Raw genomic sequence first — 115343 nt, 5'->3', positions numbered from 1 at the left:
CACGAGAAATGCCCAGCGCTTGGGGGATAGCGCCAAGGGCGTCATACAGCCTTGCTTGTGCCTTTTCCGGATCGATCGAGCGTGGCGGTGCATATTCTTGCACGTGCACCCAGTCACCGTATAAATCGATCGCCAGCGCATACTCAGGCATGTCGGCATCGTAAAGGCGGTAGCACTGAATGCCTTCCTTGCGCGCCCATTTACCTAACAGCCGCAGGTTCTTCTGCAGACGATTGGCGAACATCTGTCCGCCTTCACTGAGGCGCGCCAACTCGGTGGCGGGTTGCGCTTCGCTCTTATGCTCGGCAGTGGCCGCTCGTTGACCGGTCACGAACTGATCCAGCTCGACCTTGATCAACAGCAGCTTGCAAGGTAGTGCTCCGTTCCAGAACGCGTATTGCTTGTGGCTGCGGATACCCATCCGCTTGCCCAGATCGGGCGCAGACGTCAGTACCGCAGCCTCCCAGCCGAGGCAGGCCTGGCGCAGCCGTTCGCCGAAGTTCTGATAGAGATAGACCAGACTCGCCTCATCACCCAGACGCTCGCCGTACGGTGGGTTACAGATGACCAACCCTTTCTGATTCTGGTCCGGACGGGGTTCGAATGCCGCCACATCCCCTTGATAGACCCGGATCCAGTTGGCTAATCCGGCACGCTCGATATTGTTCTTGGCTGGCTGGATAAGGCGTGGGTCGGCTTCGTAGCCGCGGATCCAGAGAGGTGGCTTGGCCATCCCTGCCTCGGCACGCGCTTGCGCCTCGGCATGCAGTCGATTCCATAGTGCAGGAACGTGTCCGAGCCAGGCACTGAAGCCCCAGCGCTCGCGGCGCAAATTGGGCGCAATGTCAGCGGCCATCATAGCCCCCTCAATGAGGAAGGTGCCGACGCCACACATAGGGTCGGTGAGCGCGCCGCCCGCAGCTGCAATGCGTGGCCAGCCGGCGCGAATGAGCACGGCAGCGGCGAGGTTTTCCTTGAGAGGCGCAGCACCCTGCTGCAGACGATAGCCCCGCTGATGCAGGCTGTGCCCCGATAAGTCCAGGGACAGAACTGCCTGGCCTCGGTCGAGCCGCAAATGGACACGCAGGTCCGGATTCAGCTTGTCGACGCTGGGTCGCTCACCCGCCGGTGTACGGAGTCGATCTACGATGGCGTCCTTGACCTTGAGTGCCCCGAAGTGCGTATTGTCGATTCCTGACCCATGGCCACTGAACTCGACTGCCAGGCTACCCGTCGCCTCCAGATGCTCGCTCCAGTCGACCTGATGAACGCCTTCATACAGGGTTTCGGCATCTGTCGTGGCGAAACGACCGATGACCAGCAGCACGCGATTGGCCAGGCGCGACCACAAGCAGAGACGGTAAGCGACCTCCATATCAGCAAAACCGCGGATCGCCGAGGTCTGCTCTCGCGCTTCCTCCAGCCCAAGGCCAGTGGCCTCTTCGATCAACAGGCCTTCAAGCCCCTTGGGGCAGGTGAGGATAAGTTCGTGGCGGTCAGTCATGGCATGTCCAATGTATCGGATCGCGGAAGTGACGCCTGCAGATCCTGGTTCGAAATTTGTGCCGCTCGGACTGTTTCGTCGAGAAGCTGAACAGGCGGCGCGAGGTATCGCTCATGAACGTCACGCCTCGCGCGCCTTATGGGTAGCGCTACAGTTCGATTACTTGCTTATTACAAAACGGTCATTCCCGCGCCTGAAGCATTTGGGTTAGAACTCGACTCAGCCGGCATCGCAATGATGATCGGTAGAGACCCGCCACGCCGGCAGCGGGCTTCGCTGGCAGTCTATCTGCCGACCTCAAACCAGAGGTCAACAGGAACACCAGTCAACCACTGAGGGCAATACCCAATGAGAAGACTCAAGCGTGATCCGATGGAACGAGCATTTCTACGCGGTTATCAGCACGGTTTACACGGCAAATCTAGAGATTTATGTCCTTTTTCCCATCCTGAAGTGCGTCAAGCCTGGATAAACGGCTGGCGGGAGGGTCGCGGCGATAACTGGGACGGCTTGACTGGCGCGGCCGGTATTCATCGATTAAACGAACTTCACGCAGTCGGCTGACACAATCACACCGACTTCAACTAGCACGCCCCACCCGGGCGGCGGGCTTGAAGCCCGGGGCTCCTAAGGGGAGCCCCACCGGGCAACTCTCTAACCACTCACGTCCTGTCGAGATTTCAGCGCAGCCACCGCATCGACCGCCTCGCGAATCAGCGCAGGCCCTTTGTAGATAAAGCCTGTATAGAGCTGCACCAGGCTTGCTCCTGCCTCGATTTTTTCAGCTGCGTGCCGCCCTTCGGTGATGCCGCCGACCGCAATGATCGGCAGGCGACCAACCAGGGTGTCTGCCAGTATCCGGACAGCCTGCGTGCTTTTCTCACGCACCGGTGCGCCAGACAGCCCACCGGCTTCGTCAGCATGCGCAAGCCCAGCGACACCCTCACGCCCCAACGTCGTATTGGTTGCAATGACCGCATCCATTCCGGACTGGAAAATCGCTTCGGCAACCAGCCTAGTCTCCTCTTCGGACATGTCCGGCGCGATCTTTATCGCCAGCGGTACACGCTTTCCGTGAAGCACGGCGAGTTCTTCACGGCGCTGCCCCAGTGCGTCAAGCAATTGCTTGAGGAAGTCACCGAACTGCAGGCTGCGCAAACCCGGCGTATTGGGCGAACTGACGTTCACCGTGACGTAGCTCGCCCGGTGATAAACCTTATCCAGGCACGCCAGGTAGTCATCCTGCGCTCGTTCGACCGGGGTATCGAAGTTCTTGCCGATGTTGATCCCCAGGATGCCCTTGAATTGAGCCGCATCGACCCGCTCCAGCAACGCATCAACGCCCTGGTTGTTGAAACCCATTCGATTAATGATCGCTTCGGCTTCGGGCAGTCGAAAAACACGCGGTTTCGGATTGCCTGGCTGCGGTCTCGGAGTCACGGTGCCTACCTCAACGAACCCGAACCCCAGTTGAGACATCCCGCGTATCGCCTCACCGTTCTTATCCAACCCTGCCGCTAGCCCTACCGGGTTGGGGAAATCCAGACCCATCACCCGAACTGGCAAACTAGCCGGAGCTTTGCTCAACATGGCATTGATGCCTAAACGTCCGCCCGCGCCGATAAGATCGAGGGACAGTTCATGGGACGTCTCAGGGGTGAACTTGAACAGCAGCTGGCGGGCCAGGTTATACATATGCAGCCTAGATCCTGGGGAGTGTGGCGCGGGATTATAGCAGGCGGAACCAGCTACAGCGTCCAAACGCAAAACCCCGAGCGGGGTCGGTCCCTAACAACTTCTAGTCGAGTCGTCGCAATTTGAGCAGCTTGCCCTCCGGAGCGAATACCATCTCAAATGAACCAAATACACCCGCATTAGTCAAAAAGGGTCGCAGATGATGTGCCGGCAAGCTAACGCTCGTTCCTTCCCGGCTCTTGATCAGGATACGATTGGCACGCCCCTGATAGACCGCCAACAGTTTTTCAGCAGGCAGTGCAATATCCAGCACGAGGCTTGGCATGGAGGCTCCTCATTGATCAGCACAGCGATTTTGCCACATAGGCGTGCGGCCAGTGCCCCTGCACTGACATCCGATCCGATAAACAAACAAAAGCTCGGCAAATACAGTGCGCGGCGTGATTGGCTCTGCCACACTTCGGCCGTTGCCCTTTGTGCTCATACACGATGATGAGCCTGACCGAGCCGGTGCCGCCCGTGACTTCCCGAATCGTCAGATTTGCTCAACGCCTTGGATTGACCGGCACCTCGCCGCGCCAGATTCTTGAGCACGCCAGCCAGCTCAGGTTGCCTTTCGCCCCGCTCCCGGAACCGCCGCCGAGTATCTTCTGGCACGACGGCCCCTGTCTCCAGCGATTCGTCGATCTACCCAGAAATGCGCTTTCCGGCCCGGTCCAGGAAGACAAGGCCAGAGCACATGCGGCTTTGACACGATTGGTACGCGAAGAACAGAGCTTCCATCCGGCACTCGATCTGCGTCAGGTCGATGGGCTCGGCGGACAAAGCTGCGATGGCGCAGCCTACTCCACCTTTGAAGCCCTAGCGGCTACCCCTGCCTGTCGCCAGTTGCGGGTGATCAGCTACAAGGACTTTGTGCGAACCCTCACTGCGGCACTGCCTGGCTTCAAGACACAGGCCCCAATAGAGCTTCGTCAAGCCAGTTGGCTCGGCGAACGCATCTACTGGAGCGGCGAGCATCATGCCGAGGCCTTTGCCTGTGCGATCGCTTACGCCCGGCTTCGAGGGCTCGAAGTGAATTTGCCCTGCGAACTCACTGATTACCGGCTCGATGCAGGCGGCCTGCAAGCTCTTGATGATGACTACCACGCAATCACAATGCCAGCACAAGCCTGGAGTAATCGGGAATTCATGGGGCTGTTGCTCGAAGCGAAAACCCCATATGCCCGCCTGACGCTTTTACGCAACGCCAACAATTCCGAACTCCTCCTGCTGGACAAGCGTCAACCCTCTGCCGACGCTCTGGGAGAAGGACTCAAGCTCGCCGGAGCCCCGGATCTGGTTCGCTACCTGCGTGACCTCCCTCAGATAACTCGCTTCCGCCTGGGCAACCGAACGGTGTAGATCACTGAACAGCCTGCCTGCCTGCCGGCGCAGGCTCAGGCTAATCTTCCCAAGCGCAACAAACAAAAACGCCGGTGCAAATGCACCGGCGTTTGGGTTTTCAGCGTCAGCTGCCAGAGGCCTGGCAGCTCGCACCTAGCGTCTTGCACTCTCCAATGCCAGATCCTGCAGTTCACGACCGGCTACTGCGTACATGGCGTAATCCACGCTGCTGGCGCTGCGCAACTCGACCAGCATCTTGCGCCAGCGTTCGACCTGATACTGCCGCTGCTCAAGCCACAGCTGAACGCGAGTATCGATGTCCTCGGGCGCCCCGCTCATCTGCAGCACCGATACGGTGATCGCACGCTGCTGTCCGTCCAGATCGTCACGGAAGCTTTCGCGCGCCAGCGCCTGCCAGTTGTTTTCCACCGGCAGGCTGGTGACCTGCTGCAGATACCACGGCAGCTCCAGCGCACCACCCACTGCGAAGTAGGCTGCCGCAACGTCAGCCGGGGGCTGTCCGGTTTCATCCGCCGCTTCAAGAATGGGCAGTAACGTATACAGGTGATTGGTGCCAGCCACCATTCGCGCCAATAGCTCAGGCACGCCCGCCTCGGTATACCGCTCGTAGCGCGCTTGCCACAGGTCTCGGGTGGCGCCTTGCAGCAAGGAATCGAGCTTCAGCCCGAGCGCCGCGACTCGAGGTCCGAAATGGGCTACATCGCGGGCAGCATCGAGCTCGCTGCGGCGGTTACGCAAGAACCAGCGCGTAGCCCGGCGCCCCAGCCGCATGAGTTCTTCCATGAGCGTCAATTGCAGCTCGGCCGGGACTTTGTAATCCAGCGCCTCAATCTGGCGGAACCAGTGCGGCAGATGGAAGATGTCCCGCACGATCACATACGCGCCTGCTACGTTCGCCGCACTCAATCCGGTCGCTTCATGCAGACGCTGAACGAAGGTGATGCCCATGTTGTTGATCAGATCGTTGGCGATCTGGGTACTGACAATCTCGCGCTTCAGACGATGCTGCAGCATCGCGCCGCGGTATTGCTCAGCCAACATCTGTGGGAACGCGCTTTCCATCTCCCGAGCCAGATAAGCATCGTCTGGTACCCGCGACTGCAGTAGCGCTTCCTTCAGGTGAATCTTGCTGTAGGAAATGAGCACAGACAGCTCTGCTCGGGTCAGTCCCTTGCCAAGGGATGCTCGGTCTGCCAGAACTTCGTCGCTCGGCAGGAACTCCAGCGCCCTATCCAGCAAGCCATCGGTTTCAAGCGCACTGATCAGCCGCTTGTATTCGGCGCCCCCTTCGCGAGCGCGATGCTCTGCCTGGGACAGCGCCTGGGTCTGTTTGTAGTTGTCGTGCAATACGAGCTCGGAAACCGCATCGGTCATTTCAAACAACAGCTGGTCACGCTGTTTGCTCGTCATGTCGCCAGCACTGACGATCTCGTTGAGCAGAATCTTGATGTTGACCTCATGGTCGGAGCAGTTCACGCCTCCGGCATTATCGATGAAGTCGGTATTCGCGGCACCGCCATGCAGGCAGTACTCCACGCGCCCCAGCTGAGTGATCCCCAGGTTGCCACCTTCACCGATGACCTTGGCGCGCAGCTCGTTTCCGTTGACCCGCAAGACGTCATTTGCCTTATCGCCGACATCCGCATGGGTCTCCGCTGTGCTCTTCACGTAGGTCCCGATACCGCCGTTCCACAGCAGATCGACCGGCGCCTTGAGCAACGCATGAATCAGTTCTGCAGGCGTGAGCTGTTCTGCCTCGATATCGAAGCGGGCCTTCATCTGCGGGGTGATGGCGATGCGCTTGGCCGACCGTGGAAACACGCCACCGCCTGCGGAGATAAGCGAAGGGTCGTAATCTGTCCAGGACGAGCGCGGCAGATCGAACAGACGCTTGCGCTCAAGGAAGCTACGCGCCGCATCCGGGTTCGGATCAATGAAGATGTGCAGATGATTGAATGCCGCGACCAGTTGAAGTGTCTCGGACATCAGCAAGCCATTGCCGAAGACGTCACCGGCCATATCACCAATGCCGATCACCGTGACAGGGTCACGCTGCACATCGATGCCACGTTCGCGGAAATGCCGCTGCACGGAAACCCAGGCACCTTTGGCCGTGATCCCCATCTTTTTATGGTCGTAACCGGCGGAACCGCCGGACGCAAAGGCATCACCCAACCAGAAGTCGTACTCGGCAGCGATACCGTTGGCGATGTCGGAGAAGGTCGCGGTGCCCTTGTCAGCCGCTACGACAAGATAGGGGTCATCCTCGTCATAGCGCAGCACGTTTGCAGGCGGCACCACGTTGCCATCCTTGAGGTTGTCTGTGATGTCCAGCAAGCCGCTGATGAAAATCCGGTAGCAGGCAATCCCCTCGGCCAACACGTCATCCCGGGAGCCGCTGGTGGGCAGGCGACGCGGCACGAAACCGCCCTTGGCGCCACCCGGCACGATAATGGCGTTTTTCACCTGCTGCGCTTTCACAAGGCCCAACACTTCGGTGCGGTAGTCCTCTTCGCGATCGGACCAGCGCAAGCCGCCGCGAGCCACCTTGCCACCGCGCAGATGGACGCCTTCGACCCGTGGCGAATACACGAAGATCTCGAACTTCGGCGCCGGGCGCGGCATCTCCGGAATCGCCCGCGGGTCAAGCTTGAAGCTGAAGTAGCCCTTGGGCTTTCCGCTCGCATCGGTCTGGTAGAAATTGGTCCGCAGCGTTGCTTTTATCAACGCCAGATAGCGACGCAGGATGCGGTCTTCATTAAGCACCGCGACATCGTCCAATGCCGCGACGATTGCCTGCTCCAGCCGCGCCTGTTTGTCAGCCAGATCATCTTCGCCAAGTTTGCGCGCCAGATAGAAGCGCATCTTGAACAGACGCACCAGCTCACGAGCGATCGTCGTATGGTTGAGCAAGGCGCTGGCGATGTAGCCAAGGTCGAAGCCCATGCGGATCTGTTTGAGGTAGCGGCCGTACGCTCGCAACAGCGCAACTTCGCGCCAGGTCAGGCCTGCGGTCAATACAAGCCGGTTGAAGGCATCGTTTTCCGCCTGGCCGTTGTGAATGGCGATGAACGCATCCTGCAGCGGCTCATTGATCTCCATCAGATTGATTTCGAGCCCTTCGGCGTAGGTGAACGCGAAATCATGAATCCAGTATTCGCGGCCGTCTTTGCGACGCAGATGGAACGGAAACTCGCCGAGCACACGCAGCCCGAGGTTTTCGAGAATCGGCAGCATGTCCGACAACGGCAGCGGCGTGTTCATGTGATAGAGCTTGCAATGCAGGCGATTTTCCACCGCCGTGATCGGCTGGTAGAAGCTCATGACCAGCGGGCGCTCTTCGCTCAGGCTGAGCACGTGCTGCATATCGACCGCTGCCGAATGCGGGGCGAAGCGCTCGCGATAACCGGCCGGGAAACCCTTCGGGAAGTCAGCCAGAATGCCGGTGCCCTGCCCTTCACCGAAGCGCTCGATGACCACACTGGTGTAATCGTCCTGCCAGGTCCGGCAAGCCTGAACGACTTCGTTCTCCAGCTGCACCGGATCGAACTGGACCTGCTTGTGCGGATCCAGGCGCAGCAGGAACTGCACGCGAATCAGCACGGACTCTGAGAAGTACGTAGAGAATTCGCAACCGCTGGCCTCCAGGCGATCGACCAGAACCTGCTGGATGCGTAAGCGTGTTTCGGTGGAGTAGCTGTCGCGAGGGACATAGGCCAGGCAATAGCAGAACCGGCCGTAGGGGTCGATACGCAGGAACAGGCGAAGCTTGTTGCGCTCCTGGATCTGCACAATGGCGATAGCGGTGCTGAACAGCTGGTCCAGGGTCATCTGGAACAGCTCATCGCGCGGCAGCACTTCCAGCACCTGGATCAGCTCCTTGGCCAGGTGAGCCGAATCATCGAACTGCGAGCGATCGACCACTTCCGCTACCTTGCTGCGGATGTAGGGAATCCGCCGAACACTCTGGGTATAGACCGACGAGGTGAACAGCCCGAGGAAGCGGCATTCGCGAGTGACCCGTCCCTCCTCGTCGAATTCCCGGATGGATACGAAGTCAGGATACGCCGGCCGATGCACCCGGCTCGGTGTTGCCGCCTTGGCGAAGGACAGCAGCAACGGCTCGCGCAGGTAACTCAGCGCTGTCGGCATGATCAGCTGATCATCCTCTTCAAGGCCAGTCCGCAGCGTGCGCGACAGGCCAAGGAGTGACGACTCGTCATAGAGGATGCGACCGCCATCGCCCTGATCGACGACCGTGAACTCTTCGTAACCGAGAAAGGTGAAATGATCGTCAGCCAGCCAGCGCATAAAGTCCATGCTCTCGGACAGTTGCGCCTCATCTGCAAGCTGCAGCGTGCCCAGGCGAGCATGATGCTCTTCGGCCTTGGCCTTCATGGCCGGGAAATCGGTGACGGCCAAGCGCACTTCCGCAAGCACGCCATGAAGGGACTGCTCCAGCTCACGCAAGGCAGCAGCACTGGCACAGCGATCGATCTCGACGAATATCAGAGACTCAGCGCCACTGCCCTCGCCGGAGCTACCCTTGGGGAGCAGTTCGATCAAGCTGCCATCGGTGTCACGGCGTACCTGCAACACGCTGTTCTGCAGGGTATGAATCGCGTAGCCGCGGCGGGTCAGTTCCATCCGCACAGAGTCAACGAGAAACGGCATATCCGGATGCAGTACCTCGACCACGCTGTGGGTCGACTGCCAGCCATGCTTTTCGTAATCAGGGTTGAAGACATGTACTTCCGGACTGCCCGGATCGAAACGCTCCAACAATCGCCAACTGGCCAGCGTGGAGCCTACCAGGTCGGTCATGCGTCGCTGGGTGAGTTCGGGAAGCGCGACGATACCGAAGAACTGCTCGGCGAAAAGTCCCACTTGTGGCAGAAGTTTTTCGTCGACATGCTGCGCCAACGCGACTTGCAGTTGTTGCTGGAAGTCGGCTTTGCTGGCAGCTGTAAAGAACGCCATTTTTTCGCTCCGTTCTGGCTTGGAATTCGACTAGGGCAGTCGCGGCACCTGACTGGTCACGCAACGTGTAAGTTCCACGTTAGTTCAGCAAAACAACGAGTGCTTAACGCGGCCTTACCTCTATCTGGCGTTACCAGTGGCTTAGTGGTCACATTTATCACGAGTACATCACCAACAATAGCGAGGTCAGCGCATCGAGCCCCGCAGAACCTCCGTCAACGTCACCGGCCTGCCCGTTTTACACAGCCAGACAAGGCTGCTTCCGGTCACGATGCATAAAAAACGGCGGGGTCCAAACTGCGAAGTTGCCGAGCCGCGCATAGCCTGTGCATTGGCAAATGAATTAAAGTCGTGGTCGTCGAGCACTCGCCCCGACACGCCCCTTCAAAAGAGCTCTGCGATGGATCACCGTGAAGCCATAGTCGCGCTGCGACAGTTTCTTTCTACCCAGATTCTCGGCCAGGAACGGCTGATAGAGCGGCTGCTGATTGCCTTGCTTGCCGATGGCCACCTGCTTGTCGAAGGCGCACCAGGTCTTGCCAAGACACGTGCAATCAAGGAGCTGGCAGGAGGGATCGAAGCGGAGTTCCACCGAATCCAGTTTACCCCCGACCTGTTGCCTGCCGACATCACGGGCACGGAGATTTACCGCCCGGAAACCGGCAGCTTCGTTTTTCAGCAGGGTCCGATCTTTCACAACCTGGTCCTGGCCGATGAAATCAACCGGGCTCCGGCGAAGGTGCAGTCAGCGCTGCTCGAAGCCATGGCCGAGCGGCAGGTCAGTGTTGGACGCAGCACTTATGATCTTTCACCGTTGTTCCTGGTGATGGCGACGCAGAACCCCATTGAGCAGGAAGGCACCTACCCACTGCCCGAAGCGCAGCTTGACCGCTTCCTGTTGCACGTCAGATTGGGTTTTCCAGACGCTTCGGTGGAGCGCCGAATCCTACAGCAAGCGCGCGGCGAGGCGATCAATGGCGAGACGCCAGCCGAACACCGGGTTTCTCAACAAGCGATCTTTGCGGCTCGCAAGGAAATTCTCGGCCTGTACATGGCCGACGCGGTCGAGGAATATCTGGTGCAGCTGGTCATGGCGACCCGAACCCCGGCCAAGTTCGATGCCGAGCTTGCTGGCTGGATTGCATACGGCTCCAGCCCTCGGGGCTCGATTTCGCTGGATCGCTGTGCCCGTGCCCATGCCTGGCTGGCGGGCCGGGATTTCGTCAGTCCGGAAGACATCCAGGCGGTATTCTTCGATGTCCTGCGCCATCGCCTGATCCTCTCGTTCGAGGCGGAAGCAGCCGGTATCGATCAAGACCGGGTGTTACAACGCATTCTCGACGTGGTTGCGGTGGCCTGATGCACCCCACGCGGTCCATCGATGACACGTCCGCCCAGAAGCCAGGCGACGGCATACGGGTGAGCCTTGCCGAGCTGATCGACATGCGTCATCGAGTCCGCGAAGTCCCGCTGTTCTCCAGTCCGCAACGGCGAAGCCAACTGGTCGGCCTGCATCACTCGAAGCTGCGGGGGCGTGGGGTGGACTTCGACCAAGTGCGCATCTACCAGGCGGGCGACGATGTTCGCACCATAGACTGGCGAGTGACAGCGCGCACCCAGGAACCCCACACGAAGCTGTTCCACGAGGAGCGAGAACGCCCCATCTACCTGCTCGCCGAGCAGAGTTCGCGCTTGTTCTTCGGCAGCGGGCGCGCATTCAAATCAGTGGTCGTCGCGCAGGCCGCAGCCCTGGTGGGCTGGGCTGCGCTGAGCCACAACGACCGTGTCGGTGGTCTTGTGTTCGGGCACGGTGAACAACACGAAATCAAACCCCGGCGCAGCAAGCAGAGCCTGTTGCAATTGCTTGACCGTCTGGCCCGCGCCAATGCCAGCCTTGAGGCCGACCAACCGCACGAACCGCACGCGTTAGGCCAGGCCCTCAGGCGCGCGCGCGAGGTACTTCGTCCAGGTAGCCTGGCGGTGATCCTCTGCGACGAGCGCGCACTGGACGATGCCGCCGAACAACAGCTGACCTTGCTAGCGCGTCATGTCGACCTGCTGCTGATTCCGGTGTGCGACCCGCTCGACCACGATCTACCCCCAGCGGGTCTGCTGCGTTTCGCGCAGCTGGGCGCACGGCTGGAGATGGACACTCATGACACAACGTTAAGGCAGCGCTATCGGCAGCAAGGCGAGGCCCGCAGCGCACGCTGGAAGCGCCTGGCAGAACGGCTTCGCCTCCCGTTCATGCCGCTGAACACCCAGCTGGAGCTGGTGGACCAGTTTCGCGAGCACCTCAGCGTGCAGCATCCTGGAGCACGGCGATGAATGCGCTCCCGCTGGAACCACTCATTGCGCCCGCACCGGTGAGCTGGTGGCCGCTGGCGCCTGGCTGGTGGTTTCTGGCTGCGCTGTTGCTAAGTCTCGTACTGCTGGTGCGATTGCGCCCTTGGCGGCGATGGAAAGGCAAAGCCATCGCACCTGCCGAGACAAGCCTGGACCCGCAACGGCAAACCGCACTGCAGGAACTCGCTCAGCTCTCCAAGCCCTATGGCGGCCAGCCCGCGAGTCATTGGCTGCAGCAGATAAACGCACTGCTCAAACGTCTGTGCCGGATTCGCTATCCAGATGACCATCCCCACACTCTAAGCGGACGCGCCTGGCTGGCGTTTCTGGATAATCGGTGCCCGGCCGCGGGCCTGACGCGCTGGATGGTGCTGGTCGAGGGCGCTTACCGAGCCGAGTGCCGGCTGGACGACAAGGCCATACAGGGCCTGGAGTCTTCCGTGCAGATCTGGATTCGCAAGCATGTTTGAGCTGGCTTGGCCGTGGGTCTGGCTACTACTTCCCCTGCCCTGGCTGTTGCGCTGGTTACTACCGGTATCGGAAAGCAGCGACGCTGCGTTGAAAGTCAGTTTTCTAGCCGAACTGGAGCATCTCGCCGGGCGCCGCGCCGCGATCGCCCTTCCCGCTTGGCGGCAACAGCTGCCTTATCTGTTCATCTGGTTGTTGTTGCTGTCCGCCGCTTCCAGACCGCAATGGCTCGGCGAACCACTGCCCATGCCAACCAACGGCCGCGATCTTCTGCTTGCGGTCGATGTGTCGGGATCCATGGAGTTTCCGGATATGCAGTGGAAGGGCGAAGAAATCAGTCGTCTGGAGCTGGTCAAGCATCTGGTGGGCGAGTTCATCGCCGAACGGCGCGGCGACCGCGTCGGCTTGATCCTGTTTGGCAGTAAAGCCTACCTACAAGCGCCGCTGACGTTTGACAGAGAAACCGTGCGAATCTGGCTCGATGAAGCGGTAATTGGTATTGCCGGCAGCAACACTGCTGTGGGTGACGCCATCGGCCTGGCGGTCAAGCGCCTGCGTGACCGGCCAGCCAAGAGTCGCGTGCTGGTCCTGATAACCGATGGTGCAAACAATGGAGGCGAAATCGAGCCGTTACAGGCCGCTCGCCTCGCTGCGGCCGCAGGCATCAAGGTGCATACCATTGGTATCGGTGCCGAAGCGGACGACAGCATGATTGCCCGCTTCGGCTTCAACCCCGGTGGCGATCTGGACGAGACGACCCTCCGCATGATTGCCTACGAAACAGGCGGCGAATATTTCCGCGTGCGCTCCAACGAAGAACTCAAAGCGGTGGGCACCACACTTGATAAGCTCGAGCCCGCAGCGCAACGACCCGCGCAGGCTCGGATGGCTACGGCGCTTTATCCCTGGCCGCTGGCTATCGCATTGCTGATCAGCTGGCTGATGGTGGCACGTAGCATCTGGCATCGATCTCCGCGTAGCTTCTTCCCTCGGAGCAGACCGTCGTGATCGACTGGATACCCCATCTGCTACGTCCGTTCTGGCTGCTGATGATGCCTTTGCCGATATGGTTGCTGTGGCATTTGTGGCGCCGACAGCGCCAAACCGGGCGTTGGCAACGCCTGTTGCCTGAAGCCTTTCATGCGGCACTGCTGACCAGAGGCAGGCTGCGCAATAGCAAGCTTCCGTGGATTCTGCTCGGCTGTGCCTGGCTACTGGCGAGTCTGGCGCTGCTTGGACCCAGCTGGCATAAGCTCGAGCAGCCCAGCATGTCTCGCGCGGATCCTCTGGTGATTCTGCTGGAAACGACGCCCGCCATGCTGGCGACAGACGTGCATCCGAGCCGGCTCGAGCAGGCCAAACGCAAGATTGTTGATCTGCTGCAGACCCGCGAAGACGCACAGACGGCTGTGGTGGTCTTCGCTGGCAGCGCCCACACGCTGGTGCCTCTGTCCAATGACATGGCCACCACACAGAACCTGCTGGGCGCGTTGAAGCCTGAGCTGATGCCCGAGCCTGGACATCGCGCCGACCTGGCAGTGGCGCATGGCATCGACCTTCTTCAACACGGCGCCAACGGCCACGGACGGCTACTGCTGATCGGCAGCAGCCTGGACGAAGCTGAGCGTCTGGCGATAGAGCGGCTGCTGAACGGCAGCGATAACAAGTTTCTTGTGCTGGGCATCGGGACCGAGCAGGGTGCCCCGATCCCCCGCGAGGACGGCAGCTTTCTCAAGGACGACAAGGGCGCCATCGTCATTCCTCGTTTGGACGATAATATCATGCGCCAGTTTGCGAGCCGCATCGGCGGGCGCTACCAACAGGCTCGCGTCGACGACATGGACTTGCGAACGCTTGGTTTGCTCGAACGCAGCGGCGACCTGGAGGCCCAGGAGAACACTACCCGTCTCGACACCTGGCTGGATCAGGGCTACTGGTTGCTTCTGCCGCTGCTCCTGCTTGCCGCCTGTGCCGGACGTCGGGGATGGCTTTTCTGCCTGCCGCTTTTCCTACTCGTACCCCCGCCAGCCAGCGCTTTCAGCATGGAGGACCTTTGGCGCCGGCCCGATCAACAGGGTATGCGTCTGCTGCAATCATCCCGCCCGGACGAAGCCGCCCAGCACTTCGAGGATCACCAGTGGCAAGGCTATGCTCGCTATCAGGCAGGCGACTTCGCGGGTGCGGCTGAACAATTCAGCAAAGGGGACTCTGCCGCTGATCATTACAACCGGGGCAATGCCCTGGCCCGCAATGACGAGCTTCAGGCGGCAATCGAAGCCTATGAGCAAGCCTTGGAGCTGGACCCCGACCTGGAGGTCGCTAGGCGTAACAAGGCGGCCGTCGAAGAAGCCCTGCGCCAGCTGCAAACCAGGGATGATCCACCACCAGCCGAGCCAACCCAGCAAGAACGAACTCCAGAAGACGAACCGGCCAAACAGGCACAGAGCAGCAAAGGCTCCGCCGCGGCGACAGAAAAGCCCAGCGAGACCCAGACCCAGTCTCCACCGAACGAAGGAGACGTAGCATCGAGCGAAACGCTGAATGAGTCGCCAGCCGAATCCCAGCCCGCTTCTGACGAACAGGCGTTGGCCCGTGCGCAGGAAGCCCCCTTCGATCCCGAACAGGACCAGGCGATGGAACAGTGGCTGCGCAAGATTCCCGACGACCCCGGCGAGCTGCTACGCAGGAAATTTCTCTATGAACAACACAAACGCCAGGAACTGACCCGATGAAGCGGTGGATGACATGGGTGTTGCTGTTCCTGCTTAGCGTGCAAGCACACGCTTCGACACTGACCGCTCGGGTCGATCGCACCCAGTTGAGCTTGGACGAAACGGTCGAGCTGACCTTGGAAACAGCCGACTCCACTGCGTTCGGCAAGCCAGACCTGCAGCCTCTCGCCAACCTGTTCAAGGTGTTCGGCACGCGCCAGATCAATCAGTTGTCGGGAGCGAACGGCGAAGCGCGCGCAATCACGCAATGGCAGGTCACGCTCCAACCGCTTCAGACGGGTTACGTCGTGATCCCTCCGCTGCAACTTGGCGATGCCCATAGTGACCCGATCACCTTGCATGTCACCGAACCGAGCATCAGCGACAGCGAGCTGCTCGCCCCAATCTTCATCGATGCCAGCCTCGACCAGGATGAGGTCTATGTTCAAGCGCAGGTCGTGCTGACCCTGCGTATCTATCATTCGGTCTCACTTTATGACGACAGCACCCTTTCGCCACTTCAAATGAGTGATGCGCTGGTGGAGCGGCTGGGTGAGCCGCGTACCTATGAGAAAGACATCAACGGCGTGCGCCATGGCGTTATCGAGATCCGCTATGCCGTGTTCCCACAGAAAAGCGGCCAGCTGACGATTCCGGCGCAGCTGTTCAGCGCCACCACCGTGGCACCCGCCACCGGTGATCGTTACGGGTCGCGGTTCGGGCGTTCGACCCAAGTCAAATCGCCCACGATTCCCCTGATTGTCAGACCCAAGCCGGCCGAGTATCCGGCCGACGCGCCCTGGCTGCCTGCCCGCAGCTTGACGATGGTCGAAGCGTGGAGTCCGGAACCCGCAGATGCTCTACTGGGTGAAGCCCTGACCCGCAGTGTGCTGCTGAAGGCTGACGGTTTGACCGGCACCCAGCTCCCCCCTGTCGAGTCGACGAAGGTGCCCGGCCTGCGCAGCTATCCCGATCAGCCAACCCTGACAAACGAAGTCACTGCCAATGGTGTCAGTGGCACTCGTGAGCAGCGCGAAGCCCTGGTAGCGACCCATACGGGGGATTTTGCGCTTCAACCGGTCGAACTGGTCTGGTGGAACACTGTAGAGGATCGCCTCGAACGAAGCGTACTGCCCGCACGCACCTTGGCGGTCGCCGAAAACCCGGACATCCAACTTCCAGCAATCGAAATGCAGGACGAGCCTGAGCAACGGGACGCAGCACGGTTGTGGCCCTGGCAGCTGAGCAGCGCGCTGCTGGCACTGACGACCGTTCTCGGGTTTGGCCTGTGGCTGCATGCCCGCAACCAACCAGCGGTAATTCGTACCGTGCAGGCCGGACCGACGCCTCGCAGTCTGCTTGAGGATCTCAAGCGAGCCTGCCTGGCCAACGACACCCAAACCACTCGCCATGCGCTTGATGCCTGGGCGCGCCAGCAGCCTGAAACACTGGCCGACATGGCGGCGCGTTTCCAGCCGTTGTCCGATGCACTTGATGGGTTGAACGGTGCGCTATACAGCGAGACCGGGCAGCGTTGGCAAGGCGAAGCCCTCTGGCAGGCTATCCAGAGTCTGCCGGCAAGCCAGTCGGGCGATACTGAGCAGGAATCCGGGGCGCTTCCGCCCCTATATCCACGCTGAACAACATGCCGCTGTCCTAGGCTTTCGCAGGATGCCTCGCCTGGGATGGCCCGGCCCCAGGCTCGCCATATCGTGTCCTTTGCTTGGCATGTGGCTTGCTAAACCTGGGTTAGGTTTCCCGGCATGCAGCGGTCCCTCACGATGGGGCGGTATGCAGCCCGCATGGCAAAGGCGCTCTTCAGCATGACCGATCTATCCTCCTCGCCCTGCCCCGATCCACGGGCCTGGGTTGCCGGAAGTGACGCGCCGGAAAAGCACGTCGTCAACCTCGGCTTCATGGCATTGACCGATGCTGCATCGCTGATTGTCGCGGCGACCCAGGGCTTCGCCCAGCCCTACGGCCTCACGCTCAAGCTCCAGCGCCAGAGTTCCTGGTCAAGCGTGAGGGACAAGTTGGTCGAAGGCGAGCTCGACGCCGCTCACGGTCTATATGGGTTGATCTATGCAATCCATCTCGGCATTGGCGGTAGCGCCCCGAAGGACATGGCGGTGCTCATGGGCCTGGCGCAAAACGGGCAGAGCATCAGCCTTTCAAGCGAGCTGAAGTCGGCTGGCGTGACCGATCCCGATGCGCTGAGCAATTGTGTGCGCCAAAGCGGTGCAAAGCTCACCCTCGCTCAGACCTTTCCCACCGGCACGCATGCGCTCTGGCTTTATTACTGGCTGGCGGCCAAAGGCATCCATCCGTTGCAGGATGTTCGCACGCTGGTAGTGCCGCCTTCTCAGATGGTTGCCCATTTGCGGGCGCGTCGCATCGATGGGTTTTGCGCGGGTGAGCCCTGGGGCGCGCAGGCCATCGAGGAAGAAATGGGCTTCACCATCGCGACCAGCCAATCCATCTGGGCTAATCACCCTGAGAAAGTGCTCGGCTGTACCCGTGAATTCGTCGACCAGTACCCCAACACAGCCCGAGCGTTGGTCATGACCATCCTCGAAGCCAGCCGCTTCATTGACGAGAGTGAGGAAAACCGCCGTAGCACGGCACAGCTGATCTCGGGGCGAGAGTATGTCGACGCGCCCGTTGCCGCCATCGAGCCGCGCTTCCTTGGTCGTTATGAAGATGGCCTTGGTCATGCCTGGCTGGACAAACACCCGCTGCGCTTCTTCGGCGACGGCGAAGTGAACATGCCCTATCACTCCGACGGCCTCTGGTTCATGACGCAGCTGCGCCGCTGGGGTCTGCTACGCGACGATCCGGATTACTTCGCCGTAGCGCAGCGCGTGCAGCAAACCAGCCTGTACCGCGACGCAGCGGCTACGTTAGGCATTCCAGTCCCCGCCTCGTCCATGCGCAGTGCGACGCTCATGGACGGCAGCCATTGGGACGGCAGCGATCCTGCCGGCTATGCACGAGGCTTTGCCTTACATGCCCTGGCGGACCCTTCGCCGCCTCGTAAGCCTTGAAAAGGGAGACAGCCATGCTCCGCGTGCTTCTTATCGACGATACGCCGCGCAAGGTCGGTCGCCTGCGCACTGCCCTGATCGAAGCCGGATTCGAGGTGATCGAAGAGTCCGGCCTGACGATCGATCTGCCCGAACGGGTCGAAGCCGTTCGCCCGGATGTGGTCCTGATCGATACCGATTCGCCCGGCCGCGACGTGATGGAGCAGGTGGTGATGGTCAGCCGCGACCAACCGCGACCTATCGTGATGTTCACTGACGACAGCAACCCCGATGCCATGCGGCACGCGATCCGTGCCGGTGTCAGCGCTTACATTGTGGAGGGCATACAGGCCCAGCGTTTGAAACCGATCCTCGACGTCGCCATGGCTCGTTTCGAGAGCGATCAGGCGATCCGCGCGCAGCTGCAGGCGCGCGATCAGCAACTGGCGGAACGCAAGCGCATCGAGTTGGCCAAGGGCATGCTGATGAAAATGCGCAGCTGCAACGAGGAAGAGGCTTACACCCTCATGCGCCGCCAGGCTATGAGCCGCCAGCAAAAACTTATTCAGGTCGCTGAGCAGATCATTGCCATGAACGATCTGCTGGGGCAATAGGCGGCCCCGACTCATGCAGTGATCACTGGCATGCCGCCGGCGAATGACTTCAGCGATTGCGCAGCCTGCTTGTCTGGGCCAAACGCCAATAGAGACGAAGTCGCCGCCCTACTGATCGTTCTAAGAACACGAGTGCATCTCGTACCCGTATACATGACAGGGCACCCGGACGCACGACATTGAGCAAGTGGGTCAGGATGGCACTGGGCGGTCTTACAGACTATCAACCCCTTGAATCATGCTTCGTCCCGCCATGTGGGCGCGTAGAATCACCGTCCGCATGGCGCCGACCTTCGGCACAACGCCCCGCACCAAGCCTTCAGCAATACGAGAACACCATGGCCCGCCTGACCCTCAAGTTCCCAGAAGACCAGTTCTGCTTTTCCACGCAGTTGACCGTTCGCATCACCGACATCAATGCTGGCAATCACCTGGCAAACGATTCGATGATCTCCATGATTTCCGAAGCCCGCGCACGCTTCCTGTTCGCCTACGGCATTGCCGAGACCAGCAAGGACGGCAGCGGCATTATCGTCACCGACCTGGCGACCACGTACAAAGCCGAGGCCCATGCGCGGGACGCCTTGCTGTTCGAAGTCGGCGTGATGGATTTCAACCCGTACGGTGGCGACATCATCTTTCGAATTACCCGTCCTGCCGATGCCACCTTGATCGCCATGGCCAAGTCCGGCTTTGTTTTCTACAACTATCAAGAGACCCGGGTGGTACGCATGCCAGCCGAGTTCGAGGCGAAATTTCCAAAGGTCAACCGCATCGCCTGATGCGCCCTACTTCGAAGCACCGCGCACCACGGATGCGCGCTTGCTGACTCCCTTCAGAACCCAGATCACGTTCGAGCCCGCCCATCCAGGCGCCCTTGGCTGTTGGCACAGCTTCTGCTTAGCGCAAGTCAGGTAGCCAAAGGCGGTTACTCACAGACATGACAAAGGCGTCGCGTTGCCCCCGTTGAGACTGACGGTGGTTCGCGGCGCCTTTTTCGTTTGGCCCCAACGCGCTGGGGCGGAGGCATTACCCGACGGCCAGCTGGCACGCCGGTACAACTTGTCTAATGAGGTGTTTGATGAATACGAGTTTCTGGAAAGCCGGCCACACGCCGACACTGTTCTCCGCCTTTCTCTACTTCGACCTGAGTTTCATGGTCTGGTATGTACTCGGCCCGATGGGCGTGCAGATTGCAGCTGACCTTGGCCTGACCACGCAGCAGCGTGCCTTCATGGTAGCGACGCCCATTCTTTCCGGGGCCGTTCTGCGACTGGTCCTAGGCATGCTCGCCGATCGCACTTCGCCGAAGACTGCCGGACTGTTCGGTCAGATAGTGGTGATCGCAGCCTTGTTCGTAGCCTGGCTGAATGGAGTTCACAGCTATGAGCAAGCCCTGCTGCTCGGGCTGTTCCTCGGCATGGCAGGCGCCTCCTTCGCCGTCGCCCTGCCGCTGGCCTCGCAGTGGTATCCGCCGCAGCATCAGGGCAAGGCCATGGGCATCGCCGGTGCGGGCAACTCAGGCACTGTGTTCGCGGCGCTGTTCGCTCCGGTGTTGGCCAGTATGTTCGGCTGGAGCAACGTGTTTGGCCTGGCTTTGATTCCCCTGGTGCTCACGCTGATCATCTTTGCCACGTTCGCCAAGAACGCGCCGAACCGCCCCGCGCCGAAATCCTTCGCCGATTACATGAAGGCATTGGGCGACCGCGACAGCTGGTGGTTCATGTTTTTCTACAGCGTCACCTTTGGCGGCTTTCTCGGCCTGGCCAGTACCCTGCCCGGCTACTTTCACGACCAGTACGCCTTCGATCCGGTCAAGGCCGGCTACTACACCGCCGCTTGCGTATTTGCTGGCAGCCTGCTGCGCCCGCTCGGCGGCGCGCTGGCCGACCGGATTGGTGGAATCCGCTCGCTGCTGATCATGTACACGATTGCCGCCGCCTGCCTGTTCGTCGTCGGGTTCAACCTGCCGAGTTCGACGGCTGCGCTGGCGCTGTTCGTGGTCGCTATGCTCAGCCTCGGCGCCGGCAACGGTGCGGTATTTCAATTGGTGCCGCAGCGCTTCAACAAGGAGATCGGTGTGATGACCGGGCTGGTCGGAATGGCGGGCGGCATCGGTGGCTTTCTGCTGACCGCCGGGCTGGGCGCGGTCAAACAAGCGACCGGTGATTACCAAATGGGGCTCTGGCTGTTCGCGAGCCTGGGGGCGCTGGCGTGGTTTGGCCTTTATGGTGTGAAGCGTCGCTGGAGAACCACCTGGGGCTCTGCGGCGATGACCGCCGCGCGGGTCTAGGTTTCACTGGGCGACTGAAAGGCAGGCTTACCGGGCCTGCCTCGTCATTTCACGCCACTCCACTTCGCGCCCTTCCGAGAGATCCTTGATGCCCTTGCAGTTGTCATTCGGCGAAGCCACCGCCACCGGTCCTCGTGAAGAAAACCAGGACGCGCTGCGCATCGTCACACCGACACCCGGCCTCGCCGCGAGCAAAGGAGCATTATTCGCCATCGCAGATGGCGTCAGCCAATGTGCGGACGGCGGACTCGCAGCACGCGCGACACTGCAGGCGCTGGCGACCGATTACTACGCCACGCCAGAAACCTGGAGCGTCACGCAATCGTTGGACCGGTTGCTAGTCGCCCACAATCGCTGGCTGCAAGCCAATGGCGGCGGTCAACCCCTGCTGACCACCCTGACGGCGCTGGTACTGCGCGGTCGGCGCTTCACCCTCGCTCATGTCGGCGACTGCCGCGCCTACCGCTGGCATGACGGCGAATTCCAGCGGCTGAGCGAGGACCACGTGTGGGAGCAGCCGAACATGCAGCACGTGCTCAAGCGTGCCATGGGATTGGACCAACACCTGGTGGTGGATTATCTCGACGGAGAGCTAAGACTCGGTGAAAGCTTTGTCCTGCTCAGCGACGGCGTCTGGGCCAGCATTACCGAGGGCGATATCCAAAACATTTTGCGAGCCGAGCCGGATCTCGCGCGCGCCGCCAATGCGCTGGTCCATCTTGCACACCAGACTGGCGGCCAGGATAACGCCAGCGCGCTGCTGCTGCGGGTCGACGAATTGCCGGAAGCGGCGCTGGCCGACTCACTTGCTCAACTGCCAGACTGGCCGCTGCCTCCAAGGCTGCGACCGGACCAGCTTTTTGAAGGGTGGGCGATCAAGGCATTGTTGGCCGAGTCGCGACAATCGCTGGTGTACCGAGTAGCTGATAAGCAGGGTCAACCCTGGATATTGAAGACGCTCCCACCCAGCCGCGATAACGAACCGCACGCGGGACCCGCACTGCTCCAGGAGGAATGGTTTCTGCGTCGGGTTGCCGGTCGGCACTTCCCTGAGACGCATGCTTTGCCGCAGCGCCAGCACCTGTACTACGTGCAGCGTGAACACAGCGGCCAGACGCTCGCCCAGTACCTTGATCGCCAGGGACCAATGCCGCTGCCGGATTGGCTACAGCTGGCTCCGCGTCTGATACGCGCGCTGGGCATGCTGCACCGGCGCAACATCCTGCACCGCGATATAAAGCCGGAGAACCTGCACATGGGCGAAGACGGCGAACTGCGCGTGCTCGATTTCGGCCTGGCCTACTGTCCGGGTCTGTCCCAAGACGTACCGCATAGCCTGCCGGGCACGCCGAGCTATATCGCTCCGGAAGCATTCGCCGGCGCAGCGCCAAGTCGGGAACAGGATCTGTACGCCGCAGGCGTCACACTTTACTACGTGCTCACCGGCCACTACCCCTATGGTGAAGTCGAGGCATTTCAGCGGCCGCGTTTCGGCATACCCGTTCCAGCCAGTCGCTATCGCCCCGACCTCCCCCAGTGGCTGGATGAAATGCTCAAACGCGCCGTTGCGGCCGATCCCAAGCAGCGCTACGAAACGGCTGAAGAATGGCTCCTGACGCTCGAACAAGGTGAGCGCGTGCCAAACAACGTGGCCAAGCTGCCACTGCTGGAACGCGAGCCATTGAAGGTCTGGCGCGCCCTCGCACTGGTGTCGATGCTGCTGAATCTGGCCTTGCTGGTGTGGCTCGCCAAAGGAAGTTAGCCGATCGCCTCGTGATCAGATGGACGCGCGCCGGACGATCAAACCTTGCCGCGCCACACGCGTCAGTTGCCGCACGCACTCTTCCAGACGTTCCGCGCTTGGCGCCTGGATCACGGCCAGGTCGAAACTGTTGGTTGAGAAATGCGCCAACGATTCATCGGCACCGGTGAACTGAACGAGAAAAGCGCGCGGCTTGCCCCAGCGCGCCGGCCAGCCATCCAAGTAGCGCAACAACGAGGGTTGGTGGCTACCGCCCAGAAGAATTTTCGGGTTGCTTTGGACCAGCCCGCTGGTGATCGGGGCCAAGCGTAGAGGAGCATGTTGCAGTGCAGTCATTGGGAGAAGTCCCGCCTCAAGAATTCCGCTGGGCAGCGGTGGGAGGCGACACCGAACCAGCGCTTTAGCGGTATTTCGAAGCCTTGGCTCCAGGCGCCCCGCAAGTAGCTGACTAAATCGGCGCATGGACGAAACAATAGAAAAGCGACCCGGCCGCTGTCAACGGTCATTTTTTACCATGTCCTGGCGCCTGCCTGCACCAGTGCTGCGCAGAGCGATTCATCAGGGTGCGATAAACCTCGAAAGCCTCCTTACCTAACTGCCTCCAACCGCTGTGAACACGCTAAAAGCGCTGTTGGCATAACCTCTGCATTAGCTTCGATACTTAGGCTGGACCTTCAACGTGGAGGGTCTGGCTCCGAATACGGAAAGACAAGGACAAAGGCGTCCTCACTGGGAGATCAGTGGGACGCCTTTTTTCGTTTGGATTTTCCATATGCACAGTCACGTAGCGGTCGGCTGAACGGCCCGGTGGGGAGAACGGCATGAAGAAGCTCAAGCTTGTGGTGGTCGGAAACGGCATGGCCGGGGTGCGTACGTTAGAGGAGCTGATCAAGCTCGCCCCCGAGCTCTACGAGATCACGGTTTTTGGTGCTGAGCCGCATCCCAACTACAACCGCATCCTGCTTTCCCCAGTGCTGGCCGGCGAGCAGACCTTCGAGGAAATCGTACTCAACGATCTCACGTGGTACAGCGACAACAACATCCGTCTGATGCTGAACCGCAAGGTGGTCCAGATCGACAGGGTCAAGCGTCGCGTTATCGCCGAAGACGGTAGCGAAGCAGAGTACGACAGGCTGCTGATCGCTACGGGGTCGAATCCCTTCATGCTCCCGATTCCCGGCAACAACCTGGATGGCGTGATCGGCTACCGCGACATCGCCGACACCCAGGCGATGATGGATGCCGCCAAAACCCACAAGCACGCGGTGGTGATCGGTGGTGGACTGCTCGGACTGGAAGCCGCGAACGGCCTGAAACTGCGCGGCATGGATGTGACAGTGGTGCACATAGGGGAATGGCCGATGGAGCGCCAACTCGACAAGACGGCAGGCACCCTCTTGCAGACGGCATTGGAAAGCCGCGGGTTGAGCTTCAAGATGAAAAAGCAGACCGCAGAGCTGATTGGCAACGAAGCCGGCCGGGTCAAAGCCGTGCGCTTCGCCGATGACGAAGTCATCGATGCCGACCTGGTGGTCATGGCGGCCGGCATCCGCCCCAACAGCGAGCTGGCGGAAAAGGCCGGTATTCCTTGTAATCGCGGCATCCTGGTCAACGACACCCTGCAGACCTATGACCCGCGGGTTTACGCCGTCGGCGAGTGTGCCAACCATCGTGGCATCGCCTATGGGCTGGTTGCTCCATTGTTCGAGCAGGCCAAAGTCTGCGCCAACCACCTCGCGATGCTCGGTTTTTCCCGTTACCTCGGCTCGGTGACCTCGACCAAGCTCAAGGTCACTGGCATCGACCTGTTCTCCGCTGGCGATTTCCTCGGCGGTGAAGGCACCGAAACCATCACCCTCTCCGACCCCATTGGCGGGGTGTACAAGAAGCTGGTGATCAAGGACGATATCCTTGTCGGTGCTTGCCTGTACGGCGACACGGCCGACGGTGGCTGGTATTTCCGCCAGGTGCGCGAAGGCCACAACGTCAGCGAAATTCGCGATCAACTCATGTTTGGTGAAGGCGCCATCGGCGATACTGGCCACCAGGGCCAGAATAAGGCCATGGCCATGCCCGACACCATGGAAGTCTGCGGCTGCAACGGCGTGTGCAAAGGCACCATCGTCAAGGCGATCCAGGAACACGGGCTGTTCTCCGTCGACGATGTGAAGAAGCACACCAAGGCCGCAAGTTCGTGCGGCTCCTGCGCCGGGCTGGTCGAACAAATCCTGATGAGCACTGTCGGCGGCGCCGCGGATGTGAAGCCGAAAAGCGAAAAAGCCATCTGCGGCTGCAGCGATCTCAACCACGGCCAGGTGCGCAAGGCCATCGTCGATCAGCACCTGATCAGCATTCCAGAGGCGATGAGCTACATGAACTGGCGCACCCCCAACGGCTGCGCCACCTGCCGCCCGGCACTGAATTACTACCTGATCTCTTCCTGGCCGGGCGAAGCCAAGGATGACCCGCAGTCGCGCTTCATCAACGAACGCGCCCACGCCAATATCCAGAAGGACGGCACCTATTCAGTCGTCCCAAGAATGTTCGGCGGCGTGACCAACGCGGCCGAGTTGCGCCGCATCGCCGATGTTGCAGACAAGTACAAGGTGCCGCTGGTGAAGGTCACCGGCGGACAGCGCATCGACCTGCTCGGAATCAAGAAGGACGACCTGCCGAAGGTTTGGCAGGACCTCGACATGCCCGACGGTCACGCCTATGGCAAATCCATCCGCACGGTGAAGACCTGCGTGGGCCAGGAATTCTGCCGCTTCGGCACCCAGAACTCGACCGGGCTGGGCATCGATCTGGAGAAGGCCCTGTTCGGCATGTACTCGCCGCACAAGGTCAAGCTGGCCGTTTCCGCCTGCCCGCGCAACTGCGCCGAATCCGGCATCAAGGACGTCGGCATCATCGGTGTGGATTCCGGCTGGGAGTTGTACATCGGGGGTAATGGGGGCATCAAGACCGAGGCCGGGGAATTCTTCGCCAAGGTCAAGACGGCCGAGGAAGTCGCCGAGTACAGCTTCGCCTTTCTCCAGCTCTACCGCGAGGAAGGCTTCTACCTCGAGCGTACCGTGCATTACATGCAGCGTGTCGGCCTCGATTACATCAAGAAAGCGGTGCTTGAAGACGAAGGCCGGCGCAAGGCACTTGCCCAACGGTTGATGTTCTCGCTGAGCTTCGAAGGAGACGGCTGGAAAAAGGCCATCGCCGAACAATCGCTGAAGAAAGAATACGAAACGATCCAGCTGGCCCAGATCGAGCCTGCATGACCATTCATGTCGGAGGCGATCGACTCGTCCCCGCGCAAAAGACACTGGCTCAACCGAATTGCGAGGACACTGCCATGACATGGTTCGACATCTGTTCACTGGACGAGATCAACCCGCTTGGCGCGCGAATCGTCGCCGGCCCCAAGGGCAACATCGCAGTGTTCCGCACCGCGGATGATCAAGTGTTCGCGCTGGATGACCGGTGCCCGCACAAGGGTGGCCCGCTGTCCCAAGGCATCGTTTTCGGCAAGCAGGTTGCCTGCCCGCTGCACAACTGGCAGATCAATCTCGATAGTGGTGAAGCCGTCGCGCCCGATGTCGGCTGTGCACACCGTCATCAGGCTCGAGTCGAGAACGGCCGAGTATTGCTCTCACTCAACAGTGCAAACGGGTGCGCCTGAGTGACCGCGTTATCGACAACCACACTAAGAAACGGAGCGATTGCATGAGCCGGCCGACCCAGACAACCGCCTCAACCTGCTGTTACTGCGGCGTGGGCTGTGGTGTGCTGATCGAGCACGACGGCGAGCGCATCCTCGATGTCGCGGGCGACCCGAGCCATCCCGCCAACTTCGGCAAGTTGTGCAGCAAAGGCTCGACGCTGCACCTGACCGGCGACCTCGACGCGCGCGCGCTTTATCCCGAGCTACGATTGGGCAAAGGGCTTGCCCGTGCACGGAGCAGTTGGGACAGCGCACTCGATCATGCCGCCAACATATTTGCCGAGACCATTGCCGAGCACGGGCCGGACAGTGTCGCCTTCTATATCTCCGGCCAACTGCTGACCGAGGACTACTACGCATTCAACAAGCTCGCCCGAGCGCTGATCGGCACCAACAATATCGATTCGAACTCCCGCCTGTGCATGTCCTCTGCCGTGGTCGGCTACAAGCGCAGCCTCGGTGCCGACGCGCCGCCCTGCAGCTATGAAGACATCGAGCTGAGCGATTGCGTGCTGATCGTCGGCAGCAATATGGCGTACGCCCACCCGGTGCTGTTTCGCCGGCTGGAGGAAGCCAAGGCCAAGCGCCCGGACATGCAAATCATCGTCGTCGACCCGCGCCGCACCGATACTGGCGAGCTGGCCGACCTGCACTTGCCAATTCTGCCCGGTACGGACGTCGCGCTGTTCCACGGCATCTTGCACCTGCTGCTGTGGGAAGGCTGGATCGACCGAAACTTCATCGAGGCTCACACGGAGGGCTTCGACGAGCTGAAAAGCATGGTGCGCGATTACAGCCCGGCTGTCGTGGCCGACCTGTGCGGCATCAGCGTTCACGACCTGCAAAGCTGCGCACGGATGATCGGTAACGCCCCAAGCTTCCTGTCGCTGTGGTGCATGGGTGTCAACCAGTCCACCTCCGGCAGCGCCAAAAACAGCGCTTTGATCAACCTGCATCTGGCCACCGGCCAGATCGGCAAGCCGGGCGCCGGACCCTTCTCGCTGACCGGTCAACCCAATGCCATGGGTGGACGTGAAACCGGCAGCCTGTCGAATCTGCTGCCAGGCCACCGCGACGCCGCCAGCGCCGCACACCGCAGCGAAGTCGCCAGGTACTGGGGTGTATCGGACCTTCCCGAAACGCCAGGGCTCTCCGCCATTGAGCTGTTCGAGGCCGTGCGCAACGGCAAGATCAAGGCGCTGTGGATCGCCTGTACCAACCCCGCGCAGTCAATGCCGGACCAGCAAAAGATTCATGAAGCATTGGCGGCCTGTCCATTCGTCGTGCTCCAGGAAGCCTTCTCTACCACTGAAACCTGTCGCTACGCCGACCTCCTGTTACCCGCCGCCAGCTGGGGCGAGAAGGAAGGCACCGTGACCAACTCCGAACGCCGGATCAGCCATGTGCGGTCGGCTGTGGCAGCACCGGGTGAAGCGCGCCCCGACTGGTCGATCACCTGTGACTTTGCACACCGGCTGGAAAAGCGGATGCGCCCCGGTCAGCCGGGCCTGTTCAACTTCGATAATCCTGCCGCACTGTTCGAGGAATACAAGCTGCTCACCCGGGGCCGCGACCTCGATCTATCCGGTCTCAGCCACGCGCTGATCGACCAACTCGGCCCACAGCAATGGCCCTTTCCCGAGGGCAGCCAGAGCGGAACGCAGCGACTCTACGAAGACGGCGTGTTTCCAACAGAGCACGGACGGGCGCGCTTCCTCGCTGAGCAATACCAGGCACCAAAGGAGAAGCGCGAGGCGCGCTTCCCGCTCACGCTGAACACCGGTCGCCTGCGCGACCACTGGCATGGCATGAGCCGCACCGGCACTGCCGCGCGCCTGTTCGGCCACGTCGAAGAAGCGCTGCTCAGCATGAGCGGCGACGACATGCACCGTCGTCACCTGCTCGATGGTCAGTTGGTGAAGGTACGCAGCCATCGTGGCGAACTGCTGCTTCCAGTTCAGAAGGACGACAGCCTGCGGCCGGGTCAGGCCTTCATGCCGATGCACTGGGGCGATCGGTTTCTCAAGGGGCTGGGCATAAACAGGCTCACGCTGCCAGCGTTCGATCCGATCTCCAAGCAACCCGAGCTCAAGCACGCCGGCATCGAGGTGGAGAAAGTCGAGTTGCCGTGGCAATTCTTTGCGCTCGTTGAAGGTTCGGTGCAGAAGCGTTTCGAAGCCCTGCGGCCATTCTTCGAGGGGTTCGCCTACGCCAGCTTCAGCCTGACAGGCCGAGACCGGCCAGCACTGGTCATCCGTGCGGCGTGCCACGAGGCACCGAGCCAAGCGCAACTGGCGCAGCTTGAGCAGTTGCTGGGGCTGGACGACGGTCCGGTGCTGATTTACGAAGACCCACGCCGAGCCATTGGCAAACGGGTACGCATCGAAGATGACCGCATCGTTGCTCTCAGCCTGTCAGGGGAAACCGCAGCGCGCAGCTGGCTCAAGCAGCTGTGGCATGACGGCAAGGCCGACCAGGCGTTGCGCCGCTGGTTGCTTGCACCCTTGAGTACACCACCAGGCGGCGAAGTGCGCTCAGGCAAGACCTTGTGCAACTGCATGAATGTCAGCGAGGACGCCGTTTGCGCTGGCATCGAACGGGGCCTGGATCTGAACGGTTTGAAGCAAGAGTTGGGCTGCGGCACCCGCTGTGGTTCCTGTGTACCGGAAATCAAGCGGCTGCTGGTTAAGCAACCCGCGGTAGCTTGAGGTAACACTTCAAAAGCGAAGCGATGCACAACGCATCGCATGTCCATCACAGCAGCACGAGAGGTAAGACATGAGCGCAAAAGTCTGGCTGGTGGGTGCGGGTCCCGGTGATCCAGAGCTGCTGACACTCAAGGCCGTACGTGCCCTGGGCGAGGCGCAGGTGGTGCTGATCGATGATCTGGTCAACCCTGCCGTGCTCGAACACTGCCCCAACGCACGGGTAATCCCGGTAGGCAAGCGCGGCGGCTGTCGCTCCACGCCACAGGCGTTCATCCATCGGCTGATGCTACGCTATGCGCGCCAGGGTAAGTGTGTAGTACGTCTGAAAGGCGGCGACCCGTTCATCTTTGGCCGCGGTGGCGAAGAAGCCGAGTGGCTGGCCGAGCGTGGAATCGAGGTCCAACTGGTCAATGGGATCACCGCTGGCCTAGCCGGTGCGACCGGCTGTGGCATTTCCCTGACTCAACGAGGCGTGGCACGTGGCGTCACGCTGGTTACGGCCCATACGCTCGACGGCAGCAGTCCCGAGTGGCACGCGCTGGCCAAAACCGGTACCACACTGGTCGTCTATATGGGCGTGAGCAGTCTGGAGCAGGTGCAGACAGGCCTGATCGAAGGCGGTCTGCCAGCCAGCACCCCGGTGGCCATGATTGAAAACGCCTCGCTACCGCAGCAACGTGAATGCCGCTCCAACGTCGGCGCCATGTGTGCAGACGCCCTCGGCTTCAAGCTCAAGAGCCCGGCGATTCTGGTGATTGGTGAAGTCGCGGCGCAAGCGGTCACCTACGCGCTGAGCCAAACGGCCTAACCTGCCATGAGATGCCAGTCATGCCGTAAGCCGAACTTGCAAGTCGCTGACTGGCGCGAAGCGCAAGGCCAGCTTTATCCAGACCAATAAAAACCGCGGCACAGTGGCCGCGGTTTGAGTACCTACCCGAACATTACGCCTTCTGCCGCAGCTTCTCCGGTTTGATCAGGAAGCGTGCCAGTGCTGGCAGCAGCCAGATCGCACCGACCATGTTCCAAAGGAACATGAACGTCAGCATCAAGCCCATGTCCGCCTGGAACTTGATCGCAGAGAACACCCAGGTGAATACACCGATTGCCAGACAGATACCGGTGAAGATTACCGCCTTACCGGTGGACTTCAGGGTCTGGTAGTACGCTTCCTGGAGCGTCATACCCTGCCGCAGATACGACTCCAGACGGCTGTAGATATAGATGCCGTAGTCAACACCGATGCCCACACCCAGCGCGATTACCGGCAGCGTCGCCACCTTTACGCCGATTCCCATGAAGGCCATCAGCGCATTGCCCAGTATCGAGGTCAGCACCAGCGGCAGGATCACGCACAGGGTGGCCGCGACGGAGCGGAAGGTCAGCAGGCACATGAAGCTCACAGCTGCGTATACCGCGATCAACATGGTGGTTTCGGAAGCCGCGATCACCTCGTTGGTCGCCGCTTCGATCCCCGCGTTACCGGCAGCAAGAACGAACTCGAGGCCTTCGCGATTGTTTTCCTCAGCAAACTCGCGTGCCGCGGAGACTACGTGCTCCAGCGTTTCCGCCTTGTGGTCGTTGAGGAACACCAGTACCGGGGCCAGCGAGCAATTGCTGTTGTACATGCCTTCGGCGCGAGCGATGGAGCTGTTCAGCACGAACTGGTTACGCGACAGGGTTTCCCATTTCAGGCTGCCCTCGTTCATGCCCTTGATGCTCTGCCGTGCGACAGTGACCATCGATACCGCCGACTGCACGCCCTCGGTGTTCTCCATCTTCCACATCAGCTCGTCCATAGCCGCGAGCGTGTCGTAATGGGCACAACCTTCTGGCGCCGTCTTGACCATGACCACCAGCACGTCGGAGCTGGTCGAGTAGTTTCTGATGACAAAGTCGTTGTCGAGGTTGTAGCGCGAATCCGGGTGCAATTCGGGCGCGCCCTGATCAAGGTCGCCGATCTGGAGGTTCTGGCCGTACCACAGCCCGCCGCCGACCGCGAGCAAGGCGATGACCAAGGAAATGGGCGCGACCTTGGGACTGGCAAAGCCGGAAAGCGTACGCCAGAAGGGATGATCGCGCGACGCTTCGTCACGAGCCTGTTTCACCGCCCGCTGACTGATACCCAGATAGGAAATGGCTACCGGCAGCAAAATCAAGTTGGTCAGGATGATGACCGCCACACCCAGCGAAGCACCGATAGCCAGTTCGCGGATCACACCGATGTCGATCAGCAGCAGGGTCACAAAACCGACGGCATCGGACGCCAGCGCCACCATGCCCGGGATGAAAAGCTGCCGGAATGCCATCCGCGCCGCTGCCAGCGGGTCATTAGTCTCACCCGACGCCATGGCGATGCCGTTGATCTTCTGCACCCCGTGGGAGATACCGATGGCGAAGACCAGGAACGGCACCAGCATCGAGTACGGATCGAGCCCAAAGCCCAGCGTGTGCAGCAGGCCGAGCTGCCAGACAACGGCGATCAGCGTGGTCACCACGACAGCGATGGTGCTCTTGAAGCAGCGGGTAAACCACAGCAGCAGGGCCAGGGTGATGCCGATGGCTACAAAGAAGAACAACGCGACGCCAACCAGGCCGTCAATCAGGTCACCCACTTTCTTGGCGAAACCAATAATGTGGATTTCCACATTCGGGTTTTGCGCCTCGTACTTGTCGCGAATCTTTTCTTCCAGCTCGTGGGAGAACTTCTGATAGTCGAGCACGATCTGCTTGCTGCGATCATCCGGGTCCGAATAGGACTCCATCAGCGGCACGTCGATGATGCTGGATTTGAAGTCGTTGGCAACCAGACGACCGATCTGCCCGGACTTGAGGATATTGCTACGCAAGTCGTCGAGGCTTTCCGGCGAGCCGTCATAGGTTTGCGGGATGACCTCTCCGCCGGCGAAGCCCTGCTCGGTCACCTCGGTCCAGCGTACGCTGGGGCTCCAGAGCGACTTCATGTTTGAGCGGTCAACGCCCTGTATATAAAACACCTCGTCATGAATCTGACGCAGCGTTTCCATGTATTCCTTGGAAAAGATGTCGCCATCCTTAGCCGCCACAGAGATGCGTACCGTGTTGCCCAGGTTGGCCAGGTCATCCCTGTGCTGGAGCATGTTCTGAATGTACGGGTGTCCCAGCGGGATCATCTTTTCGAAGCTGGTCGACGGCCGAACCTGGGCCGCCTGATAAAACAGAAGGACACTGATCAACAGGCAGAGAAGGATCACCGCCGGTCGATTATTGAAAATCAGGCGCTCCAGAAAGGACGCCGGCTTCTGCTGATGCTTGGTCATGTTGGCTCCGGCTTATTGTTGTTTTACGGGCAGGTTTGCGCCGGTGGGCGCCACGACCCTCACGCCGCTTTGCCCGACGAGGACGAGGTTGCCGTCCGCGTTAGCAACCACACCTGACAATGAGCGCCGATCCGGCCGGCTGAACAGCGAGAAGGTCTGTCCCTTGTCGTCGCTGCTGAGCACCGTGCCGCCATGCCCCACGACCACAACACGGCCGTCCGAAAGCAGATTGCCATCGGCCAAACCGGTTTCCAGGGGGTCATTCTCGTCGCGCAGTTCAATGGCCTGCCAGGTATCCCCGAAGTCCGTGGAGCGGAACAGGTTACCGCGCAGACCAAAGGCCACGACGACGCCGGGCTCTCCCCCGCCTACAACGCCAAAAAAGGACCCTTGGTAAGGCGAGTCGACACGTTCCCAGGTCTCACCCATGTCGGCGGAGCGGAACATGCCCCCCATCTCACCCACGATGAACACGCCGGAACCGGCGATCTCAGCGATGGCGTTGAGGTGCGTGCCGTCCTCGTTGTCGAGACGACCAGCCACGTCTTCCCAGTTCTGCCCGCCATCGGTGGTTTCCAGTAGAACACCGTAGGCGCCGGTGGCTAAGCCGTGCTGTGCATTCTCGAACCAGACGTCGAGGAGCGGCACCTCACCTTCGCGGTCTTCGTACTGCCGGGTCCAGGTTTGACCACCGTCGCTGGTGGCCAGAATCAAGGCATCGTGACCAACCGCCCAGCCGTGCTTGTCATCAGCAAAGGTCACCGCTGTAAGCAGCTGGCGAGTTGGCACCTTCGCCTGCGTCCAGCTGGTCCCTGCGTCATCGGAGTAGAGAATGTGGCCTCGGTCTCCAACAGCGACCAGACGATTGCCGGCATGAGCGATATCAAGCAGCAACGTGGAGGCCGCTTTCTGCGATTCGATCGCATAGCGGACGCCTGGCTCGGTGGAGCTTTGGGCCTGAGCCGGAGTGACCGTAAAAAGAAGGACGGATAGAACACTGCAGAGCGAGAGCGTTCTTGCCAGCGGCGATCGACTGCTAGAGATTGGCGTGCGGGAAGTTTCTACCACGCGGCCAAACGGTGTGCGCCACATGACGGGCTCACTCATACATACCCCCTTTATTTTTATTAGGTAGGGCCTGCGTATGGAGACAGGCGAATCCATGCTATAGGGCTTTCGAAAGCGACGGCAATTGCCTGGACGTTATGTTTTGTTAAACCGGGCTGATTGATATTGCATGATAGGTACGCCTTATGGCACGGGGCCTCTGGGCGCCCGACGCCCTGCATCTGGGACGGACTGTCACACCTCGAAAACGAACATCCCGCGCATTGCGCGGGATGTTATCGGTGACCCAGCGAGCGATCTTCCGACCGTCAAGCGAGGCTTTTGCTCACCACCTCGTAGACATCACTGGACAGCTCACCGGACGCCATAATCCGCTCAAGCTCGGCCTTCATCAGACCCTGGCGGCTGAGGTCGTATTTGCGCCAGCGAGTGAGGGGCGCCAACAGCCGCGACGCAATCTGCGGGTTGAGCGTATTCAACACAATGACTTGGTCGGCCAGGAAGCGGTAGCCAGCACCATCGGCACGGTGGAAGTTGACCAGGTTCTGGTTGGCAAATGCTCCGATCAGCGCACGGACCTTGTTCGGATTCTTCAACGTGAACGCCGGATGCTGCATGAGATGCTGGACGCGTTCCAGACCACCCGGCTGCGTATTCCCGGCCTGGACACTGAACCACTGATCCATCACCAGCGGGTTGTCCTTGAAGTGCTCTGCAAACGAAGCCAGCGCCTTGTCGCGCTCAGCCTCAAAGCCTGAATTGACCAGCACCGCGAGCGCCGTCAGGCGCTCTGTCATGTTGTCCGCCTCCTCGAACTGGTCAACGCACGAAGCGACCACTTCAGGCTTGCCGCTGAGCATGAGGTAGGACAGCGCGATGTTCTGCAGTGCACGACGGGCAAAGTGCGCCGCTTCGGCGACATAAGGTGTCTGTCGAGATACTTCGCGGTTCGCCTGGTAGCGCTGCCAGAGCAGATCGGAGAGTGCCGTGGCGATACTTCGACGTGCGAAGTCACGCGCGGCGTGAATAGCGTCCACGTCCGCTACTTCGCTGATCTCGGTCAGGTAGGCCTCGCTCGGCAGCGACAGCATTTCCGCGACCATTGCCTGGTCAAGGCTCTCGTCTTCCAACTGGCTGCGCAGCGCCTCCACCAAGCGCTGATCGAGCTGCAGCGCTTCGCCGCGCTGGTGCTGGCCGATCATGTCCTGCAGGACCTGCACCGACAGCTGTTGGCCCGCTTCCCAACGGTTGAAACCATCGGAATCATGCTGCATCAGGAACATCAGCTGATCGCGGCTGTAGGGGAAGTCCAGTTTCACCGGCGCGGAGAAACCGCGCAGCAGCGACGGCAGCGGCTGCTCCGGCACATCGACAAAGGTGAAGGTCTGCTCGGGCTCGTCGACTGCCAGCACACGGGTAGTACCGACCGCTGCATCCTCGCCCTGCAGGCGCAGCGCGATTTCGGTGCCCTGCCCATCCAGCAGGCCCAGCGAGACGGGGATGACAAATGCGTGCTTCTCGCCCTGCCCAGGCGTGGGCGGGCAACTCTGGCGGAATGTCAGGCTATAGGTTTTGGCAGTGGCGTCGTACCGCTCGCTGACGGCGAGTCGTGGGGTGCCGGCCTGGCTGTACCAGCGCTTGAACTGAGTCAGATCGGCACCGTTGGCATCTTCCATCGCTTTGACGAAATCATCGACGGTTACAGCTTGGCCGTCGTGCCTTTCGAAGTACAGGTCACTGCCCTTACGGAAGCCCTCCTCGCCCAACAGCGTCTGGATCATGCGCACCACTTCGGCGCCCTTCTCGTAGACGGTCAACGTGTAGAAGTTGGAAATTTCGATGAAGGATTCCGGACGCACCGAATGGGCCATCGGACCGGCGTCTTCCGCGAATTGGTGAGTGCGCAGATAGGACACATCCTCGACGCGCTTGACGGTCGGCGAGTTCATGTCGGCAGAGAACTGCGAATCGCGGAAAACCGTGAAGCCCTCTTTCAGGGACAGTTGAAACCAGTCTCGACAGGTCACGCGGTTGCCCGACCAATTGTGAAAATACTCGTGGGCGACGATGGCCTCGACCCGCTGGTGCGCAGCGTCCGTAGCGGTTTCGGCACGCGCGAGCACGGCGCTGGAGTTGAAGATGTTGAGGCCCTTGTTTTCCATGGCGCCCATGTTGAAGTCATTCACAGCGACGATCATGAAGATGTCCAGATCGTATTCCCGACCATAGGCCTCCTCGTCCCATTTCATCGACTTCTTGAGACTGTCCATGGCGTGTTGGCACTTGTCGATATTCTCTGGCTCGACATAGATGCGCAGCGCCACGTCGCGACCGCTCATGGTGGTGAAGCTGTCCTCGACACACCAGAGGTCGCCGGCCACCAGGGCGAAGAGATAGGCGGGCTTTTTGAACGGGTCTTCCCAGGTCGCCCAGTGACGGCCATCCTCTTCTTCGCCAGTGGCGATGGGGTTGCCGTTGGACAGTAGGATTGGATAGGACTGCTTCTCGGCGCTGACCGTCGTGGTGAACTTGCTCATCACGTCCGGGCGGTCGAGGTAATAGGTGATCTTGCGGAACCCCTCGGCCTCGCACTGGGTGCAGAACATGCTGCCGGACTTGTAGAGACCTTCCAGCGCCGTGTTGCTTTCGGGATGAATCACCACCGTGCTGTCGAGGGTGAAGCTCGCCGCATCGGGCTGCAGCGTCAGGCTTTCCTCAGCAACTTCGTAGTCGCCCAGGCCAAGTTGACGGTCGTTGATCGACAGGGAGATCAGTTCAAGATCTTGTCCATCCAGCCGCAGTGACGGCAAACCGGCACCGGCCTCCGGGTTGCGCCGCATGACCAGCTGCGCATGGACCAGGGTGCGATCTTCGTACAACTCGAAGGTCAGGTGAGTTTCATCGATCAGGTAATCCGGAACCTGATAGTCCTTGAGATGAATGACTTTCGGCTGTTCGGTTCGCATTGGCTGAGCCTCCTGGAGGCAGCCCCAAGCGCGAGCTTGAGGCTGCGAATTGTCGGTGACGATCCTGACGTCGCCCTCGGTCGCGGGCACGTCAGTAACCGCCTGGCTTATGCCGCAGCGCTGGCTGCGACATGATAAGCCGTGAACTTGCGGATATTTATCACGCCCGTATCGAGAATCAGATATTGACCTTTGATACCACGCAGGGTGCCTTCCACAACGGGGGTCTTTTCCAAGTCCAGGCTGACGACCTTGGTGGGATATGCCTCCACGGGATAGCGAATCTCCAACACCTCGGCATCCGCCACTGGCTGGATCGCCTGCAAGCCATAGCGCTGTTGAAGCTCGCGTAGCCCGTCGGCACATGCATCAAAAACCTGCTCGCGCATTGCGATCAGATCAATGGGCTCGGCGTCGCCCTTGAGCAGCGCGCGCCAGTTGGTGCGATCCGCGACCTGGCTGCGCAGCAGGTCTTCGACCATGCCGGACTGCTGGCGAGTGGCGACGCGCATGATCGGCAGCGCCTGGCTGGCGCCTTGGTCGAGCCAGCGCGTCGGCAACTGCGAGGCACGCGTGATGCCAACTTTAATGCCCGACGAGTTTGCCAAATACACCACGTGATCGGTCATGCAAAAGTCCATGCCCCATTGCGGATCGCGGCAGGTGCCGAAGTCGTGGTGGCATTTCTCTGGGCTCATGATGCAGACGTCGCACTGCGGCAGCTTCTTGAAACAGGGGTAGCAATAGCCCTGGCTGAAGCTCTTGTTGGTCTTGCGCCCGCAGTGGGTACAGTGGATGGCGCCAAGGTATTCCAACCTCAAGCTTTTGCCGATCAGAGGATTCACTGGCACCAGCTCGTCATTCAGACGGAATGAGTACTGCGCCGGCGCGCCCAGCTGAATCGACATTTTGCTGAGGGCGCCGCGTCCGAGCTCAAGCATCAGTGGCGCGTTCCCGAAGCGGGGGCAAACAGGCTGGTATCGATGGGTGCCTTGTTCTTGCTCTTGGAGGCGCATTCCTGACCACCCATGTAGCCGGTGCGCTCCTCTTCGGGGAGGTTTTTGATTTCCCAGGCAATCATCGCGCTGAGGCAGGTTTCCTTCTGCTCGGGTGTCAGCTTACGGCCGTCGCTCCACTTGCCCAGCTCGACGGCAGTTTTCAGGTTTTCGTAGATTTCGGGGGTGATGTTTTCGATGGCTTCGATAAAGGACGACATGGCCGGCTCCCAAAGGATCAAGCGGGCATTCTACCGAGCGGCGCCGCTTAAGGGAAAACGAACAGTCTTAAAGCTGCCGGTGGCCGCGACTCAGGCGACGCGACATCAGCCCGCCGATGACCCCGGTCACGCAGCCGGCTACCAGGCCACCGACATGCGCCGCGTTGGCAATTGCCAGGGCACCAAAGCTCACCACTTCGATCACGCCAGTCAAACAGACCACCAGCCATACCAGCATCAGCACCACCACGCCTGGCGGCAAGCGATAAGCCGCATCCGGCGACACCTTCTGGAACAACCAACAATGGCCCAGCAACCCGTAGAGCACGCCGGAAAGCCCGCCGAAAATTCCCGGCCCGCCAAAGCTGTATTGTGCGACGTTGGAAACGACGCCAAACAGCAGCGTCAGGCCGACCAGCATGAATGCGCCCTGGCGGGATTCGATTCGCCGACCGAGCTCCCAGTACCACATGGAGTTCATCGCCAGATGAAGAAAGCCGAAGTGTACGAAGATCGGCGTTACCAGTCGCCACCACTGTCCTTCGGCAAGGGTCTGCTCCAGCGTGGCGAAATAGCCGTATTCACCCTCGATGCGGAAGTCGGTAAAGCTCAACCAGCGAACAGTCTCGAGGTTCTCGCCGAGCATGGAGATTGCCGCTGCGATCAGCGTCAGCAGCAAGACTGTCGCTGTCAGCGGGCTGCGGCGCAGGCTGGCGACGAATCCTCCGTTGCGACGTCGGGGTTGTTCAGCCACCACAGCGTCATCCCCGTGAGGGTAGCGCTGATAAAGCTCGCGAACTTGCTCAGCGGTTTCTGCCGGCACTCTGAGCACCTGTTGACCGGCTTCTTCCGACACGCGACAAGGCACCTGCAAGCGTCTCAACAGCGCAATGAAACCACTCAAGTCTTCGGACAAAGGCAGTCGTAAAGCCTCTACTGCACTCATTTATCGCTCCACGTCCACCCAGACGAACTTCGCCGGGTCCAGGCTGGTTTCCTCATCGAGCCGATAGGCGACGAGCTTGCCATATTTGACCGCACTGTAATCGAGGCACGCGAGGTTCGGCCGTATTGGCGCTGGCGTACCACGACGCCAGTAATGCCCGACGAACAGTAACGGGTCATTCGGGCCGTAGAGAAACAGTTTATTTTTCTGACTCTCGCTGAGGGGCACCCGCGCCGCCTTCTCTGGCAGGCCGTCAGGCTGAAACACGACATCACCGTACGTTTGCGGATTCTCTTCCCAGAACTTGGTCCGGAAAAAGCTGCGGGTGAATCCTTCGGCGCTGGTAAGGGTAAGCCCTTCGGGTAGCGGCATATCCGTACCGCGCAGGAGCCTGTCGAGCGCCTTGGCTGCAAAGCCCTGACTGAACGCCGCATCGCGCAGGAACTCTTGATCGACACGCCCATGACTCAACCGCTCTCGCAGTTGGGCGATCACCGTATTGTCCCAGCAGGCGTGAACAACGCGGAAACGTTCGCCGTCAAGATAAAGCGGCAATGTCATGAACCACTCCCGGAACGCTGTCCACTCCTCCGGGTATTGATCGAACTGCTGGAACGTCTGCTGCAACAGCATGGCGTAGCGCGGCGTATGGTCGCGAACGAATGTTTTGCCGCTCTCGGATGGCGCCGGGGTGTACCAACCCAGCGCATTGAATTCATGATTGCCCATGATGCAGTGGGCCTGGCCTGCTTCGACCATGGCATGCACCAGATGCAGCGCCTCACGGATATGCGGGCCGCGGTCGATGATGTCGCCAAGAAAGATCACCTGCCGTCGCGGATGCCGCCATACATCACCGTGCCGGCTATAGCCCAGCTGCTCGAGCAGACGCATCAGCGTATGCGCACAGCCGTGCACATCGCCGATAAGGTCGTAGCTGCGCTCCGGGTCGACGAGCACTATTCCCCTCCACCGAGGCGACTACCCCAGCCAAGTTTGGTGCGGCAGACCTCGTAGTAGTTGTGATCAAGCGGATGGATCAAATGCAGCTTCTGCGGCTTCTTGCGGACCGTGACCGTGTCGCCGGGCGCGCAGGTGAAGTGGTTCTGCCCGTCACACGAAACCTGCGGATAGATCTGCATATTCGGTGAGACCACGATTTTCAGCTCGCTGTTGCCATCCACCACAATCGGTCGGCTGGACAGCGTATGCGGATACATGGGCACGACAACGATGGCATCCAGCCGTGGGTGCATGATCGGCCCCCCAGCGGACAAGGAGTATGCCGTTGAGCCGGTAGGGGTGGCGATGATGAGGCCGTCGGCTTTTTGGCTGCAAACGAACTGGCCGTCTATATACAGCTCAAATTCGATCATCCGCGTCGATTTTCCAGGATGCAGGACAACATCGTTAAGCGCGTCGCCCTCCCCTATGGACTCCTCGAAGCGACGCACTTGGGCCTCGAGCAGAAAGCGGTTTTCCAGCGTGTATTGCCCGCTGAGCACTTCGGAAACCTTCTCTTCCAGCTCATCGGGCCGAATGTCGGTAAGAAACCCGAGGCTGCCACGGTTAATGCCCAATACCGGGACGCGATGCTTGGCCAACGCCCGGGCTGCGCCCAGCAAACTGCCGTCACCCCCCACCACGATCACCAGATCGCAGGAGTCGCCCAAACGCTGCCGCGAAGACGTCTGCATCCCATGACCTGGGAGCACCTCGGCGATGTTTTCTTCGAGAATCACGTGAAGATGACGCTCCACGAGGAATTTCTTCAACCGGCGAATGGTATCCAGCACCTGGGAACTACCCAGGCGACCGATGATGCCAATGTTGCGGAACTGGTCCATTGAAACTCCCTGTTGGCGTGACGGATGACAGGCGGGTGCTGGGTCGGAAAACGCTGGGCCCGGCCGAAGCGTAACAGGCACTAGATTGGTGTCGCGCGGGCGCGGTCGAGTTCAGTGCGGCTGCCGAATTATGGGCGAAAGCTGGAAGTGGCAGCAAACCATCGTCGGCTATGCTGGTTGCATGACACTTCCCAACCTGACTGCCCTGCTCGGAGAACTCTCGCACCCTCAGGTACGAGACCTGACCTGGACGCTGCTTTCTCCGCCGCTTCTGAACAACCCGCCGGCCCCGCAGCGACACCCGCTGTCGGCCAGCCGCTGGACCGAACGACCCGATGAGTTGGCCGACTGGCTTTGCCTGCTCGACAAGCAGCCCTCGATTCTTGAGACGTGGCTCGCGCAGCGCAGCATCAGGCGCCTCGGCCTCTATTACGAGCGACTCTGGCAATTCGCGTTGTGCCAGGCACCTGATGTCGACCTGTTGGTAGCAAACCTGGCCATCCACCAGGACGGGCAGACGCTCGGCGAACTGGACCTGCTGGTTCGCGATCAGGAGGGCGTTCATCACCTGGAGCTGGCAGTGAAGTTCTACCTCGGGCTTGGCGACCAGACGGCGACGCATGAGCGTTGGTTCGGCCCCGGCAGTCACGATCGGCTCGATATCAAGCTAGAACGGCTGCGCGAGCATCAACTCAAGCTACCCAGCACGCCTGCCGCCAAGAGCTTATTGAGTGAGCTGACCTGCCGCGAAATCCAGAGCGCACTCTGGCTCGGCGGTTACCTGTTCCAGCCGGTACAGGGTTGTGTCCCACCGGCTGGCGCCAACCCACATCATCTTGGCGGGCGCTGGGTGCGCCATCAGGACTGGCAGGGCTTTGTCGCCGGCGACGCTAAGGCCTGCTGGCAGCCTCTGCCTCGCCACGCCTGGCTCGCACCAGCCGACATGAAGGCAGACGCGGTCTGGTCACGACCGGATTTTGACCAGTGGGTTGATGACATCGAAGGCCAGCGCCAGGCAAAGCTCCTGGTCCGTCTTGAGGCAGAACCGAACGGGAACTGGCTTGAGCAAGAACGTCTGTTTCTAGTGCCTAACTGCTGGCCAGCCATGTGACCAGCGCCTGGCTTCGTGAAAATGTCACGTGTATCCGGCACACTCAACGACGGAAGTCCTGAAGTCTTTAATACCGTTAGAGTTTCCTGTTAATGGGTGCGAACGAAACCGGATCACCTCCGCTGGAACAGTCCAAACCCTGGGCTATCTTCCTGGTGTTTTTACGCCTGGGCCTGACCTCATTCGGCGGGCCAGTCGCCCATCTTGGTTATTTCCGAGAAGAGTTCGTCCATCGCAGGCGCTGGCTCGACGAGCAGGGTTATGCAGATCTGGTCGCGCTCTGCCAGTTTCTTCCTGGCCCAGCCAGCAGCCAGGTCGGCATTGCCATCGGCTTGCTGCGTGGTGGTTATCGTGGCTCGCTGGCTGCCTGGAGCGGCTTCACTCTCCCCTCGGCTATTGCACTGGCCCTGTTCGCGCTGGGTATCAGCCGCTGGGGCGATGCCGTCCCAGACGGGCTCCTTCATGGCCTGAAGATCGTCGCGGTCGCCGTTGTGGCACAGGCGGTATGGGGAATGGCGCGCAACCTTTGCACGGATGGGCTACGGATCACCTTGGCAGTGCTGGCAGCCTGCGTGGTTCTGCTGGCCTCTGGGCCTTGGGCGCAACTTCTCGTGATTGTCCTGGCCGGCGTCGCTGGCCTGCTGATGTTCCAGTCTAACAAGGCTGCGGATCTGGTGCCCTTTCGACCGAGGGCGAAACGCCTGACAGGTGTTCTCGCCCTGCTCATCTTCTTCATCCTCTTGTTCGCATTACCGGCACTGGCGGCTGCCTCCTCAAGCCTGACGCTAGCCATGATTGATAGCTTCTACCGCGCCGGCGCGCTGGTATTCGGCGGCGGGCATGTCGTACTACCACTTCTGCAGGCAGAGGTCGTCCCGAGCGGATGGGTCAGCAACGATACCTTTCTTGCCGGCTATGGCGCAGCGCAGGCCGTTCCTGGCCCATTGTTCACGTTCTCTTCCTTTCTCGGTGCGTCAATCGAGGGTGGCAATGGCGGGCTGATCAACGCCGCGGTGTGCCTGCTGGCTGTATTCGTTCCGTCATTTCTATTGGTGTTCGGCGCCCTGCCGTTCTGGGATCGTCTGCGTGCCAACGGGCATATGCAGGCGGCACTGGGGGGCGTCAATGCCGCCGTCGTCGGGTTATTGCTAGCGGCGCTGTACAATCCGGTATGGACCAGCGCCATTTTCAGCGCAGTCGATTTCGCCCTGGCACTGATTGCACTCGTCGCACTCATGGTCTGGAAGTTGCCGCCATGGCTCGTTGTACTGGCTGGAGGCGCAGCCGGCTGGCTGCTCGCAGTCGTTACCTAGCGAGTCGGTTCAAGCACTGCGCTCGGTACGGCCTCCAGAGCGCGCGAGATAACCGCGACCCTGTTCGCACAGAAATGATGAGTAGGCTTCGACTGAAAGCCCATCTAGACCATCACGAAGCGCATAGGCATTGAAACCCAGTTGGGTCAGCAGAAAGACAGCACTGGCGCTGCGCTTGCCGCTGTCGCAGTAACACAGATACAACCGCCCCTGCTTCAGCAACCGCGTTTTCAGCCGCAACAAGTGCAACGGCATATTCAACGCTTGTTCAGCGTGCCCTTGCTCGTATTCTTCCAAGAGACGCACATCAAGCCACTGAGCTCCATTGGCAACCAGCACGCTTGCCTCTTCAAGACCCAGCTCGTCCACCACCGGCGCCTTCAGTAGCGCAAGGAAATCCTCACGCGCCAGCTTCAATACGCAGCCGTCTTCGATCAGCGTCACGGTGGCATTGCGCGGACTGTCGGTAATCAGCGCCTCCTCGCCGAAACAGGCCCCAACGTCCAGCTCTGCCACCACCTGCCCGTCGCGACCATGGCCAGTCACGACTTCAGCCCGCCCACTTTTGAGAAAATAACAGCACTCGCCCGCCTCACCTTCACGCAAGAGCACATAGCCCGCCGGCAGATCGATGGGAGAAAGCCTGCCAAGCATGTCTCGCACATTCACAGGCGGCACCTTGGCGAACAGCGGATTTTCGAGAAGAGCTTCAAGCCAATCAGTGAGCTCTCCAGCCGTAGCCAGTTCAAGCAACAGATCGGCTTTTGCGTGATGACAAGACACCAGCTGGTCCAGCTGTGCACTATCGATACAGAGCACAGTTGCCGCTTCCACGGCGCGTGCGCTATAGAGACGAGTGCTTGCAGCCAATGGGTGACAGCTCTCAGGCGATCCTGCAACCACGAACGATTCGCCCTCTGGGCCGCAGACAGCCAATGTGCCGCTGAGCAGAAAATAGCTCAGGCCCGAGGGCTGGGCCTTGTCAAACAGGGACTCGCCGGCGGCCAGCGCTCGGTGCTCGAGTCGTTGACGAAGCAGCTGCAACTGACGCGGAGACAGGGTATTGAGCGGGACCAGGCGGTGGAATAGGTCAGGAAGCAGCGGCTTGTTCATCCATGAGTTCCAGAGGACGGGATTATCAGCACAGCAGATCGGCCAGCTGCGCCTCGGCAGCTCTACGACCTTGTAATCCACCGGTGTGGACGAAGATAAGCCGGGTGCCTGGCGCAAAATACCCGGCCTGCGCTTGAAGGCGCAATGCCATTATCGCTTTTGCTGTGTATACGGGCTCCAGTGGTAGCCCCGACTTAGCCTCCGTTTCCACGAGAAAGCGGGCAAGTGATGGGTCAAAACGACCAAAGCCACCACGACTGGCATCGAAAAGCTTATAGCCCGCATCCGCGGCCCCGGCATCGAGAAGGAGTCGGCCTATACCCTCCGCCACGCGGTGCGAAAGAGGGCCCGCAAGCGCGCCATGGACTACCTTTCCACGTTGCTGCGCCTCACCGATAACCAAGCCAGCCAGCGTGGTACCAGTGCCGGCCGCAAGCCACCAACCGTCGTAGTCGCACCATCCAACATCGGCGAGCCTAGACTGAACGTGCGCCACAAGCGGGACACAACCTAGAGCGCCGTCAAGCCCGCCTCCGCCCTCGGGCACGCCGTAATAGCCTGGATAACGATCGAGCCACGCATCGAAAAAATCAGCTCTGTGCCTCTCACGATAGCCGCCATAGCCAAGCCAGTGCAGCTGCATACCGAAGCGCTGAAGATCTTCAACCGTCGCAGTCTGCTGCGGATGGCCGCGAAGCAAACCGACACTGGCCAGGCCATAACGCTGGGCAGCTGCCGCGAGGGCATGGAGATGGTTCGAATGTGGACCGCCGAGGCTAACAAGTCCCGGCGCGCCGCGCGAAAGAGCAGCGGCCAAGTGATTGGTGAGTTTGAACCACTTGTTGCCGGACAACTCAGAATCCACAAGATCGAGACGCAGCACGGCGACGCTTAGGCCAGCGTCACTCAACCAGGGCAAAACGAGCGGTTGAAGGGGCGCATGAATCAGGCTCGGCGCGATGAAAGAGATGGGCGTGATCCTTTCAACTACCGGTACGCATGCGACCTTGAGACCGGTGTCTGGCGCAGCAGTTGGATTCGCCGGTTACGAAACGAGCGGGTGAATCGATCTTGTCCAATGGCATGTTGCAGCGCTCACCACTGGTCAAGGCCGCCACGCAGGTCGGCTGTTGAAAATGATCGACCCATTGCCGGTACTGCTCTGCTGAAACCGAGCACTTAGCGGCCGCGTAGGCCAGCGGGTCATGTTGATAGCGGGTCAGATCCTGAAGCGGAATGGTTAGATGGCCGGCGCCAGGATGATAGGCCATGAACACCACACCGAGCCGCGAGAGCCGTTCAAGCGTGCGATCTCCACTCTGCTCGGCCAGCACGGTGCATTGTTTCTGTAAGGCTTCGATTTCTTCCTGAAGCTGCGCGTCTAGCTCATTGCGGTAAGCCAACTCGACATCACGGATGGCAATCTGCTCTTTATATTCAGCGACTGCTGCGGCTACCTGCACCTGTAGATCGGAGCTGAAGCGAACCCTCGCAGCTTCAGCTTCTTCACGACTGTTTTGCTCAAGGGCTCGCAACTGCTTGCTCATCTCTTCGCGATTACTTTGAAAAACCTCGGCCTGAGCTGCCAGTTGATTACGGAGATCAGCGGCGTGCTGCTCCTGCTTGAGCAGCGCACTGCGCAACTCGGCAATCTCGTTTTGCAACTTTGTCTGTTGCTGCGCTGCCGCCTCGCGCAGCTTGGCAACATCTGCTTCGCGTAATTGCTCAAGGTTGGCAATTCGCAAGCGCTGCTGTTTGATCAACTGAGCCGCTTTCTGCCGCTGCTCCTGTTGCAATTGCTCGGAACGATGCGTGGCGGCTTGCTTGGCCATATCAGGCGAGTACCAGGTGTCTTCCGCCACCATTTGGAGGCGTTCGGTCGGCACTGCCTGCGGAGCTTCCTCTTCAACCAGCAGACCCAACTGGTTACGCTTGATGCGATCTCGCAACATGACGAAATGGTTGTTGCCCTGCGCTACCTGCGGGTCCCACAGGTGCATCTGATACCAGGAAACCGGGCACTGGCTGCGGCAAGCCAGACGAATGGGCCCTGCGCCGAGATCCGGGCCGCGCCCTGTACGCTCGGCAAGGCTGCGCAGCGGGATATTCCAGCCATTGTCGGCCGATCCGTCTTCATTGAAGTCAAGGTAGAAGAACACAGCGGCACGGATTTGCAGCCGTGAGTTGACCAGCAGGTAAACGACTCGCATCTGCTTGTCGGCGAACTCGGGCATGGTCACCACGCCATCGAGCATGGCCTCGAATTCGGGATAGAGCATTTCCTTGCAGACGCCGCCGTCATTGAAGAACAGCACGGCTTCGACCGTCTGCGGTTTGATCTGCATGCTCGGCTTCCTCAACAGCTTGAACGGCCAGCGAATTTACAGGTTGCCGATTGAATCCAGCCAACCCGCGACTGGCGCAAGTGTAAGGGAAAAAGCAAAACCGGCAATGTGACTCGGTTGGCAGCGACTCTGGTGGCGGTAAGGGGTGCCAAAAACGCTTCAGACAAATTGTGAACAGGTCGGACTAAAGCCCGTCAGTTCTATTTAACACCGCGAGCTGAGGTGCCAGGCGCCGACCCATCTCCTCGCCTAACGCCTGTAGCCCACTCATCGGGCGGACCATTACTTCAAATTCGACAATCAGTCCCGCCTCATCGAAGCGAATCATGTCAATGCCTTTTAGTTGACGATCGCCGACGCGAGCGCTGAACTCCAGCACGACGTCCAAACCGCCGGTGCTGGCCAGCTCGCGGTGATAAGTGAAGTCTTCTAGTACCTTCATAACGGTGTTGAGGATGAGATTGACCGCGTTAGCGCTCTTGTAGGGCGTGAACGCCATTGGCGAGCGAAACACCGCCTGCGGGTGCAACAGCTCAGGTAACTGGCTGAGATCGCGGGCTTTAATCATCTGATGCCATCGCTGCAAGGTTGCGGCAGCGGCCTGTTGTAGCGAAAGCGATGTGCTCATGTCATTGCTCCTGAACAAAAAGCCCCGCTTTGAAGCGGGGCTTAGGAGTTACACTTCAGCGGCTAGCCGTGAACCCTGATTGATGGCGCGCTTGGCATCAAGCTCTGCGGCAACGTCAGCCCCGCCGATCAGATGAACCTGGCGCCCCGCTGCCTCGAGCTCAGCCTGCAACTCACGTAGTGGGTCCTGGCCAGCGCAGACAATGACCGTATCAACCGGTAGCACCTGCGGCTCACCATCTGCCACACGAATGTGCAGGCCTCTATCGTCGACCGCCAGGTATTCAACAGCGCTGATCATCTGCACATGCTTGTTCTTGAGCCCCGTGCGGTGAATCCAGCCGGTGGTCTTGCCCAGGCCGTTGCCGACCTTGGACTTCTTGCGCTGCAAGAGATAGACCTGCCGTGCCGGCGCGTGCGGCTCCGGCTGGACGCCTGCCACCCCACCCCGTGCTTCCAGCGCAAGGTCAATACCCCACTCGCGCCAGAACGCCTCTCTGTCGAGGCTGGTCGAGAGGCCGTTGTGTGTAATGAATTCGGATACGTCGAATCCGATCCCACCGGCACCGATGACTGCCACGTGCTGCCCAACCGGCTTGCGTTGAAGGATCGCATCGATGTAGCTGATCACCATCGGATGATCGATGCCTGGGATATCAGGCGTGCGGGGCGCGATGCCGGTCGCCAGGATGATTTCGTCGAAGCTACCAGCTAGCAGATCGGCGGCCTTTACGCGCGTGTTGAGGCGGACGTCGACACCTGTGCTTTGCAGCTTGCTCTTGAAATAACGCAGGGTTTCGAAGAACTCTTCCTTGCCCGGCACAAGCTTGGCGATATTGAACTGACCTCCGATCTCATTCGAGGAATCGAACAGCGTCACCTGATGGCCGCGTTCCGCCGCGACAGTTGCAGCCGCAAGGCCAGCAGGACCGGCCCCTACGACAGCAATCTTCTTGATCGTGGTGGTAGGGATGTAATTGAGTTCGGTCTCGTAGCAGGCACGCGGGTTGACCAAGCAGGTTGTCAACTTCCCGCTGAAGGTGTGGTCCAGGCAGGCCTGGTTGCAGCCGATACAGGTGTTAATGGTGTCACTGCGATCCGCAGCCGCTTTGTTGACGAAATCCGGATCGGCAAGGAATGGACGTGCCATGGAAATCATGTCCGCATCCCCTTCCGCCAAGACTTGCTCGGCGACTTCCGGCGTATTGATCCGATTTGTCGTTACGAGGGGAATACCGACCTGCCCGCGCAACTTCGCCGTCACTTTGGTAAACGCCGCCCGTGGCACCTTGGTGGCGATAGTGGGAATGCGGGCCTCGTGCCAACCGATGCCCGTATTGATCAAGGTGGCCCCGGCCTGCTCGATGGATTTGGCGAGCATCACCACCTCGTCCCATGTACTGCCGCCTTCCATGAGATCCAGCATCGACAGCCGATAGATGATGATGAATCTGGGGCCAACCGCTTCGCGTACACGCCGTACGATTTCAACCGGCAGACGCATACGGTTTTCGTAACTGCCGCCCCAACGGTCAGTCCGGTGATTGGTATGAGCTACCAGGAACTGGTTGATGAAGTAGCCCTCCGAGCCCATGATTTCCACACCGTCATAGCCAGCTTTCTGAGCCAGACCTGCGCAGTTGACGAAATCACGAATCTGCTTCTCGATGCCCTCTTCATCCAGCTCGCGTGGCGTAAAGGGATTTATCGGCGCCTGGATGGCGCTCGGGCCTACCAACTGGGGGCTGTAGGCATAACGCCCGGCATGAAGGATCTGCATGCAGATCTTGCCACCCGCCTCGTGCACTGCCTGGGTAACGACCTTATGCTCTTCGGCTTCTTCGGGAGTCGACAACTTGGCTGCTCCGGCTCGCACCGAACCTTCCTCGTTCGGACCTACCCCGCCGGTAACGATCAAGCCTACGCCTCCACGCGCCCGCTCGGCGAAGAAGGCTGCCATGCGCTCGAAACCATTGGGCATTTCTTCCAGTCCGGTGTGCATCGAGCCCATCAGTGTGCGGTTGCGCAGCGTGGTGAAACCCAGGTCCAGCGGAGCCAGCAGATGCGGAAAGGCAGTCATGTTCGTTCCTCGATCAGGCGGCACAGCCTGTGCCAGATATACATCGGTTGGGTCGCCACGCCTCTATGGGCGCGGTCGCAGTGCCGTGACGATAAACAGCGCTTGCCGCGCACTCAATGACCAAAAATCACAACTACCTGACTCAAATGCGCAAAACGCTTGGCAAGCGTCAGCGCGATGCCTAGTCTCTGTGGAACGCTGCTAACGTTGTAATCCATGCCCACCTACAGCAAATTGCTCGGCATCACCACGCTCGCCCTCGCGGCACTCGTCATCTACCTCGACTGGACTCATGACCGGCCCAGTGGTCCCTTGCTGTCCGATCTTCGGGTTCTGCCAATCGAGAGCCGGGGCCAGCCGGGAGAAAACGGCAACCTGCTCGGGATCGAGACCCGACTGATGCCGGCCGACTATCAGAGCCGCGAGCGATTACGGTTGAAGTTCGCTACCTACCTCGACCAAGCACAGGAAGCCGGGCTGCTGAACCGCCAGACCATAGTAGTTTTGCCCGAGCATGTCGGCACTGGCTTGTTCGCTCTGGGCGAGAAGCCTGAAGTGCAGCAGGCCCGTACCCTACGTGACGCCATGCAGTGGATGGCCCTGAGCAACCCCTGGGACTACTTGCGTGCGCTGCTGGATAACGAAGGAGAGGATCGGCGAACCGAGGCTGTGCTGAAGATCAAGGCACGAGAGATGGCTCGTGACTATCAGGACATCTTTGGTGGGCTGGCGAAGGCGTACGGGGTGACGCTCGTCGCCGGCTCGATCGTCCTGCCGGAACCCTATCTCGACGAGGGTCGACTACGAAGCGGTACCGGGCCGCTGAGGCAGGTAAGTCTCAGTTTTTCGCCTGAAGGTAGCGTACTGGGTCCACTGCAGTACAAGAACAACCTGAGCCGATATGAGCGCCGTTACAGCGAAGCGCCCAAGGGCCTGTCGCCGTCCCTGCTGCCAACACCGGCTGGCTCCTTGGTCGTACTGCTCGGGTGCGACGGATATACACGAACTCTTCCCGATAGAGCCGAGCTGCTTGCACTACCGGGCGCGCGTGAGGATCCGACGGAAACGTGCGGCGCCGACATAACCGGCCTTACAGGACTGACGCGGATGGAGGTCCGCACGCTTGGGCTTCCCTGGAACCTGGTTGGTTCGCCCCGCAGACCAACACGGCACTTGCATGGCGATCCGGTACGGCTAACCAACCAATGGCTGCCCACTCGACCATGATCCGCCAAAGGGTTCGCCTAGGAGATCTTTCGGTCGGCTTCGTGCACAGCCTCGTCAGCGCTTTGCAGGAAAGACAAATCGACCCACAACCGCTACTGGATGCTTACGGCCTCGACCATGGGCGGCTATCGGAGCCGCGAGCACGGCTCTCCATCCCTCGCTACATGCGGCTCGGACATGCCGCAATGCAACTCGCAGGCGACCCCGCACTTGGGCTTGAAATGGGCCGATTGCGCAAAGCCGGTCACCTCGGCCTCGCTGGTGTGACCTCGGCGCAAGCCCCTACGGTACGCGAAGCCGCACGTGCCCTGATTCGCTACGAGCCGCTATATGCTTCCAACTATCGGGGCGCATCAGGGTTGCACGAAGACGCAACAGGCGCATGGCTCAGGTTCTACTCGATCAGCCCGTACAACAATTACAACCAGTTCGTCGTGGACACCGTATTGGCAAGCTGGGTTACGCAACTCTGCTCGGTTGCAGGCCGGCCGTTGGCTCCGGTTGCGGTACATATCGAATTCCAACGACCCGATTATGCCGAGCGCTACGAAACGTTGTTCGAACGGGCAGTCGACTTCGAAGCTGAGCACAATCAACTGCGGCTGGATCAAACGACACTGGCGATCCGTAACCCGGAGCACTGCCCGGGTACCTGGTACCAGCTTCTCGAACTATGCGAGGCGGAACTGGAGATTCGCACCCGTACCCGCAGTATCAGAGAGCGAGTGGCTCAGCTGCTCGGGCCGATGCTTAAAGGTCAAGAGCCCGATCTGCAGCAGGTCGCGGTAAGGCTGCAGCTGCCGCCCTGGACGCTGCGCCGCAAGCTGGGCGAAGAAGGTACCAGTTACCGCGCCATTCTCAATGACACCCGTCGCGATCTTGCAATGGCATACATCCGGGACACGGAATCGGCATTCGGCGAAATCGCCTGGCTGCTCGGATTTTCGTCTGCAGAGGCTTTTCAACGCGCCTTTAAACGGTGGAGCGGACAGACCCCTGGGGAGTATCGGCGTGCGCAAAGGCGCGCCGAGTGATCGTCACAGCTCGAACGCGTCGTCAGCCGGCTCTGGCCCATCCTGCTCTGACGCGTGCCACTCGAGAATTTCGTCTTGATAGTCGTCCATAAAGCGATCCTCTTCTCAGGTTTGGCTAGTTCTGCTCTTCAAAGGTCATGCCAACAAATTATCCTGGGCACATGACCGACACATGAAGTGCATCACATTGCTGATCACAAATAGACAACCCGGCCGACCTATTGCTCCAACGCCCATATCGCCGCCGTACGCGGGTAGACCCTGCCCGAGGTCAGGGCGTTGCCAGCCCCGCCGCAGTCATTGCCTGGCGCAGCAACCAGGCCACCACACCCAGGGCGAACACGCTCGCCGCCCAGATCAGGACCAGCCAGGTCATGCGCTTCCACAACGGCTTGGGCCCGGTTGCACCGCTTTCGTGCTTATTCTGCATAGCTTGCTCCGTGAGGACCCGTTCAGTGATAGCCGTCGTCCGCACTGACCTTGCCGCGAAATACGTAATAGCTCCAAGCGGTGTACATCAGGATCAGCGGGATGATGAGCAGTGCCCCGACCAGGGTGAAGCCCTGGCTCTGCGGCGGAGCAGCGGCTTCCCAGATACTGACAGAGGGTGGAATGATGTTGGGCCAGAGGCTGATGCCGAGCCCGCTGTAACCCAGAAAAATCAGTGCCAGCGTAAACAGAAACGGAGAATAGTGGGCGTAACGCTTGATCGACCGAAGCAGGCCGAACGTACATGCCAGAACCAGAATCGGCACCGGCATGAACAGGAGCAGGTTCGGCATGCTGAACCACCGTTCCGCGATGTCAGGATGGGTCAGCGGCGTCCAGATACTGACGATGCCGGTCACGGCCAGCACAGCCCAGACCAGCGGAATTCCGATGTCGTGCATGCGTTTTTGCAACTCGCCAGAGGTTTTCATGATTAGCCAGGTGCAACCCAGCAAGGCGTAAGCGACGACCAGTGCCAAGCCGCAAAACACCGAGAACGGTGTCAGCCAGTCCAGCGGGCCACCGCCATAGGCGCGATCGACAACCGGGAACCCATGGATGAAAGCGCCAAGTGCGACACCCTGAAAGAAAGTTGCCGCCAGGGAGCCGCCAACAAATGCCTTGTCCCAGACATGTTGCCTGGCCGCGCTGGCCTTGAAGCGGAATTCGAACGCAACGCCCCGAAAGATCAAGCCCATCAGCATGAAGATGATCGGCAGATAGAGCGCAGAAAGCACCACCGAATAGGCCAACGGGAACGCTGCGAACAGCCCTGCGCCGCCCAGCACCAGCCATGTCTCGTTGCCATCCCAGATAGGCGCCACGGTATTCATCGCAACATCGCGTTCCGAGGTATCGGCCAGGAACGGAAAGAGAATCCCGATACCGAGATCGAACCCATCCATAACCACGTACATCATGATGCCGAAGATGATGATGACGGCCCAGATCAGCGAAAGATCAACGCCCATATTCAGTTCCTCTCGCCCAGTTTGTCGCCATGATCGTGCGGGAGCGCCTCGTCAGCTGCGGAAAGTGGCCGCATGGGTGTGCGCTTCTCGCCCGGCCCGCCAGCGCCCTTCTCGTCCCCTTCGTGGATGATCGGCCCTTTGGCGATCAGACGCAGGACGTAGACGAACCCGATGCCGAACACGGCAAAGTAAATCAGGACAAACATCGCCAAGGTCAGGCCAAGTTGCCCGGCACTATGGTTGGAAACCGCATCGGCGGTCCGCATGACGCCGTAAACGACCCATGGCTGCCGTCCCACCTCAGTGGTAAACCAACCTGCGAGGATCGCCAGAATTCCCGAGGGGCCCATCAGCAAGGCGAGACGCAGGAAGGGTTTGGTATGGAACAACCTGCCACCACGACGCAGCCAAAGACTCCAGAAGCCGGTGAAAATCATCAGCAGCCCCAGCATGACCATGATCCGGAATGTCCAGAAAACGATGGTGGAATTGGGTCGATCCTCTTTTGGGAAATCCTTAAGCGCCGGGATCTGCTCTGTCAGGCTGTGCTTGAGAATCAGGCTCCCTAGGTAAGGGATTTCCACCTTGTAGCGCGTTTCTTCGCGCTCCATGTCGGGCCAGCCGAACAGTAGAAGCGGAGTCGGTTCACCTGAGGAATTGTCCCAATGGCCTTCCATCGCAGCGATTTTGGCCGGCTGATATTCAAGCGTATTGAGGCCATGAAAGTCGCCGACCACCGCCTGGATGGGAGCAACAATCAGCGCCATCCACATGGCCATGGAGAACATCTTTCGCACCGCCGGGTTGTCGTTGCCACGCAGCAGGTGCCAAGCGGCAGAACCACCGACCATGAACGCGGTCGCGAGAAAGGCGGCAATCGCCATGTGTGTGAGGCGGTACGGGAAGGAAGGGTTGAATACGATCGCAAACCAGTCCACCGGGACCACGATGCCATCGATGATTTCGTGCCCCTGCGGCGTATGCATCCAGCTGTTGGATGCCAGGATCCAGAACGTCGAGATCAGCGTGCCGACAGCCACCATCAGCGTGGAGAAGAAATGCAGCCCGGCGCCGACGCGGTTCCAGCCAAACAGCATGACCCCCAGGAAGCCGGCCTCCAGGAAGAAGGCCGTCAGCACCTCATAGGCCAGCAATGGCCCTGTAACGCTTCCAGCAAACTCCGAATAGGCGCTCCAGTTTGTCCCGAACTGGTACGCCATGACGATGCCCGAAACCACGCCCATGCCGAAGTTGACGGCAAAGATCTTCAACCAGAAATGGTAGAGATCACGATAGACCTGACGCTTGGTCTTCAGCCACAACCCTTCCAGCACCGCCAGGAAACTCGCCAACCCGATGGTGATTGCAGGGAAGATGATGTGGAACGAAATCGTGAAAGCAAACTGGATCCGCGCAAGCTCAAGCGCTTCCAAACCGAACATTTACCACCCCTCGTCAGTAAGCCGTCAGCCCCTGGCACGTTAGTCAGAGCACCCATTACTGACAGCATTTAACCTCAACCGTGCGGCTGACACCCCGTTACAGGTTGACGCAGGTCAAGGACAATCATTCGAAGTTGTGGCTTGGCGCCCTTACGCACTCTGCTTGTTTCAGGCAGCTAGCTGCCTTCGCCGGATGTGGCGAGCCGCGAATTTCAGAACGTGACGGCTGTGCCTTCGCGCGTCGATAAGCTGTCGAACGAGAAACGCCTCAGTTGCTTAAAGCGCAACAGCCGATACCGAAGCCGTCCATCGACAGCTGAACACCGAGCGCCTGAAATCAGGGGCTATCGTAACGGCACTGCAGCACTCGGCAGTCACTCGGTTGGCTCAGGTGCGATGGCGATTCCAGGCCAGCAGATGGTTTTGCTGGCCTACAGCGCGGCGCATCAACCGCGGAAATAGCCGACCTTGCGAGTGAGCTCTCCGGCAAGCGTAGTCAGGTCTCGACTCGAGGAGGCTACTTGATTGGAAGCCGCGGAACTCGCGACGGCGGAATCGTGTATGCGCGTCACGCTCTGATTGACCTCTTCGGCCACTGCGCTCTGCTCCTCTGAGGCGGTGGCGATTTGCGCATTCATTTCGTTAATCGAACCAACTTCCTGTCGGATCTTTAACAGAGCGCCCTCCGCCTCGAGTGTCTGCTCCACCGTTTGCTGCGCCATTCGCTTGCTTGTCTGCATAACCTCTGCTGCCTTGCTTGCTCCCGCTTGCAACGACTCGATCATCTCACTGATCTCGCTTGACGACTGTTGGGTACGGTTCGCCAGCGACCGCACCTCATCCGCTACGACTGCGAAGCCTCGACCGTGCTCCCCTGCACGCGCCGCCTCGATAGCCGCGTTAAGGGCTAGCAAATTGGTTTGCTCTGCAATAGCGGTGATGACCTGAAGGATCTTTTCGATGCTGCCGCTTTGCTCGGAAACCTGGCTGACCGTTTCGGTGGCCTGCTCAAGCACCTTGGCCAGGTTGTGGATCGAAATCGCCGTTTCCCCCACTACACGCGTACCGGTCTCGACTTGCTCATCGGCACTTTTGGCCGCTGTCGCGGCGCGGGCTGCAAAGTTTGCGACTTCAGTGACTGTCGCTGCCATCTGGTTGATTGCGGTTGCTACCTGCTCGGCCTCGGCCGATTGCTGCTGGATCTGCTGATTGCTGCTAGCCGACGAGGTAAGCAGCTCTGCCGAGGCCACGCCTAGCCCGTCTGCAGCGGCCCGAACCTCAGCGATGATGCCAGTCAATCGACTCGCCATCTTCGCAGTCGCACCCATGACACTGTCTGGATAGCGGGTGAGGATCACCTGCCCCAGCTCACCGTCAGCTAGATTGCCGATCACCCGAGCCACTTCGTCAGGCTCCGCGCCGAGGGTCGAACGCAGTTTGCGGATGATCAGCACCGCGATCACCGTCCCGAGCAACATCGCGATGCCTGTAACCGTAATGATGAGCATGAGAAAGCCGCTGGCCGTATCACGCACCACGGTCACTTGTCGGTTTATCGACATCTCTTGGTGGTCGATAAAGGCGTTGATCAGCCGAAGCCACTCGCTATAAGCGCCAGCGACATCCTCCAGCAGAAAGGCAAACGCCTTCTCCGAGCCCTGAGCGAACCGCATCTCCACGACTTGGCGGGTCAACTCATTGGTCTTCGCTTCGATCGCTTCGATCTGTGCCATCAGTTGCAGCTCGACCGAATCAGCGGTGCCTTGTACAAGCATTGCCTTCATTGGGACTGCCGAGTCGGCATACATCTTTGCCAGACGATCGATTTCAGCGATCCGACCCCGCGCGAAATTGGGGTCAGCGGCGCTGATCGCGTCCCGGACGGCAATCGCCCGATCATGAACGCTTCCCCGGAAATTGATTGCGTAGCGCTGCTTGAGGCCTGCCTGAGCGCTGATGCTCTTCATGGTTCGATCGATGGTGTCGACCTTGAACGCACTCACCATGGCAACGACAGCCATCAAGGCGAGGATTACAAAAAAACCGAGACCAAGGCGCTTGGACACTGACATCTGCTTATTCATTGGAAAGTCTCTGCGTGCATGCTGCAGGGCAGCCGGCAAGAAATGTCATTACGGTGCGTCAGCAGAAACTTCCTAGCCGCCCATAACCTGTACAAAAGATGGCACAATGACACCTTCTTGTACAGCTATTTCGTTTTGTCCGCGGTGAAGCAGCTTTAAGCCATTGAAAACACGTGAAAGGCAGCGCTGAGATTCAATCTCAGATTCTTTATGTACAAGTTTTGGGCGTTTGTGGAGGTATTCGGCGGTGCACATCCAGGCCAGGCACACAGGCCAGACAAAGGCGCCTCGATGAGCTGGATGACACGTGGGAGAGTGGTAACGCAGGTGCTAGCAGAAACTAAAAAAGCGGCCCTAAGGCCGCTTTTCGCGTGGCTTCCGCAGACGGGAAGCAAATATGGCGCAGCGGACGGGACTCGAACCCGCGACCCCCGGCGTGACAGGCCGGTATTCTAACCGACTGAACTACCGCTGCGCGTCGGTCGGACTTTCGTCCGGTTCGCATGGACTCTAGACTCAACCGTTGTAACTAATGGCTGATCGCCCTGCGAGGCGCGCAATTTACGCATCGAGGGAAACCAAGTCAACAGCGCATCGCTTTTTTTTCAAAAAAATTCTGCTCGCCTGCAGTCGAATCGCTCATACAACTGTCTATTGGCACCTTTTGCCCATAAAACAGTCAGTTGCACTAGCATACTCAAGTGTTTCTTTGTCACGGTCCGGGTCTACACTCTAGCCAGGTCCGCTGTTTGCAGCATCGTAACCGCAGCACGCGTCAGCGTTCTTGACCGTCAATATTTGGTTTCACGGAGTGCCTAGCTTGGCTTCCACCGCAGCACTGCAGAAATTTCGTCAGTACGCGCCCCTGATCCTCAGCGCAGCTATCGTCGTGCTATTTGGTCTGTACCTGGCCAGCCAGGCCATGGCCTGGCTCAAACTGACTCGAACGCCGCCTACGGCAATATCGGACAGCACTCAGCCCGCGGGCGTCGCGCCGGACCTGGAGCGAATGGAGGGGTTATTTGGCGCCCCGGCTCCGGCCGGCCAAAGCTACACCGCCGGCGAATCGAGTTCTGATCTAACCTTGCTAGGCAGCTTCGTTCATGCCGACCCGAGTCGATCGACGGCAATCATTCAATTGGCAGGACAACCGCCCCAGCTGTATGGGGTCGATCAAGAGCTCGAGCCAGGAGTACTCCTATACAGCGTTCATCCAGACAGGGTGGAGTTGAAACGTGGTAATCGTATCGAAAGCCTTGTTTTTCCAAGTGTTCGCTCCCCTAGAGCGGCAGTCGATAGCCTGCCCGACTACAGCGAACCTGCCCCGATAGATGCAACCGATCCGCAAGCGGAGATGCTTCAACAGCAAATGGAAGCCCTTCGACTTCAAATGGAAGGGGCAACAAGCCCGCCTGAAACCATGCCCTCCGACGAACAGCCCACGGAAGACGACTGACTGATGCTGCCTTTTTCCTCACGCCAACTCATCGCTCTGCTTGCTGCCGGCGTGCTCGCCGCGCCGCTACCCCTGTTGGCCGCCGAGCCAGGTATCGAACCAAGCGAGACTCAACAGGATGGCTGGACAATCAATCTCAAAGACGCCGACATCCGAGCCTTCGTCGACCAGATCAGTCAACTGACCGGACAGACTTTCATCGTCGACCCTCGTGTAAAGGGGCAGGTAACCGTCGTATCGTCGACAACCCTTTCGCTGGACGAAGTCTATCAGTTGTTTTTGTCGGTCATGGCGACCCACGGTTACAGCGTACTCACCCAAGGTGAGGTTGCCAGGATCGTACCGAACGCCGAAGCCAAGTCGGAGGCAGGTAGCGGCCCGACTGGAGGAGATCTTCTGGAAACAAGGGTCATACAGGTTCAGCATACCTCAGCGACCGAGCTGATCCCGCTGATCCGTCCACTGGTTCCGCAGTACGGTCATCTCGCCGCAGTCAGCTCCGCTAATGCCTTGATCATCAGCGACCGCAGCGCCAACATCGCGCGTATCGAAGAATTGGTACGCCAACTCGACAATGCCCAAAACGACGACTACGTGGTCGTTAATCTGCAGCATGGCTGGGCCGTGGATATTGCCGAGGTGCTGCGCAATACCTTGGCTCGCGGTGAGGCCCGCGATACAGCGGGTGCTCAGATCATCGCTGATTCGCGAACCAATAGGCTGATCTTCACTGGACCAGAGCAGGCACGGCAGAAGCTGGCCAGCCTGGCAAAGACACTCGACACCCCAAGCACGCGCTCAGCCAACACACGGGTCATTCGCCTTCGTCACAATGATGCCAAGTCCCTGGCGGAAACGCTGGGAGACATATCCGAGGGCCTGGCCACCCCTGCCGATGGCGAGGCACAAGGGGGCCGACAGCAGAACATCCTGATCCGCGCTGACGAGAGCCTCAACGCTCTGGTGATGCTTGCCGAGCCCGAACTGATCTCGACCCTCGAATCAATCGTTCGCCAACTCGACGTCCCACGCGCGCAAGTCATGGTCGAAGCGGCAATCGTCGAAGTATCAGGCGACATCACCGACGCGCTCGGGGTGCAATGGGCCGTGGACGCGCGAGGCGGGACCGGCGGACTGGGCGGGGTCAGTTTTGGCAATACCGGCCTTTCGGTTGGCAGCGTGCTGAACGCCATCAGCGAGAATGAAATTCCCGACAATCTTCCTGACGGCGCCGTGATCGGCGTCGGCACGCGTAGTTTTGGCGCTCTGATCACCGCGCTGTCTGCCAACAGCAAGAGCAACCTGCTCTCTACGCCAAGCCTTCTCACGCTCGATAACCAGGAAGCAGAGATTCTCGTCGGGCAGAACGTACCCTTCCAGACCGGCACCTATACAACTGACGCTTCCGGCGCTAACAACCCCTTCACCACCATCGAGCGGGAAGATATCGGCGTCACTCTCAAGGTCGTCCCGCACATCAATGAAGGCGCAACACTGCGTTTGGAGATCGAGCAAGAAATCTCGTCCATTGCCCCTCAGGCAAGCTTGTCCGCCCAGGCCGTTGACTTGGTGACTAACAAGCGCTCGATCAAAAGCACCATTCTTGCCGAAGACGGACAGGTCATCGTCCTGGGTGGCCTGATTCAGGATGACGTCACACGCACTGACTCCAAAGTTCCGTTGCTGGGTGACATTCCCTTGTTGGGCGCTCTGTTTCGTTCCACCCAAGAAACCCATGTGAAACGCAACCTGATGGTATTCCTGAGACCTACCGTGATCCGCGATCGCGCAGGTATCGCCGCTTTGTCAGGGAAGAAATACAGCGACATTCGGGTGATCGAGACCAACTCGGAAAACCCCAGCATCTTGCCAGCGACACCGGAAGGATTATTCGACGGCCAAGGACAGCCTGCGCCGGCGATCGACCTACGATCCAACGAACCCGCGCCACGTAGCCTCGTGCCTGCTGCCCCAGCAACGCAGCGTGCACCAGAGGCATTCGTTCCGCAGGCTCAGCCTGCCATTACGCCGTCCGCGCAATCCGGGTGGGCAGTACAGCTGGCAAGCCTGCAAAACCGTGACAGCGCTCGAGCGCTGGTCGACAAGCTGAACGAAAAAGGCTTTGACGCCTATCTGCGAGCGACTGGCCGGACCCATAGAGTATTTGTAGGCCCTATCGAAAGCCGCCAGGCGGCTGATCGACTTCGCGACGAGATCGCGATCGAAGAACGGCTTGACGGATTCGTGGTGAACTTCGCACCGGCGAACGACTGAACACCGTGATCCAAGTCCCGGCCGAACGAATTCGTTTCGCATGGATATCTCAAACGAAAGACCCCGCTCTAAGCGGGGTCCGTACATTCGTTTACTGAGAGATCAGGTCAATTTCTCAGGGCGGCCAGTCCTCTAGCAAGATCGGCTTGTAGATCAGCGACATCTTCAAGGCCCACAGCGACTCGAATCAAGCTATCGCGGATACCGGCTGTAGCACGATCTTCAGCTGAAAGCCGCCCGTGCGTAGTGGTCCCCGGATGGGTGATGGTGGTCTTGCTGTCGCCCAGGTTAGCGGTGATTGAAATCAAGCGGGTTGCGTCGATAAATCTCCAGGCACCCTCTTTGCCCCCGACTACCTCAAAGCTCAGCACAGCGCCAAACCCCTTCTGCTGACGCTTGGCTAAATCATGCTGAGGATGACTGGACAGGCCCGCATAGTAGACCTTCTCTACCCCGTCCTGCTGCTCCAGCCACTCGGCCAACGTTTGCGCACTGGCACAGTGAGCTTGCATTCGCAGACGCAGCGTTTCCAGCCCTTTGAGAAAAACCCAGGCGTTGAACGGACTCAGCGTTGGCCCTGCCGTACGTAAGAAGCCCACCACTTCTTTCATCTGCTCGGTACGACCAGCAACCACACCACCCAGGCATCGGCCTTGACCGTCGATGTACTTGGTGGCCGAGTGAATGACGATATCCGCGCCAAGCGCAAGAGGCTGTTGCAGTACTGGGGTGCAGAAGCAGTTATCCACGGCCAGCATCGCACCGTTGCGGTGGCAAAGCGCTGCGAGCTCAGCGATGTCGACCAGTTCCGCCAGCGGGTTGGACGGCGACTCGACGAACACCAGCTTGGTGTTGGGCTTGAATGCTGGCCCCCAGCTATCGATATTCGTAAGCGGTACATAGTCGACCTCGAGCCCGAAACGCTTGAGGTATTTCTCGAACAACGAAACCGTTGCACCAAAAACGCTTCGGGACACCAGCACATGGTCGCCAGCGGAACACAGGCTCATGACCATGGCGAGGATCGCTGACATGCCCGATGCGGTCGCCACGGCCTGTTCGGCGCCTTCCATGGCAGCAATACGCTCCTCGAAGGCACGGACAGTAGGGTTGGTGTAACGCGAATAGACGTTGCCCGGAACTTCACCTGCAAATCGGGCCGCGGCATCAGCGGCGCTGCGAAATACGTAACTGGAGGTGAAGAAAAGCGGTTCGCCGTGCTCACCTTCCGGCGAGCGATGCTGGCCAGCGCGGACCGCGAGTGTGTCGAAGCCGGCACCAGACAGATCACTGTCCAGTCGGCCTGCGTCCCAATCGGTTGTCATAAGGCTCCCCCACCTGTGGCGCGTGGCGCCTGGGTTCAGATCAGTTGTTATGCAAATCTATGATCGCACTTCCAATCAACGACTTGCTCTTGCTGAGGTCGTTTCGAGCCTGCTCGATCTTGTTCAGGTAGACGTCGTCGATATCGCCGGTAACGTACTTACCATCGAACACCGCGCAATCGAAATTATCGATCTTGACCTTGCCGCCCCCGACTGCATCCACCAGGTCAGCCAGGTCCTGATACACCAGCCAGTCAGCACCGATCAGCTCAGCAACCTCCTCCGTGCTGCGGTTATGAGCAATCAGCTCATGCGCGCTTGGCATGTCTATGCCGTATACGTTCGGGTAGCGAACTGCCGGTGCCGCCGAGCAGAAGTAGACGTTTTTGGCACCCGCCTCGCGCGCCATCTGGATAATCTGCTTGCAGGTGGTGCCTCGCACAATGGAGTCATCGACCAGCATGACGTTCTTACCGCGAAACTCCAGGTCAATCGCGTTGAGCTTTTGCCGTACGGACTTTTTGCGGGCAGCTTGCCCCGGCATGATGAAGGTCCGACCGATGTAACGGTTCTTGACGAAGCCCTCACGGAACTTGACGCCTAACCGGTTGGCCAGCTCCAACGCTGCAGTGCGGCTGGTGTCAGGAATCGGGATTACCACATCAATGTCGTGATCGGGCCGCTCATGCAGAATTTTGTCAGCCAGCTTTTCGCCCATGCGCAGGCGCGCTTTGTATACCGAGACGCCATCCATCAGAGAGTCGGAGCGGGCCAGATAGACGTGCTCGAAAATGCACGGCGCATACTGGGGATTCGCGGCACACTGCCGTGTATGCAGTTTGCCATCGGCAGTGATGTAAACCGCTTCACCGGGCGCCAGATCACGGATCAACGTGAAGCCCAGCACGTCAAGCGCTACGCTTTCCGACGCAATCATGTACTCCACGCCCTGATCGGTATGACGCTGCCCGAACACGATCGGTCGAATCGCGTGTGGATCGCGGAAACCGACGATGCCGTAACCGGTGACCATCGCCACTACCGCATAGCCGCCCACGCAGCGCTCATGGACCTTTGCGACCGCAGCGAACACGTCCTCTTCGGTGGGCTGGAGCTTTCCACGCACCGCAAGCTCATGGGCGAAAACGTTGAGCAGCACTTCGGAATCGGAACTGGTATTCACATGACGCAGATCGGACTCGTAGATTTCCTTGGTCAGCTGGTCAACATTCGTGAGGTTGCCGTTATGCGCCAGGGTGATGCCGTACGGTGAGTTGACGTAGAACGGCTGTGCTTCGGCCGAACTGGAACTACCGGCCGTGGGGTAACGAACGTGGCCAATACCCATATTACCGACGAGGCGTTGCATGTGACGCTGCTGGAATACATCCCTGACCAGCCCGTTGTCCTTGCGCAGAAACAGCTTACCGCTGTCGCTGGTCACGATTCCGGCTGCATCCTGCCCACGGTGTTGCAGTACGGTAAGCGCGTCATATAACGCCTGATTGACGTTTGACTTACCGACGATGCCGACAATGCCACACATGCAAGGAACCTCTCAGTTATTACAGGCTGATCCGGGCGCTACGCTAAAACAGCAGCGATACGACCGTTGTTAAGGGCGCGGCTCAACTGGACGCGTCGAGTGATCCGGCTGCCCATTGGCTACCGAAGCCGAGAATCAAGCTCTTCGACCAATCGGCAACCAGCAGAAAATGGGGCACTAAAGCCGACTCGCGCCACCACGGATCCTGATGTACCGGAGCGAGACTAACGAGACCGACAAGTATGACGATAAGCAGCCCGCCTCGGGCTGCACCAAAGACCATGCCAAGGAAGCGATCAGTACCGGACAGGCCTGTAACCCGCACCAGTTCGCCTATTAGAAAATTAACCAGGGCGCCTACCAGCAATGTCACGACAAACAAGATCACGCAGGCCGCAATGACTTGAAAAGAGGGTGTCGTGATGTAATCACTTAGATAGTGGGAAAGCGCACCACCGAACATCCAGGCAACCACACCGGCAACGATCCAGGTGAGCAGCGAAAGCGCTTCCTTGACGAAACCGCGCTTCAAACTGATCAGGCTGGAGATGACTACAACGGCGACAAACGCCCAATCGACCCAGGTGAACGTCACGGGGTTTCCTGCTGAGGAGAAAGGCGCGGTATTTTAGCAGAGCCCCCGCTTAGGAGTAAGCACTGTCTAGCCACAGACTACACAGTGCTCATATGGCCAGACTGCTGGCTTGGACTATTCCAGCTCTGGCTTGAAGCGGACGACAAATCCGTCGAGTTTCTGCTGTCGCTGTAGCTGGTCACGCAGGCGATTGGCTTCGGCCCGATCCACCAGCGGCCCGACGAATACCCGATTCATTCCGTCGGCGGTCCTTATGTAGGCGTTATAGCCTTGGGAGCGCAGAGTTTGCTGCAGTTTGTCCGCGTTGTCGCGGTTCGACAGGCTCGCCAATTGCACCGACCAACTGACCGGAAGATTTGCTGAATCCAACCGAGGCTCTTCAGGCGCAGCAGCCGGTTGAGGTGGCTCTACTTGGCTAACAGCAGGCTCGGATGCAATCGGAGCGGATGGCGGCTGCGAAGGAACGGGGCTGATGGGTTCCGCCGGAGCTTCAGGCTGCGCCGCTGGCCCTTCCTCGATGATTTCATAATCTCCAGGGAGGGGATCAGGCTCAGGCTCAGGTTCAGGTTCGGGCACCTCGACAGGCTGCGTCTCGATCACCGGCGCGACTGGCGTCGGTGGCATGTCCGGCGCATCAACCGCAACCTGCTGATCAGGGTCATCACGGTTAAAAAGCATCGGAACGAATATGACGGCCAGCGCAACGAGCACCAACGCGCCCACGATACGTTGCAACAATCCTCTATCTAGCAAGATCTTGCCCTCCACGTGTTTCAAGCCAAGCCAGCGCCTCAGCAACGCAATAAAAAGACCCGAAAACCATCACCTCGTCACCCTCGGCAGCTTGGTCGCATTGCCGCTCAAGCGCCTTAGCGATACTCGGATGGATAGCAACGGCCTCGCCCCGCTCGCGCAATGCCGAACTCAATTCCTCCGCCGTGCGTGAGCGAGGGGTGGGCAACGGCGCGACTGCCCAGGCATCGACCACACCGCTGAGCTCATCGATTACGCCTGCCAGATCCTTGTCCGCCAGGAGGCCGAACACGGCAAAGCGCCGACCAGGTATGGGTCTAGCCCGCAGATGCCCTGCTAGGTAAGCGGCTGCATGCGGGTTATGGCCCACATCCAGCAATAACGAAACATTGACGCCTCGCCAACATAGGCTGCGCGGATCGAGGCGACCAACAACGCCGGTACTTCGTAACGCCTGGATGACTTGCTCCGACTGCAAGGGCGTGCCGAGCAGCGCAAACGCTTGCAGTGCTGCAGCAGCGTTCTCGAGCGGTAATGAAAGCATCGGCAGGTTGCGCAGCTCCAGCGCATTTCCAGCGCTGTCTTTGCCGTGCCAATGCCAGCAGGCTGACTCTCGGCTCAGACCGAAGTCGCGCCCCCGAACCAACAGCGGGACAGCAGACCGCGTTGCAGTCTCGAGCATGGTTTTTGGCGGCTCGGGGTCGCCACAGACAGCTGGCTTGGCGGAGCGGAATATCCCGGCTTTCTCGAATGCCACGCTTTCGCGCGTCGTTCCCAACCATTCGGCGTGATCCAACCCGATGTTGGTCACGACAGCCACATCGGCATCAACGAGATTGACCGCATCTAGACGTCCACCAAGCCCGACTTCTAAAACGACGGCATCTAGCGTCTCGCGCTCAAATAGCCAGAGAGCAGCCAGGGTGCCCATTTCAAAGTAGGTCAGTGAAACAGAGCCGCGCGCCCGCTCAACCGCCTCGAATGCGTCGCACAGATCATCATCCGTCGCGTCGGACTCATTGATGCGAACGCGCTCGTTGTAGCGCAGCAAGTGCGGCGAACTATAGACGCCCACCGTTTTGCCCTGTCCAGCCAGCAGACGTGCAATGAAAGCACAAGTTGAACCCTTACCGTTCGTACCGGTAACGGTTACCACCTGGCGAGCCGGCCGCCCGAGCCCGAGCCTTTCCGCCACTTCACGGCAGCGGTCGAGCCCCATATCAACGGCAACAGGGTGGAGTTGCTCAAGGTATGTGAGCCAATCCCCCAGGCTCCGACGGATCATGCGTCGGCCGTTACCAGAGCAGGTTCGCCCGGGGTAGGCAGATTCTGAAGCTGAGCCAAAAGACGCGACAAGCGATTACGTAACTCCGAGCGCGGAACAATCAGATCGATTGCGCCATGATCGAGCAGGAACTCACTGCGCTGGAATCCTTCTGGCAGCTTTTCACGCACTGTCTGTTCGATGACTCGGGGACCAGCGAAGCCTATCAACGCCTTTGGCTCCGCAACGATAACGTCGCCAAGCATAGCCAGACTTGCCGACACGCCACCATAAACCGGATCGGTGAGTACCGAAATGAAGGGCAATCCCTCCTCGCGCATGCGAGCCAGGACGGCAGAAGTCTTGGCCATCTGCATCAACGAAATCAGCGCCTCCTGCATCCGAGCCCCCCCGGAAGCCGCAAAGCAGACCAGTGGACAGCGCTGCTCGAGCGCGGCGTTCGCTGCGCGCACGAAGCGCTCCCCGACGATCGCGCCCATGGAGCCGCCCATGAAAGAAAATTCGAATGCACAGGCAACAACCGGCATACGCTTCAAGGTTCCGCGCATGGCAATCAGTGCATCTTTTTCACCGGTTTGTTTCTGTGCAGCCGAGAGGCGATCCTTGTACTTTTTACTGTCACGAAACTTCAGCCGGTCGACCGGTTCAAGGTCAGCCGCAATTTCTTCACGCCCTTCCTTATCAAGGAAGATGTCGAGACGCGTGCGCGCGTCGATACGCATGTGGTGCTGACACTTCGGGCAGACATCCAACGTTTTTTCGAGCTCTGGCCGATATAACACAGCCTCACACGATGGGCATTTATGCCAGAGGCCCTCGGGCACTGAGCTTTTCTGCGTTTCCGAGCGCATGATCGATGGGATCAGCTTGTCTACCAGCCAGTTGCTCATCGCTTTTATTCTCCACAGCTTGTCAGTCCCGCGCGTAACGACAGCACGCACCGGCAAAATTCATTATTGCGACCGGTCTCCAATCGGAGCGCACTACGTCGCGTAAGCGAAAGCGCATCAGGCGCTATCGCTGAAACTTGAACCATTGCGCGTCAATAGCGACGCGTTGATGGCCGCTCGCCAATCCAGCAACCGCTAACTGGACGGCAAACGGCCGCGGTTCGTCACATCGACGCCCTTACCAGCCGAACGAATTCCTTTAACGTATCGGCATTTTTGACACCCTTGCTAAGCTCAACTCCGCCGCTCACATCGACCGCAAAGGGACGCACTTCGGCGATGGCCTGCTGGACGTTTTGACAAGTTAGGCCACCTGCGAGGATCAGTGGCTTGGGTAGATCTTGGGGTATCAGCGACCAGTCGAACCGTTCTCCGGTGCCTCCAGGGACTCCAGCCACAAAGCTGTCCAGCAAGATAGCGCTAGCGCCAACATAACGGCCAGCCTGGAGACCAACGTCCTCGCCAACCTTCACCCTTAGAGCCTTGTACCACGGCTTATGAAAGCCCTCACAGTCGGCCGGGCTCTCGTCACCATGAAACTGCAGCACGTCCAGAGGCACCGCATCGAGCGTTTCGTTGATTTCACAACGCGTTGCGTTAACGAACAAGCCTACAGTGGTGATGAACGGGGGAAGCGCGGCAACGATTCTCCTCGCCTGCTGCACACTGACTGCCCGCGGACTTTTGGAATAAAACACCAGGCCGATGGCGTCCGCTCCGGCTTCAGCCGCAACAAGCGCATCCTCTACACGAGTTATCCCACATATCTTGCTACGGACGATAGGCAACAGCAAATACCTGTAATGGAAGACTCCGGATGGTAACAAAAGCACCACAGGCTGCAACCGAGATCGCTCGGTAAAGTCGCGTCAAGACCTCCACGACTCGACGCACCTGTTCAGCCCAGTGAATTTAGAGCGAATCTGTTCGGACGTCAGGCAGACCGGACAGAAAGTGCGGACCGAGGTACCGGTCAGGTAACTGAAACTGTTCTGGGTAGTCCACCTGAACGAGATACAGTCCATAGGGGTGCGCTGTCACCCCGCCTGTCCGCCTTACCTTAGATGCCAGTACTTCCTGCGCCCACTCCACCGGCCGCTCACCGGCACCGATGGCCATGAGCACACCAGCAAAGTTACGCACCATGTGGTGCAGGAAGGCATTTGCCCGGACATCGATTACGATCAACTTGCCGTATTCAAGCAACTCGAGATGATGGATTGTTTTTATGGGAGACTTCGCCTGGCACTGGCGTGCCCGAAAGGCGCTGAAATCATGGGTCCCAACAAAAGCCTTGGCCGCTTCGCGCATGCGCGAGACATCCAAGGGACGATGATTCCAAGTCACCTCTTCGGCCAGGTGAGCAGGCCGAATCTGGTCGTTGTAAATCACATAGCGGTAACGACGCGCCATCGCACTGAAGCGAGCATCGAAGTCCTTAGGCATTTCTTTGGCCCAGGTGACGCTGATATCGCCAGGCAGATTCATGTTCGCGCCCATGACCCAGGCATGCATGCTTCGCGTCACCGGCGTGTCGAAATGCACCACCTGGGCACAGGCATGCACCAGCGCATCGGTACGCCCGGCACAACTCAACACGACGGGATGACCACCAGCGACCTTGCTCAGGGCGTTTTCCAGTGACAGCTGAATCGATGGCACACCGTCACGCTGCCGTTGAAACCCACGGTAGCGAGCGCCTTTGTATTCAACACCAAGTGCAATTCTGAAAACGTCAGCGGCAGCCGAAGAGGCTGCCGCTTGGGGTACTGCTTCATTCATGGTCAGGCGAGTTTGGCGAGCATCTCTCGCGCCTCTTGCTGTTGGGTATCACTTCCTTCGTTCATGACTTCGTCAAGAATGTCGCGAGCCCCCTCAGCATCGCCCATGTCGATGTAGGCGCGCGCAAGGTCCAGCTTAGTGGTGGTTTCATCGGTGTCGGCAAGGAAATCAAAATCATCATCCAGCGACTCAGACGATGGCTCAACCGGCTCAATCGTATTAGCCGGCACAGGGCGCGACTGATCAAGCGGTTCATTCAAATCCCGAGACAAATCTTCAAGCTCAGCCTCAACTACACCCAACTCTGTCGAGAAGCTCTCCGGAGCTGGCTCGGCGACGGGCTCGTCATCCAGCGACAGGTCAAACTCGTCAGGCATATCTGCGGGTTGTACAGGATCAGCAAGACCGAAGTCGAACTCATCCGCGGGCTCAGTCGATACCGCTTTGGGCTCGTCATCTGCCAGACTGAGCATCAGATCGTCGTCAGGCGTAGAGGCCGGAGTTTGTTCATCCAGGTCAAGAGAGAATTCACCTAGCTCGTCTTCAAGCGATGCATTATCGCGAGATGCGGGCTCGTCGAAATCAAACGCAAAGGCATCGGAGCCTTGCTTACTGTCCAACTCATTCAGCTCATCGAAGTTAAATTCAGCCAGCTCTGCAGTGGACTCGTCAGTTGGCGCTACTGGTGCGGCAGCCAAGTTATCATCGAGCTCGAGATCATCCAGGCTAAGATCAAAGCTATCGTCCGCATTTTGCTCTGGGGCTACAGGCTCTTCCAGCTCAAGGTCGTCGAGACTGAAACTGTCAAGATCATCGTCTGCAGAAGCGGCAGTGGCAGCACCGATACCTGCCGCGGCAGCCATAGCTGGATATCTAGCTTTGGTCTGCTCGATCTCTGCTGACGAGCCACCTATTTCACGAAGCTCTGCCTCTTGGCGTGCAAAACCATCCCGATCGCCAAGTTCGGCATAGACTTCCATCAGCTTCAAGCGCAAGTCGCTGCGCTGCGGCTCGTCGTTCAGCGCATTCTGGAGCAGCTCGGCAGCCTGATTGAAACGGCCGTAAGCAATGTAGATGTCCGCTTCAGCCAGAGGGTCGTTATTGGTTGTGGAATGAGCCTCCGCAGCACTGCTTTCGGCCTCGCGCACAGGCACAGCGCCAAGATCTGCGGCTTCGCTGTCAGAAGACTCGAAACCATTTTGCGGGACATAAAACGCATCAGACGAGTTATCAGCAAGAAGACTCTCCTGCAGCTCGGCTTCTTTCATCGCATTGCGACGAGACAACGCCATCAACCCTACCAGCAACAACAGCAGCGCACCGCCACCTAGAGCAGCGAGAAGAATTGGACTGGCTAACAGCTCATCAACGTATCCATCAGCCTGCTCCTCTTGAGGCACTGAAACCGGCGCTTCCGCTGCCGGAGCTTGCGCCGCCGGCTCAGGCGTTACAGCTGGCACTTGCGGTGTCTCAGCGGGACCCGCGGCCTCTTCAGCAACAGCGTCAAGGTCAGGCCCGCCTTCAGTTGGCTCCTGGCCAGCCGTTGTGCCTGAGCCAACCTCCTCGGGTGAAGCGCCTTGCAGCGCCGCCGGGCCTGTTCCAGCATTCGGTTCGGCTGCGAGCTGCGCTTGCAGCTTGGCGAGCTGGTCATCTTTCAGCTGCATCAAACGCTGTAGCTTATCGAGCTGCCCCTGCAGATCGTTCAGACGATCCTTGAGGTCGAGATTTTCGCGACGACTTGAGTCGAGGCCTTCCTCGGCGACTGCTAGCTTGTCGCGCAGTGCCGCTGCGTCTGCACCTTCCCCGGCCTCGCTGCCAGAGGTGGACTCGCCTGTTCCTGGCGCAACCAGACGGAGATTGTCGCCCTGCTCGCTACGCGACGGTGCTGCACCTGCCGAACTGCGCTGCGTTGCGTCGATCTGACGAGCACCGGTCGGTGCTGCACCGGAGCCTTGGCGCCAACTGGCATTCTGCTGCGCCACTTGCTGGATGGCTTCGGCTTGGGAACGGCTACGGATTTGCTCAGCGTTTGGCAGGCGGAGCACCTGGCCATTTTTCATGCGGTTGATGTTATTGTCGATGAACGCATCGGGATTGAGGTCCTGGATGGCCAACATCGTCTGATGGACAGTACCACCCTGACGCGCACGCTCAGCGATTTCCCATAGCGTGTCGTTAGGCGTGACCTTGTACTCTTCGCCAGGAACCACGGCGCTTTCGGCCGAAGCAGCTGCGGGGGGCGTCGCCTGCTGCGGGGCCGTAGAACGCCGGACAATCGGAGCGGCGACAGGCAATTGAGGCGCCACGGCCGCCGCAATTTCTGGCGAATAAAGGGGCGGATCCAGCAGCAACGTGTATTCGCGCAGAAGCCGGCCGCTAGGCCAGAGCACCTCGATAAGGAAGTTCAGATAGGGTTCACGAACCGGCTTGGTCGAAGATACCTGGATGACGCTTTTCCCACCGGGACGCACGATAGGCGTGAACGTCAGGTCCGTCAGGAAAAACTGACGATCCACTCCCGCTCGATTGAAGTCTTCAGCGGATGCCAAAACCGGCACCACCTCGCCAGGCGCTAGTGTTTTCGCATCCAGCAGCTCGATTTCAGCCAACAGCGGTTGATTTAGCGCAGACTTCAGCGTGACTTCGCCCAAACCCAGCGCGTAGGCCATTTCGGAAGTCAGCGCGGTAGCAGCCGCGATTGCCAGCACCAGATTGCGAACCCGAACCATTATGTAAATCCTTGTTTTTTAACTTTTTCTCGGAACTTCGAGAGGGTCTTTAATCACTGCCTGCGCCCGCCAGATGGCGGTCCCCCGTCAGCGATAAGCCTAAACAGCGTTTGGAGCTAGAAAAATTCTTTGAACTTCCAGCAAGTATCTTTTACAGATAGTGTTTTATCAATAACTCACCAGACCACCCAGCATTTCCTACCGCGCCTTTTCGCACGTTATCAGACCCAATCCACAAATTGGCTCGGCCAGTCTTAAGATGTCGCAGGCTTGAAGTCCAAACGACACATTCAATGTAGCTTCATTTGCGAGTCGGCTGGATGACTGAGTCAGCGAAAAGGCAGCCTATAGATGCCTGTCGGCCGAACAGGGCTGCGTTACGCTGCGTGGGCACAAAAAAAGCGCCGCGGGATTTCCGAGACGCTTTAGGTTCAACGAGTTCGAGTCTTATCGCTCAAGAAGGATGCGCAGCATACGGCGCAAAGGTTCCGCAGCGCCCCACAGCAGCTGATCACCTACGGTGAACGCACCCAGGTAGTGCGACCCCATGTTCAACTTCCGCAAGCGGCCGACGGGAACACTCAAGGTACCGGTCACTGACGTCGGGCTGAGTTCCTGCATGCTCGCATCGCGATGATTTGGAACCAACTTAACCCAAGGATTGTGCTGACTGATCATGCCTTCGATGTCCGAGATCGGCACATCCTTGTTCAGCTTGATGGTCAGCGCCTGGCTATGGCAACGCATGGCCCCAACGCGAACGCAGATTCCATCCACTGGGATCGGGCTTTTGAAGCGACCCAGAATCTTGTTGGTTTCCGCCTGAGCTTTCCACTCTTCACGGCTTTGCCCGTTCGGCAATTCCTTGTCGATGTAGGGGATCAAGCTACCCGCCAGCGGAACCCCAAAGTTGTCTACCGGGAAGGTGTCGGAGCGCTGGCACTCCGCAACCTTGCGGTCGATATCAAGGATGGCGCTGGCTGGATCAGCGAGCTCGTTTGCAACCGAGGCATTGATGCTACCCATCTGCCTGATCAGCTCACGCATGTTCTGCGCCCCGGCACCTGAGGCTGCCTGATAGGTCATGGCACTCATCCAGTCGACCAGACCATGCTCGAACAGACCGCCCAGCCCCATCAGCATCAAGCTGACCGTGCAGTTACCACCGATGTAGTTGAGGGTCCCCGCGTCCAGCTGGTGATCAATCACCTTACGGTTAACTGGATCGAGCACGATCACAGCATCGTCATGCATGCGCAGCGTAGACGCCGCATCGATCCAGTAGCCCTTCCAGCCTGCTTCTCGCAGTTTGGGAAACACTTCGCTGGTGTAATCGCCGCCTTGGCAGGTGAGGATCACATCGAGAGACTTCAACTCATCGATGCTGTAGGCGTCCTTGAGCGGCGCGATATCTTTGCCAATCGCAGGCCCGTTACCGCCGACGTTGGAAGTGGTAAAGAACACCGGCTCGATCAGATCAAAATCCCGCTCCTCCAGCATTCGCTGCATGAGCACGGAACCAACCATGCCGCGCCAACCGATCAGACCTACACGTTTCATCACAACTACACCTTTATATATGTGGCCCAACTGACAGGCCGTCGATAAAGAAAAACGCTTTCGGGTTCGAAAGCACGGGCGCGCTGTTCACTGTTCGCAGATGGTGAACATCACGCCTCGCACTCCTCGGCGTTTCCGCCTAGCCGTCGCCCATTAGCGTTATCAACGGCTGGTGTAAATGGGGCCAGAGAGATTACAACTTCGCGAGCGCCGCGACTACCGCATCGCCCATCGCCCGAGTGCTCACCTTCTCGCAACCTTCGGACCAGATATCCCCTGTCCGCAAGCCCTGATCGAGCACGTTGCTGACGGCTTGTTCGATAGCATCTGCGACCGTCACCTGGTTGAAGCTATAACGCAGCATCATCGATACCGAAAGAATCGTCGCCAGCGGATTGGCAATACCCTTGCCAGCGATGTCCGGAGCCGAACCGTGGCAGGGTTCGAACATGCCCTTGTTGTTCGAGTCGAGAGAAGCAGACGGCAGCATGCCGATTGATCCGGTCAACATGGAAGCTTCGTCCGACAAGATGTCGCCGAACATGTTGTCCGTGACGATTACGTCAAACTGCTTCGGCGCACGCACTAGCTGCATCGCTGCGTTATCGACATACATATGGCTGAGCTCGACGTCCGGATAATCCTTTCCGACCTCTTCCACGATGGCGCGCCATAGCTGACTGGATGCCAGTACGTTGGCCTTGTCTACCGAGCAGAGCTTCTTGTTGCGCACACGTGCCATGTCGAATCCGACTTTGGCAATCCTGCGGATTTCGCTTTCGCTATAGGGCAGCGTATCGAAAGCCATACGCTCGCCGTTTTCCAGCACCCTGCTCTCACGTGGCTGCCCGAAATAGATGCCACCAGTCAACTCACGAACGATGAGGATATCCAAGCCGGCTACGATCTCCGGCTTCAGGCTGGACGCTGCGGCAAGCTGTGGGTAGAGCAATGCTGGACGCAGATTTCCGAAGAGACCCAGCTGCGATCGAATCTTAAGCAAGCCGCGCTCGGGCCGGATGGCCGGGTCAATGGCGTCCCACTTCGGCCCGCCGACTGCACCCAACAGGATTGCATCTGCCGAACGAGCACGTTCCAGCGTCTCGTCAGCCAAGGGCACGCCGTATTTGTCGACCGCAGCCCCACCCAACTCGTCGTAGCTCAGCGCGAAATCGAGGTCGAACTTGTCGTTGGCCAGCTCCAGCACCTTGACCGCCTCGGCCATGATCTCAGGGCCGATACCATCGCCCGGTAGAATCAGAATCTGTTTGGACATTGAACGCTTCCTCAGGGAATAACAACAGGCTGCGGCTAAATCATTTACTCGCAGCTTTATCTATCTTATTTGATGGCACCAAACAGCCAGGGCTGGCTCTGTTGGTGGCGGGCTTCAAACGTCTCAATGGCCTCAGCGTCCTGCAGTGTCAGACCAATATCGTCCAGACCATTGAGCAGGCAATGCTTGCGAAACGCGTCGACGTCGAAACCATACTGCACGCCGTCAGGGCGTGTAACGGTCTGAGCAGCAAGGTCTACAGTGAGCTGATAACCCTCAGTGGCCTCTGCCTGCTCAAAAAGCGCGTCGACTTCTTCTTCTTTCAGCACGATTGGCAGGAGGCCATTCTTGAAGCTGTTGTTGTAGAAGATATCGGCAAAGCTCGGCGCGATGATTGTCCGGAAGCCGTATTCCTCAAGCGCCCAGGGCGCATGCTCACGGGAAGAACCGCAGCCGAAATTTTCACGAGCGAGCAGAACGCTGGCACCCTGATAGCGCGGGAAATTCAAAACGAAATCCTGGTTGATCGGGCGAATCGAGCAGTCCTGATTGGGTTGCCCAACGTCCAGATAGCGCCACTCATCAAACAGATTGGGGCCGAAACCGGTACGTTTGATCGACTTGAGAAACTGCTTGGGTATGATTTGATCAGTGTCGACATTGGCGCGATCAAGCGGCGCGACGAGACCAGTGTGCTGGGTAAATGCTTTCATGGGGGTCTCCTCAGGCCTGCATCAATTCACGAACGTCGACAAACCGACCGGTCACCGCAGCTGCAGCCGCCATCGCGGGGCTCACCAGATGCGTCCTGCCACCAGCACCCTGCCGACCTTCGAAGTTGCGGTTGGAGGTGGACGCGCAGTGCTCGCCACTGCCCAGCTTGTCCGGGTTCATCGCCAGACACATCGAGCAGCCCGGCTCGCGCCATTCAAAGCCTGCCTCGACGAATATCTTATCCAGCCCTTCCGCCTCGGCCTGCTGTTTGACCAGCCCTGACCCCGGCACAACCATCGCCTGCTTGACCGTTGCAGCCACCTTACGACCCTTGGCCACTTCTGCGGCGGCACGGAGGTCTTCAATTCGTGAGTTGGTGCAAGAGCCAATGAAAACTCGATCGAGCTTGATGTCGGTGATTGCCTGGTTAGCCTGCAGCCCCATGTACTTCAGCGCGCGCGTGATGGAGTCACGCTTTACAGGATCGGCTTCCGTCGCCGGATCCGGCACAGTCTGATCGACAGCCAGGACCATCTCGGGCGAGGTGCCCCAGCTGACCTGCGGCTTGATATCTTCGGCCTTCAACTCCACGATCGTGTCGAAAACGGCGTCGTCATCGGATACCAGCGTCGTCCAGAGTTCGACAGCCCGATCCCAGTCGGCGCCTTTGGGCGCGAAAGGGCGACCTTCGACATAGGCGATGGTCTTCTCATCTGCAGCAACCATCCCCACCCGAGCACCCGCTTCGATGGACATGTTGCAGATCGTCATTCGACCTTCCATGGACAGGTCGCGGATCGCACTTCCGGCAAATTCCAACGCGTGGCCGTTGCCGCCCGCCGTGCCGATCTTCCCAATTACAGCCAGGACGATGTCCTTGGCGGTTACGCCGAAAGGCAACTTGCCCTCGACGCGCACCTGCATATTCTTCATTTTCTTTGCAACGAGGCACTGTGTAGCCAGGACATGTTCCACTTCCGAGGTGCCGATGCCATGGGCCAGTGCAGCGAAAGCGCCATGAGTCGAGGTATGCGAGTCGCCGCAGACTACGGTCATGCCAGGCAGAGTCGCGCCCTGCTCCGGGCCAATCACATGAACGATGCCCTGACGGACATCATTCATCTTGAATTCCAGAATCCCGAAGTCATCGCAATTCTCGTCCAGCGTCTGCACTTGAATGCGGGACACCTCGTCGGCAATGGCCTCCAGTCCACCCTGGCGCTCGCCCTTGGTGGTGGGCACGTTGTGGTCCGGAGTGGCAATGTTTGCATCGATGCGCCACGGCTTACGCCCAGCCAGGCGAAGCCCTTCGAATGCCTGCGGAGAGGTCACCTCGTGGAGAATATGACGGTCGATGTAGATCAGTGACGAACCATCATCACGGCGCTTGACCTCATGCATTTCCCAGAGCTTGTCGTAGAGCGTTTTGCCAGCCATCGGACTTTCCTCATCAGTGCGTTGGGCAATAGCCCTTTTGCTTATGAGGTCATGCTAGGGATAAGCTTAGGATTACTCAAATTCATATTTTTTATCCAAAGTATTCCCATCAGGAATATTCAGCTGCTATATGCTCGTAGTCATGCTTCGCAAAAACTGACCTCGGAGCCAATCATGGACCTCGCCAACCTCAACGCTTTTATAGCGGTCGCTGAGATGGGCAGCTTTTCCCTTGCCGCCGAACGTTTGCATCTGACTCAGCCAGCCGTGAGTAAGCGCCTGGCTTCACTGGAATCGCAACTGAACGTGCGATTGTTCGATCGGCTGGGCCGAGAAATAGGGCTGACAGAAGCTGGCAGAGCGCTGCTGCCTCGCGCGTACCAGATCCTCAATGTACTGGACGACACCCGCCGTGCATTGACCAACCTCAATGGAGATGTGAGTGGCCGACTGACCTTAGCGACCAGCCACCACATCGGCCTTCATCGTCTGCCGCCCTTGCTGAGGCGCTTCACTCGTGCCTACCCGCAGGTGAATCTGGATATCCGTTTCCTAGACTCAGAGGTCGCGTACGATGAGGTTCTGCACGGGCGCGCCGAGCTTGCGGTGATCACCCTGGCACCGCAAACCGCAATGCCCATTCACGCCGTGAAGGTGTGGGACGACCCACTGGATTTCGTAGTCGCCCCCGAGCACCCCTTGGCTCAGAAACGCGGGCTCACCCTGGCTGACGTCGCCAGCTATCCGGCGGTGTTTCCCGGCGGTAACACCTTCACCCATCACATTGCCCAACGGTTGTTCGAGCGTGAGGCGCTGACGCCCAACATCACAATGAGCACCAATTACTTGGAGACGATCAAAATGATGGTCTCCATCGGAATTGCCTGGAGCGTGCTTCCGCGCACCATGCTTGATGATCAGGTGGTGCGATTGCAGTTGCCCGGCGACCAGCTGTCGAGACAGCTTGGCTACATTACGCATACAGAGCGCACCCTGTCGAACGCGGCGAAGGCGTTCATGTCGTTGCTGACGGCCAACTGATCGGCAATAGAAAACCCCGCCGCGGGGACTTCGCAGGCGGGGTTTTCGGTCAAGCTGCCGGGAGGTCAGCGCATACTGGCTGCCAATCAGCCCTCCAGCGCCAAACGCTCACCATTGATCGGGATGCGCTTGGGTTTGGCCTCTTCCGGCACGACACGCTCAAGTTCGATGCTGAGCAGCCCATTGTTCAACCCAGCACCTTTCACCTCAATGTGGTCGGCAAGGCGGAACGAGAGCTTGAATGCGCGCTGGGCAATGCCCTGGTGCAGATACGTAACGTTCTCACCGCCATTCTCACGCTTGCCGCCGCTTACCGTCAGGACGCCTCGTTCGACCTGCAAATCCAGGTCGGACTCCTGAAACCCGGCGGCTGCTACGATGATTCGGTATTGGTCATCGCCGTGCTTTTCCACGTTGTAAGGTGGGAACGAGCCGTTCGCGTCATTGCGCAACGCTGACTCGAACAGATCGTTGAAACGATCGAAGCCAATGGACTGACGGAACAGTGGAGCCATCGAAAAACTAGTCATTTTGCTATCTCCTGAATTTCAGCGAGTGGTTCATACAGGACCCGAGTTCGGCATCCTGTGATGCCCTAAATAGGAGCTGCTCGCCCGTTTTCAAGACCGTTCGTCGAGGAATTTTTCATGTCAAGAGTGATGTTGATAACGGGCGCCAGCCGTGGCATCGGCGCGGCGACAGCCCGGCTCGCCGCGGCTGAAGGCTACGCCCTGTGTCTGAACTTCCGACAGCGCCAAGACGCAGCCGAGGAACTGCTTGAAGAGCTGCGGGGCAACGGTGCCCGAGCGATTGCCGTCGAGGCGGACGTTGCGGACGAATCACAAATTGGCCGACTGTTCGAGACGCTGGATACTGAGTTCGGCCGAATCGACGTGCTAGTGAACAACGCCGGCATGCTCGAAGGTCAGACGCGCCTGGAGAGCATGGACAAAGCACGACTGGAACGTGTTTTCGCGGTGAACGTTTTCGGCAGCTTCCTCTGCGCACGGGAGGCGGTCAAACGCATGTCGACTCGTCACGGTGGCAGCGGCGGCGCCATCATCAATGTCTCATCCATCGCGGCCAAACTCGGCTCACCAAACGAGTACATCGACTACGCGGCCGCCAAGGGGGCGATAGACAGCATGACGCTTGGATTGGCCAAGGAAGTGGCTGCCGAGGGCATTCGAGTCAATGCCGTGCGGCCGGGCGTGATCCACACGGAGATCCACGCCAGCGGTGGCGAGCCTGATCGCATTGAGCGGGTGAAGAGCAGCGTCCCCATGGGCCGAGGCGGTGATGCTAACGAGGTGGCCGAAGCGATTCTTTGGCTGGCAAGCAACAAGGCCAGCTACACCTGCGGCGCGCTGCTGGATGTCAGCGGCGGGCGTTAACGGATCAGCAAGCAGCCGCTTCGAAACCCAGCGACCGCCCGTCAGCACCCAACAATGCGTCGAGCCGCTCGCAGTCGTTCTCGCGCCGCAGTTGAGCGAATAGCGTGACGGCTTGCGGGTAGCTGCGAGTAAGCATGGACAGCCATTGTTTGAGGCGGCCGGGCGCGTAGCGTGGCGATATCTTGCGTCGTGCCTGACCCCAAAAGCTGGTGAGTAGCGGCTGGAGGTCTTCCCAACTCATTGGGTCGACCGGATCGCCTGCTGCGGCAGCTGCGATCTGTCTGGCCAGGTCCGGCTGACAGACCAGCCCACGTCCCAGCATGATGTCCTCGACACCACTGACTTCACGGCAACGGCGCCAGTCCTCCACAGTCCAGATGTCGCCATTGGCGAACACCGGTACATCTACCACGTCCCTTACCTTGGCCACCCACTCCCAATGCGCAGGCGGCTTGTACCCTTCGACCTTCGTTCGGGCATGTACTACCAGTTGCGCCGCACCGCCTTCAGCCAGCGCACGGGCGCAATCGAGGGCACCGTCCTTGTGGTCAAAACCCAAACGCATTTTCGCGGTAACTGGAATCTGGGCGGGAACCGCCCTGCGTACTTCGCACAGAATCGAGTGGAGCAGATCGGGCTCCTTGAGCAAAACGGCTCCACCACGGGATTTGTTGACCGTCTTGGCCGGGCAGCCGAAGTTGAGGTCGATTGCCGGGGCGCCGAGGCTACACGCTAAGGCGGCGTTGTCAGCCAGACAGAGCGGGTCGGAGCCCAACAACTGCACGCGCAACGGTGTCCCTGCGCAAGTGGCAGCACCGGAATTAAGTTCCGGAGCCAGTTTGAGGAAGCTGGATGCTGGCAACAGACGATCCGATACGCGGATGAACTCGGTCACGCACCAGTCGACACCGCCAACGCCGGTCAGTACGTCGCGAAGAATCTCATCGACCAAACCTTCCATGGGCGCCAAGGCAATCTGCATCACGGGATCCAAACGGAAAAGCGCAGCATTCTACGGGCCGGAGCCTGGTTTAGGAATGTCGTCCCCTGCCGTCTGGCTGGCTGGCCACTTATCCGCTCCCTATCCGCTTAATTTGAGACGCAGTCCGGCAGGTTTGATCAATCCTGATCCTCATCGCCCAGGGTCTTGCGTGGACGATGCTCCATATCGGTGTCCGTGTCGCCGTGACTGCCTTGCTCGTAGTCCGGATCCACCCGCTGGTCCCGTACGTCGTAACCCTTGTCGAGCTGCTCAGGTAGTCGATCTATTCCTTCTCCGGTGCCCATGGACCCGTTGCCCAGCGTTCGGTCGACCGCGGCCGAATTCTGCACCAACTGAACGGTGCCAGACGTCGGCCCGGCAGAGACTTGCAGTGACGCGGTGGCAACAATCATGGCCAGTGCCGCGTGAAGTAGATAGCTCTGCATGGTCCTCTCCTCCAATAGTGTCGCTTGAGTGTTTGGGCAGCTGGAAGGCCTCGCCGTGCGCCATGAAACTGCGGGCCCGACAGATGGCAAGCGGAACCGTTGCCGCCCTGCTGGAGTCCATTGCCAGGAGAGCAGTTGAATCGATTAGAAAGGAATCCAACGATGATCACGCCAGCACTGGTTATTCTATTGATGGTGATCGGCTGGAGCACAGCCGCCCTGGCAATGCTGTGGGGCATGCTGCGAATCGCTCGCCATCATCATAAATCCGATGCGGCTGTTCAGTCGCATCGCCAGTTGCCACCCGCTGCGGTACCCCGTATGGCTCGTGTTTCGCTCACCGCCTGTAAGAATTTAGATCGGTGTGCAATTAATCCGTGACAGGACGAATCAAAGCTGTAGAATGCCGGCCCACAGACGCGGGATGGAGCAGTCTGGTAGCTCGTCGGGCTCATAACCCGAAGGTCGTCGGTTCAAATCCGGCTCCCGCAACCAACTACAAAAAGGCCACTCAACAGAGTGGCCTTTTTTCGTTTGCGCCGACGCGTAAGCTCGAAACGGAATGTCCATGCGCACCCGTGAGCCGCATGCAGCCTCGCTAAATATCTGAAAAAAAACGCTTTATCGACGAGGGGCGGTTGACACTGACCCTTCACACTGTAGAATGCCGCCTCACAGACGCGGGATGGAGCAGTCTGGTAGCTCGTCGGGCTCATAACCCGAAGGTCGTCGGTTCAAATCCGGCTCCCGCAACCACTTAGAAAGGCCACTCTTAAGAGTGGCCTTTTTTTTTATTCCCCGCCGCGCTCCTAGCTTTTTGCTCCGCATATAGCGCTCATCTCTATGAGCTTCAAATTAATAAGTTTTTATAACGAAACTTGGTTTTCTACTTCAAATACCAATCGAACGGATTAGTTAGGTTGATGGATCGCTATTAAGCCGTCTCCTTGCAAGCACGAAGGCCGATAGCTGAATTTCCTTTGCTATCAACGCATTGCATAAAAACAATCTTCAGCGCACAGAATTATTTTGTTAGGGATCTTGACGACCGTCAGGTTCCGATTGTTAACTACGTCACACATAGCAGTTACAAATTATTGCGGGCGAAGATTTAGAACCGTATTCGCTCAACGCACAAGAATGCATATTCCATTTTGCAGCTTATGGGCTGCCGCACGACAACAACCTATAAAGCGTATCTCGAATGTCAGCCGAGTGCGGTAGCCATTGCCTAACGGCTAGCCCCTAACGTATTGCCGCTCAGCGAGGCAAAACACAGCCCGCAGATACAAGGGAAGCTGCAACTGCCAAAAGCAGTTGCATTGCGCCATCCAACTCTTTATGAAAAGCGGCTTGATAAAAGCCAATTTAATAAGCGTCCCCATATTATTACCGCTCGATTGTATTATCCAAACGGAGTGCATCGTGAATAAATCATTTTGCCAATTGGAAACGCCAGCCTTTCAGTTGATTGCGAGCGAAATCAGCAACAAAGGAAGCTGTTGCATTGCCAACTTTCTCACTGACGAGCAATTGCTGTCGCTACAGCAAGCCGTTGCCGCGGAGGCTGACAAGCACAAAGGCAGATACTTTGCACATCACGGCGGGAGCGAGCTAGAAAGTACATTACTGGGGGCTCTCGGCGCTTCACCAGATTTCAGAAATATGCTCGAAAGTGTCTACAGAGCAGGCGCAGGAAAAGGCGCTTATAGCAATGAGATTCTCAAGGTGCTTCGTTGCGTACAGGGAACTTCGGGTCTGCGCGAGTCCAACTGTTTTCACTACGACGCCAGCCTGGTCACAGCATTGCTGCCTATCGAGATCCCTCAGGCGGGCCTCGACAGGGGCGATCTGATTCTATTCCCCAATCTCCGCCGCATCCGTTCCAACGTTCTGTTCAACGTGGTGGAAAAAGCGCTTCTGCAAAACCCCTTGAGCCGGAAACTGATCAGCGCAGCTGTTCGCCGAAACCTTCTGCGGCCTGAAAAGCTTCAATTGGTACCGGGCAATCTCTACCTGTTCTGGGGCTACCGCACGCTTCACGCAAACGAGCCCTGCGATCCTGTCAGTCGCCGCGCAACCGCCATATTTCACTATGGAGACCCGCATGCCGGCAGTTTCGCTACGCGCATGATCCTGAAGCTGAACCAGCGCCGCGCTCGCCGAGCTACGAATCTAGGCACGCAGCCAACAGCCTGACCGCACAACCACCCCCCCCCCTGGCACCCGATTCGCTGTGACAACCGATAAGGACATCGAGATGATCAATGTCACCCAATCGTATCTTGGCGACAAAGCTAAGTTTCTGGGCTACGTCGACAGCATCTACGCATCCCGTTGGCTAACCAATCACGGACCGCTGGTTACCGAACTAGAGGAGCGGCTGCGCGACTATCTGGGCGTGAGGAACATCATCCTTACCAACAACGGAACCGTGGCGCTGCAGGTCGCTTACCGAGCGCTGAACCTGTCGGGGAGTGCCGTCACCACTCCGTTCAGCTTTGTAGCCACGACCAGTACGCTGCAGTGGGAAGGCATCCGCCCGATTTTTGCGGATATCAACTCAGCCAGCTGGAACCTGGACGTTCAGACTATCGAAGGGGCACTAGAGGCCGATACGCAGGCGATTGTCGCCACCCACGTATTTGGCAACGCATGCGACGTCGAACAGATCACGCGGGTTGCGCAACGGCACCGTCTGAAAGTGATCTACGACGGCGCCCATGCGTTTGGTGTCCGCTTCAGGGATCGCTCGGTGTTCGACTGGGGCGATATCAGCACGCTGAGCTTTCACGCCACCAAGCTTTTCCACACCATTGAAGGCGGGGCCATCATCACCAACGACGATGCGCTGGCGGCCAGGATCCGACTGCTCTGCAACTTCGGCATCGCTGATACCGACATCATCGACGGCATCGGTATCAACGCCAAGCTCAACGAATTTGCGGCGGCGATGGGCCTGTGCATCCTTGATGACATTGCGCTGATTCTGGAACAGCGCGAGGAGATCGCCCACCGTTACGAACAGCAACTGGGGGATTACTTCGACCTGCAGCGCCAGCAGCCGCATTCACAACGCAACCATAGCTACTTCCCAGTTGCATTGGCAGACGAAGACCAGCTGCTGCGTTGCCGCTCGGCACTCAATGACCAGGGCATCAATCCCAGGCGCTACTTCTACCCCTCGCTGGACACGCTGAATTATCTGCAGCCGCAACCTATACAAAGCGAGTCGCGCAGCTTGAGCCGCCGAGTGCTTTGCCTCCCGATCTACCCCGGACTTCCCCGACATGTGCAGAACACTGTCATTCAGACGCTGGTAAGTGAGGCCTTGCATAGCAGCCAAACGCTGACCGAACGCTTCTGGCCACAGGTCGATGCTGGCCGCTTGCTCGAAAGCCGCCTGAACCTGCGCGAACCGCTGTGCAAGCCCTTGTACTGATTCACTGTGGCGGTCTGATCACATGTCCACTCCAAATCTTTCAATGCTTCGCAACACCGGCCTCAGTTACGCGGGGCAGGCGTACGCCATGCTCGTTGGCATCCTCATTTTGCCGTTTTACCTGGGGCACCTCGGGGCAGAAGCCTATGGTCTGATCGGCTTCTTTGCGGTTCTGCAGGCCTGGCTGCAGTTGCTGGACGCAGGCCTGTCGCCTTCGCTGGTTCATCGGATTGCACACTTTCGTGGTCGTGCTGGGGCCGTTGTGCAGTGCTACGAACCTGGCCACTTGATGCGCTCGTTCGAAATGATTTTCCTAGCAATCGCACTGCTTACCGTAAGTGCTATTCATCAGGCCAGTGGATGGATCGCTGACCAGTGGCTGCAGGCAGAGGAGCTGAGTACCGCCACGATCATCCATTGCATCAGCCTGATGGGCCTGATGATCGGTCTGAAGCTCTACGCCACGCTGTACAAAAGTGCGCTGCAAGGGCTGGAGATGCACGCCTGGTTGAACAACGCCAACATCCTCATCGCCACACTCCGTTATTTCGGTGGATTGTTCCTGGTTGCGAACATCAGTCAGAACCCGTTGGATTTCTTTCTCTTCCAGACGGCCGTTGCCGTGCTTGAAACCCTTATCTTCGCCGTCAAGGCTTACTTGATGATACCCACCCCGAAGCTGCTTACCGGCTTCAACTGGGAAGTGGTCAAGCCGGTATTGCCGTTCGCGGCCGGAATGTCGCTCACCTCCATGCTGTGGATCGTCCTGACGCAGCTGGACAAGGTGCTGCTCTCCAATGTCCTGCCGCTCAAGGAATACGGTTACTTTTCGCTGGTCGCGCTCATGTCGACGGGAATCATGACGCTGACCAATCCGCTGGTGCAGACCCTGCTGCCCCGCATGACCATGCTTGTCGCCGAAGAGCGGATCGCGGACATGCACTCGCTTTACCTGAATGCGACCCGATTCGTCTGCAGCCTGCTGTTTCCCTTGGCTGGCGTTATCGCGTTCCACTCCGCCGATCTGGTTTTCGCCTGGACCGGCGATACAGAGGCGGCGCAATGGAGCCGGCGGGTGTTGCCCTGGTATGTGATCGGCAGCGCCATCATGGCGGTCACCGCCTTCCAGTTCTATCTGCAGTACGCCTATGGCCAGCTTCGCCTTCACGTCTGGTTCAGCCTGATCAGCGCAGCGCTGAGTATTCCCTTGGTGATTTACGCAACGCTTGAACATGGCGTGTACGGGGCGGCATTCGCCTGGTTCGGGTTGCGCATGCTGACCTTTCTGATCTGGCCCTCAATGGTGCACAAGCGCTTCGCCGCCGACGTGCACCGGCCATGGCTGAAAGATCTGTTGCGCATTACCGCGATGACGGGCCTGGGCCTGCTGATCGGCGAACCGCTGTTCGCCGCGATCGCCAGCGACAACCGATTCAACATTCTTCTGGGGCTGGCGGTCAGCGGGATGATCTGCCTGACACTGGTGACCTTGACCTCCAGGCCGGTGGTAATGCGGCTTTACGTAATGATGACCAAGTCGAGCGTTTGAAATGGATATCCAACCAAGAACCGAACAGGACCTCATGGCAACCTGGGGCAACGAGCGATCCCCCGTGCTGAGCATCATCTGCCTGGCCTACAACCATGCCGCTTTTATAAGAGAAACGCTGGACGGATTCGTCCGGCAGGAAACCACCTTTCCGTTCGAGGTAATCGTTCACGATGACGCCTCGACAGACAGCACAGCCGACATCATCCGAGCGTATGCCGCGCGCTACCCGAACCTGATCAAACCGATCTACCAGCGCGAGAACCAATACCGGCTTGGAGTGCCGTTCAGCACTCGCCTGTTCGCCCAGGCCCGCGGTAGGTATATCGCCTATTGCGAAGGTGATGATTACTGGACGGACCCGCGCAAGCTGCAGATACAGGTCGACTTCCTCGAAAAACATCCCGACTACGTGATGACGTACCACGATGCATTCATGTTCAACAGCCAGGGCATCGTCCGCAGCCCGCACCTGACCGGAAAGTATCGAAAGGATGCAACTGCGTTACAGCTCAAACAGGCACGCCCTGTCTCCACGCTGACCGTCTGCTTTCGCAACCGGGTGCATGAATTGCCTCCCGAGCTGCACGGAGTGGAGGTGCTGGATATCTGCTGGTGGTCGTTACTCGGCGCATACGGCAAAGGCAAGTTCATCGAAGAGATCAAGCCTGCTGCCTATCGAGTGCATGAAGGCGGGATCTTCTCCATGCGCACCAGCAAACAGCGCATCCAGATGGCGATGCACGCCTATTACAGCCTCGCTCGCTATTACCAGCGCATTGGCGACCAGGCGCTGTATGAGTATTTCATGATCCAGGTGTTCGCGCAGGCGCTCGCGTCGATCTCTCCGCTCAGCAAGATCCAGGCGCTTGGCCAGGTTTTCCAGAACATCAGCATCAATCTCCTACGCAGGCTGACCCCAGGTGTCTGACACCCGGTTGTCACCGCTGCTGTTTTACCGATGTGGCGCAACACTGAAGGAAGGAACCCGAAATGACCGCCATGGCTCGCTCGACGCTGGAATACGAAGCAGATAACCGGATCGATCTGGCGCGCATCCTGCGCGTGGCGTTCGATCATAAGCGCTTGATCCTGTCCATAACCGCCCTCTTCGCCCTACTCGGCGTCGGCTACGCCATCGTCGCTACACCCATCTATCAAGCCACGGCAATGATCCAGATCGAGCCGAAAAAGGCAGGCATTACCGGCGTCCCTGAAGCCGTACCCAGGCCGAACTCGGTATCCCAGGCGATTACGGAAATCGAGCTGATCAAATCCCGCTCGGTACTGGGCAGTGCGGTCAAAGACCTCAAGCTATATATCGACACACGGCCAAAATATTTCCCGCTGATAGGCAGTTATCTCGCGCGCCAGCACGACCCGGTGAAAGACGGCGAATTCGCAGTGCCCCTGCTCGGAATGGATAGCTACGCCTGGGGCGGCGAGAAGCTGGATGTGTTCCAGCTGGACGTGCCAGAAGCCTACCTCGGCGAAAAGCTGATCCTGCGTGCAGGCCTGACGGGCGCCTTCAGCCTGTATGACTCCGACGAGCAACTGCTGCTGAGCGGCAGAACCAACCAAGCGGTGGTGCGTGACGGTTTTCGCGTACAGATCGCCACCCTCAAGGCCCGGCCCGGCACGGAGTTCGCCCTCGTACGCAGTCGTCCGCAGACCACCGCGCTTGACTACCAGAGACGCCTGAAAGTGGGAGAAGCCGGCAAGGACTCGGGAATCATCTATCTCACACTGGAAGACCCTGACCCTGAGAAGGCAAACCAGGTGCTCGACCAGATCAGTCGGTTGTATGTGCGACAGAATATCGAACGCAGCTCCGCAGAGGCTGCCCAGCGTCTGGAATTCCTGCGGTCACAGGTGCCGCTGGTGCGCAAGGAGCTGGAGAAAGCCGAAGCAGCCCTCAACGACTACCAGACCAACGCACAGTCAGTGGATATCAGCATCGAGACCAAAGGCGTGCTGGACCAGATCGTTGCGCTGGAATCGCAGATGTCCGAGCACAACCTCAAGCGCACCGAATACAACCAGCTCTATACCCCGGAACACCCGACCTACAAGACGCTGATGACCAAGATCAGCCAGCTGCAAAAGCAGAAGGAAGGGCTGATGGCAAAGATCAATACCCTGCCGATGACCCAGCAGGAGCTTCTGCGTCTGAATCGAGACATGCAGGTCACGACCCGCACCTACACCCTGCTGCTCGACAAGGCGCAAGAGCAGGACATCTTGCGCGCCGGCACCATCGGCAACGTACGCATCATCGACAGCGCCTATGCTGTGGTTGAAAAGCCGTCAAAGCCAGTCAAGCCACTCGTTGTGCTGGTCGCGATCTTTGTAGGCCTGCTGGTATCTGCATTGGTGATCCTGTTGCGGCAGGTGTTCTACCGGGGTATCGAAAGCCCTGAAACTATCGAACGCCTGGGTACGCCGGTATATGCCGCCCTGCCGTTTTCGCCAAAACAGGAACACCTGTACCGCTTGCGTAAGGTTCGCGATGGCAGAAGCAAGCTGCTAGGCCGTGCAGATCCAGCCGACCTTGCGGTCGAGTCGCTCCGCAGCCTGCGCACCAGCTTGAAGTTTGCAATGCTCGAGGCGCGCAATCAGGTGTTGGTGATCACCAGCCCGACGCCCTCGGTGGGTAAATCTTTCGTCGCGAGCAACCTGGCTTCGGTCATCGCCCAGGCGGGTCAGCGCGTGCTGCTGATCGACGCCGACATGCGCCGCGGCTACCTGGCCGGCATGTTCGGCATGGCACCACGCAACGGACTGTCCGACGCACTGGCCAGTGGCCTGCCGCTGGCTGCCCTGGTCAACAAGACCGACCACCCCAACTTGCACTTTGTCGCCAGGGGCCACTCGGCGCCCAACCCTTCCGAACTGCTGATGCACGAAAACTTCGCCCGGTTGCTCAAGGACGCCGAGCGAGATTACGACTTCGTCATCATCGATACACCACCGGTACTGGCGGTCACGGATGCCGTTCTGGTCGCGCAACAGGCCGGCACCTGCCTGTTGGTTGCGCGTTACGGGATGAGCACCGCCGGCCAAGTTGAAGCCTCCAAACGGCGCTTGGCTCAGAACGGCGTACTGCTCAAGGGTGCCATTCTCAATGGCGTCAAACGCAGGGCCTCCAGCTCCGCCTACGAAACCGGTGCCTACGGTTACTACAGTTACTCTCAAAAAGCCTGACACTCGCGAGGGATAAGCCGTGCTCAGAACCGTATCGATGATGCAGCCCTACCTATTTCCCTATCTCGGTTACTTCCAGCTGATCGCACGCAGCGATGTGTTCGTGCTGGGCGACGACCTGCAATACGTCAAGGGCTCATGGATCAACCGCAACCGGGTGCTGACTAACGGGCAGCCGAAACTCATCACTTTTCCGTTGCGCAAGGCCAGCCAGTTCACCGCCATCAATCAGCGCTGGCTGTGCGACGAGTTTCCTCAAGAAGTCCAGAGGCTGCTCAAGACCTTGGAGCACGCCTACGCACGTGCGCCTCATTACATCGAGGTGATGGATCTGGTGCGTCAGATTCTTGCGCATCCGGAACGCAACCTGGCGCGTTTCATTGAAAACTCCATACGTCGGATCTGCGCTTATCTGCAGATCGCAACGCCCATCCGCATCGGCTCGGAGTTGGGCTTGCCGGCGCGGATGGACAAGCAGGAACGCATCCTCTCGATTGCCGAGAAGATGAATGCGGAGTTGTACATCAACCCGATTGGCGGAATGGCGCTCTATAGCCCCGCGTTTTTCAGAGCCCATGGGTTGACGCTGCGTTTCCTGCGCATGGATGACCTTAGCTACCCACAGCTCAACCACCCCTTTGTCCCCTCGCTCTCGATCATCGACGTTTTGATGTTCAACAGCCGGAGCGAGGCGCAGGCGCTGCTCAAACGCTTCTCGCTGATCGAGGGAGTAGACGAGCCGGCTACGTTAGAACGTGCATGAGTCAAGCAAGAACGGACCCAGCAACATACTTCTATGGAAGGCAACGCACATGACATCGCCCAACAGCACCCCCCGTTGGTATCTGATTCAGACCAAGCCTCGCCAGGACAGCCGCGCTGAAGAGCACCTTCGGCGTCAGCACTACGAATGCTATCGACCGACACAACCCTGTCCCGCCGGCAGCGATAAGCCCAACGAACCGCTGTTTCCGGGATATCTGTTCATCCGTCTCGATCAGCAATTGGATAACTGGTACCCCATCCGATCCACCCGCGGCGTTGCCCGGGTAGTGGCCTTCGGCAGCGAGCCGACGCCGGTCAGGGACGAAATCATCGAGCAGCTGCGCCAACGTTTGGCAAACCCTTCTTCCAAACCGCTATTCGAACCGGGCGAACGGGTGCAATTGCGTGGCGGTAGCTTCAGCGACCTCGACGCGATTTTTGTCAGCGCCGACGGTGAGAAGCGCTCGGTGATTCTGCTAAGCCTGCTGCAGCGAGAGCAGAAGATTCGCGTACCGACGCGCTATCTCAGCAGCAGCCAGTCACGTCAGGCACTTCCGTTGGCCTGTCAGACCGAGTAACCGCGAGGGCAAAGCATGAAGATTCTTCTTCTGCACAGTTTGTATGCGCCGCATATTGGCGGGGGCGCAGAAATCGTGGTTCGTCAGTTAGCCGAAGGGCTGCAGCGCCGCGGTTGCGAGGTTGTGGTTCTGGCGACCGGCCCGGAGCGCGGGCTTCACGAACAGGTGCAAGCTGGCGTACGGGTCTACCGCGCCGGGCTGGACAACTTTTACTGGCATTTCACCCAGGCCCGCCCCAATCGGCTGTTGCGGTTCGGTTGGCATTATCGGGACCGCTACAACCGCAACATGCGGCGCCACGTACGAAAGGTCATCGAACTCGAGCGACCGGACCTGGTGCTCTGCAACAACCTGACAGGCTGGTCGATATCGGCGTGGGATGAAATCAGCGCAAACGGATTGCCCATTGTTCAGGTGCTGCACGACCTGTATCTGCTCTGCCCCAAAGACACCATGTTCAACAAGGGCCGCTGCTGCGAACACCAGTGCGGCATGTGCTCGGTCTTACGCCAGCCTCACGCAGCGGCGTCGGCCCAGGTCGCGGCGGTAGTCGGCGTAAGCCGTTTCGTCCTGGAGCGGCTAACAGCTGAGGGTTACTTCAGCCAGGCCAGCCGGTACGTCGTTCATAACTGCATCGACTCGGACCCCAGCCCGTCGGCCATTTCACGTGCGCACCATAGCGGCCTCCTACGCTTCGGCTACATCGGCACATTGTCCGAGAACAAGGGGGTGAGCTGGCTGGTGCAACAGTTCCAGGCGCTCTCGATCGACGCCACACTGACCATCGCTGGGCGTGGCAAGCTGGATTACGAAAAGACGATCAAAGCGTTGGCCGACCCATCCAAGGTCAAATTTGCCGGTTACCTGCCTTCCGAACGCTTCATGCGCGAAATTGACGTGCTGGTGATTCCTTCGATCTGGGCCGAGCCTTTCGGGCTGGTCGCCGTCGAGGCCTGCGCTCAGCGTCTTCCCATCATCGCAACGAAGATGGGTGGGCTGCCCGAAATCATTCAGGACAACCTGAACGGGCTGCTGTGTTCGCCAGCCGACCCGGACTCTCTCGGCAGGGCGATTCTCAAACTCTATCTGGACAGCAGGCTACGCCAGCGTCTGTCCGAACAAGCACGTAACAGCGTTGCCGCCTTCTTAAACACGGAAGGGATGCTCGATCAATATCTGTCGATCCTGTATTCCACGCTGCATGGCCGGAGTGCCCGCGATGAATCCGAGCTCATTAACCATCTCGTACCGCAGATCGAGCCCGCTGGCGATTGATAAAGCCACAGTGCTGGCGCTGATTGCAGGCTCATTGCTGGTCAGCGAAACCTTTGCCGGTGCCCTTCGCTATTACCTGGATATGGCCGGCGTGTCTGCCCTGCTTTATTTGCCAAAGCTGGCCTGTGTTGCTGCGGTGGGACTGGAAATGCCAAGGGCGCGAAACAAACCGGGCGTATGGCTGGTGCTGTTTGCCGTGTTCGTGTCGAGCTTATGGGGGCTGCTCCACGGCGCAACGCTGGGCAATGTCGGGTTCAGCCTCTTCATCTACATCCCGCTGTTGTTCGGATTGTTCTGCGGCAGCTATCTGGAACAGCGAACCCGCCTGCTCAGCTGGGTGATCGGGTTGTGCCTGGTGGCCTCGTTCATCGGCATTGCCCTGGACATGTTCACCACCGTTCCGTGGAAGGGCTACAGCTACATGATGGGGGAAGTCGAGGTGACCGCTAACAAATCCTGGGCCTTCGGCAGTACCGACCGGCTTGCTGGATTTGCCCGGATGTCAACGAACCTTGCCGTGATGATTGCGCTGTACAGCCTGTTTCTCGCTGCTTTTCTGCAGTCGCGGCTGCTTCGCTTGATGCTGTACCCGGTGGCCTTCGTTGCGATTTTCCTGACCACCAACAAGTCCACCGCGGCCGCCTACCTGCTGACGCTCGCGATGCTTTTTCTTGCAGGCTACCGCCTCCCTAGCGCCACGGCGTTCTTCATCGCGGTGCTGACCGGATTGGCGCTGCCGGCTGCCAGTCTGCTGCTGAACATCCCTCAAAGCGAGGCGTACAGCACCAGCATGTTGGCGTCATTCAATGACCGATTGATCCATAGCTGGCCAAACTTCATTGAGGTGATCGTCAATGAAGGCTGGGGTTGGTGGGGTGCTGGTTTCGGTGCGGTAGGCAGCAGCGTGGCAGTGTTTCCGCTGGCATGGCTGGAGTTGCTGAGCATCGCCGATAACACCGCGCTGTACCTCTGGGGGATGCTGGGCGTACTGGGCGTGATCCTCTATCTGCTGCTGTTTCCGCTGCTGTTGCGTTTGCACGACCGCGGTCCGCGCATACGCGACGCGCTGCTGGGCATCGTCTTCTGCATCATCCTGGTCGGCTGGGCAACTGACGTTCTTGAAGTCACCACGGCTACCCTTTTTCTAGGCATCGCCATTGCGCACGTCCTGACGCCACGCGAGCGAAACAGCCCTTCTGTCACATCACACCCACACCGCGGCCTTGAGGCCGATAAACGAAACATCAAGGACGAACGGACATGAGGATTCGATTTCGTTGTCGCTGTATTGCGCTTACTGCCGTTATCTCCGCTCTGGCGCTGGAGGTGCCTGCACAGCCAGCCGAGGAACCCTTTGTTCTGGGCGTCTGCTCACATGATCTGCATCTGCCCGACAGTTCCAGCAAGGGCCTGCAGTTGCTGCGCCAGGCTGGTATCGAGTCGGTCAGGACCGACGCACATTGGGCTTTCCTTGAGCGCAAGCGCGATCAGCTCAAGGTAGAACGACACTGGCCCGCCTACCTGGCCGGCAACGAAGCACAGGGGATCGATAACCTGTTCATCCTCGGCTACGGCAACCTGTTTCATGGCGATGGGGAGAAACCTCGCAGCGAGCCGGTGCGTGCGGCGTTCAATCGCTACGTGGCCTTCACGGCTCAGCAGTTCCGCGGCCGCATCAAGCACTACGAAATATGGAACGAATGGGACGTAGAGAATCCGACCGACCCGGAGTTCTCTCAGGACTATGCTCGACTGATCACCGATGCGGCCGGGATCATCCGTCAGCATGATCCTGAGGCGAAGGTACTTGCTGGCGCGGTGACAACCAAGGGTATCGAATCCGGTTTCGCGGTGCGCCTGGTAGAAGCCGGCATCATGCAGTCGATAGATGGCCTCTCGTTACACCCCTACGTCCACTGCCGTGGCCGTGAAGAAAACACGCCTGAGGCATGGATCGAATGGCTCGCCGAGGTCGATCTGGAACTGTCCCGCGCTGCGAACCAGCCGGTGCCGTTGTATCTGACGGAGATGGCCTGGCCAGCCCACCAGGGCGCCTGCGGCATTGATGAGAATCTGCAGGCGGCCTATCTCGCGCGCAGTTTCTTCCTCGCTCGGACGCTCGCCAATGTACGCGGATATTGGTGGTATGACTTCCGTAACGATGGCACCGATAAGCATGAGCGGGAGCATAATTTCGGGCTGCTCCGGCAGAACTACTCGTTAAAGCCTGCCTATCGCGTGCTAGCAGCGATCAGCCCGATCATCAAGGATTTCCAGTACCTGGACCGGGTCGAGACCGCTGAGGAGTCGAGCGTTCTGCTGCGGTTCGGCAGTGCCGAAGAACAGCTTCTGGTGGCCTGGAGTACGGACGACACGCGCCCCGTCACCATCAGCTCGACGAGTAACACAGCGGGCAAGCTGAACCTGTTGGATACCGCCCAGCCAGACAAAGGCTGGACTACCGGCAGCGCATGGCGATGTCCAAGTAGCGCGAAAACCTGCACCACCCAAATCGAACTCGACCGATTTCCGAAAGTTGTCAGGCTCGGCAAGTCAGCTCCAGCTGACACCGAGCAGTTGTAGCCAGTCTCGACTCGTTGAAAAGAGGGAACTCAAGATGATCGTGATCAATGCTCGCTTCCTGACCCAGGAAATGCGGGGCGTACAGCGGTTCGCTGAACAGATCTGCCTGCGACTCAAAGACCTGCGCAACGACCTGGTGTTCGTCGCGCCTGAGAACATTCACCTGCACGACAGTGCCGAGCAGTTGCAAGTACGCCGCATCGGCCGACGCCGAGGCCATATGTGGGAGCAGCTGGATCTCCCGCTGTGGTTGGCACATAACGGCTCTCCCCCGCTGGTCTCCTTGTGCAACACGGCACCGCTGTTTTACGGCAACCAGATCGCGACCCATCACGACATCACTTACATCAGGCATCCGGAAAGCTACTCCAGGACCTTCAGAGCCATGTACCGAACCCTGACCCCGATATTGCTTGCACGTACCAAGGCGCTGATCACCGTAAGCGAGTTCTCCCGAAGGGAGATCGCTGCCCATTACGGTTACCCGGCAGACAGCATATGTGTCGTTCCAAACGCTGTAGACGCCCGGTTTCAACCCTTCTGTGCAGAACAATGCCCGCGCGAGTCAACGCCGTATTTGCTTGCAGTGTCATCACCCTCCGCTCACAAGAACTTCGCCCGGATGGTAGCGGCATTTCTCAGTATCGAAGGCCAGCAAGACGTTGAGCTGCGCATCATCGGCGACTCGAACCGGATCTTCTCGGGAAGCCTTCACGATGTGGCCGGCAGTCGGCGCATCCGTATGCTGGGGAGGCTAACGGATGAGGAATTGGTAGAAGCCTACCAAGGAGCAGCTGCGTTCGTGTTCCCCTCATTGTATGAAGGGTTCGGTATCCCACCGCTCGAAGCGCAGGCGTGCGGATGCCCGGTGATCGCCGCGCGTGCTGCGTCCATTCCAGACGTCCTCGGTGATAGCGCACTGTACTTCGACCCCCTGAAAGTCAAAGAAATCGCACAGAGCATGCAGCGAATTCTGCAGGACGAAGCCTTGCGTCAGGATCTGCGCCAACGAGGCAAGGAAAACGTCGCACGGTATTGCTGGAACATCTCGGCTAATCAGGTATCCAGACTCATCGACCAGGCGTTCACCGGAGTGCCGAGTTCCGATGTCGCGGATATCAATCCGCTGCCATACAGCCAGCCAAAGCATTAATGCCCAGCAGCCCTCACTGCGGTTCATGCCGCCACCATCTCTGGTGACGGCCGCCACTCCCTAACTTGAAAGGCCATCACAATGAAAATCGCCATAATTCATGACTGGCTGGTGACATACGCCGGAGCCGAAAGAGTCCTCTCCGGGTTGCTGGATGTCTGGCCGGATGCGGACTTGTTCGCCGTAATCGACTTTCTCTCTGACGAGGATCGCGCCCATCTCGGCGGCAAGCGAGCAACCACGACCTTCATCCAGCAACTGCCCAAGGCGAAAACGCACTATCAGAAGTACCTACCGTTGATGCCGTTGGCCATCGAGCAACTGGACATGTCGGGCTATGACCTGGTGATCTCTAGCAGCCACGCGGTTGCCAAGGGCGTATTGACCGGCCCAAACCAGCTGCACATCAGCTACGTGCATTCGCCTATCCGCTATGCATGGGACCTGCAGCACCAATATCTCCACGAGGCGAGCCTGGACCGCGGCCTCAAGGCCAAGCTGGCGCGCATGCTGCTGCACTACATGCGGATGTGGGATCAGCGCACCGCCAGCGGTGTGGATGATTTCGTCGCCAACTCGCATTTCATCGGCCGACGCATCAACAAGAGCTACCGTCGCGAATCGACAGTTATCTATCCACCGGTCGACACGCGGCAATTTACGCTCCATTCCGCCAAGGAGGATTACTACCTGACCGCCTCGCGAATGGTGCCTTACAAACGCATCCCCATGATCGTCGAAGCGTTCTCCCGGATGCCTGACAAGAAGCTCATCGTGATCGGCAGCGGGCCGGAGATGCAAAAGGCCAAGGAGCTTGCAACACCAAATATAACGCTCATGGGTTATCAGAGCTTCGCGGTGCTACTGCACCATATGCAGCGCGCCCGCGCGTTCGTCTTTGCGGCGGAAGAAGACTTCGGCATAGCGCCCATAGAAGCCCAGGCCTGTGGCACGCCGGTTATCGCCTATGGAAGAGGCGGCGTGCTGGAAACCGTACGAGGTATCGATCATTCAGAGCCCACTGGCCTGTTCTATATGCAGCAGACGCCCGAGTCATTGATTGCAGCGGTCGAGGCGTTCGAGTTGCAGGCGCACCTCATCCAATCTGAGGCATGCCGCACAAGTGCACTGCGATTTTCAACCGAACGATTCAGGCAAGAGATTAAGACCTTCGTCGATACTAGGGTCCGAGAGGTTGCGTTGATTCAAGGGCAGGAAGCGCTGTTGCACCGACCGACGGTAACCCCGTTGAGCGTGGCCCCGGTCTACCCGACTGCGATACCTTTGAATCACGCCTGACGAGACCTCATTCTCCCAGCGAGGCTTCAAGGATGAACACCACCACCGCAACACATCGCATGCAAACCATCTCGGCATTAAGCCTCGCGCTATTGATCGGCGGAACGGCGAGCGCCCACCACAGGGCGGACACAACAAGCGAAGAGCGTCACTTGCATGAATATGAGGATTCAGCGCAAGCCTGTGCAAACGATGGCCGGCCCGCCGTGTTCAATCTCGGAACGGCTCCGATGGCCCCGCAATGTGTGGGCATAAGCGGATCCAACAAGACGTTTCCCGCACCGATCCGCTTGGCAAAGCCGCTTTCTGACAGCCCGTACCGCTCTGACGAATCCATTCGTTATTCGTTTTAACCTCTCGACTATCTGGAGTCGCTATGGACAGTGCAGACCAAACCCAGCAAATCCTGGTGTACGCCGACGGCTATTCCTATACGGAATTCTTCCATACGCCGGCGCAACCCGAGGCGCCCACCACAGACAGACGAATCAGCGTTTTCCATGCTTTCTTCGCCCCTGAGTGCCCAAGCGTGCTTGCCGCCGGTGAGCCTTCCGCTGGGCTATCGCAGATGGCCAAGGGGGTAGCCGGCAAAATCGGCTGACCAGCAAAGCCAATCGCTGAGATTCCGCTACCTGCACCACTGCAGCGCCGCAAAGGCGTTGACGGGAGCGCCATGCACCCGGGAAGCGGCCTTACTCACGCCTTTCAATCGAGACAATCATGACCTCAAAGACCACTGTGGTTACCGTGACCTACGGCGACCGCCTGCCCTATCTGCAGCAATTGATCGAACGCGCCCTGAGCTTCGGCAATATCAGCAACGTGGTAGTGGTAAGCAACGCGTCGATCGCGCCCCTTCATCAACTGGTCCAGCGCTGGCCGAACCAGGTTCGAGTCATCGAGCTGGAAGAGAATACCGGCTCGGCCAACGGCTACGCAGTAGGGCTACAAGCGGCGCTGGCTTGCGATACCGATTACGTCTGGATGATGGACGATGACAACATGCCAACATCTGCTGCCGTGTCGATTCTGCATGGCGAGCTTGCGCGTCTGGCCAACCTGCTCGGCGCGGATCGGGTCGCGGTTCTTGGTTATCGCGCAACGCAACAGGCCGATATCGCACAGGGCATCCCTGCCCGGTACGTTCGTCAGCCACGCTCCAGCTATTTCGGCTTTCATGTCGCTCACCTGCCCTACAAGATCTGGCGCCGGCTGCCCTGGGGCAAGCGAGCCAGCAGCCCACCAAGAAGCATCAGCCTGCCATTCGCGCCCTATGGCGGCATGCTCGCACACCGGAGCCTTTATGAGCGGATAGGTGTGCCGCTAAAGGATCTGGTGCTTTACGTTGACGATACAGAGTACACCCGACGTATCACGGCCGGCGGCGGACGGTTGTTCCTCTTTACCGACGCCGTGATCGAAGAACTGGAACAGTCCTGGAACACCAAACAGCGCACCCGCAATATTTACGAGACCTTCCTGCTCGGCGAGTCGGATTTCCGCGCCTACTACACCGCGCGCAATCAAGCGTGGTTCGACAAGAATGTATGGGCCGCTTCGCCCCACCTCCATCGCATCAACCGAGCCATCTTTCTCACCCTCCTGCGCCTCGTTGCCCGCCTGCGTAATTGCCGAGAGCGCCTGGCGCTCGTCGAGCAAGCCATTCACGACGGTGAGAACGGTGCATTAGGCATGAGCAAGACCTTCCCATTGCGCTAATTCAGCTGCAAGGCGTTCTGGACTCGATCAGGAGATGTGCATGTACACCGCATCGGCACAGCGCGACGAAAACAACTTCGATTTTCTACGCTTCTTCGCGGCGTCCGCAGTCGTTATAGGCCATTGTTACTGGCTGTCGGGCCTGGGGCACGTCGAGCCGGTACGGCTGTTCACCGGCTCCGTGGACACCGCCGACATTGCCGTACACCTGTTTTTCGTGATGAGCGGTTATCTGATCGCCGCTTCGTGGATCAACAGCCGCAGCGGCCTGGAGTTTGGAGCCAAACGGGCGCTGCGCATATTTCCAGCGCTGGTAGTGTCCACCCTGTTCACCACCTTCCTCGTAGGCCCGCTAGCGACCGAACTGTCGCCCAGAGAGTATCTGTTCAATAACGAGACAGTCCGGTACCTCTCGAACGTGGCCCTGATCACCCAGTTCCACCTGCCAGGGGTATTCACCGAGAACCCATTCCCGGACACCGTCAACGGCTCAGTCTGGACTCTTCCCTACGAAGTTTTGATGTACACGACGCTGTTGATACTCGGGCTGCTCAAGCTGTTCGGCCGGATCGTGACACTGGCGCTGCCGCTGGCGCTGATCATCATTCATTTCCACCTCGCCCCGAACCTCGGTTTGGAAAGCGACATCCTGCGCAAGGCCACACGCTTGGGCATCTTCTTTTTTATGGGGTCCGCGCTGTACCTGTATCGCACCAGCCTGCCGTGGAACTGGCAGGTCGCGCTCGCACTGCTCGTGCTGTCGCTACTCAGCGCAGGGACCGAGCTTTGGCTCTACTTCCATGTCCTGACGTTGCCCTACCTGACCATTTACGTCGCGCATCTCAAAATCCCCGGGCTGTCACGCTTCGGCAAGTTCGGAGACTTTTCGTACGGGATCTACATCTTCAGCTTTCCGATACAGCAGTTGTTGGTTCACTGGCTGAATCCGCACCTCTCGTTGCCTGCCTTCATGGCGCTGAGCCTGAGTACGAGCTTTGCAATCGCTGTATTGTCGTGGCATCTGATCGAGTCGCCGGCGTTGCGTCTCAAACGCTTCCTGCCGGGCAACAGTCGAAGCGCCAACAGCACCGAGCTGAATCCGGCTCCCTGAGCGCGACACCGACCGGTAGAGGCGTTGTAGCGTAGTCGCTATAAGGGCTTGTCGTCGCGCTCCATCAGACGGCGGATAGTGGTCACCAGCATTTCGAGCCCGGTGCCTTTGGGCAAAAAGTGATCGACCAGGTCGCTGACTTTCAGATGCTGGGGCAACGCTGCGCTCATCATCAGGATCGGCACATCATCGAACTCATGATTGGCGCGAATGGTGCGAACCATCTCGTACCCATTGAGTTCCGGCATCATATAGTCGGTGATGATCAGCGCTGGCTTTTCCTGCTTGAGCTTCAGCAAGCCCTGCGCACCGTTTGCTGCTTCGACGACACGATAACCCTCGTCTTCGAGGATCATCACCATCAGCTTGCTAAGGCCAAGCTCATCTTCGACCAATAACACGAGTGGGTCGAGCTTATCCGTGTCCTCGTCACGCATCCCGCCCCCTCGCCGGAGGCAGACGGTGGGGCTGCCCCGTCACGACCCCCTCGGTGCATTTCATCCGCCCACCGAGCTGGAACCCATCCTCGCCCAAGTAGAACTCATAGACGTACGGATCGAAGCCGCTTTCGCGCATCTTCAGGATCGCTAGCGTACGGTACAGCCTCGACTCAAGCTCGGCATACCGCAACAGAACGATGTTTTCAGCAATAGCCGAGACCGCCGCAAACTGGAGCCCGTGCTCACCTCCAACGATCTCGGCCAGCTCAGCGGTAAACACTGTCGTAACACCCTCGCAGCGGAGAATAGCCGTTAGGGTGCTGATAAACCGGCCCAGCCGCTGCTGGTTTACGGCCGCCTGTTTGAACGCATCGATTCCGTCAATGAATAGCCGCTTGACACCGCGACGACGCACGGCGTCCAGAATCTCTTCGGCTAGTTCGTCCTGTAACAGCTCCGTCGGGGTGTGATGGATCACTTCCACCGTTCCGCTATCGATCAGGGCGCCTAGTTCCAACCCCAGGGCACTGGCACGGCGGCGCAGACGATGAGCATCTTCATAGAAGCCGAATATCAGGCCGGGCTCGGCGTCGCTGCTGTTGCAGACAAAGCTCAACCCCAGGGTCGTTTTGCCTACACCAGTCGGGCCGACCAATAGCGTAGTCGAGGAATAAGGAATGCCCCCCTGGATGATTCGATCCAGCGTATCGACCCCCGTGCTAAGCCGCTCGTCACGCATGCAGGCGGACTGCAATTCACCGGTGACAGCCTCTAGCCGCGGAAACACCCGAAAGCCGTCCGTCGTGATGGTGCTCATGTGCCGACCGGAGATAAAGCCGCTGCCTCTGAACTTGCGCACCTGCAGATAGCGATATGTACGAAATTGATCGTCATCGCTGCCCAATTGCAACCAACCATCAACCATCGTGAATTCGGGGCTGCCAGGATCGCGCTTGCTGTTGGTCAGCAGCAGGATGGTGCAGCCAACCACATCTGCGTAGATTGACAAATCGTTGATGAACTCACGAAACGCACGCTCAGAAGCGGCGTTTTCCTCCAGCGCGAACAAACCATCGATCACGATCAGCGAGGCCTTCTGGCGCTTGCCGTTGCGCGTCAGATAGCGAAGGATGCCTTCCAGGCCGTCGGTACGGAGGATGTCGAAAGCGCTTTCATAGACGACGGAGGTTCCTGCGTACTGGTTATTCATGAACGCCATGTTTCGCAGATGGCGAAGCAGCCGGTGGTGAGTTTCGGCCAGCAAGGTTACATAGAGTGAGTGCTCGCCACGCGCTGCCCAGCTGTAGCAGATCTGATTGGCGAGAATGGTTTTCCCCTCGCCCGGTCCACCCTGCACGATGTACACCGCTCGGGGTAACAGCCCACCTTTCAGCACCGCATCCAGCCCTGGTACGCCGGTTGGAACATGAGTTGGCGCCGCTGGCGAGTAGGTAAAGTCGTCGGTCACAGCAGCTTCCCGTTCAAATCAATCGGTGCATAGTAGCAAAGGGGCCGCGACGTTATTAGCCATCGGTTAAGGCTGCTCACTACCGATCTTTCGTTGCTGATGTGGCGCATAGCAACGAAGCGAAATCGACAATGGATCTTACTCGCCTGCTGTTTGGCTATCTCGGTCCGCGCCAGACCATACGCACTGTTTGGGTACAAACGATCCGCAGTTTGACGCAATGGTCAGCAATGCTGGAGGCGCATCGGCAAAACCCCTACTATGACGCCGGAAATCGCGACCGACAACGATCACAGCCAGCCTTATGCACTCCGCCCGCCTGCCTCGCCTGGACCTACGCCGACTTATCATCCTGTTGGCGATGCTGAGTGGGCTGATTACCCTCGGTATCGGTTTCTACGCCAGCTACAAGATTCAGCGTGATTCGCTTATCGTCAGTACGTTGTCTGCCAACAGCGCCTATGCGTCGAAGTTGGCGGACGGGGCTGAAGTTTTTTTCCGTACTGCCCAACAGCAGCTTGCCGTTAGCGCTGAGATCATTGCCACCCGGTTTCAAGACAATAGTGTCTTGGACGCGGAGGCCAGACGGCTTCGCAAGCAGACCGACAGTTTCAACGCCGTGGTCATCACCAGCGCCGAAGGAGAGGTTCTCGCAACCGCTCCCAACACCGGATTACTGGTTGGCCAGAAGTTGAATTCCCCAGGTGCGCGCCAGGCCTTGGCTGAACGCAAGCCCTTGATCAGCAGTCCGTATGTTTCAGCGCTGAACACGCTGGTCGTCCTGATTTCTCAGCCCATCGTGCGCGACGACGGGACCTACCTCGGCTATATCGGTGGGGTGATCTATCTGCGCGAGCGCAACATCCTGCACAGCATGTTGGGCGAACACTTCTATCGGGACGGTTCCTACCTCTATGCCGTCGATCAGACGCGTCGGCTTCTATACCACCCAGAGCCGAAACGGCTCGGCACGGTCGTTACAGAAAACGAAGTCATCGACAAAGTGCTGCTCGGGGAGTCTGGCAGCCTTCGGGTGGTCAACAGCCAAGGGGTTGACATGCTGGCTGGCTATGCCGCCTCTCCTGCTGCTGGCTGGGGCATCGTGGCCCAGCGGCCGACCGCCGACACCCTGCAGCCACTCGACGATCTGATGTTCAAGGTCGTTCTCCAGACAGCACCACTGGCTCTGCTAACGTTGCTCTGCATCTGGGGCCTGGCGGCATTGATCACTCGACCGCTGTCCCAACTTGCACAGCGCGCCAGTGAGATGGATGCGCCCAACAGCGCCGAGCGTATTCAGCGCATCCGCTCGTGGTATTTCGAGGCGGCACAGCTCAAGCGGGCCATGCAACTCGGTATCAGTCTCCTCCACCAGCGCATCGGCAAGCTCAATCTCGACGCACAAACCGATCCGCTGACGGGTCTGCACAACCGCCGCGGCCTTGCCCTCGCCCTCGAAATGCTGGGCAGCGAACGACGTTCCTTTGCAGTCATCGCGTTGGACATCGATCATTTCAAACGCATCAACGACAACCATGGCCATGATGTAGGCGATACGGTGATCCGCCAGGTGGCCGGATTGATGAAAACCTGCTCACGGGATGCCGACATCCTCTGCCGCAGCGGCGGGGAGGAATTCCTGATGTTGCTGCCCGATACCACGCTCGACTCGGCGCTGCTGGTATCCGAGCGCCTGCGTACCTGCGTCGAGCTGGAGCAAATCCCGGTGGTCGGGAATATCACTGTTTCGCTGGGAATTGCAGTCTGGCCCGTACACGCCAGCGACATCGAACGCGTACTCAAACTGGCCGATGCAGCGCTGTACCGCGCCAAGCAGCATGGGCGCAATCGTTCGGAGATCGCGGAACCCGATCAGTACTCGCCGATAGGCCCAAACCCAGGCGCCTGAGTTCTGCGGGTATCCGGTCCCGTGTCCAGGGTGTTCCGGTCTATGCCGGGCGACGGCAGACATGGCTAAAAAATACCCAGCTCTGTATACTCGCGCGCCTTTTTCATGCGCGGTTTTCGAGGTTCAAAGTCGATGAGCAAAACGCCAACAGTCGGGTTCGTCAGCCTGGGTTGCCCCAAGGCAACGGTCGACTCTGAACGCATCCTCACCCAGCTGCGCATGGAGGGCTACCAGATCGTGCCTTCTTACGAGGACGCCGATGTGGTGGTGGTTAACACCTGCGGGTTCATCGATAGCGCAAAGGCCGAGTCGCTGGATGCTATCGGTGAAGCCATCGCCGAAAACGGCAAGGTGATCGTCACCGGCTGCATGGGTGTCGATGAAAACAATATCCGCGGCGTGCACCCCAGCGTCCTCGCCGTCACCGGCCCGCAGCAGTACGAACAGGTGGTCAACGCCGTTCACGAAGTGGTGCCGCCGAATATCAATCACGACCCCTTCATTGATCTGGTTCCGCCGCAGGGCATCAAGCTGACCCCGCGTCACTACGCTTACCTGAAGATTTCCGAGGGCTGCAACCATACGTGCAGCTTCTGCATCATTCCTTCCATGCGCGGCAAACTGGTCAGCCGTCCGGTAGGCGATGTGCTGAGCGAAGCCGAGCGGCTGGTGAAAGCAGGCGTGAAAGAGATCCTGGTGATCTCTCAAGACACCAGCGCCTACGGTGTAGACGTGAAGTACAAGACCGATTTCTGGAACGGCCAGCCGGTCAAGACGCGCATGCTGGAGTTATGTCAGGCCCTGTCGAGCATGGGTGTCTGGGTGCGTCTGCATTATGTCTACCCGTACCCGAACGTAGACGATGTGATTCCGCTCATGGCTGCCGGCAAGATCCTGCCGTATCTGGACATCCCCTTCCAACATGCAAGCCCGAAGGTGCTCAAGGCCATGAAGCGTCCGGCCTTCGAGGACAGGACCCTGGCGCGCATCAAGAAATGGCGCGAGATCTGCCCCGAGCTGACCATCCGCTCGACCTTCATCGTCGGCTTCCCTGGCGAGACCGAGGAGGACTTCCAATACCTGCTCGACTGGCTGACCGAAGCGCAACTCGACCGCGTTGGTTGCTTCCAGTACTCGCCTGTCGACGGCGCGCCAGCAGAGGCTATGGCTCTCGAACCGGTACCAGACGACGTCAAGCAGGACCGCTGGGACCGCTTCATGGCGCATCAGCAGGCGATCAGTGCCGCGCGTCTGGAGCGCAAGATCGGCCAGGAGCTGGACGTACTTATTGACGAAGTGGACGAAGACGGCGCCATTGGTCGCTCATGGGCTGATGCCCCCGAGATTGACGGCATGGTCTACGTCGACAGCGCGCGCCCGCTCCAGGCGGGCGAAAAGGTCCGCGTCCGTGTAACCAACGCCGACGAGTACGATCTCTGGGCCGAAGTGATCTGATCGACCCAACCTAATCCATTTAGCCCCGTGACCCACGGGGCTTTTTTGTGCCCGACATCCTCCGACCGATGACGTCGTCTACAAAACATCGGCACTGCCAGCCAACGATTACCGGCATGTCGTAGCCGAAGAGCAGCGATTACCTGCATCGAGATGACGCACTGTCTGTTTGGTCAGGTTCTTTCTGGGGCAAGTGGACGCTCAGGTATCGATTGAGACCTCCGCCGCAGCTTGGATTACAACGCAACGTATTGATGTAAAAAGAAGAATAACGAACCCAAAACGGACCGGTAGCAACTGGCTTGAGACTTGCTATCACAGTTTCATCTGACCGTTTGGCCAACAAATAAGCACACATGACGCAACAGGAGCGCCACATGAAACCCATACTGACAACAGCCGCACTCGCGACCAGCATGCTTGCTGGCCAGGCTATCGCCGCCCCCATGCTCTGGCAGGACAACAGCCTGACGTATCTATACGGGAGCGACTTCAAGGTTGACCCCGATACCCAGCACACCTTGACATTCGAACATGCCAGCGGCTGGACCTATGGCGATGTGTTCCTGTTTATCGACTACAAGTGGAATGAAAGCCAGGACGACAGTGAAGCCGCACGTACTTATTACGGTGAATTCAGCCCACGCCTTTCGCTCGGCAAGACCACCGGAATCGACTTCTCGTACGGGCCCATCCAGGATGTTCTGATCGGCTTCACCTACGAGCGCGGCGAAGACGAGGTTCAAAACTACCTGCTCGGCCCGGCTGTCGATCTGGCGGTCCCAGGCTTCGACCGCCTGGCGATTAACACCTATTACCGCAAGCCCGACGGCATTCGGAACAAGGCGTCCGGCCAATGGCAGGTCACGCCGACCTGGGCTATTACCATTCCCGTCGGCAGCTCGGATATCCTCATCGACGGTTTTATCGACTGGGTCGTCAATGATGCCGGCAACGAGGATTCGGATGACTACCAGTCGAAGAACCTGCATATCAACCCGCAGATCAAATACGACCTGGGCAAGGCGGTATACCAGAAAGCCGGCCAGCTCTATGTGGGTATCGAATACGACTACTGGTCCAATAAGTACGGCATCAAGGATGGCGGCTTCGTGAGCGAGAACTTTGTCGGCCCGACCGACCAGAGCGCCTGGAACGCCATTGTGAAAGTTCATTTCTAACGCGCCAAGAGCCGCTCGCCTATGCGGGCGGCACATCCTAACAGCGGCGCCAAGGCCGACTCTCCGGGCTATAGCCAATTTCTCCCAGGCCAGCGTAGGCTAGCATTCGCCAAGCGCACCGGACCTGATGCGACGACACAGGGGGAGGACCATGACGACATTCGACACGCTCGCCGCTGACACCGGGACAGACAAGCGCCCTGGCCGTATCCGGCAGAAAAACGAGGAGCTGATCCTCTCGGCCGCGGCAGAAGAGTTCGCCCACCATGGCTACAAGGGCACCAGCATGAATGCCATTGCAAAGCGCGCTGGGCTACCCAAGGCCAACCTGCACTACTACTTCACCAACAAGCTCGGTCTGTATGTCGAAGTGATGCGCCATATCCTAGAACTGTGGGACAGCGCATTCGACCATCTGACCGTCGAGGATGACCCTGCCACCGCGTTGGCTGATTACATCCGTACCAAGATGGCCTTTTCCCGCAATCAGCCGCAGGCCTCGAAGATTTTCGCCATGGAGGTGATCAGCGGTTGCGAGTGCCTTTCCGAACATTTCAACGAGGATTACCGCGAGTGGTTTCGCGGGCGCGCCGCGGTGCTGCAGGCTTGGGCCGACGCAGGCAAGATGAACCCGGTCGACCCTATGCATCTGATTTTCCTGATCTGGAGCAGTACCCAGCACTACGCTGACTTCGCGGATCAGATACGACGCATCACCGGCCAACGTCGCGTCACCAAGGATGATTTCGAACGCGGCACCGAGACGCTCATCCAGGTCATTCTCAAAGGATGCGGTCTGAACCCTCCCCGCTGATCCGCACCGTTTACCCGAGCCGCCCCACCCTGCTTGCCCCGACGTGTGCGCATCCATCGCCCGCCACCCGTTACGCCGAAATGGCGACGTGATAGCCCGCCGCGCTGAACACGATGTCGCTTGATGTGCATCCAGCCAGTATCAGGCAAGCCGACGGCAGGATCGACGTAACACCAGGTGCAGACCTCTGCCTAGCATTCGAATCACGGCGCACGCGCGTCGATTCGAATGACCTAGCGGAGACCCTACCCATGTCGAACATCAGTGGAAAAATCATACTCATCACCGGCGCCAGCAGCGGTATTGGCGAAGCCACGGCACGCGCGCTGGCAGCAAAAGGCGCAACGGTGGTACTCGGTGCCCGTCGTCTGGAGCGCTTGGAAAGCCTTGCCGCCAGCATTACCGAAGCAGGCGGAACAGCTGCTTACCGTGCACTGGATGTCACCAGCCGCGAGGATACCCAGGCCTTCGTCGATTTCGCCGTGCAACGCTTCGGCCGTGTCGATGTGCTCATCAATAATGCCGGCGTGATGCCCTTGTCGCAGCTCGATGCCCTAAAAGTCGACGAGTGGGACAGGATGATCGACGTGAACATTCGCGGCGTATTGCACGGCATAGCCGCCGCCCTGCCGCTGATGCAGCGTCAGCAAGCGGGGCAGTTCATCAACATTGCATCCATCGGCGCTTATGCGGTCAGCCCGACAGCAGCGGTGTACTGCGCAACCAAATATGCGGTGCGGGCCATCTCCGAAGGGCTTCGTCAGGAAGTCGGGGGCGATATCCGAGTCACCCTGGTCTCACCTGGCGTGACCGAGTCCGAACTCGCTGACAGCATCTCGGACGACGGCGCACGGGCAGCGATGAACGATTTCCGCCGCATCGCCATTTCTGCCGACGCCATCGCTCGCGCCATCGCCTACGCCATCGAACAGCCTGCCGATGTCGACGTCAGCGAGCTGGTCGTTCGTCCCACCGCCAGCCCCTATTGAGGATGCCAGGATGAACCTTCGAATGGGAAACGCACTGGCGGCAGCCTGTCTGGGACTGCTGGGCTCGCTAACCTTCGCCTCGCTGGATGCAGGCGCTGACGAGCGTCACGCGCGAGGCGTCGCGGTCATGGATCATCTTTCCGGCGGTGCCGGGCAACCGGTACTCGACGCGTTGCGCGAGGACTATCCGTTTCTCGCCGAAGGGATCACCGGTTACGCCCTCGGCGATGTCTGGGGACGCAACGGGCTGGATGGTCGCACCCGTCAACTGGCCGTCGTCGCCGCCTTTGCGGCGCAGGGCAATCTGCCGTACATGAAAATCCACGCTGGGTATGCGCTGCGCCTGGGCGTTACGCGTGAGGAGCTGAAGGAAGTGGTGTACCTGACAACAGTGATTGCCGGTTTTCCGCGTGCCATAGACGCGGCGCAGGCACTGCGCGAGGTCAGTGACCCTGTGGAACAGTAGTGCTTCACGCAGCTCGCTGGTCGTTAGCGTCGATCGGCGAGCCTTGCGCCCCGACGAGCAAACCGCGTCCGCCCCAGCCCGGTGCACCGGAGCGCGCAGCGGCTGCCCACGGCACCAATTCGAATCACGAGCGGAATCCACCACAGCTCCGGCCGGGTCTTAAACCTTGCTAACGAGGACTCCCGAGGCAAACCTGACTGCCTGGCCAGCTTTTTGCAGTTCACCTGGCATGAACACCAGCGGACACCCTCATGCCCGATACATCCTTGCCCCGCCTGCAGCTGACCGGGATAACCAAGCAATACCCCGGTTGCCTGGCCAACGACCACATCGACCTTATTATCCGCGCTGGCGAGATCTATGCCCTGCTCGGCGAAAACGGCGCCGGTAAGAGCACGCTGATGAAGATCATCTACGGCGTCACGCAACCCGACGCCGGCACGATTCGCTGGGAAGGCCAGCCGGTCGTCATGCGCAACCCGGCGCAGGCGCGCGACCGAGGGATCGGGATGGTCTTCCAGCACTTCTCCCTTTTCGAAACCCTGAGCGTCGCCGAAAACATCGCCCTGGCGCTCGGCTCCGAGGGAGGAACACCAAAACAGCTCGAATCGAAGATACGTGAAGTCTCCCAGCGCTACGGAATGCCACTGGAACCAAAGCGGCTGGTGCACAGCCTGTCCATTGGCGAGCGACAACGGGTTGAGATCGTGCGTTGCTTGATGCAGGACATCAAACTGCTGATTCTCGACGAACCGACCTCCGTACTCACTCCGCAAGAAGCCGAAGACCTGTTCGAGGTGCTGCGCCGGCTGGCTGGCGAGGGCTGCAGCATACTGTTCATCAGCCACAAGCTGAACGAGGTGCGCGCGCTCTGCGAGGCCGCGACCGTGTTGCGCGGCGGCCGGGTTTCTGGTGATTGCATACCCGCCGAGTGCAGCGATCTGGACCTGGCCCGCCTGATGGTTGGCGACGCCGAGGGGCTTGAAACGAAATACCCCAAAGCCCAGGGCGGCGCGCCTTTTCTCCGGGTCGCAGGGTTGTCCTGGCACAACGCCGACCCTTTTGGCGTATCACTTGAAGCGGTGACGCTCGACGTCCGCGCCGGAGAGATCGTCGGTGTCGCTGGTGTCGCCGGCAACGGCCAGGACGAGCTGCTTGCACTACTCAGCGGTGAACAGCGCCTGGCGCGAGAGCAGGCTTCGCGCATCCGGTACTGCGATTGTCCCGTCGCACACCTGCCACCCGATGCTCGGCGTCGCCACGGAATGACCGTCGTCCCAGCCGAGCGACTCGGTCATGGCGCGGTCCCCGACATGAGTCTGGCTGACAACGGCTTGCTTACCGCTTTCCAGCAGGCCGGCATGGTGATCAACGGGCTGATACGGCACGGTCATGTCGAGGCGTTCGCCAGGCGCATCATTGATACCTTCGCTGTAAAAACGCCTGGCATCCACGCCCCGGCGCGTAGCCTCTCCGGCGGCAACCTGCAGAAATTCATCCTCGGCCGCGAGATCCTGCAGCAACCGAAACTGCTGATCGCCGCACACCCGACCTGGGGCGTTGATGTCGGCGCAGCGGCAGCCATCCATCGCGCGCTGATCGAACTGCGAGACGCCGGCGCCGCCATTCTGGTGATTTCCGAAGACCTCGAAGAACTGTTTCAAATAAGCGACCGCATCGGTGCGTTGAGTCACGGCCGTTTATCCCCGCTACAGCCCACCGCTGCGACCAGTACCACCGACGTCGGGCGCTGGATGGCGGGACAGTTCGACCAACCCACGCCCGACGCCGCTTGAGACCCTAATCATGTCGTTATCCCTTGAACCACGCGGGTACGAGTCGCGCCTGATGCTCTGGCTCTCGCCCGTGCTGGCCGCACTGTTGACCTTGATCAGCGGTGCCTTGCTGTTTGCTTCGCTCGGGCATTCCCCGTTTGAGACGTTGCGGGTGCTGCTCATCGACCCGATCAGCGATCTCTACGGTGTTTCCGAATTGCTGGTCAAAGCGCTGCCGATCCTGCTGTGCGCGCTGGGTCTGGCGGTGGTTTACAACGCCCGGATCTGGAACATAGGCGCCGAAGGCCAGTTGCTCATCGGCGCGCTCGCTGGAAGCGCCGTCGCAGTTCATGTGATCGAATGGGATTCGCGCTGGGCGCTGGTCCTCGCCCTGGTTGTCGGCACGCTCGGCGGTGCAGCCTGGGCGGGGCTTTGCGCCTGGCTGCGCACGCAGTTCAATGCCAACGAAATCCTCACCAGTATCATGCTCAACTACATCGCGCTTAACCTATTATTGTTCGCCGTTCACGGCCCATTAAAAGACCCGGAAGGCTTCAACTTTCCCGAATCGGCCATGTTCGGTGATGCCACGAGGCTGCCACAGCTAATTGAAGATCTGCGCGTGCATGGCGGGTTGTACTTCGCGTTGTTGGCGCTGGTCGTGGTGTGGGTCCTGTTGCAGAAAAGCTTTCTAGGCTTTCAGATCAGGGTGCTTGGGCTCGACAAGCGCGCTGCGGGCTTCGTCGGCTTTCGCGAGAAACGGCTGATCTGGATTGCATTGCTGATCAGTGGGGGCCTGGCTGGGCTGGCGGGCGTCGCGGAGGTCGTCGGCCCTATCGGCCAGTTGGTGCCGCAGGTGTCACCCGGTTACGGCTACGCCGCGATTACCGTCGCCTTTCTCGGTCGCCTCAATCCCATCGGCATCGTGTTTGCCAGTCTGTTGATGGCACTGCTTTACCTCGGCGGCGAGAACGCGCAAATGGCTGCCAACCTGCCCCAATCGATCACCCAATTGTTCCAGGGAATGGTGTTGTTCTTCCTGCTGGCGTGCGACGTGCTCATTCTCTACCGCCCGCGCCTGAAGGGCTGGGGTCGCAAGCCGCAAAACTCCTTACTTGAGCCGGAGCCAGCCGCATGATCTCTCTCTTTTCTCATGATGTGCCGCTTGCAGCTCGAGGGCTGATTTGATGGATATCGATCTACTTACAAACATCTTTTACGCGATGATCCGGACTGGCACGCCGCTGCTGCTGGTGGCGCTTGGCGAGCTCGTCTGCGAGAAGTCCGGCGTTCTGAATCTCGGTCAGGAAGGCATGATGTTGTTTGGCGCAGTGGCCGGATTCATTGCCGCCTTCGCCACCGGCAGCCTCTGGCTTGGCGTGGTGTTCGCCTGTCTCGGGGGCATGCTGCTTTCGCAGCTGTTCGCGCTAGTGGCGCTGGGCTTTAACGCCAATCAGGTGGCCACCGGGCTGGCCCTGACCATCTTTGGTGTCGGCCTGTCCTCATTCATCGGCGCGGGATGGGTCGGAAAGCCTCTGGCTGGTTTCGAGCCGGTCGCCATTCCGCTGCTGAGCGATATCCCGCTGATCGGGCGGATGCTGTTTGCGCAGGACCTGCTCGTTTATTTGTCGTTCGCACTGTTCGCCCTGGTGGCCTGGGTACTGCTGAAAAGCCGTGTTGGGCTGGTCATTCAAGCAGTCGGCGAGAACCCCAACGCGGCAAGCGCCATGGGACTTCCGGTAATGCGGGTTCGGGCGATGGCCGTGCTGTTCGGTGGTGCCATGGCCGGCTTGGCGGGCGGCTATCTGTCGCTCGCCTATACCCCTATGTGGGCCGAGAACATGACGGCGGGCCGCGGCTGGATCGCTCTCGCGCTGGTCGTCTTCGCCAGTTGGCGAGTAGGTCGCGTGCTGCTTGGCGCCTACCTCTTCGGCCTTGCCAGCATCCTGCATCTGGTCGCGCAAGGGATCGGCTGGTCGATTCCTGGCAATCTGCTGGCAATGCTTCCCTATGTGGCGACCATCTTGGTATTGGTCCTGCTGTCGCGCGATGCGATCCGCACACGTCTTTACGCGCCAGTGTCGCTGGGACAGCCGTGGAAGGCTGGGCATTGAGCACTTGCACAACTGCCCGGTGAGCTGGAGACAGGCCTCGAAACAGTCAGCCGGGCGCACCCTGCACCATTGTGAATCTCACCGTTGCGAATCCCAATATCGATCTCGTCACGCTATCCTCTGGCCCACCGCTTCGCAACAGAGGACTTCCAATGGACAAAACCGTACTCATCGTCGGTGCATCGCGCGGCCTCGGGCTGGGCCTGGCCAAGCAATTTTCCAACGAAGGCTGGCAAGTTATCGCCACGGTACGCAATCCGCAGCAGGCCGACGCGCTCGCCGAAATCCCCAAAGTACGTGTCGAAACGCTCGACATGGCCGATGCGGCGAGCGTAGATGCGTTGGCCGATCGCCTTGGCAACACTAATCTGGACGTATTGTTCATCAACGCCGGTGTCGCCGGCCCACAGAGCAAGTCAGCGTCGCAGGCAAGTGAAACTGAAGTCGGTCAGTTGTTCTATACCAATGCCGTTGCGCCAGTGCGACTCGCCGAACGGCTCCAGCCTCTTGTGGACAACGAGCAGGGCGTCATCGTCTTCATGAGTTCGATCCTTGGCAGCGTCGAAACCGGTCCTGGGATGGGCATGTCGCTCTACGGTGCAAGCAAGGCCGCGCTGAACCATTTGACCCGTACCTTCGTATCCGAGCTGGGCGAGACTGAACTTACGGTGCTTTCCATGCACCCAGGCTGGGTCAAGACCGACATGGGCGGTGACCAGGCGCCGCTGGATGTCGAGACCAGTGTGCGTGGCATGGTCATTCAAGTAACCCGTGCGCTGGGGCGCGGCGGTCACCAATATCTCGACTACCGAGGGGAGCCGTTGCCCTGGTAAGCGGATAGGTGTGATCAACGTCACCTGCATCGGGACTGGGTCTGCGCTGCTGCATCAGCGCAGACAAGTCGCTTCTGAATAATCACTGCCCTGCCCTGGGGCAGCTCAATTGAATGACGCACCACTAACGTTCCGGCTCCGATCGCTTAGTGGCGCTTCATGGCATGCGCAAGCCGACAACACGGCGATCTGTCCATCTGGTCAGCTTTTTGCAATCTGACTGGCAGCCGCTACGGCCTTAGCGTCATGACACACAGGAGCGTCATTCACATGCAGAAAAAACCACGGAGCGCCTTGCTGCGCGGCCTCGCCGTCGCCATCGGCTTTACTACCGCCCTTACATCCGGCGCAGCCTTTTCGGCTGACCCGCTAAAGGTAGGCTTTGTTTATGTAGGCCCGATTGGTGACCACGGCTGGACCTACCAGCACGAAATGGGTCGCCAGTACTTGGAAAAGGAGCTCGGTGATCAGGTCAAAACGACCTTCGTGGAGAACGTCGCCGAAGGCGCTGACGCCGAACGGGTGATCCGCAACATGGCCAAAGGTGGCTATGACCTGATCTTCACCACCTCTTTCGGCTACATGAACCCGACACTCAAGGTCGCCAAGCAGTTTCCCAAGGTGACCTTCGAACACGCCACCGGCTATAAGCAGGCCAAGAACCTGGGTACTTACCTGTCGCGTTCTTATGAAGGCCGTTACGTCGGCGGCTTCCTGGCCGCCAAGATGACCAAGAGCAAGAAGATCGGCTACATCGCTTCGTTCCCGATTCCTGAGGTCATCCGCGACATCAACGCCATCCAGCTGGCGCTGGACAAATACAACCCCGGCACAGAGATCAAGGTGGTGTGGGTGAATTCCTGGTTCGATCCGGGCAAGGAAGCCGACGCCGCCAACGCATTGATCGACCAGGGCGTGGATGTGGTCTTTCAGCACACCGACAGCCCGGCACCGATTCAGGCAGCCGAGCGTCGGGGCGTCTACTCGGTAGGTTACGCGTCCGACATGGCTCATTTCGGACCTAAAGCGGTGCTGACGTCCATCGTTAATGACTGGGGCCCGCACTACAGCAAGTCAGCAAAAGCGGTCATCGATGGTAGTTGGAAGCCGCAGGATTTCTGGGGCGGTCTGGCCGAGGAAACCATCAGCCTGCCGATCAGCGACCTGGTGCCGGCGGAGGTGAAATCCGAGGCGGAACAGATCATCGCCAATATCCGTAGCGGAGCGTTTCATCCGTTCACCGGCCCGATCAAGGATCAGTCCGGCACCGTGCGCATCGCTGAAGGCGCTACCGCCAGCAACGCTGACCTGGCATCAATGGACTACTACGTAAACGGCATCACCGCCGAGCTGCCGAAATAACACAACAGGTCATTGAATCAGCCGCGCCGCACTGGCGCGGCAATCGGAATTTGCCATGCCGTCCCTCCTCCCGGAGAACCGCGGGCAAGGGGCAGTGCCCTTACGGCTGCAGGTACGAGAAGACCGCAGCGTTCATTCCTTGGAGTCACCCATGAATACACTCCCCATCATCGACATCGCGCCGCTCTACGCCGCAGAACAAGACGGCAGGCAGGAGGTGGCTCGACAGATCGACACGGCGTGCCGTGACTGGGGCTTCTTCTATATCCGCAATCACCCGATCAATGCTGAGCGTATCGCTCAACTCAAGGTCGCCGCCGAGCAGTTCTTTCGTCTGCCAATCGAGCAAAAACTGCTGATCGACATCACCCAGACCATCCATCACCGTGGGTACGGCGCTATAGCGACCGAACAACTGGATCCTGCGAAGCCGAGCGATCTGAAGGAAACCTTTGACATGGGTTTCCATATGCCCTGTGATCATCCGGACGTTGTGGCAGGCAAGCCGCTGCGTGGGCCCAACCGCCATCCCGACATCGACGGCTGGCGCCCTCTGTTCGAGCAGCACTATCAAGACATGCACGCGCTGGCCTGTACACTGCTGCGTGCCGTGGCCGACGCCCTTGGGGTCGAACCGGACTTTTTTGACAAGCGCTTCATCGAGCCGATAAGCGTTTTCCGAATGATTCACTACCCGCCGCGCCAGACCGCCACCTCACCCGAGCAGCAGGGCGCCGGGGCGCATACCGACTATGGCTGCATTACCCTGCTCTACCAGGATCAGGCTGGCGGCTTGCAGGTGCAGAACGTCAGCGGAGAATGGATCGATGCACCGCCGATCGAGGGAACGTTCGTCGTCAACATAGGCGACATGATGGCGCGCTGGAGCAATGATCGGTACAAGTCCACGCCGCACCGGGTGATCAGCCCGATGGGCATCGATCGATATTCGATGCCCTTCTTTGCCGAGCCGAATCCCGACACGCTGATCAGCTGCCTGCCCGGCTGTCAGGGCCGGGACAATCCCCCCAAATATCCGGACACAACCTGCAGCGCCTATATGCTTTCCCGCTTCGCTGAGACCTATGCCTACCGGCGAGATCCTTCAGTCGCGGCGGGTTGAGCACATCCGGTTTGCGCAGTCCCGGTGTAGGGCGTGAGTAGCGAAGTCGCTATGGAAGTCAGACAGGCGGCCGGTGTGGCGCCTTCCGACAGCTACTCTCTCGATCGGATGCATAGGCGCGTACCGAGACCGCAACGGGTAAGATGGTGCCGTCTGGGCTTGAATGATCGCCATGTCCTTCTCCGTATCTCCCATCGGCTTCGTCCACTCCTGTTTCAAGGAGAAATTCGCCATTCCACGCCAACCGCAACTGGCACCGGCTGCACGCGGCGTACTGGAACTGGTCGCACCGTTCGACCAGGCCCATGCGCTGCAGGGGCTGGAGCACGTGAGCCATGTGTGGCTCCTGTTTCTTTTTCATCAGGCGATGGAAGCCGAACCTCGCCTGCGGGTACGCCCGCCGCGCCTGGGGGGTAATCGAATGGTGGGCGTTTTCGCGACACGCGCGACGCATAGGCCCAATGGCATCGGGCAGTCAGTGGTGAAGCTCGAACGAATCGAGCCGGGCCGCCTGTATCTGTCGGGGATCGACCTGCTCGATGGGACGCCTGTACTAGACATCAAGCCCTATGTCCCCTACGCCGACGTGATCCAAGATGCGCGCAACGGTTTGGCGGAGGATGCGCCGGGTCTCATCTCAGTCTGCTGGACCGAGACCAGCCTGCAACAGGCGCGCGATGAAGCGTCTAGACTGGGCGAGCCGCTGCAAGCGCTGATCGAGCAATGCCTGTCGCAGGACCCTCGACCGGCCTACCAGACGCCTGCACCGGAGCGTCGCTACGGCACGCGG

95 protein-coding genes, 3 tRNA genes and 1 pseudogene (2 of these 99 cut by a window edge) are annotated in these 115343 nt (G+C 59.3%); 57 read left to right on the top strand and 42 right to left on the bottom strand.

Translation table 11 applies throughout. The features are described 5' to 3' along the window. On the bottom strand, positions 1-1504 hold the 5' portion of the coding sequence (gene rlmKL, locus JQR87_RS08035; RefSeq protein WP_407291075.1) for a bifunctional 23S rRNA (guanine(2069)-N(7))-methyltransferase RlmK/23S rRNA (guanine(2445)-N(2))-methyltransferase RlmL. 677 nt of this gene lie to the left of the window's left edge; only the first 1504 of its 2181 coding nucleotides appear in the window; it begins with the start codon at positions 1502-1504; the stop codon falls past the left edge of the window. 348 nt (positions 1505-1852) lie between these two features. Here rlmKL and rmf point away from each other — a divergent pair, with 348 nt between their 5' ends. Further along, positions 1853-2068, top strand: a complete 216-nt coding sequence (rmf, locus tag JQR87_RS08030) for a ribosome modulation factor (RefSeq protein WP_407291076.1) — start codon at positions 1853-1855, stop codon at positions 2066-2068. A 90-nt stretch (positions 2069-2158) separates the two neighbouring features. Here the strand turns inward: rmf and JQR87_RS08025 are convergent, their stop codons facing one another. Both JQR87_RS08025 and JQR87_RS08020 read right to left on the bottom strand, forming a co-directional pair. Next, on the bottom strand, positions 2159-3199 hold the full coding sequence (locus JQR87_RS08025) for a quinone-dependent dihydroorotate dehydrogenase (RefSeq protein ID WP_407291078.1): 1041 nt from the start codon (positions 3197-3199) through the stop codon (positions 2159-2161). A 103-nt stretch (positions 3200-3302) separates the two neighbouring features. Continuing rightward, on the bottom strand, positions 3303-3524 hold the full coding sequence (locus JQR87_RS08020; protein ID WP_407291080.1) for a DUF2835 domain-containing protein: 222 nt from the start codon (positions 3522-3524) through the stop codon (positions 3303-3305). 164 nt (positions 3525-3688) lie between these two features. Here JQR87_RS08020 and JQR87_RS08015 point away from each other — a divergent pair, with 164 nt between their 5' ends. Continuing rightward, entirely contained in the window at positions 3689-4603 is a 915-nt protein-coding gene (locus JQR87_RS08015; protein ID WP_407291082.1) for a DUF6685 family protein, read from the top strand. Between the two features lie 135 nt (positions 4604-4738). Here JQR87_RS08015 and JQR87_RS08010 read toward each other — a convergent pair whose 3' ends face one another. After that, positions 4739-9586 (bottom strand): NAD-glutamate dehydrogenase, encoded by a 4848-nt coding sequence (locus tag JQR87_RS08010; RefSeq protein WP_407291083.1) that lies wholly within the window; start codon positions 9584-9586, stop codon positions 4739-4741. Positions 9587-9986: 400 nt separating this feature from the next. Here JQR87_RS08010 and JQR87_RS08005 point away from each other — a divergent pair, with 400 nt between their 5' ends. From JQR87_RS08005 to JQR87_RS07955, 11 genes are all read left to right on the top strand, one after another. After that, positions 9987-10946, top strand: coding sequence for an AAA family ATPase (locus tag JQR87_RS08005; protein WP_407291084.1), 960 nt, complete (start codon positions 9987-9989; stop codon positions 10944-10946). After that, the gene (locus tag JQR87_RS08000; protein WP_407291085.1) at positions 10946-11914 is read left to right on the top strand and encodes a DUF58 domain-containing protein; all 969 of its coding nucleotides are present in this window, start codon (positions 10946-10948) and stop codon (positions 11912-11914) included. The genes JQR87_RS08005 and JQR87_RS08000 overlap by 1 nt, the downstream gene beginning before the upstream one ends. Beyond that, entirely contained in the window at positions 11911-12402 is a 492-nt protein-coding gene (locus JQR87_RS07995; RefSeq protein WP_407291087.1) for a DUF4381 domain-containing protein, read from the top strand. Before JQR87_RS08000 ends, JQR87_RS07995 begins: the two co-directional genes overlap by 4 nt. Next, entirely contained in the window at positions 12395-13408 is a 1014-nt protein-coding gene (locus tag JQR87_RS07990) for a VWA domain-containing protein (RefSeq protein ID WP_407291089.1), read from the top strand. The genes JQR87_RS07995 and JQR87_RS07990 overlap by 8 nt, the downstream gene beginning before the upstream one ends. After that, the gene (locus tag JQR87_RS07985) at positions 13405-15132 is read left to right on the top strand and encodes a VWA domain-containing protein (RefSeq protein WP_407291090.1); all 1728 of its coding nucleotides are present in this window, start codon (positions 13405-13407) and stop codon (positions 15130-15132) included. The genes JQR87_RS07990 and JQR87_RS07985 overlap by 4 nt, the downstream gene beginning before the upstream one ends. Further along, positions 15129-16751: a BatD family protein gene (locus tag JQR87_RS07980; protein WP_407291092.1), complete on the top strand. Its 1623-nt coding sequence runs from the start codon at positions 15129-15131 to the stop codon at positions 16749-16751. The genes JQR87_RS07985 and JQR87_RS07980 overlap by 4 nt, the downstream gene beginning before the upstream one ends. Before the next feature lie 183 nt (positions 16752-16934). Continuing rightward, on the top strand, positions 16935-18155 hold the full coding sequence (locus JQR87_RS07975) for an ABC transporter substrate-binding protein (protein ID WP_407291094.1): 1221 nt from the start codon (positions 16935-16937) through the stop codon (positions 18153-18155). A gap of 14 nt (positions 18156-18169) precedes the next feature. After that, a complete protein-coding gene (locus JQR87_RS07970; protein WP_407291095.1) occupies positions 18170-18748 on the top strand; it encodes an ANTAR domain-containing response regulator in 579 nt (192 codons plus the stop codon). A 338-nt stretch (positions 18749-19086) separates the two neighbouring features. Then, the gene (locus JQR87_RS07965) at positions 19087-19530 is read left to right on the top strand and encodes a thioesterase family protein (protein ID WP_407291096.1); all 444 of its coding nucleotides are present in this window, start codon (positions 19087-19089) and stop codon (positions 19528-19530) included. Positions 19531-19829: 299 nt separating this feature from the next. After that, positions 19830-21041 (top strand): nitrate/nitrite transporter, encoded by a 1212-nt coding sequence (locus JQR87_RS07960; protein ID WP_407291098.1) that lies wholly within the window; start codon positions 19830-19832, stop codon positions 21039-21041. 88 nt (positions 21042-21129) lie between these two features. Then, positions 21130-22803, top strand: coding sequence for a protein kinase domain-containing protein (locus JQR87_RS07955; protein ID WP_407291099.1), 1674 nt, complete (start codon positions 21130-21132; stop codon positions 22801-22803). A gap of 15 nt (positions 22804-22818) precedes the next feature. Here JQR87_RS07955 and JQR87_RS07950 read toward each other — a convergent pair whose 3' ends face one another. Further along, a complete protein-coding gene (locus JQR87_RS07950; RefSeq protein WP_407291100.1) occupies positions 22819-23139 on the bottom strand; it encodes a class I SAM-dependent methyltransferase in 321 nt (106 codons plus the stop codon). Between the two features lie 485 nt (positions 23140-23624). On the opposite strand from JQR87_RS07950, the gene nirB reads away from it, so the two are divergent. From nirB to cobA, 4 genes are all read left to right on the top strand, one after another. Continuing rightward, positions 23625-26075, top strand: coding sequence for a nitrite reductase large subunit NirB (gene nirB / locus JQR87_RS07945; protein WP_407291102.1), 2451 nt, complete (start codon positions 23625-23627; stop codon positions 26073-26075). A 74-nt stretch (positions 26076-26149) separates the two neighbouring features. Continuing rightward, complete coding sequence (nirD, locus tag JQR87_RS07940; protein WP_407291104.1) at positions 26150-26476, top strand: nitrite reductase small subunit NirD; 327 nt, start codon at positions 26150-26152, stop codon at positions 26474-26476. Between the two features lie 44 nt (positions 26477-26520). After that, the gene (locus JQR87_RS07935; RefSeq protein WP_407291106.1) at positions 26521-29226 is read left to right on the top strand and encodes a nitrate reductase; all 2706 of its coding nucleotides are present in this window, start codon (positions 26521-26523) and stop codon (positions 29224-29226) included. 70 nt (positions 29227-29296) lie between these two features. After that, the gene (gene cobA / locus JQR87_RS07930) at positions 29297-30034 is read left to right on the top strand and encodes a uroporphyrinogen-III C-methyltransferase (RefSeq protein ID WP_407291108.1); all 738 of its coding nucleotides are present in this window, start codon (positions 29297-29299) and stop codon (positions 30032-30034) included. Positions 30035-30167: 133 nt separating this feature from the next. On the opposite strand, the gene JQR87_RS07925 is transcribed toward cobA, so the two are convergent. The 8 genes from JQR87_RS07925 to JQR87_RS07890 form a co-directional block, all read right to left on the bottom strand. Continuing rightward, on the bottom strand, positions 30168-32522 hold the full coding sequence (locus JQR87_RS07925) for an efflux RND transporter permease subunit (RefSeq protein ID WP_407291110.1): 2355 nt from the start codon (positions 32520-32522) through the stop codon (positions 30168-30170). A gap of 12 nt (positions 32523-32534) precedes the next feature. After that, the gene (locus JQR87_RS07920; RefSeq protein WP_407291112.1) at positions 32535-33629 is read right to left on the bottom strand and encodes a YCF48-related protein; all 1095 of its coding nucleotides are present in this window, start codon (positions 33627-33629) and stop codon (positions 32535-32537) included. A gap of 269 nt (positions 33630-33898) precedes the next feature. Continuing rightward, positions 33899-36556, bottom strand: coding sequence for an aminopeptidase N (pepN, locus tag JQR87_RS07915; RefSeq protein WP_407291114.1), 2658 nt, complete (start codon positions 36554-36556; stop codon positions 33899-33901). Positions 36557-36663: 107 nt separating this feature from the next. Further along, complete coding sequence (locus JQR87_RS07910) at positions 36664-37497, bottom strand: DUF2797 domain-containing protein (RefSeq protein ID WP_407291115.1); 834 nt, start codon at positions 37495-37497, stop codon at positions 36664-36666. Then, on the bottom strand, positions 37497-37772 hold the full coding sequence (locus JQR87_RS07905; protein ID WP_407291117.1) for a YeaC family protein: 276 nt from the start codon (positions 37770-37772) through the stop codon (positions 37497-37499). Before JQR87_RS07905 ends, JQR87_RS07910 begins: the two co-directional genes overlap by 1 nt. A 67-nt stretch (positions 37773-37839) precedes the next feature. After that, a complete protein-coding gene (locus JQR87_RS07900; RefSeq protein WP_407291118.1) occupies positions 37840-38718 on the bottom strand; it encodes a rhomboid family intramembrane serine protease in 879 nt (292 codons plus the stop codon). Continuing rightward, a complete protein-coding gene (locus JQR87_RS07895; RefSeq protein ID WP_407291119.1) occupies positions 38719-39678 on the bottom strand; it encodes a metallophosphoesterase in 960 nt (319 codons plus the stop codon). Continuing rightward, entirely contained in the window at positions 39678-40565 is an 888-nt protein-coding gene (locus tag JQR87_RS07890; protein ID WP_407291121.1) for an NAD(+) kinase, read from the bottom strand. The genes JQR87_RS07895 and JQR87_RS07890 overlap by 1 nt, the downstream gene beginning before the upstream one ends. A 181-nt stretch (positions 40566-40746) precedes the next feature. Here JQR87_RS07890 and JQR87_RS07885 point away from each other — a divergent pair, with 181 nt between their 5' ends. Continuing rightward, positions 40747-41676, top strand: a complete 930-nt coding sequence (locus JQR87_RS07885; protein ID WP_407291122.1) for a DUF1853 family protein — start codon at positions 40747-40749, stop codon at positions 41674-41676. Between the two features lie 92 nt (positions 41677-41768). Further along, on the top strand, positions 41769-42989 hold the full coding sequence (chrA, locus tag JQR87_RS07880) for a chromate efflux transporter (RefSeq protein WP_407291123.1): 1221 nt from the start codon (positions 41769-41771) through the stop codon (positions 42987-42989). 9 nt (positions 42990-42998) lie between these two features. On the opposite strand, the gene JQR87_RS07875 is transcribed toward chrA, so the two are convergent. The 5 genes from JQR87_RS07875 to JQR87_RS07855 all read right to left on the bottom strand — a co-directional run bounded on the left by JQR87_RS07875 (position 42999) and on the right by JQR87_RS07855 (position 49154). Beyond that, the gene (locus tag JQR87_RS07875; protein WP_407291125.1) at positions 42999-44102 is read right to left on the bottom strand and encodes a cyclic nucleotide-binding domain-containing protein; all 1104 of its coding nucleotides are present in this window, start codon (positions 44100-44102) and stop codon (positions 42999-43001) included. Between the two features lie 25 nt (positions 44103-44127). Next, positions 44128-45072 (bottom strand): 1-aminocyclopropane-1-carboxylate deaminase/D-cysteine desulfhydrase, encoded by a 945-nt coding sequence (locus tag JQR87_RS07870; protein ID WP_407297779.1) that lies wholly within the window; start codon positions 45070-45072, stop codon positions 44128-44130. A gap of 13 nt (positions 45073-45085) precedes the next feature. Then, positions 45086-46447 (bottom strand): chromosome partitioning protein ParA, encoded by a 1362-nt coding sequence (locus tag JQR87_RS07865; protein WP_407291126.1) that lies wholly within the window; start codon positions 46445-46447, stop codon positions 45086-45088. Positions 46448-46631: 184 nt separating this feature from the next. After that, on the bottom strand, positions 46632-47075 hold the full coding sequence (locus JQR87_RS07860; protein ID WP_407291127.1) for a nuclear transport factor 2 family protein: 444 nt from the start codon (positions 47073-47075) through the stop codon (positions 46632-46634). A gap of 48 nt (positions 47076-47123) precedes the next feature. Next, complete coding sequence (locus tag JQR87_RS07855) at positions 47124-49154, bottom strand: NADPH-dependent 2,4-dienoyl-CoA reductase (RefSeq protein WP_407291129.1); 2031 nt, start codon at positions 49152-49154, stop codon at positions 47124-47126. Between the two features lie 216 nt (positions 49155-49370). On the opposite strand from JQR87_RS07855, the gene JQR87_RS07850 reads away from it, so the two are divergent. Together JQR87_RS07850 and JQR87_RS07845 are read left to right on the top strand one after the other, a co-directional pair. Next, on the top strand, positions 49371-50381 hold the full coding sequence (locus JQR87_RS07850) for a carbon-nitrogen hydrolase (RefSeq protein WP_407291131.1): 1011 nt from the start codon (positions 49371-49373) through the stop codon (positions 50379-50381). After that, positions 50378-51415, top strand: a complete 1038-nt coding sequence (locus JQR87_RS07845; protein WP_407297780.1) for an AraC family transcriptional regulator — start codon at positions 50378-50380, stop codon at positions 51413-51415. Before JQR87_RS07850 ends, JQR87_RS07845 begins: the two co-directional genes overlap by 4 nt. Before the next feature lie 271 nt (positions 51416-51686). On the opposite strand, the gene JQR87_RS07840 is transcribed toward JQR87_RS07845, so the two are convergent. The 5 genes from JQR87_RS07840 to JQR87_RS07820 all read right to left on the bottom strand — a co-directional run bounded on the left by JQR87_RS07840 (position 51687) and on the right by JQR87_RS07820 (position 56876). Next, the gene (locus JQR87_RS07840) at positions 51687-51845 is read right to left on the bottom strand and encodes a DUF2474 domain-containing protein (protein WP_407291133.1); all 159 of its coding nucleotides are present in this window, start codon (positions 51843-51845) and stop codon (positions 51687-51689) included. A 22-nt stretch (positions 51846-51867) separates the two neighbouring features. Beyond that, a complete protein-coding gene (gene cydB, locus JQR87_RS07835) occupies positions 51868-52875 on the bottom strand; it encodes a cytochrome d ubiquinol oxidase subunit II (RefSeq protein ID WP_407291135.1) in 1008 nt (335 codons plus the stop codon). Between the two features lie 2 nt (positions 52876-52877). Then, positions 52878-54317, bottom strand: coding sequence for a cytochrome ubiquinol oxidase subunit I (locus tag JQR87_RS07830; RefSeq protein ID WP_407291137.1), 1440 nt, complete (start codon positions 54315-54317; stop codon positions 52878-52880). 446 nt (positions 54318-54763) lie between these two features. Beyond that, positions 54764-56401 (bottom strand): methyl-accepting chemotaxis protein, encoded by a 1638-nt coding sequence (locus JQR87_RS07825; RefSeq protein WP_407291139.1) that lies wholly within the window; start codon positions 56399-56401, stop codon positions 54764-54766. A gap of 398 nt (positions 56402-56799) precedes the next feature. Further along, positions 56800-56876, bottom strand: a tRNA-Asp gene (locus tag JQR87_RS07820). A 345-nt stretch (positions 56877-57221) separates the two neighbouring features. Here JQR87_RS07820 and JQR87_RS07815 point away from each other — a divergent pair. Together JQR87_RS07815 and gspD are read left to right on the top strand one after the other, a co-directional pair. Beyond that, positions 57222-57857: a type II secretion system protein N gene (locus JQR87_RS07815; RefSeq protein ID WP_407291140.1), complete on the top strand. Its 636-nt coding sequence runs from the start codon at positions 57222-57224 to the stop codon at positions 57855-57857. 3 nt (positions 57858-57860) lie between these two features. Next, positions 57861-60131, top strand: a complete 2271-nt coding sequence (gspD, locus tag JQR87_RS07810; RefSeq protein ID WP_407291142.1) for a type II secretion system secretin GspD — start codon at positions 57861-57863, stop codon at positions 60129-60131. 107 nt (positions 60132-60238) lie between these two features. Here gspD and JQR87_RS07805 read toward each other — a convergent pair whose 3' ends face one another. From JQR87_RS07805 to leuC, 14 genes and pseudogenes are all read right to left on the bottom strand, one after another. Further along, positions 60239-61456, bottom strand: coding sequence for an O-succinylhomoserine sulfhydrylase (locus JQR87_RS07805; protein WP_407291144.1), 1218 nt, complete (start codon positions 61454-61456; stop codon positions 60239-60241). 40 nt (positions 61457-61496) lie between these two features. After that, the gene (purF, locus tag JQR87_RS07800; protein WP_407291145.1) at positions 61497-63002 is read right to left on the bottom strand and encodes an amidophosphoribosyltransferase; all 1506 of its coding nucleotides are present in this window, start codon (positions 63000-63002) and stop codon (positions 61497-61499) included. Between the two features lie 82 nt (positions 63003-63084). Then, positions 63085-63597 (bottom strand): CvpA family protein, encoded by a 513-nt coding sequence (locus JQR87_RS07795; RefSeq protein ID WP_407291146.1) that lies wholly within the window; start codon positions 63595-63597, stop codon positions 63085-63087. A 114-nt stretch (positions 63598-63711) separates the two neighbouring features. Then, a complete protein-coding gene (locus JQR87_RS07790; protein WP_407291148.1) occupies positions 63712-64335 on the bottom strand; it encodes an SPOR domain-containing protein in 624 nt (207 codons plus the stop codon). Between the two features lie 4 nt (positions 64336-64339). Continuing rightward, positions 64340-65635 carry a bifunctional tetrahydrofolate synthase/dihydrofolate synthase gene (gene folC, locus JQR87_RS07785; RefSeq protein ID WP_407291150.1) on the bottom strand — a complete coding sequence of 432 codons (1296 nt, stop codon included), beginning with the start codon at positions 65633-65635 and terminating at the stop codon, positions 64340-64342. Continuing rightward, a complete protein-coding gene (gene accD, locus JQR87_RS07780; protein ID WP_407291152.1) occupies positions 65632-66525 on the bottom strand; it encodes an acetyl-CoA carboxylase, carboxyltransferase subunit beta in 894 nt (297 codons plus the stop codon). The genes folC and accD overlap by 4 nt, the downstream gene beginning before the upstream one ends. A gap of 224 nt (positions 66526-66749) precedes the next feature. Then, entirely contained in the window at positions 66750-67373 is a 624-nt protein-coding gene (locus tag JQR87_RS07775) for a phosphoribosylanthranilate isomerase (protein WP_407291153.1), read from the bottom strand. A gap of 124 nt (positions 67374-67497) precedes the next feature. Beyond that, the gene (truA, locus tag JQR87_RS07770; protein WP_407291155.1) at positions 67498-68367 is read right to left on the bottom strand and encodes a tRNA pseudouridine(38-40) synthase TruA; all 870 of its coding nucleotides are present in this window, start codon (positions 68365-68367) and stop codon (positions 67498-67500) included. Positions 68368-68369: 2 nt separating this feature from the next. After that, on the bottom strand, positions 68370-71096 hold the full coding sequence (locus tag JQR87_RS07765; RefSeq protein WP_407291157.1) for a FimV/HubP family polar landmark protein: 2727 nt from the start codon (positions 71094-71096) through the stop codon (positions 68370-68372). A gap of 151 nt (positions 71097-71247) precedes the next feature. Next, positions 71248-71337 (bottom strand): annotated as a pseudogene (locus tag JQR87_RS07760) (aspartate-semialdehyde dehydrogenase); the annotation flags it as partial. A gap of 206 nt (positions 71338-71543) precedes the next feature. Further along, complete coding sequence (asd, locus tag JQR87_RS07755) at positions 71544-72656, bottom strand: aspartate-semialdehyde dehydrogenase (RefSeq protein ID WP_407291158.1); 1113 nt, start codon at positions 72654-72656, stop codon at positions 71544-71546. Between the two features lie 193 nt (positions 72657-72849). Then, positions 72850-73932, bottom strand: coding sequence for a 3-isopropylmalate dehydrogenase (leuB, locus tag JQR87_RS07750; protein ID WP_407291159.1), 1083 nt, complete (start codon positions 73930-73932; stop codon positions 72850-72852). Positions 73933-73997: 65 nt separating this feature from the next. Continuing rightward, positions 73998-74645, bottom strand: a complete 648-nt coding sequence (leuD, locus tag JQR87_RS07745) for a 3-isopropylmalate dehydratase small subunit (protein ID WP_407291160.1) — start codon at positions 74643-74645, stop codon at positions 73998-74000. Positions 74646-74655: 10 nt separating this feature from the next. Then, a complete protein-coding gene (gene leuC, locus JQR87_RS07740) occupies positions 74656-76083 on the bottom strand; it encodes a 3-isopropylmalate dehydratase large subunit (RefSeq protein ID WP_407291162.1) in 1428 nt (475 codons plus the stop codon). A gap of 174 nt (positions 76084-76257) precedes the next feature. Here leuC and JQR87_RS07735 point away from each other — a divergent pair, with 174 nt between their 5' ends. Beyond that, positions 76258-77124, top strand: a complete 867-nt coding sequence (locus JQR87_RS07735) for a LysR family transcriptional regulator (RefSeq protein ID WP_407291164.1) — start codon at positions 76258-76260, stop codon at positions 77122-77124. 86 nt (positions 77125-77210) lie between these two features. On the opposite strand, the gene JQR87_RS07730 is transcribed toward JQR87_RS07735, so the two are convergent. After that, entirely contained in the window at positions 77211-77654 is a 444-nt protein-coding gene (locus JQR87_RS07730) for an Hsp20 family protein (protein WP_407291166.1), read from the bottom strand. Positions 77655-77771: 117 nt separating this feature from the next. Here JQR87_RS07730 and JQR87_RS07725 point away from each other — a divergent pair, with 117 nt between their 5' ends. After that, a complete protein-coding gene (locus JQR87_RS07725) occupies positions 77772-78518 on the top strand; it encodes an SDR family oxidoreductase (RefSeq protein WP_407291168.1) in 747 nt (248 codons plus the stop codon). Positions 78519-78522: 4 nt separating this feature from the next. Here JQR87_RS07725 and JQR87_RS07720 read toward each other — a convergent pair whose 3' ends face one another. Beyond that, a complete protein-coding gene (locus JQR87_RS07720) occupies positions 78523-79500 on the bottom strand; it encodes a tRNA dihydrouridine synthase (RefSeq protein WP_407291170.1) in 978 nt (325 codons plus the stop codon). A gap of 137 nt (positions 79501-79637) precedes the next feature. Then, positions 79638-79946: a hypothetical protein gene (locus tag JQR87_RS07715; RefSeq protein ID WP_407291171.1), complete on the bottom strand. Its 309-nt coding sequence runs from the start codon at positions 79944-79946 to the stop codon at positions 79638-79640. 162 nt (positions 79947-80108) lie between these two features. On the opposite strand from JQR87_RS07715, the gene JQR87_RS07710 reads away from it, so the two are divergent. The 19 genes from JQR87_RS07710 to JQR87_RS07620 all read left to right on the top strand — a co-directional run bounded on the left by JQR87_RS07710 (position 80109) and on the right by JQR87_RS07620 (position 98624). Then, positions 80109-80327, top strand: a complete 219-nt coding sequence (locus JQR87_RS07710; RefSeq protein ID WP_407291173.1) for a hypothetical protein — start codon at positions 80109-80111, stop codon at positions 80325-80327. 37 nt (positions 80328-80364) lie between these two features. Further along, positions 80365-80441, top strand: a tRNA-Met gene (locus JQR87_RS07705). 184 nt (positions 80442-80625) lie between these two features. Further along, positions 80626-80702 (top strand) — tRNA-Met (locus JQR87_RS07700). A gap of 711 nt (positions 80703-81413) precedes the next feature. Then, positions 81414-82145: a hypothetical protein gene (locus JQR87_RS07695; RefSeq protein WP_407297782.1), complete on the top strand. Its 732-nt coding sequence runs from the start codon at positions 81414-81416 to the stop codon at positions 82143-82145. Positions 82146-82206: 61 nt separating this feature from the next. Then, the gene (locus tag JQR87_RS07690) at positions 82207-83388 is read left to right on the top strand and encodes a DegT/DnrJ/EryC1/StrS family aminotransferase (RefSeq protein ID WP_407297784.1); all 1182 of its coding nucleotides are present in this window, start codon (positions 82207-82209) and stop codon (positions 83386-83388) included. A gap of 22 nt (positions 83389-83410) precedes the next feature. Then, positions 83411-84937 carry a lipopolysaccharide biosynthesis protein gene (locus tag JQR87_RS07685; protein ID WP_407291174.1) on the top strand — a complete coding sequence of 509 codons (1527 nt, stop codon included), beginning with the start codon at positions 83411-83413 and terminating at the stop codon, positions 84935-84937. Position 84938: 1 nt separating this feature from the next. Further along, complete coding sequence (locus tag JQR87_RS07680; RefSeq protein WP_407291176.1) at positions 84939-85868, top strand: glycosyltransferase family 2 protein; 930 nt, start codon at positions 84939-84941, stop codon at positions 85866-85868. Positions 85869-85930: 62 nt separating this feature from the next. After that, the gene (locus tag JQR87_RS07675) at positions 85931-88141 is read left to right on the top strand and encodes a polysaccharide biosynthesis tyrosine autokinase (RefSeq protein ID WP_407291178.1); all 2211 of its coding nucleotides are present in this window, start codon (positions 85931-85933) and stop codon (positions 88139-88141) included. Positions 88142-88160: 19 nt separating this feature from the next. Beyond that, positions 88161-88904 carry a WbqC family protein gene (locus JQR87_RS07670; RefSeq protein WP_407291180.1) on the top strand — a complete coding sequence of 248 codons (744 nt, stop codon included), beginning with the start codon at positions 88161-88163 and terminating at the stop codon, positions 88902-88904. 49 nt (positions 88905-88953) lie between these two features. Then, the gene (gene rfaH / locus JQR87_RS07665) at positions 88954-89484 is read left to right on the top strand and encodes a transcription/translation regulatory transformer protein RfaH (RefSeq protein WP_407291182.1); all 531 of its coding nucleotides are present in this window, start codon (positions 88954-88956) and stop codon (positions 89482-89484) included. 15 nt (positions 89485-89499) lie between these two features. Then, positions 89500-90759, top strand: a complete 1260-nt coding sequence (locus JQR87_RS07660) for a glycosyltransferase family 4 protein (RefSeq protein WP_407291185.1) — start codon at positions 89500-89502, stop codon at positions 90757-90759. Further along, positions 90704-92023: a hypothetical protein gene (locus tag JQR87_RS07655; RefSeq protein ID WP_407291187.1), complete on the top strand. Its 1320-nt coding sequence runs from the start codon at positions 90704-90706 to the stop codon at positions 92021-92023. Before JQR87_RS07660 ends, JQR87_RS07655 begins: the two co-directional genes overlap by 56 nt. Beyond that, on the top strand, positions 92020-93342 hold the full coding sequence (locus tag JQR87_RS07650) for a hypothetical protein (protein WP_407291189.1): 1323 nt from the start codon (positions 92020-92022) through the stop codon (positions 93340-93342). Before JQR87_RS07655 ends, JQR87_RS07650 begins: the two co-directional genes overlap by 4 nt. 34 nt (positions 93343-93376) lie before the next feature. Then, the gene (locus tag JQR87_RS07645) at positions 93377-94495 is read left to right on the top strand and encodes a glycosyltransferase family 4 protein (protein ID WP_407291192.1); all 1119 of its coding nucleotides are present in this window, start codon (positions 93377-93379) and stop codon (positions 94493-94495) included. A gap of 81 nt (positions 94496-94576) precedes the next feature. Next, complete coding sequence (locus JQR87_RS07640; protein ID WP_407291194.1) at positions 94577-95794, top strand: glycosyltransferase family 4 protein; 1218 nt, start codon at positions 94577-94579, stop codon at positions 95792-95794. A gap of 32 nt (positions 95795-95826) precedes the next feature. After that, complete coding sequence (locus tag JQR87_RS07635) at positions 95827-96147, top strand: hypothetical protein (protein ID WP_407291195.1); 321 nt, start codon at positions 95827-95829, stop codon at positions 96145-96147. Positions 96148-96170: 23 nt separating this feature from the next. Further along, complete coding sequence (locus JQR87_RS07630; protein ID WP_407291197.1) at positions 96171-96395, top strand: hypothetical protein; 225 nt, start codon at positions 96171-96173, stop codon at positions 96393-96395. 119 nt (positions 96396-96514) lie between these two features. Continuing rightward, a complete protein-coding gene (locus JQR87_RS07625; RefSeq protein ID WP_407291199.1) occupies positions 96515-97513 on the top strand; it encodes a glycosyltransferase in 999 nt (332 codons plus the stop codon). Between the two features lie 40 nt (positions 97514-97553). Then, positions 97554-98624, top strand: a complete 1071-nt coding sequence (locus JQR87_RS07620; RefSeq protein ID WP_407291201.1) for an acyltransferase family protein — start codon at positions 97554-97556, stop codon at positions 98622-98624. Between the two features lie 38 nt (positions 98625-98662). On the opposite strand, the gene JQR87_RS07615 is transcribed toward JQR87_RS07620, so the two are convergent. Both JQR87_RS07615 and JQR87_RS07610 read right to left on the bottom strand, forming a co-directional pair. After that, a complete protein-coding gene (locus tag JQR87_RS07615) occupies positions 98663-99061 on the bottom strand; it encodes a response regulator (protein ID WP_407291203.1) in 399 nt (132 codons plus the stop codon). Then, on the bottom strand, positions 99054-100532 hold the full coding sequence (locus JQR87_RS07610) for an RAD55 family ATPase (RefSeq protein ID WP_407291205.1): 1479 nt from the start codon (positions 100530-100532) through the stop codon (positions 99054-99056). Before JQR87_RS07610 ends, JQR87_RS07615 begins: the two co-directional genes overlap by 8 nt. Positions 100533-100836: 304 nt before the next feature. Here JQR87_RS07610 and JQR87_RS07605 point away from each other — a divergent pair, with 304 nt between their 5' ends. The 13 genes from JQR87_RS07605 to tsaA form a co-directional block, all read left to right on the top strand. Continuing rightward, a complete protein-coding gene (locus tag JQR87_RS07605; RefSeq protein WP_407291206.1) occupies positions 100837-102441 on the top strand; it encodes a sensor domain-containing diguanylate cyclase in 1605 nt (534 codons plus the stop codon). Between the two features lie 132 nt (positions 102442-102573). After that, positions 102574-103896, top strand: a complete 1323-nt coding sequence (gene rimO, locus JQR87_RS07600; protein WP_407291208.1) for a 30S ribosomal protein S12 methylthiotransferase RimO — start codon at positions 102574-102576, stop codon at positions 103894-103896. A 377-nt stretch (positions 103897-104273) separates the two neighbouring features. Next, on the top strand, positions 104274-105077 hold the full coding sequence (locus tag JQR87_RS07595; RefSeq protein WP_407291211.1) for an outer membrane protein OmpK: 804 nt from the start codon (positions 104274-104276) through the stop codon (positions 105075-105077). A 151-nt stretch (positions 105078-105228) separates the two neighbouring features. Next, positions 105229-105891, top strand: a complete 663-nt coding sequence (locus JQR87_RS07590) for a TetR/AcrR family transcriptional regulator (RefSeq protein WP_407291213.1) — start codon at positions 105229-105231, stop codon at positions 105889-105891. Positions 105892-106142: 251 nt separating this feature from the next. Then, positions 106143-106880 (top strand): SDR family oxidoreductase, encoded by a 738-nt coding sequence (locus JQR87_RS07585; RefSeq protein ID WP_407291215.1) that lies wholly within the window; start codon positions 106143-106145, stop codon positions 106878-106880. A 10-nt stretch (positions 106881-106890) separates the two neighbouring features. Further along, positions 106891-107346 (top strand): carboxymuconolactone decarboxylase family protein, encoded by a 456-nt coding sequence (locus JQR87_RS07580; protein WP_407291217.1) that lies wholly within the window; start codon positions 106891-106893, stop codon positions 107344-107346. Between the two features lie 251 nt (positions 107347-107597). After that, complete coding sequence (locus tag JQR87_RS07575; RefSeq protein WP_407291219.1) at positions 107598-109142, top strand: ABC transporter ATP-binding protein; 1545 nt, start codon at positions 107598-107600, stop codon at positions 109140-109142. Between the two features lie 10 nt (positions 109143-109152). Beyond that, positions 109153-110259 carry an ABC transporter permease gene (locus tag JQR87_RS07570; protein WP_407291221.1) on the top strand — a complete coding sequence of 369 codons (1107 nt, stop codon included), beginning with the start codon at positions 109153-109155 and terminating at the stop codon, positions 110257-110259. 49 nt (positions 110260-110308) lie between these two features. Further along, positions 110309-111235 (top strand): ABC transporter permease, encoded by a 927-nt coding sequence (locus JQR87_RS07565; RefSeq protein WP_407291223.1) that lies wholly within the window; start codon positions 110309-110311, stop codon positions 111233-111235. Positions 111236-111387: 152 nt separating this feature from the next. After that, positions 111388-112068: an SDR family oxidoreductase gene (locus JQR87_RS07560; RefSeq protein ID WP_407291224.1), complete on the top strand. Its 681-nt coding sequence runs from the start codon at positions 111388-111390 to the stop codon at positions 112066-112068. Between the two features lie 270 nt (positions 112069-112338). Beyond that, complete coding sequence (locus tag JQR87_RS07555) at positions 112339-113430, top strand: BMP family ABC transporter substrate-binding protein (RefSeq protein WP_407291226.1); 1092 nt, start codon at positions 112339-112341, stop codon at positions 113428-113430. A 151-nt stretch (positions 113431-113581) separates the two neighbouring features. Beyond that, positions 113582-114553, top strand: a complete 972-nt coding sequence (locus tag JQR87_RS07550) for a 2-oxoglutarate and iron-dependent oxygenase domain-containing protein (protein WP_407291227.1) — start codon at positions 113582-113584, stop codon at positions 114551-114553. A 172-nt stretch (positions 114554-114725) separates the two neighbouring features. Then, positions 114726-115343, top strand: the 5' portion of a protein-coding gene (tsaA, locus tag JQR87_RS07545; protein WP_407291230.1) for a tRNA (N6-threonylcarbamoyladenosine(37)-N6)-methyltransferase TrmO. It continues 81 nt past the right edge of the window; the window shows 618 of its 699 coding nt (coding positions 1-618); its start codon is at positions 114726-114728; its stop codon lies off the right edge, out of view.

This window comes from Stutzerimonas stutzeri, assembly GCF_051028275.1.
In the GTDB taxonomy this organism is placed as follows: domain Bacteria; phylum Pseudomonadota; class Gammaproteobacteria; order Pseudomonadales; family Pseudomonadaceae; genus Stutzerimonas; species Stutzerimonas stutzeri_AS.
The sequence above is the reverse complement of the archived record's forward strand: the minus strand, read 5'-3'. Positions and strand labels throughout refer to the sequence as shown.

What these genes read in the sequence shown, in the direction of transcription:
- rmf (WP_407291076.1), top strand. Translation starts at nt 1,853, where the DNA reads ATGAGAAGACTCAAGCGTGATCCGATGGAACGAGCATTTCTACGCGGT.
- JQR87_RS08025 (WP_407291078.1), bottom strand. Translation starts at nt 3,199, where the DNA reads ATGTATAACCTGGCCCGCCAGCTGCTGTTCAAGTTCACCCCTGAGACG.
- JQR87_RS08020 (WP_407291080.1), bottom strand. Translation starts at nt 3,524, where the DNA reads ATGCCAAGCCTCGTGCTGGATATTGCACTGCCTGCTGAAAAACTGTTG.
- JQR87_RS08015 (WP_407291082.1), top strand. Translation starts at nt 3,689, where the DNA reads ATGATGAGCCTGACCGAGCCGGTGCCGCCCGTGACTTCCCGAATCGTC.
- JQR87_RS08010 (WP_407291083.1), bottom strand. Translation starts at nt 9,586, where the DNA reads ATGGCGTTCTTTACAGCTGCCAGCAAAGCCGACTTCCAGCAACAACTG.
- JQR87_RS08005 (WP_407291084.1), top strand. Translation starts at nt 9,987, where the DNA reads ATGGATCACCGTGAAGCCATAGTCGCGCTGCGACAGTTTCTTTCTACC.
- JQR87_RS08000 (WP_407291085.1), top strand. Translation starts at nt 10,946, where the DNA reads ATGCACCCCACGCGGTCCATCGATGACACGTCCGCCCAGAAGCCAGGC.
- JQR87_RS07995 (WP_407291087.1), top strand. Translation starts at nt 11,911, where the DNA reads ATGAATGCGCTCCCGCTGGAACCACTCATTGCGCCCGCACCGGTGAGC.
- JQR87_RS07990 (WP_407291089.1), top strand. Translation starts at nt 12,395, where the DNA reads ATGTTTGAGCTGGCTTGGCCGTGGGTCTGGCTACTACTTCCCCTGCCC.
- JQR87_RS07980 (WP_407291092.1), top strand. Translation starts at nt 15,129, where the DNA reads ATGAAGCGGTGGATGACATGGGTGTTGCTGTTCCTGCTTAGCGTGCAA.
- JQR87_RS07975 (WP_407291094.1), top strand. Translation starts at nt 16,935, where the DNA reads ATGACCGATCTATCCTCCTCGCCCTGCCCCGATCCACGGGCCTGGGTT.
- JQR87_RS07970 (WP_407291095.1), top strand. Translation starts at nt 18,170, where the DNA reads ATGCTCCGCGTGCTTCTTATCGACGATACGCCGCGCAAGGTCGGTCGC.
- JQR87_RS07965 (WP_407291096.1), top strand. Translation starts at nt 19,087, where the DNA reads ATGGCCCGCCTGACCCTCAAGTTCCCAGAAGACCAGTTCTGCTTTTCC.
- JQR87_RS07960 (WP_407291098.1), top strand. Translation starts at nt 19,830, where the DNA reads ATGAATACGAGTTTCTGGAAAGCCGGCCACACGCCGACACTGTTCTCC.
- JQR87_RS07955 (WP_407291099.1), top strand. Translation starts at nt 21,130, where the DNA reads ATGCCCTTGCAGTTGTCATTCGGCGAAGCCACCGCCACCGGTCCTCGT.
- JQR87_RS07950 (WP_407291100.1), bottom strand. Translation starts at nt 23,139, where the DNA reads ATGACTGCACTGCAACATGCTCCTCTACGCTTGGCCCCGATCACCAGC.
- nirB (WP_407291102.1), top strand. Translation starts at nt 23,625, where the DNA reads ATGAAGAAGCTCAAGCTTGTGGTGGTCGGAAACGGCATGGCCGGGGTG.
- nirD (WP_407291104.1), top strand. Translation starts at nt 26,150, where the DNA reads ATGACATGGTTCGACATCTGTTCACTGGACGAGATCAACCCGCTTGGC.
- JQR87_RS07935 (WP_407291106.1), top strand. Translation starts at nt 26,521, where the DNA reads ATGAGCCGGCCGACCCAGACAACCGCCTCAACCTGCTGTTACTGCGGC.
- cobA (WP_407291108.1), top strand. Translation starts at nt 29,297, where the DNA reads ATGAGCGCAAAAGTCTGGCTGGTGGGTGCGGGTCCCGGTGATCCAGAG.
- JQR87_RS07925 (WP_407291110.1), bottom strand. Translation starts at nt 32,522, where the DNA reads ATGACCAAGCATCAGCAGAAGCCGGCGTCCTTTCTGGAGCGCCTGATT.
- JQR87_RS07920 (WP_407291112.1), bottom strand. Translation starts at nt 33,629, where the DNA reads ATGAGTGAGCCCGTCATGTGGCGCACACCGTTTGGCCGCGTGGTAGAA.
- pepN (WP_407291114.1), bottom strand. Translation starts at nt 36,556, where the DNA reads ATGCGAACCGAACAGCCGAAAGTCATTCATCTCAAGGACTATCAGGTT.
- JQR87_RS07910 (WP_407291115.1), bottom strand. Translation starts at nt 37,497, where the DNA reads ATGCTTGAGCTCGGACGCGGCGCCCTCAGCAAAATGTCGATTCAGCTG.
- JQR87_RS07905 (WP_407291117.1), bottom strand. Translation starts at nt 37,772, where the DNA reads ATGTCGTCCTTTATCGAAGCCATCGAAAACATCACCCCCGAAATCTAC.
- JQR87_RS07900 (WP_407291118.1), bottom strand. Translation starts at nt 38,718, where the DNA reads ATGAGTGCAGTAGAGGCTTTACGACTGCCTTTGTCCGAAGACTTGAGT.
- JQR87_RS07890 (WP_407291121.1), bottom strand. Translation starts at nt 40,565, where the DNA reads ATGGACCAGTTCCGCAACATTGGCATCATCGGTCGCCTGGGTAGTTCC.
- JQR87_RS07885 (WP_407291122.1), top strand. Translation starts at nt 40,747, where the DNA reads ATGACACTTCCCAACCTGACTGCCCTGCTCGGAGAACTCTCGCACCCT.
- chrA (WP_407291123.1), top strand. Translation starts at nt 41,769, where the DNA reads ATGGGTGCGAACGAAACCGGATCACCTCCGCTGGAACAGTCCAAACCC.
- JQR87_RS07875 (WP_407291125.1), bottom strand. Translation starts at nt 44,102, where the DNA reads ATGAACAAGCCGCTGCTTCCTGACCTATTCCACCGCCTGGTCCCGCTC.
- JQR87_RS07865 (WP_407291126.1), bottom strand. Translation starts at nt 46,447, where the DNA reads ATGCAGATCAAACCGCAGACGGTCGAAGCCGTGCTGTTCTTCAATGAC.
- JQR87_RS07860 (WP_407291127.1), bottom strand. Translation starts at nt 47,075, where the DNA reads ATGAGCACATCGCTTTCGCTACAACAGGCCGCTGCCGCAACCTTGCAG.
- JQR87_RS07855 (WP_407291129.1), bottom strand. Translation starts at nt 49,154, where the DNA reads ATGACTGCCTTTCCGCATCTGCTGGCTCCGCTGGACCTGGGTTTCACC.
- JQR87_RS07850 (WP_407291131.1), top strand. Translation starts at nt 49,371, where the DNA reads ATGCCCACCTACAGCAAATTGCTCGGCATCACCACGCTCGCCCTCGCG.
- JQR87_RS07845 (WP_407297780.1), top strand. Translation starts at nt 50,378, where the DNA reads ATGATCCGCCAAAGGGTTCGCCTAGGAGATCTTTCGGTCGGCTTCGTG.
- JQR87_RS07840 (WP_407291133.1), bottom strand. Translation starts at nt 51,845, where the DNA reads ATGCAGAATAAGCACGAAAGCGGTGCAACCGGGCCCAAGCCGTTGTGG.
- cydB (WP_407291135.1), bottom strand. Translation starts at nt 52,875, where the DNA reads ATGGGCGTTGATCTTTCGCTGATCTGGGCCGTCATCATCATCTTCGGC.
- JQR87_RS07830 (WP_407291137.1), bottom strand. Translation starts at nt 54,317, where the DNA reads ATGTTCGGTTTGGAAGCGCTTGAGCTTGCGCGGATCCAGTTTGCTTTC.
- JQR87_RS07825 (WP_407291139.1), bottom strand. Translation starts at nt 56,401, where the DNA reads ATGAATAAGCAGATGTCAGTGTCCAAGCGCCTTGGTCTCGGTTTTTTT.
- gspD (WP_407291142.1), top strand. Translation starts at nt 57,861, where the DNA reads ATGCTGCCTTTTTCCTCACGCCAACTCATCGCTCTGCTTGCTGCCGGC.
- JQR87_RS07805 (WP_407291144.1), bottom strand. Translation starts at nt 61,456, where the DNA reads ATGACAACCGATTGGGACGCAGGCCGACTGGACAGTGATCTGTCTGGT.
- purF (WP_407291145.1), bottom strand. Translation starts at nt 63,002, where the DNA reads ATGTGTGGCATTGTCGGCATCGTCGGTAAGTCAAACGTCAATCAGGCG.
- folC (WP_407291150.1), bottom strand. Translation starts at nt 65,635, where the DNA reads ATGATCCGTCGGAGCCTGGGGGATTGGCTCACATACCTTGAGCAACTC.
- accD (WP_407291152.1), bottom strand. Translation starts at nt 66,525, where the DNA reads ATGAGCAACTGGCTGGTAGACAAGCTGATCCCATCGATCATGCGCTCG.
- truA (WP_407291155.1), bottom strand. Translation starts at nt 68,367, where the DNA reads ATGAATGAAGCAGTACCCCAAGCGGCAGCCTCTTCGGCTGCCGCTGAC.
- JQR87_RS07765 (WP_407291157.1), bottom strand. Translation starts at nt 71,096, where the DNA reads ATGGTTCGGGTTCGCAATCTGGTGCTGGCAATCGCGGCTGCTACCGCG.
- asd (WP_407291158.1), bottom strand. Translation starts at nt 72,656, where the DNA reads ATGAAACGTGTAGGTCTGATCGGTTGGCGCGGCATGGTTGGTTCCGTG.
- leuB (WP_407291159.1), bottom strand. Translation starts at nt 73,932, where the DNA reads ATGTCCAAACAGATTCTGATTCTACCGGGCGATGGTATCGGCCCTGAG.
- leuD (WP_407291160.1), bottom strand. Translation starts at nt 74,645, where the DNA reads ATGAAAGCATTTACCCAGCACACTGGTCTCGTCGCGCCGCTTGATCGC.
- leuC (WP_407291162.1), bottom strand. Translation starts at nt 76,083, where the DNA reads ATGGCTGGCAAAACGCTCTACGACAAGCTCTGGGAAATGCATGAGGTC.
- JQR87_RS07735 (WP_407291164.1), top strand. Translation starts at nt 76,258, where the DNA reads ATGGACCTCGCCAACCTCAACGCTTTTATAGCGGTCGCTGAGATGGGC.
- JQR87_RS07730 (WP_407291166.1), bottom strand. Translation starts at nt 77,654, where the DNA reads ATGACTAGTTTTTCGATGGCTCCACTGTTCCGTCAGTCCATTGGCTTC.
- JQR87_RS07725 (WP_407291168.1), top strand. Translation starts at nt 77,772, where the DNA reads ATGTCAAGAGTGATGTTGATAACGGGCGCCAGCCGTGGCATCGGCGCG.
- JQR87_RS07720 (WP_407291170.1), bottom strand. Translation starts at nt 79,500, where the DNA reads ATGCAGATTGCCTTGGCGCCCATGGAAGGTTTGGTCGATGAGATTCTT.
- JQR87_RS07715 (WP_407291171.1), bottom strand. Translation starts at nt 79,946, where the DNA reads ATGCAGAGCTATCTACTTCACGCGGCACTGGCCATGATTGTTGCCACC.
- JQR87_RS07710 (WP_407291173.1), top strand. Translation starts at nt 80,109, where the DNA reads ATGATCACGCCAGCACTGGTTATTCTATTGATGGTGATCGGCTGGAGC.
- JQR87_RS07690 (WP_407297784.1), top strand. Translation starts at nt 82,207, where the DNA reads ATGATCAATGTCACCCAATCGTATCTTGGCGACAAAGCTAAGTTTCTG.
- JQR87_RS07685 (WP_407291174.1), top strand. Translation starts at nt 83,411, where the DNA reads ATGTCCACTCCAAATCTTTCAATGCTTCGCAACACCGGCCTCAGTTAC.
- JQR87_RS07680 (WP_407291176.1), top strand. Translation starts at nt 84,939, where the DNA reads ATGGATATCCAACCAAGAACCGAACAGGACCTCATGGCAACCTGGGGC.
- JQR87_RS07675 (WP_407291178.1), top strand. Translation starts at nt 85,931, where the DNA reads ATGACCGCCATGGCTCGCTCGACGCTGGAATACGAAGCAGATAACCGG.
- rfaH (WP_407291182.1), top strand. Translation starts at nt 88,954, where the DNA reads ATGACATCGCCCAACAGCACCCCCCGTTGGTATCTGATTCAGACCAAG.
- JQR87_RS07660 (WP_407291185.1), top strand. Translation starts at nt 89,500, where the DNA reads ATGAAGATTCTTCTTCTGCACAGTTTGTATGCGCCGCATATTGGCGGG.
- JQR87_RS07655 (WP_407291187.1), top strand. Translation starts at nt 90,704, where the DNA reads ATGAATCCGAGCTCATTAACCATCTCGTACCGCAGATCGAGCCCGCTG.
- JQR87_RS07650 (WP_407291189.1), top strand. Translation starts at nt 92,020, where the DNA reads ATGAGGATTCGATTTCGTTGTCGCTGTATTGCGCTTACTGCCGTTATC.
- JQR87_RS07645 (WP_407291192.1), top strand. Translation starts at nt 93,377, where the DNA reads ATGATCGTGATCAATGCTCGCTTCCTGACCCAGGAAATGCGGGGCGTA.
- JQR87_RS07640 (WP_407291194.1), top strand. Translation starts at nt 94,577, where the DNA reads ATGAAAATCGCCATAATTCATGACTGGCTGGTGACATACGCCGGAGCC.
- JQR87_RS07635 (WP_407291195.1), top strand. Translation starts at nt 95,827, where the DNA reads ATGAACACCACCACCGCAACACATCGCATGCAAACCATCTCGGCATTA.
- JQR87_RS07630 (WP_407291197.1), top strand. Translation starts at nt 96,171, where the DNA reads ATGGACAGTGCAGACCAAACCCAGCAAATCCTGGTGTACGCCGACGGC.
- JQR87_RS07625 (WP_407291199.1), top strand. Translation starts at nt 96,515, where the DNA reads ATGACCTCAAAGACCACTGTGGTTACCGTGACCTACGGCGACCGCCTG.
- JQR87_RS07620 (WP_407291201.1), top strand. Translation starts at nt 97,554, where the DNA reads ATGTACACCGCATCGGCACAGCGCGACGAAAACAACTTCGATTTTCTA.
- JQR87_RS07615 (WP_407291203.1), bottom strand. Translation starts at nt 99,061, where the DNA reads ATGCGTGACGAGGACACGGATAAGCTCGACCCACTCGTGTTATTGGTC.
- JQR87_RS07605 (WP_407291206.1), top strand. Translation starts at nt 100,837, where the DNA reads ATGCACTCCGCCCGCCTGCCTCGCCTGGACCTACGCCGACTTATCATC.
- rimO (WP_407291208.1), top strand. Translation starts at nt 102,574, where the DNA reads ATGAGCAAAACGCCAACAGTCGGGTTCGTCAGCCTGGGTTGCCCCAAG.
- JQR87_RS07595 (WP_407291211.1), top strand. Translation starts at nt 104,274, where the DNA reads ATGAAACCCATACTGACAACAGCCGCACTCGCGACCAGCATGCTTGCT.
- JQR87_RS07590 (WP_407291213.1), top strand. Translation starts at nt 105,229, where the DNA reads ATGACGACATTCGACACGCTCGCCGCTGACACCGGGACAGACAAGCGC.
- JQR87_RS07585 (WP_407291215.1), top strand. Translation starts at nt 106,143, where the DNA reads ATGTCGAACATCAGTGGAAAAATCATACTCATCACCGGCGCCAGCAGC.
- JQR87_RS07580 (WP_407291217.1), top strand. Translation starts at nt 106,891, where the DNA reads ATGAACCTTCGAATGGGAAACGCACTGGCGGCAGCCTGTCTGGGACTG.
- JQR87_RS07575 (WP_407291219.1), top strand. Translation starts at nt 107,598, where the DNA reads ATGCCCGATACATCCTTGCCCCGCCTGCAGCTGACCGGGATAACCAAG.
- JQR87_RS07570 (WP_407291221.1), top strand. Translation starts at nt 109,153, where the DNA reads ATGTCGTTATCCCTTGAACCACGCGGGTACGAGTCGCGCCTGATGCTC.
- JQR87_RS07565 (WP_407291223.1), top strand. Translation starts at nt 110,309, where the DNA reads ATGGATATCGATCTACTTACAAACATCTTTTACGCGATGATCCGGACT.
- JQR87_RS07560 (WP_407291224.1), top strand. Translation starts at nt 111,388, where the DNA reads ATGGACAAAACCGTACTCATCGTCGGTGCATCGCGCGGCCTCGGGCTG.
- JQR87_RS07555 (WP_407291226.1), top strand. Translation starts at nt 112,339, where the DNA reads ATGCAGAAAAAACCACGGAGCGCCTTGCTGCGCGGCCTCGCCGTCGCC.
- JQR87_RS07550 (WP_407291227.1), top strand. Translation starts at nt 113,582, where the DNA reads ATGAATACACTCCCCATCATCGACATCGCGCCGCTCTACGCCGCAGAA.